The 115,343-nt window shown below is 70.5% G+C and carries 92 protein-coding genes and 1 tRNA gene (1 of these 93 running past the window's edge); 57 read left to right on the top strand and 36 right to left on the bottom strand.

What is annotated here, in order from left to right; genetic code table 11:
- The 7 genes in view from ACYVLP_RS13560 to ACYVLP_RS13530 are tightly spaced (at most 28 nt apart) and all read left to right on the top strand, a layout consistent with a single transcriptional unit that may run on beyond the window.
- Nucleotides 1-550, top strand: the end of a protein-coding gene (locus ACYVLP_RS13560) for a TadE/TadG family type IV pilus assembly protein (RefSeq protein ID WP_460627875.1). It extends 692 nt beyond the left edge of the window; the window shows 550 of its 1,242 coding nt (coding positions 693-1,242); its start codon lies beyond the left edge, outside the window; the stop codon is at nt 548-550.
- A gap of 28 nt (nt 551-578) precedes the next feature.
- Nucleotides 579-1,373 (top strand): Flp pilus assembly protein CpaB, encoded by a 795-nt coding sequence (gene cpaB, locus ACYVLP_RS13555; RefSeq protein WP_460627874.1) that lies wholly within the window; start codon nt 579-581, stop codon nt 1,371-1,373.
- Nucleotides 1,370-2,542, top strand: coding sequence for an AAA family ATPase (locus ACYVLP_RS13550; RefSeq protein WP_460627873.1), 1,173 nt, complete (start codon nt 1,370-1,372; stop codon nt 2,540-2,542). Before cpaB ends, ACYVLP_RS13550 begins: the two co-directional genes overlap by 4 nt.
- Complete coding sequence (locus ACYVLP_RS13545; protein WP_452270013.1) at nt 2,539-3,921, top strand: CpaF family protein; 1,383 nt, start codon at nt 2,539-2,541, stop codon at nt 3,919-3,921. Before ACYVLP_RS13550 ends, ACYVLP_RS13545 begins: the two co-directional genes overlap by 4 nt.
- Nucleotides 3,922-3,926: 5 nt before the next feature.
- A complete protein-coding gene (locus ACYVLP_RS13540) occupies nt 3,927-5,918 on the top strand; it encodes a type II secretion system F family protein (RefSeq protein ID WP_460627915.1) in 1,992 nt (663 codons plus the stop codon).
- A 1-nt stretch (nt 5,919) separates the two neighbouring features.
- Nucleotides 5,920-6,837, top strand: a complete 918-nt coding sequence (locus ACYVLP_RS13535) for a type II secretion system F family protein (protein ID WP_460627872.1) — start codon at nt 5,920-5,922, stop codon at nt 6,835-6,837.
- Between the two features lie 25 nt (nt 6,838-6,862).
- A complete protein-coding gene (locus ACYVLP_RS13530; protein ID WP_460627871.1) occupies nt 6,863-8,323 on the top strand; it encodes a hypothetical protein in 1,461 nt (486 codons plus the stop codon).
- A gap of 3 nt (nt 8,324-8,326) precedes the next feature.
- On the opposite strand, the gene ACYVLP_RS13525 is transcribed toward ACYVLP_RS13530, so the two are convergent.
- From ACYVLP_RS13525 to ACYVLP_RS13515, 3 genes are all read right to left on the bottom strand, one after another.
- Nucleotides 8,327-8,875 carry an NADPH-dependent FMN reductase gene (locus ACYVLP_RS13525; protein ID WP_460627870.1) on the bottom strand — a complete coding sequence of 183 codons (549 nt, stop codon included), beginning with the start codon at nt 8,873-8,875 and terminating at the stop codon, nt 8,327-8,329.
- Between the two features lie 194 nt (nt 8,876-9,069).
- The gene (locus tag ACYVLP_RS13520; protein ID WP_460627869.1) at nt 9,070-10,242 is read right to left on the bottom strand and encodes a lytic transglycosylase domain-containing protein; all 1,173 of its coding nucleotides are present in this window, start codon (nt 10,240-10,242) and stop codon (nt 9,070-9,072) included.
- An 18-nt stretch (nt 10,243-10,260) separates the two neighbouring features.
- Nucleotides 10,261-14,037 carry a S8 family serine peptidase gene (locus ACYVLP_RS13515; protein WP_460627868.1) on the bottom strand — a complete coding sequence of 1,259 codons (3,777 nt, stop codon included), beginning with the start codon at nt 14,035-14,037 and terminating at the stop codon, nt 10,261-10,263.
- 274 nt (nt 14,038-14,311) lie between these two features.
- On the opposite strand from ACYVLP_RS13515, the gene ACYVLP_RS13510 reads away from it, so the two are divergent.
- From ACYVLP_RS13510 to ACYVLP_RS13495, 4 genes are all read left to right on the top strand, one after another.
- A complete protein-coding gene (locus tag ACYVLP_RS13510; RefSeq protein ID WP_460627867.1) occupies nt 14,312-15,298 on the top strand; it encodes a helix-turn-helix domain-containing protein in 987 nt (328 codons plus the stop codon).
- Between the two features lie 791 nt (nt 15,299-16,089).
- Nucleotides 16,090-16,278 (top strand): hypothetical protein, encoded by a 189-nt coding sequence (locus tag ACYVLP_RS13505; RefSeq protein WP_460627866.1) that lies wholly within the window; start codon nt 16,090-16,092, stop codon nt 16,276-16,278.
- A gap of 8 nt (nt 16,279-16,286) precedes the next feature.
- Nucleotides 16,287-16,445: a hypothetical protein gene (locus ACYVLP_RS13500; protein WP_460627865.1), complete on the top strand. Its 159-nt coding sequence runs from the start codon at nt 16,287-16,289 to the stop codon at nt 16,443-16,445.
- Nucleotides 16,446-16,630: 185 nt separating this feature from the next.
- Entirely contained in the window at nt 16,631-17,506 is an 876-nt protein-coding gene (locus ACYVLP_RS13495; protein WP_460627864.1) for an LLM class flavin-dependent oxidoreductase, read from the top strand.
- A 166-nt stretch (nt 17,507-17,672) separates the two neighbouring features.
- Here ACYVLP_RS13495 and ACYVLP_RS13490 read toward each other — a convergent pair whose 3' ends face one another.
- The 3 genes from ACYVLP_RS13490 to trpS form a co-directional block, all read right to left on the bottom strand.
- On the bottom strand, nt 17,673-18,029 hold the full coding sequence (locus ACYVLP_RS13490; protein ID WP_460627863.1) for an META domain-containing protein: 357 nt from the start codon (nt 18,027-18,029) through the stop codon (nt 17,673-17,675).
- An 87-nt stretch (nt 18,030-18,116) separates the two neighbouring features.
- On the bottom strand, nt 18,117-20,126 hold the full coding sequence (gene acs / locus ACYVLP_RS13485) for an acetate--CoA ligase (protein WP_460627862.1): 2,010 nt from the start codon (nt 20,124-20,126) through the stop codon (nt 18,117-18,119).
- A 199-nt stretch (nt 20,127-20,325) separates the two neighbouring features.
- The gene (gene trpS / locus ACYVLP_RS13480; protein ID WP_460627861.1) at nt 20,326-21,300 is read right to left on the bottom strand and encodes a tryptophan--tRNA ligase; all 975 of its coding nucleotides are present in this window, start codon (nt 21,298-21,300) and stop codon (nt 20,326-20,328) included.
- Nucleotides 21,301-21,758: 458 nt separating this feature from the next.
- Between trpS and ACYVLP_RS13475 the strand changes: the two genes are divergently transcribed.
- The 10 genes from ACYVLP_RS13475 to ACYVLP_RS13430 all read left to right on the top strand — a co-directional run bounded on the left by ACYVLP_RS13475 (nt 21,759) and on the right by ACYVLP_RS13430 (nt 30,264).
- Entirely contained in the window at nt 21,759-22,643 is an 885-nt protein-coding gene (locus tag ACYVLP_RS13475) for a Fic family protein (RefSeq protein WP_460627860.1), read from the top strand.
- Nucleotides 22,644-23,297: 654 nt separating this feature from the next.
- Nucleotides 23,298-24,185: a CpaE-like family protein gene (locus ACYVLP_RS13470; RefSeq protein ID WP_460627859.1), complete on the top strand. Its 888-nt coding sequence runs from the start codon at nt 23,298-23,300 to the stop codon at nt 24,183-24,185.
- Nucleotides 24,186-24,210: 25 nt separating this feature from the next.
- On the top strand, nt 24,211-25,398 hold the full coding sequence (locus ACYVLP_RS13465) for a TadA family conjugal transfer-associated ATPase (protein ID WP_460627858.1): 1,188 nt from the start codon (nt 24,211-24,213) through the stop codon (nt 25,396-25,398).
- Entirely contained in the window at nt 25,395-26,210 is an 816-nt protein-coding gene (locus ACYVLP_RS13460) for a type II secretion system F family protein (RefSeq protein WP_460627857.1), read from the top strand. The genes ACYVLP_RS13465 and ACYVLP_RS13460 overlap by 4 nt, the downstream gene beginning before the upstream one ends.
- Complete coding sequence (locus ACYVLP_RS13455) at nt 26,207-26,857, top strand: type II secretion system F family protein (RefSeq protein WP_460627856.1); 651 nt, start codon at nt 26,207-26,209, stop codon at nt 26,855-26,857. Before ACYVLP_RS13460 ends, ACYVLP_RS13455 begins: the two co-directional genes overlap by 4 nt.
- Nucleotides 26,858-26,911: 54 nt before the next feature.
- Nucleotides 26,912-27,100, top strand: coding sequence for a DUF4244 domain-containing protein (locus ACYVLP_RS13450; protein WP_460627855.1), 189 nt, complete (start codon nt 26,912-26,914; stop codon nt 27,098-27,100).
- Between the two features lie 41 nt (nt 27,101-27,141).
- Nucleotides 27,142-27,471 (top strand): TadE family type IV pilus minor pilin, encoded by a 330-nt coding sequence (locus ACYVLP_RS13445; RefSeq protein ID WP_460627854.1) that lies wholly within the window; start codon nt 27,142-27,144, stop codon nt 27,469-27,471.
- Entirely contained in the window at nt 27,396-27,944 is a 549-nt protein-coding gene (locus ACYVLP_RS13440; RefSeq protein ID WP_460627853.1) for an Rv3654c family TadE-like protein, read from the top strand. The genes ACYVLP_RS13445 and ACYVLP_RS13440 overlap by 76 nt, the downstream gene beginning before the upstream one ends.
- Before the next feature lie 82 nt (nt 27,945-28,026).
- A complete protein-coding gene (locus ACYVLP_RS13435; protein ID WP_460627852.1) occupies nt 28,027-29,541 on the top strand; it encodes a hypothetical protein in 1,515 nt (504 codons plus the stop codon).
- 237 nt (nt 29,542-29,778) lie between these two features.
- On the top strand, nt 29,779-30,264 hold the full coding sequence (locus ACYVLP_RS13430; protein WP_460627851.1) for a class F sortase: 486 nt from the start codon (nt 29,779-29,781) through the stop codon (nt 30,262-30,264).
- Nucleotides 30,265-30,581: 317 nt separating this feature from the next.
- On the opposite strand, the gene ACYVLP_RS13425 is transcribed toward ACYVLP_RS13430, so the two are convergent.
- From ACYVLP_RS13425 to ACYVLP_RS13390, 8 genes are all read right to left on the bottom strand, one after another.
- Nucleotides 30,582-31,046 (bottom strand): RrF2 family transcriptional regulator, encoded by a 465-nt coding sequence (locus tag ACYVLP_RS13425; protein WP_452269993.1) that lies wholly within the window; start codon nt 31,044-31,046, stop codon nt 30,582-30,584.
- 166 nt (nt 31,047-31,212) lie between these two features.
- A complete protein-coding gene (locus ACYVLP_RS13420) occupies nt 31,213-32,223 on the bottom strand; it encodes a sulfate/molybdate ABC transporter ATP-binding protein (RefSeq protein WP_460627850.1) in 1,011 nt (336 codons plus the stop codon).
- On the bottom strand, nt 32,220-33,029 hold the full coding sequence (gene cysW, locus ACYVLP_RS13415) for a sulfate ABC transporter permease subunit CysW (protein WP_460627849.1): 810 nt from the start codon (nt 33,027-33,029) through the stop codon (nt 32,220-32,222). The genes ACYVLP_RS13420 and cysW overlap by 4 nt, the downstream gene beginning before the upstream one ends.
- A complete protein-coding gene (cysT, locus tag ACYVLP_RS13410) occupies nt 33,026-34,090 on the bottom strand; it encodes a sulfate ABC transporter permease subunit CysT (RefSeq protein WP_460627848.1) in 1,065 nt (354 codons plus the stop codon). Before cysT ends, cysW begins: the two co-directional genes overlap by 4 nt.
- On the bottom strand, nt 34,087-35,118 hold the full coding sequence (locus ACYVLP_RS13405; protein WP_460627847.1) for a sulfate ABC transporter substrate-binding protein: 1,032 nt from the start codon (nt 35,116-35,118) through the stop codon (nt 34,087-34,089). The genes cysT and ACYVLP_RS13405 overlap by 4 nt, the downstream gene beginning before the upstream one ends.
- Before the next feature lie 448 nt (nt 35,119-35,566).
- A complete protein-coding gene (locus tag ACYVLP_RS13400; RefSeq protein ID WP_460627846.1) occupies nt 35,567-35,953 on the bottom strand; it encodes a hypothetical protein in 387 nt (128 codons plus the stop codon).
- Nucleotides 35,954-36,034: 81 nt separating this feature from the next.
- Nucleotides 36,035-39,067, bottom strand: a complete 3,033-nt coding sequence (locus ACYVLP_RS13395; RefSeq protein ID WP_460627845.1) for a S8 family peptidase — start codon at nt 39,065-39,067, stop codon at nt 36,035-36,037.
- 119 nt (nt 39,068-39,186) lie between these two features.
- Nucleotides 39,187-41,556 carry a DEAD/DEAH box helicase gene (locus ACYVLP_RS13390; protein WP_460627844.1) on the bottom strand — a complete coding sequence of 790 codons (2,370 nt, stop codon included), beginning with the start codon at nt 41,554-41,556 and terminating at the stop codon, nt 39,187-39,189.
- A 151-nt stretch (nt 41,557-41,707) separates the two neighbouring features.
- Between ACYVLP_RS13390 and ACYVLP_RS13385 the strand changes: the two genes are divergently transcribed.
- The 5 genes from ACYVLP_RS13385 to ACYVLP_RS13365 all read left to right on the top strand — a co-directional run bounded on the left by ACYVLP_RS13385 (nt 41,708) and on the right by ACYVLP_RS13365 (nt 48,647).
- Complete coding sequence (locus ACYVLP_RS13385) at nt 41,708-42,079, top strand: STAS domain-containing protein (protein WP_452270427.1); 372 nt, start codon at nt 41,708-41,710, stop codon at nt 42,077-42,079.
- Between the two features lie 38 nt (nt 42,080-42,117).
- Nucleotides 42,118-43,593 (top strand): DUF7059 domain-containing protein, encoded by a 1,476-nt coding sequence (locus ACYVLP_RS13380; RefSeq protein ID WP_460627843.1) that lies wholly within the window; start codon nt 42,118-42,120, stop codon nt 43,591-43,593.
- Nucleotides 43,594-43,911: 318 nt separating this feature from the next.
- Nucleotides 43,912-44,748, top strand: coding sequence for a TetR/AcrR family transcriptional regulator (locus tag ACYVLP_RS13375; RefSeq protein WP_460627842.1), 837 nt, complete (start codon nt 43,912-43,914; stop codon nt 44,746-44,748).
- 45 nt (nt 44,749-44,793) lie between these two features.
- A complete protein-coding gene (locus tag ACYVLP_RS13370; protein ID WP_460627841.1) occupies nt 44,794-46,527 on the top strand; it encodes an ABC transporter ATP-binding protein in 1,734 nt (577 codons plus the stop codon).
- The gene (locus tag ACYVLP_RS13365; protein ID WP_460627840.1) at nt 46,527-48,647 is read left to right on the top strand and encodes an ABC transporter ATP-binding protein; all 2,121 of its coding nucleotides are present in this window, start codon (nt 46,527-46,529) and stop codon (nt 48,645-48,647) included. The genes ACYVLP_RS13370 and ACYVLP_RS13365 overlap by 1 nt, the downstream gene beginning before the upstream one ends.
- A gap of 364 nt (nt 48,648-49,011) precedes the next feature.
- On the opposite strand, the gene soxR is transcribed toward ACYVLP_RS13365, so the two are convergent.
- The 13 genes from soxR to ACYVLP_RS13300 all read right to left on the bottom strand — a co-directional run bounded on the left by soxR (nt 49,012) and on the right by ACYVLP_RS13300 (nt 64,985).
- A complete protein-coding gene (gene soxR, locus ACYVLP_RS13360; protein ID WP_460627839.1) occupies nt 49,012-49,443 on the bottom strand; it encodes a redox-sensitive transcriptional activator SoxR in 432 nt (143 codons plus the stop codon).
- Nucleotide 49,444: 1 nt separating this feature from the next.
- Nucleotides 49,445-50,008 carry an AAA family ATPase gene (locus ACYVLP_RS13355; protein WP_460627838.1) on the bottom strand — a complete coding sequence of 188 codons (564 nt, stop codon included), beginning with the start codon at nt 50,006-50,008 and terminating at the stop codon, nt 49,445-49,447.
- A 135-nt stretch (nt 50,009-50,143) separates the two neighbouring features.
- Nucleotides 50,144-51,238 (bottom strand): FHA domain-containing protein, encoded by a 1,095-nt coding sequence (locus ACYVLP_RS13350; protein ID WP_460627837.1) that lies wholly within the window; start codon nt 51,236-51,238, stop codon nt 50,144-50,146.
- Nucleotides 51,235-52,524, bottom strand: coding sequence for a vWA domain-containing protein (locus tag ACYVLP_RS13345; RefSeq protein ID WP_460627836.1), 1,290 nt, complete (start codon nt 52,522-52,524; stop codon nt 51,235-51,237). The genes ACYVLP_RS13350 and ACYVLP_RS13345 overlap by 4 nt, the downstream gene beginning before the upstream one ends.
- Nucleotides 52,517-53,890: a PP2C family protein-serine/threonine phosphatase gene (locus ACYVLP_RS13340; protein ID WP_460627835.1), complete on the bottom strand. Its 1,374-nt coding sequence runs from the start codon at nt 53,888-53,890 to the stop codon at nt 52,517-52,519. Before ACYVLP_RS13340 ends, ACYVLP_RS13345 begins: the two co-directional genes overlap by 8 nt.
- Nucleotides 53,887-56,301, bottom strand: a complete 2,415-nt coding sequence (locus tag ACYVLP_RS13335; protein ID WP_460627834.1) for a serine/threonine-protein kinase — start codon at nt 56,299-56,301, stop codon at nt 53,887-53,889. The genes ACYVLP_RS13340 and ACYVLP_RS13335 overlap by 4 nt, the downstream gene beginning before the upstream one ends.
- Nucleotides 56,298-57,527: a hypothetical protein gene (locus tag ACYVLP_RS13330; RefSeq protein ID WP_460627833.1), complete on the bottom strand. Its 1,230-nt coding sequence runs from the start codon at nt 57,525-57,527 to the stop codon at nt 56,298-56,300. The genes ACYVLP_RS13335 and ACYVLP_RS13330 overlap by 4 nt, the downstream gene beginning before the upstream one ends.
- 7 nt (nt 57,528-57,534) lie before the next feature.
- On the bottom strand, nt 57,535-58,695 hold the full coding sequence (locus ACYVLP_RS13325) for a glutamate ABC transporter substrate-binding protein (RefSeq protein ID WP_460627832.1): 1,161 nt from the start codon (nt 58,693-58,695) through the stop codon (nt 57,535-57,537).
- Nucleotides 58,692-60,035, bottom strand: a complete 1,344-nt coding sequence (locus ACYVLP_RS13320; RefSeq protein ID WP_460627831.1) for a hypothetical protein — start codon at nt 60,033-60,035, stop codon at nt 58,692-58,694. Before ACYVLP_RS13320 ends, ACYVLP_RS13325 begins: the two co-directional genes overlap by 4 nt.
- Entirely contained in the window at nt 60,032-61,711 is a 1,680-nt protein-coding gene (locus ACYVLP_RS13315) for an AAA family ATPase (protein ID WP_460627830.1), read from the bottom strand. Before ACYVLP_RS13315 ends, ACYVLP_RS13320 begins: the two co-directional genes overlap by 4 nt.
- A 3-nt stretch (nt 61,712-61,714) precedes the next feature.
- Nucleotides 61,715-62,374 (bottom strand): hypothetical protein, encoded by a 660-nt coding sequence (locus ACYVLP_RS13310; RefSeq protein WP_460627829.1) that lies wholly within the window; start codon nt 62,372-62,374, stop codon nt 61,715-61,717.
- A gap of 138 nt (nt 62,375-62,512) precedes the next feature.
- Entirely contained in the window at nt 62,513-63,793 is a 1,281-nt protein-coding gene (locus ACYVLP_RS13305) for a toxic anion resistance protein (RefSeq protein WP_460627828.1), read from the bottom strand.
- Nucleotides 63,794-64,202: 409 nt separating this feature from the next.
- Nucleotides 64,203-64,985: a dioxygenase family protein gene (locus tag ACYVLP_RS13300; protein ID WP_460627827.1), complete on the bottom strand. Its 783-nt coding sequence runs from the start codon at nt 64,983-64,985 to the stop codon at nt 64,203-64,205.
- Between the two features lie 362 nt (nt 64,986-65,347).
- On the opposite strand from ACYVLP_RS13300, the gene topA reads away from it, so the two are divergent.
- The 5 genes from topA (at nt 65,348) to ACYVLP_RS13275 (ending at nt 71,247) form a co-directional block, all read left to right on the top strand.
- The gene (topA, locus tag ACYVLP_RS13295) at nt 65,348-68,086 is read left to right on the top strand and encodes a type I DNA topoisomerase (protein WP_460627826.1); all 2,739 of its coding nucleotides are present in this window, start codon (nt 65,348-65,350) and stop codon (nt 68,084-68,086) included.
- 150 nt (nt 68,087-68,236) lie between these two features.
- Nucleotides 68,237-68,671: a GNAT family N-acetyltransferase gene (locus ACYVLP_RS13290; protein ID WP_460627825.1), complete on the top strand. Its 435-nt coding sequence runs from the start codon at nt 68,237-68,239 to the stop codon at nt 68,669-68,671.
- Nucleotides 68,672-68,710: 39 nt separating this feature from the next.
- Entirely contained in the window at nt 68,711-69,514 is an 804-nt protein-coding gene (locus tag ACYVLP_RS13285; protein ID WP_460627824.1) for a PIG-L deacetylase family protein, read from the top strand.
- Nucleotides 69,515-69,560: 46 nt separating this feature from the next.
- Nucleotides 69,561-70,028: an SCP2 sterol-binding domain-containing protein gene (locus ACYVLP_RS13280; protein WP_460627823.1), complete on the top strand. Its 468-nt coding sequence runs from the start codon at nt 69,561-69,563 to the stop codon at nt 70,026-70,028.
- Between the two features lie 4 nt (nt 70,029-70,032).
- On the top strand, nt 70,033-71,247 hold the full coding sequence (locus ACYVLP_RS13275) for an acyl-CoA dehydrogenase family protein (RefSeq protein ID WP_460627822.1): 1,215 nt from the start codon (nt 70,033-70,035) through the stop codon (nt 71,245-71,247).
- Nucleotides 71,248-72,576: 1,329 nt separating this feature from the next.
- Here ACYVLP_RS13275 and ACYVLP_RS13270 read toward each other — a convergent pair.
- On the bottom strand, nt 72,577-74,811 hold the full coding sequence (locus ACYVLP_RS13270; RefSeq protein ID WP_460627821.1) for an NADP-dependent isocitrate dehydrogenase: 2,235 nt from the start codon (nt 74,809-74,811) through the stop codon (nt 72,577-72,579).
- Between the two features lie 457 nt (nt 74,812-75,268).
- On the opposite strand from ACYVLP_RS13270, the gene ACYVLP_RS13265 reads away from it, so the two are divergent.
- From ACYVLP_RS13265 to ACYVLP_RS13210, 12 genes are all read left to right on the top strand, one after another.
- The gene (locus tag ACYVLP_RS13265) at nt 75,269-75,907 is read left to right on the top strand and encodes a sensor histidine kinase (protein ID WP_460627820.1); all 639 of its coding nucleotides are present in this window, start codon (nt 75,269-75,271) and stop codon (nt 75,905-75,907) included.
- An 11-nt stretch (nt 75,908-75,918) separates the two neighbouring features.
- Nucleotides 75,919-76,584 (top strand): response regulator, encoded by a 666-nt coding sequence (locus tag ACYVLP_RS13260; protein ID WP_460627819.1) that lies wholly within the window; start codon nt 75,919-75,921, stop codon nt 76,582-76,584.
- Between the two features lie 63 nt (nt 76,585-76,647).
- Nucleotides 76,648-77,295, top strand: a complete 648-nt coding sequence (locus ACYVLP_RS13255; protein WP_460627818.1) for a response regulator transcription factor — start codon at nt 76,648-76,650, stop codon at nt 77,293-77,295.
- Nucleotides 77,288-78,484 carry a DegT/DnrJ/EryC1/StrS family aminotransferase gene (locus tag ACYVLP_RS13250; protein WP_460627817.1) on the top strand — a complete coding sequence of 399 codons (1,197 nt, stop codon included), beginning with the start codon at nt 77,288-77,290 and terminating at the stop codon, nt 78,482-78,484. The genes ACYVLP_RS13255 and ACYVLP_RS13250 overlap by 8 nt, the downstream gene beginning before the upstream one ends.
- Nucleotides 78,481-79,989, top strand: a complete 1,509-nt coding sequence (locus ACYVLP_RS13245; RefSeq protein WP_460627816.1) for a polysaccharide biosynthesis protein — start codon at nt 78,481-78,483, stop codon at nt 79,987-79,989. Before ACYVLP_RS13250 ends, ACYVLP_RS13245 begins: the two co-directional genes overlap by 4 nt.
- A 52-nt stretch (nt 79,990-80,041) precedes the next feature.
- The gene (locus ACYVLP_RS13240; RefSeq protein WP_460627815.1) at nt 80,042-81,511 is read left to right on the top strand and encodes an RtcB family protein; all 1,470 of its coding nucleotides are present in this window, start codon (nt 80,042-80,044) and stop codon (nt 81,509-81,511) included.
- A 21-nt stretch (nt 81,512-81,532) separates the two neighbouring features.
- The gene (locus ACYVLP_RS13235; RefSeq protein ID WP_460627814.1) at nt 81,533-86,023 is read left to right on the top strand and encodes a PKD domain-containing protein; all 4,491 of its coding nucleotides are present in this window, start codon (nt 81,533-81,535) and stop codon (nt 86,021-86,023) included.
- Nucleotides 86,024-86,372: 349 nt separating this feature from the next.
- A complete protein-coding gene (locus ACYVLP_RS13230) occupies nt 86,373-88,145 on the top strand; it encodes a hypothetical protein (RefSeq protein ID WP_460627813.1) in 1,773 nt (590 codons plus the stop codon).
- Between the two features lie 8 nt (nt 88,146-88,153).
- On the top strand, nt 88,154-89,266 hold the full coding sequence (locus ACYVLP_RS13225) for a hypothetical protein (RefSeq protein WP_460627812.1): 1,113 nt from the start codon (nt 88,154-88,156) through the stop codon (nt 89,264-89,266).
- The gene (locus ACYVLP_RS13220; protein WP_460627811.1) at nt 89,263-90,435 is read left to right on the top strand and encodes a glycosyltransferase; all 1,173 of its coding nucleotides are present in this window, start codon (nt 89,263-89,265) and stop codon (nt 90,433-90,435) included. The genes ACYVLP_RS13225 and ACYVLP_RS13220 overlap by 4 nt, the downstream gene beginning before the upstream one ends.
- Nucleotides 90,432-90,869 carry a hypothetical protein gene (locus tag ACYVLP_RS13215; protein WP_460627810.1) on the top strand — a complete coding sequence of 146 codons (438 nt, stop codon included), beginning with the start codon at nt 90,432-90,434 and terminating at the stop codon, nt 90,867-90,869. Before ACYVLP_RS13220 ends, ACYVLP_RS13215 begins: the two co-directional genes overlap by 4 nt.
- A complete protein-coding gene (locus ACYVLP_RS13210) occupies nt 90,866-91,888 on the top strand; it encodes a phosphotransferase family protein (protein WP_460627809.1) in 1,023 nt (340 codons plus the stop codon). Before ACYVLP_RS13215 ends, ACYVLP_RS13210 begins: the two co-directional genes overlap by 4 nt.
- A 30-nt stretch (nt 91,889-91,918) precedes the next feature.
- Here ACYVLP_RS13210 and ACYVLP_RS13205 read toward each other — a convergent pair whose 3' ends face one another.
- Nucleotides 91,919-92,065, bottom strand: a complete 147-nt coding sequence (locus tag ACYVLP_RS13205; protein ID WP_460627808.1) for a hypothetical protein — start codon at nt 92,063-92,065, stop codon at nt 91,919-91,921.
- 2 nt (nt 92,066-92,067) lie between these two features.
- On the opposite strand from ACYVLP_RS13205, the gene ACYVLP_RS13200 reads away from it, so the two are divergent.
- Genes ACYVLP_RS13200 through ACYVLP_RS13185 form a run of 4 tightly spaced genes read left to right on the top strand, consistent with a single transcriptional unit; the run spans nt 92,068 to nt 96,450 of the window.
- The gene (locus ACYVLP_RS13200) at nt 92,068-93,366 is read left to right on the top strand and encodes an O-antigen ligase family protein (RefSeq protein WP_460627807.1); all 1,299 of its coding nucleotides are present in this window, start codon (nt 92,068-92,070) and stop codon (nt 93,364-93,366) included.
- Entirely contained in the window at nt 93,363-94,703 is a 1,341-nt protein-coding gene (locus tag ACYVLP_RS13195; RefSeq protein ID WP_460627806.1) for a lipopolysaccharide biosynthesis protein, read from the top strand. The genes ACYVLP_RS13200 and ACYVLP_RS13195 overlap by 4 nt, the downstream gene beginning before the upstream one ends.
- The gene (locus ACYVLP_RS13190; protein WP_460627805.1) at nt 94,700-95,752 is read left to right on the top strand and encodes a hypothetical protein; all 1,053 of its coding nucleotides are present in this window, start codon (nt 94,700-94,702) and stop codon (nt 95,750-95,752) included. The genes ACYVLP_RS13195 and ACYVLP_RS13190 overlap by 4 nt, the downstream gene beginning before the upstream one ends.
- Nucleotides 95,753-95,754: 2 nt before the next feature.
- The gene (locus tag ACYVLP_RS13185; RefSeq protein ID WP_460627804.1) at nt 95,755-96,450 is read left to right on the top strand and encodes a sugar transferase; all 696 of its coding nucleotides are present in this window, start codon (nt 95,755-95,757) and stop codon (nt 96,448-96,450) included.
- Here the strand turns inward: ACYVLP_RS13185 and ACYVLP_RS13180 are convergent.
- A complete protein-coding gene (locus tag ACYVLP_RS13180) occupies nt 96,389-98,011 on the bottom strand; it encodes a Rieske 2Fe-2S domain-containing protein (RefSeq protein WP_460627803.1) in 1,623 nt (540 codons plus the stop codon). The genes ACYVLP_RS13185 and ACYVLP_RS13180 overlap by 62 nt on opposite strands.
- Before the next feature lie 123 nt (nt 98,012-98,134).
- Between ACYVLP_RS13180 and ACYVLP_RS13175 the strand changes: the two genes are divergently transcribed.
- Nucleotides 98,135-99,481, top strand: coding sequence for a serine hydrolase domain-containing protein (locus tag ACYVLP_RS13175; protein WP_460627802.1), 1,347 nt, complete (start codon nt 98,135-98,137; stop codon nt 99,479-99,481).
- 96 nt (nt 99,482-99,577) lie between these two features.
- Here ACYVLP_RS13175 and ACYVLP_RS13170 read toward each other — a convergent pair whose 3' ends face one another.
- Together ACYVLP_RS13170 and ACYVLP_RS13165 are read right to left on the bottom strand one after the other, a co-directional pair.
- Entirely contained in the window at nt 99,578-100,309 is a 732-nt protein-coding gene (locus ACYVLP_RS13170; protein WP_460627914.1) for an MFS transporter, read from the bottom strand.
- A 12-nt stretch (nt 100,310-100,321) separates the two neighbouring features.
- Nucleotides 100,322-101,047, bottom strand: a complete 726-nt coding sequence (locus ACYVLP_RS13165) for an MFS transporter (RefSeq protein ID WP_460627801.1) — start codon at nt 101,045-101,047, stop codon at nt 100,322-100,324.
- A 124-nt stretch (nt 101,048-101,171) separates the two neighbouring features.
- Here ACYVLP_RS13165 and ACYVLP_RS13160 point away from each other — a divergent pair, with 124 nt between their 5' ends.
- A complete protein-coding gene (locus ACYVLP_RS13160; protein WP_460627800.1) occupies nt 101,172-102,044 on the top strand; it encodes a TetR/AcrR family transcriptional regulator in 873 nt (290 codons plus the stop codon).
- A gap of 42 nt (nt 102,045-102,086) precedes the next feature.
- Here ACYVLP_RS13160 and ACYVLP_RS13155 read toward each other — a convergent pair whose 3' ends face one another.
- Nucleotides 102,087-102,872 (bottom strand): TetR/AcrR family transcriptional regulator C-terminal domain-containing protein, encoded by a 786-nt coding sequence (locus ACYVLP_RS13155; protein ID WP_460627799.1) that lies wholly within the window; start codon nt 102,870-102,872, stop codon nt 102,087-102,089.
- A 104-nt stretch (nt 102,873-102,976) separates the two neighbouring features.
- Here ACYVLP_RS13155 and ACYVLP_RS13150 point away from each other — a divergent pair, with 104 nt between their 5' ends.
- A complete protein-coding gene (locus tag ACYVLP_RS13150) occupies nt 102,977-104,545 on the top strand; it encodes an MFS transporter (RefSeq protein WP_460627798.1) in 1,569 nt (522 codons plus the stop codon).
- Between the two features lie 80 nt (nt 104,546-104,625).
- Here ACYVLP_RS13150 and ddaH read toward each other — a convergent pair whose 3' ends face one another.
- A complete protein-coding gene (gene ddaH, locus ACYVLP_RS13145) occupies nt 104,626-105,396 on the bottom strand; it encodes a dimethylargininase (RefSeq protein WP_460627797.1) in 771 nt (256 codons plus the stop codon).
- 207 nt (nt 105,397-105,603) lie between these two features.
- Here ddaH and ACYVLP_RS13140 point away from each other — a divergent pair, with 207 nt between their 5' ends.
- From ACYVLP_RS13140 to ACYVLP_RS13110, 7 genes are all read left to right on the top strand, one after another.
- Nucleotides 105,604-106,386, top strand: coding sequence for a MerR family transcriptional regulator (locus tag ACYVLP_RS13140; protein ID WP_460627796.1), 783 nt, complete (start codon nt 105,604-105,606; stop codon nt 106,384-106,386).
- An 81-nt stretch (nt 106,387-106,467) separates the two neighbouring features.
- Entirely contained in the window at nt 106,468-107,502 is a 1,035-nt protein-coding gene (locus tag ACYVLP_RS13135) for an aspartate-semialdehyde dehydrogenase (protein WP_460627795.1), read from the top strand.
- 174 nt (nt 107,503-107,676) lie between these two features.
- The gene (gene tmk, locus ACYVLP_RS13130) at nt 107,677-108,336 is read left to right on the top strand and encodes a dTMP kinase (RefSeq protein ID WP_460627794.1); all 660 of its coding nucleotides are present in this window, start codon (nt 107,677-107,679) and stop codon (nt 108,334-108,336) included.
- Complete coding sequence (locus ACYVLP_RS13125; RefSeq protein ID WP_460627793.1) at nt 108,333-109,493, top strand: DNA polymerase III subunit delta'; 1,161 nt, start codon at nt 108,333-108,335, stop codon at nt 109,491-109,493. The genes tmk and ACYVLP_RS13125 overlap by 4 nt, the downstream gene beginning before the upstream one ends.
- A gap of 33 nt (nt 109,494-109,526) precedes the next feature.
- Nucleotides 109,527-111,083, top strand: a complete 1,557-nt coding sequence (locus ACYVLP_RS13120; RefSeq protein ID WP_460627792.1) for an alpha/beta hydrolase — start codon at nt 109,527-109,529, stop codon at nt 111,081-111,083.
- Nucleotides 111,077-112,876: an alpha/beta hydrolase gene (locus tag ACYVLP_RS13115; RefSeq protein WP_460627791.1), complete on the top strand. Its 1,800-nt coding sequence runs from the start codon at nt 111,077-111,079 to the stop codon at nt 112,874-112,876. Before ACYVLP_RS13120 ends, ACYVLP_RS13115 begins: the two co-directional genes overlap by 7 nt.
- A gap of 284 nt (nt 112,877-113,160) precedes the next feature.
- Nucleotides 113,161-113,234, top strand: a tRNA-Thr gene (locus ACYVLP_RS13110).
- A gap of 182 nt (nt 113,235-113,416) precedes the next feature.
- Here the strand turns inward: ACYVLP_RS13110 and ACYVLP_RS13105 are convergent.
- Both ACYVLP_RS13105 and ACYVLP_RS13100 read right to left on the bottom strand, forming a co-directional pair.
- Complete coding sequence (locus tag ACYVLP_RS13105) at nt 113,417-114,505, bottom strand: tyrosine-type recombinase/integrase (RefSeq protein ID WP_460627790.1); 1,089 nt, start codon at nt 114,503-114,505, stop codon at nt 113,417-113,419.
- Nucleotides 114,502-114,705: a helix-turn-helix transcriptional regulator gene (locus ACYVLP_RS13100; RefSeq protein ID WP_460627789.1), complete on the bottom strand. Its 204-nt coding sequence runs from the start codon at nt 114,703-114,705 to the stop codon at nt 114,502-114,504. Before ACYVLP_RS13100 ends, ACYVLP_RS13105 begins: the two co-directional genes overlap by 4 nt.
- Between the last annotated feature and the right edge of the window lie 638 nt (nt 114,706-115,343).

Here is a 115,343-nt window from a genome sequence, read left to right as displayed (position 1 = left end):
CGACAGCCGGCCGGACTGGCCAACGAGCGAGGACACGGTCTACTCCAAGGGCAACGACACCACGTGCGACACGTCGGCCCCTGGGGGCACGGCCCCTGGCGGGTTTGCATGGCTCGACGGCCTCCTCGGCTCGTGCTCGGGGACCGTCACAGACAGCAGCTGGATCCACGGCGACACTGGTGCCGACGGGTGTCCGGATGCCATGTTCCGGCCGCTGCTCGGCACGGTGATCTACGTCCCGGTCTTCAACTGCATGATGCCGAGCAATCCGGGACGCGAACCCGTGGCCACGGACGACTGCAACTCTGGCAATGGAAACAACACGTGGTACCACATCTCCGGTTTCGCCGCCTTTTACCTCAGCGGATGGCGCCTGACGCAGGGCACCCAGAACAGCATCCGTCCCCCGAACGCTTTGTGCGGTACCAGCAATTCGCAGCGCTGCCTCTCAGGATGGTTCCTGAAGGACCTCATTCCCGCTGGTCAAATCATCCCCCCAACCCCGGGAGATCCGAACTATGGATTGACCGTTGTAAATCCTGCTGGTTAGCACCAACCCGAACTTCTCGAGGGAACACATGAATCGTCGCATTCTCGCCATCATCGTCGCCGTTCTTCTTGCTGTCGGCGGCGGCGCACTGGTCATCATGTATGCGCAGAACGCCGACGAACGGGCGATCGCGGAGCAGACCCCTTCAACCGTCTGGGTCTCCAAACAGCTCATCCCGACGGGCACGACCCTCAAGGACGCCCAGCGTACGGGCCTGATCGCCGAGACGTCGGTCGCCGCGAAGGCGGTGCCGGCAGGTGCCCTGCAGGACATCAATGCGGACAACAACTCGCTGCTGGCGCTGTCCGAGATCCCGCCGGGCCAGTTTCTCCTCGCGGCAGGCTTCGGCACGACGCCGGTCGGCACCAAGGCCATCGAGGTGCCGAGCGGCATGCTCGCCGTGTCGGTCGCTCTGTCGGACCCGGCTCGCGTCGGGAAGTTCGTCACCCCGGGCTCGCACATCGCGATCTACCAGTCGTACAAGATCAAGGACCTGCGCGACACTCCCGAGGCCAAGATCCTCAACGAGAACGACATCCATGGCACGAGCCTTCTGCTCAGCGACGTCCTCGTCATCGGCATGGGCGACTCGCCGCTGGCCGGTGCGGCGGCGCAGCAGCCGGCCAACGGCCAGGCGACGACGACGCAGGGCGCCACCGGCAACTTCCTCGTCACTGTCGCGGTCAAGCCGACCGATGCCCCGGTGCTCATCCACGGCATCAACAACCGGGTCCTGTATGCGGCCCTCCGAGGCTCCGACGTCAAGGTCGACCCGGGTCTGGAGGTCACGGATCTCCAGCTCAGAGATGCGGTGAGTCAATGACGATCCTCTGGGACTATGACCCCGTCGCCACCGAGAGCTATCGCTTTGCGCTGGGTGGCGACGCGATCCAGATGAACTCCAGTGCCCGGGTCAGCCGGGCTCTGGAGGACGACCCGACCCAGACGCTGGTCGTCATCGGGCCCGACATCGACCTCGAGTCGGCCTGCGAGCTGGCAGACCGTGAGCGAGTCGACCGTCCGGAGCTCGGCGTCATCCTGCTGCGCCATCGCCTCGACATCACCGTCCTCGCACAGGCGCTGCGCAGCGGGGTCCGAGAAGTCGTGCAGGCCGACGACCAGACGGCGCTCGCGGAAGCGGTGCGCCGTTCGCTGTCTCTGACACAGCAGCTTGCCGGGCACACGTCTCACGGGATCGGGCGGGACGGGAAGGTCATCACCGTCTTCAGCGCCAAGGGCGGCGTCGGTAAGACGACGATGTCGACGAACCTTGCGACGTACCTCGCGTCCACCGGCGCGAGGACACTGCTCGTCGACCTCGATCTCATGTTCGGCGACGTCGCGATCAGCCTCCAGCTCCAGCCGCACGGCTCGGTCCGCGACGTCGTCGCGATGAGCGGACACCTCGACGAGCAGGGCGTCCAGTCGGTCGTCACCACGCATCAGGACAGCGGTCTCGATGTCATTGCGGCGCCGGCAGACCCTGCCGATGCCGACCGCGTTCCGTCGCACGTCGTCGTCGAGCTGCTCCGGATATCGCGAGTCCAGTACGACTACATCATCGTGGACACGCCTCCGTCGTTCACCGAGCACGTGCTCGCAGCGTTCGACGTCAGCGACCTGACGGTTCTCATCGCCACGCTCGACATCCCGGCGGTCAAGAACCTTCGCATCGCGATCAACACGCTCGACACTCTCGGAGCAACGAAGGAAGCACGGACGATCGTGCTCAACCGTTCCGACGCGAAGGTGGGCCTCAAGGCCGACGACGTCGAGGCTGCGCTCAAGACACCGATCTCGGCCAACGTCCCCAACAGCCTCTCGGTGCCGGCTTCGATCAACCGGGGCGTGGCGCTCGTCATCGACGACCCGCGCAACCCGGTGTCGGTCGCGATCCGGGACCTGGCCGACCACGAGATCCGCCGCCGCTTCGGCGAGGACATGCAGAACGGCGCGAAGCGCAGCTTCGGCCTTTTCGGGGGTAAGAAATGAGCAACCTGGCCGACCGTCTCGACCGCGCCCGGCAGTCGCAGATCGCTGAGCCCGCCACACACGCCCCCGTCAGGCCTCAGAACGGCGCGGCCCGCAGACGGGGTGCCGACCCGTTCGCCAACGTCAAGGAGCGGGTGCACCAGTCGCTCGTCGAGTCCCTCGGCCCGCGGCTCTACGACCCGCACCTGTCGGAGTCGGAGCTCGCCGCGCAGGTGCGACAGACACTGCAGGACGTCATCGACTCCGAGCAGACGCCCCTTTCCCACTCCGACCGGACCCGCATCGCCCAGGACGTCTCCGACGACATCCTCGGCCACGGCCCACTCGAGCCCTACCTGCGCGACGCAGAAGTCTCGGAGATCATGGTCAACGGGCCGGACGACATCTACATCGAGCGTGACGGCCGGATCTATCCGGTAGACGCCAGCTTCTCCGACGAGTCCCACCTGCGCCGGACCATCGACAAGATCGTCGGCCGCGTCGGCCGGCGCGTCGACGAGTCGAGCCCGATGGTGGACGCCCGCCTGCCCGATGGTTCGCGTGTCAACGCGGTCGTGCCGCCGATCGCCCTCGATGGCTCGCTCCTGACCATCCGGAAGTTCTCGGCCGACCCGTTCACCGACCGCGACCTCATCTCGTTCGGGACGATGTCCGTCAGTGTGCGCAACTTCCTCGAGGCCTGCGTGAAGGGCCGCCGCAACATCGTCATCAGCGGCGGCACCGGCTCCGGAAAGACCACGACTCTCAACGTGATCAGCTCGTTCCTTCCGGATGACGAGCGCATCATCACCATCGAGGACGCCGCCGAGCTCCAGCTTCACCAGGACCATGTGCTGCGGCTCGAGGCCCGCCCGTCCAACATCGAGGGTCGCGGCGAGATCCCGATCCGCGAGCTCGTGCGCAACAGCCTGCGCATGCGTCCCGACCGCATCATCGTCGGTGAGGTCCGCGACGGCGCGGCCCTCGACATGCTCCAGGCGATGAACACCGGTCACGACGGGTCAGTCACGACGGTCCACGCCAACTCACCCCGTGACAGCCTCTCCCGACTGGAGACGATGGTCCTCATGGCCGGCGTCGAGCTGCCCGTGCGCGCCATCCGCGAGCAGGTCGCCGGCGCCATCGACCTCATCGTCCAGCAGTCGCGCCTCAAGGACGGCTCGCGCCGCATCGTCCAGGTCACCGAGGTCGTCGGCATGGAGTCCGACGTGGTCACGCTCCAGGACATCTTCACGTTCGACTACTCGGCCGGCCGCGACGAACACGGCCGCTTCCTCGGCCAGCTCGTGCCGACCGGCATACGTCCCAAGTTCACGCAGGACCTCGCCGACCTCGGCGTCGACCTGCCCATCTCGCTCTTCTCTCGGGTGGGCCTGTGAGCCGTATGCGCCAGCGCGTCGCAACCTTGACGAGCGTGCTGGGACTGACGCTGGGCATGGTGGTGCTGGGCTCCGGCCTCGCCCATGCCGCAGACCCGGTCACTGTGGGGCTCAGCGACGTCAAGACGTCGACAGACGCCAACGCGTCGACCCTCACGGGAGTGCTCACCCTGCGGAGCAAGTCGGACGTCCAGGTCGACCCGTCGAGCCTCAAGGTCACGGTCGACGGCAAGGAGTACGCCGCCACGGTCAACCAGGCTCCGAAGCGCGACCGCAAGGCGATCCTCGTCATCGACACGAGCGGTTCGATGGGCGCGCAGGGGATGGCGACCGTGCGGTCCGCGGCCCGGACCTACCTCAAGACCGTGCCGGCGGACGTCAAGGTCGGTGTCGCATCGTTCGCGGACACGGCGGGCGTCGACCTCCCCCCGACCCTGGACCGCGCTGCCGCACAACGCGTCATCGACGGACTGGTGGCGAGAGGTGACACGAGTCTCTATGAGGGCGTGCAGGATGCCGCAGTCGCCCTCGGCACGACGGGCGACCGCAGCATCGTCCTGCTCAGCGACGGCGCGGACACCATCGCCGACAACAAGGCCCTCGCGCTCAAGAACACCGTGACCCGCCTGCAAGCGCGTGACATCCGCGTCGATGTCGTTGCGTTCAAGACGAGCGACCCCGATGCCACCAACGCTCTCAAGGCGTTTGCAGCCGCGAGTGGCGGGTCCGTCGTCTCCGCGAGCAACTCAGCCGCCGTGTCGTCGGCCTTCCAGACCTCTGCGCAGGCGCTGAACCGCCAGGTGCAGTGGGCTGTCGAGGTGCCCGAGACCCTGACCGGTCAGCACAAGTACGAGATCTCGGGCACGGCCGGCGGCACCGGCTTCGACTTTGCCAAGACCGTCGCGTTCGGCACGCCCCCGGCTCCCGCACCGACCGGCACCCCGGCGGCGACGCCGGCCGCCACCCCGCCGGCCGCAGCGCAGGGACAGTTCTCCATCGGCTCGGTCGACTTCACCGACAAGACCCCGTTGATAGCGAGCCTGGCGCTGGCCCTGGCGCTCTTCCTGTTCACCGCGATCGTCCTGATGCCGTCGTTGCAGACCAGGCGCGAGCGTCGCGTCGCCTCGATCGACGAGTATGTCGCCCACAGCGGAATGTCCTTCTCCCGCAAGGAGATCAAGGCCGTCCAGAGCTCCCTGGCGACCCAGCTCGTCGACCTCGGCGAGCGTGTCATGGCCGACCGGAAGTCGACGAGCAAGACCATGGCGCTCATCGAGCGTGCCGACCTGCCCTTCCGGGCGGGCGAGTGGCTGCTGCTGCGGGTCGTCGCGGTGATCGTCGGTGCCTCCCTGGGGTTCCTCCTCGCCGGCGACGCCAAGCTGCTCGGGCTTGCTGCGGGTGCCGTCCTGGGGATCATCGCCATGCCGATCTGGCTGCGGATCATGGCGAACCGCCGCGCCAACAAGTTCGAGGCCCAGCTGCCCGGGCTCCTGACGCTGATCTCGACGAGCCTTCGCAGCGGTTTCGGGCTTCCTCAGGCGCTGGAGGCCGTGGCGCAGGACGCTGCCGAACCAGCGGGCAAGGAGTTCCGCCGCGCACTCGCCGAGACGCGGATCGGGACCGACATCTCGGACGCGCTCGACCGGGTCGCGGCCCGGATGGACAGCCAGTCGATGCACTGGACTGTCCTGGCGATCCGCATCCAGCGCGAGGTCGGCGGCAACCTCGCAGAGACGCTCAGGACGACCGCGGGAACGCTACGAGAGCGGGAGTCGCTGCGGCGTCAGGTCAACACGCTCTCAGCGGAGGGTCGCCTGTCGGCGTACATCCTCATCGGCCTGCCGATCCTGCTGTTCTTCTACATGCTCAGGGCGAACTACGCCTACGTCAGCCTGCTCTGGACGCACCCGCTGGGGCTGATCATGAGCGCCGCCGGTGTGGTGGCCCTGATCATCGGCATCTTCTGGATGCGCCAAGTCGTGAAGATCGAGGTCTGACATGGACATGAACCCGATCTATGTCGCCGCCGGCCTTCTCGCCGTCGGACTGCTGGTCGGCATCCTGACCCTCGGCCTGTCGTCCGGCGAGCCGCGAGGTGTCGCCAAGTCGCTCCTGCTCATCGAGGACCAGGTCGACCATCGCAACGTCGTCAAGAGCGACCTCGGCGGCAAGGACCGGTTCGTCACGCCGATCTTCGAGCGCACGCGTGGCCTGGCTCAGAAGCTGTCCCCGAGCGGCGCCGAAGAGCGTCTGACCGCGATGCTCGACCGGGCCGGCAACCCGGCGCCGTGGACCGTCGAGCGGATCATGGGCGCCAAGGGCGCCTCCTTGTTGCTCGGGGTGCTGCTCGGGCTGATCTACAGCGACTTCCACCTCGTGGGCGTGCTGTATGCCGCTGTGCTGGGAGGCGCGCTCTTCTTCCTGCCGGACCTGCTCCTCTACAACGCCGCCCTGCGCCGCCAGGAGCAGACGAGCAAGAGCCTGGCCGACGCGCTCGACATGCTCAGCGTGTGTGTCGAGGCCGGACAGGGCTTCGACGCGGCGCTGCTCCAGGTCGCGCGCAACGTCGAAGGTCCGATCGCGGGCGAGTTCGCTCGCGTCATCTCCGAGATCCAGATCGGCAAGTCGCGCGGCGAGGCGTTCTCCTCGATGGGCGAACGAGTGACCCTGCCTGAGGTGAAGAGCTTCACGACCGCCTTGGTGCAGGCCGACCGGCTGGGCCTGCCGATCGCCGCTGTGCTGCGAGAGCAGACGACGAACATGCGGCTCGTGCGCAAGCAGAAGGCGGAGGAGAAGGCTCAGAAGGTCACCATCAAGATCCTTTTCCCGCTGATGTTCTGCATCCTTCCCGCGCTCTTCGTCGTCATCATCGGCCCGGGAGCCATCCGGATGATCCAGGCCTTCTCCGGCTTCTGACCGGTCCGCACTCTCCACCATCACCGTGACCTCGACGACGAAGACCACCAGCCCGGCATCGACGGAGCCGGACGACCAGGATGCCGCTGCTCCGGCCGGAGTACTGAGCTACGGGATGCGTGTCGCGATTCCCGGAGTCCTGATCGCGTTCGGCGCCGTGAAGGTCCTGCAGTCCATCTCGGACCCCGACACCTTCTGGCACATCCGCGCCGGCGAGCTGCTTTCGGGCAGCTGGGACTTCGTCATCAACGACCCGTACAGCGCGTCGTCGCAGCTGCCGTGGATCTTCAACCAGTGGCTCCCGCAGCTGCTGATGTTCCAGGCGTACGACCACTTCGGGCTGCCTGGGGTTGCGTGGCTCCGGTCGCTGGCAGCGGTCGCGATCTTCGCCACCCTCTGGTGGGTCTGCCGGCGCAGGTCCGGACTGCTCATCACCTCGATCCTGCTCGCGCTGACGACGGTCGGGATGGCCGGGAGTCTCTCGCCTCGGCCCCAGGTGGTCTCGTTCGCGTTCGCGATGGTGACGACCTCCGCATGGATGGACACGATCGCCGACAAGAAGCCGCGCTGGTGGCTGATCGCCATCTCGTGGGTCTGGGCGTGCTCGCACGGGCTGTGGTTCGTGGGGGCTGTCATCGGCGGCGTGGTGCTGGTCGGCATGCTGGTAGCCAGGCTGCTGTCCGTGCGCGAGGCCGCCCGCCTGGCGCTCATCCCCGTCCTGTCCGTCGTCGTGGCCATGGCCACGCCGGTCGGCCCGCGGCTGCTGCTCTCACCGTTCCAGGTGCACGACGTCACGCAGTACATCACTGAGTGGCAGCCGCCCGAGGCGACGTATCTGCCGCTTCTCGTCGTCCTGGTGATGCTGCTCCCGCTGATCGTCGCCGTCGCTCGGAAGCCGAGCCGCCAGAGCGTTCCGCTCGTGCTGCTCGCGCTGCTCGTCCTGTTCTTCGCCATCACCTACGCGAGGACGGTGGCCATCGCGGCAGCGATCGCTGCGCCGATGGCCGCGGCGGCCCTGCAGGCGGTCGTCCCGATCCCGGCGGAGCGGATGACGCGTCGGGAGGTCATCACGACCGCGTCACTCGCCTGCGTCGGGCTCGTGCTCGCGGCCGTGATGGCGCCCTTCGTCGCGGCGAAGCCGGGGCTCGGACCGAACGCACTCGACAAGGACATCGCTGCGCTGCCACAGGGGACCGTGGTCTGCAACGTGTGGGAGTACGGCGGGTGGCTCATCCTGCAGCACCCCAACGTCAAGGTGACCCAGGACCCCCGAGCCGAGCTCTACACCCAGGCCCACATCCGGCACTACCTGGACTTCATCAATGCCCTGCCGGGCTGGGAGAAGTACCCCGCGGAGAACGGGTGCACCTACGCCTTGGTCGACAACGACCTGGCCGTGACGAACAACCTGCGCGCCCAGCTGGGCTGGACGGTGGTCGCAGACCGTGGCGGCACGAGCCTGCTGCGGGCCCCCGCGTCGAGCTAGCCGTCAGCCGGCGGTGACGGACTCCAGCTCGCCGACCTTGGCCGACAGGGCCTCGAGCAGTGCGGCAAGCTCGGCCTGCCGCTCGGGTGTCGCGGTCAGCTCACCCTCGGGCGAGACGTCCTGGGTGAACACGAGGCCGGTCGAGCCGACGACATCGGCCTTGACGTGGCCGAGCACCTTGGTCAGGTCGGCGGTGGCGTCGGCCGCGCCGGTCCAGCCGTAGCCGACGAGCGCGATCGGCTTGCGGTCCCACTCGGCGAACAGGTAGTCGATCGCGTTCTTGATCGGGGCGGGAAAGCTGCGGTTGTACTGCGGCGTCACGACGACGATCGCGTCGGCCTCGAAGACCTTGGACGCCCAGTCCTTGGTGTGCGACTTCGCGTAGTTGCCGTTGCGCGGCATGTCCTCCTCGTCGAAGAACGGGAGCGACGAGAGGTCGAGCAGCTCCACCTCCCAGTCGGAGGCCGGGGCCTGCTCGGCGACCCACTGGGCCACCTTGGGGCCGATGCGGCCGGGACGCGTGCTGGAGACGACGATACGCAGTTGATTCACGGTTCAACTAACTATCACGTGGCCCTGGCCATTCCCTGAGGGTGTCCAGGGGCAGTGTGCGCTGGGTCACGTGGTGGAGCAACGCAGATGCTCCGCCCAGGCCGTATGCCGGTGCGTCACGCGAGCGGGAGGGCGCCCCACCCAGTGTCGAGCGGGAGGGCGCACCCCGTCCAGAGTCGAGTGGTCATCTCGAGTCAGGGGCCTGCGATGGCACCTGACGACACGGCATCCACGATGCCGAGGACCGTGCTCGCGTAGCGCACGGAGTGGTTGTACGACAGGACCGCCGCCCGCAGGTCGGCCGGCTGGGACAGGTCGCGGCCACCCGCACACAGGTAGTGCGCAGCCGCAAGCGCAGCGTCCTCGATGTTCTGTGGGTCCTTCACGCCGTCGCCGTTGCCGTCGGCGCCCCAGATCCGCCACGTCGCCGGGATGAACTGCATCGGACCTACCGCGTGGTCCCACACCGGGTCGCCGTCGAGGGCGCCGCCGTCCGTGTCATGAATTGCCGGGTAGGCGCCGCCATCGAGGGCTGGGCCGATCACCGGCGGCACGGCGTCGTGCGCGGCATCAAGCGTGCGGCCACGGAGCGTCGACGACTCCACCTCGCCGATGGCGGCGAGGAGCATGACGGGCAGGTGGCACTGCCCGGACTCCGCCTTCGCGGCTGCCACGTAAGCCGCCCAGATGATCTGGTCTTTCGTCAGTGCCGCCGAACGCCCCCTCTTGGTGGCCACGCTGGCGAACGGGACCTTGATGACGGCCTTCGGCTGCCAGTCCCGGGGTTGCGCACTCGACCCGCCGCCAGGCTCGAGGCTCGCCACCGACTGCGGCTGACTACCAGCGTGCGAACCAGCCTGAGACGCAAGCGGACTCGTCACCACAGATGTCACCGTGATGAAGAACTGCAACAGAACCGGTGACACGAAGTCGTCCGTCGTCCGTCCGAGAGCGTCCAGGTATGGGTCGGGCGCGGACGGGGTCGCCGCAGGTGCTCCCGGTGCCGGAGTTGCGCGACCGTCCGGCCCGATGCTGGCCAGCGCCGACGGCGAGGGTGTCGGCACGGGTCCCGAGTCGTCCGCGTGCGCCGTGGTCGCCAGCCCCACGGATGCCAGCCCGACCGGCGCCAGCGCGACGGCCACCCCAGCGATGGCCGCGGCGACGAGTCGCACTGTCCGACGCGGCATACCGACCATGATCCCAGCCCCTCGACGACCTCGTGCCCACACGGTGCGGATTCGCAGGCTACGTGCAGAGCGAGCGGGCGCTCGCCCACGCACGCGCACGGCATACGCCGCCGACTCCGCGCCGAACGGCGTATGCCGCCCGCCTTGGTGGCGGGCGGCATACGCCGTGGGGCTGGTCAATGCCCCGAGTGATCCAGGTCAGCGCACGGCGTACGCGCCGGTCACGATCTGGGTCACCTTGGCGCCGGAGCTGTCGGTGACCTCGACCTTGAGGGTCACGTTCTTGCCCGACGCGCCGGTGTGGTCGACCGTCGCCGTCCAGGCGCCGGCGGTGTTCGTCACCGTGGCGTCCGTCCACGTCGTGCCGCCGTCGTACGACCACGCGACCTTGGCATCGGTGATGTCACCGGGCGTGTAGCCGCCGTGCCCGCCGACGCGGATCGACAGCTGCTGGCCGCCCGATGCAGCGAGCGTCTTCAGGCCGTCCTCCGGCAGACCCACCCGGGGGAAGAGCAGCGGCAGCGCCCGCGAGAACACGTCAGGCTCGATGTGCGACCGGAAGGCCCACGTCGTGGCCACCTGCGTCGACCGCCTCCAGGACTGCGCGGAGGGGCCGAACTTGAACTGGTTCATCGTCAGCTCGTAGAGCGAGTCCGCGGCCGGCACCTCGAACACACCGGACGTGAACGGGCTCGACCCGATCAGGACGCCGTCGCGCTTGAGCTGGAGGCTTCCGGCGTCGCCGAAGCTGCCCGGCATGGCCGCGTGGCCGAAGCCGTCGCCGTACATCTGCGGCGCGAAGCCCATGAGCTCACCCTGGCGCTCCGCCGTCAGCTGCTCGACGCCGTCCTCGTCGTGGATCGCCGTGGGGGCGATGACGCCGCCGTGCCACTGCTCGGTGCGGGTGCTGCCGGCCGGGTAGCTCCGCCACGGGCCCTCCATGGCCTCGCCGAACGGCAGGCTCGACATGACCCACTGCTTCCACTGCGTGCCGTCGTCCGTGAACAGCTCGGTGCGCTTGCCCGGCTCGGGCACGGAGTCGAAGTTCGACACCGCGAGGCTGGTGCCGTCGGGGCGGCGGATCTGGGAGAAGCCGACGAAGGCCGTGTCCACACCCATCGCGGTGTACGTCGCGTCGACGCTGCCGAGCTTCTTGTCGTGCACGACATACGTCTTGTCGTCGGTGACCGGGGTGTTCTCGGTGAAGCCGAGGTTGTAGACGTACGGGCTGCGAGCCGTGGCCTTCCACGCCAGGCTCAGCTCGTTGCCGGGAGCCGAGGCGAGGGCCGCCTTGAGGGCGTCACCCTCGGCCATCGGCAGCGCGTATGCCGCGACCGGGACCGCCGGGAAGCCGACGCTCGGGAACCACTGGCCCGTCACCGGACGGTAGAGCAGCAGCGCCTTGGCTCCGGCCGACTTCGCGAGGTTCGCCATGGCCGAGGTCAGGTTGCCCGTGGGCGAGGTGAGCCGGACGAGGGCCACCTTGTCCTTCACCTTGGCCGCCGTCAGGTCACTGGCCGTGCCCGCACCGGCGTCGACGACGGGGGCCTGGGCCGTGCCGTCGAGGCCGGCAGCCGTCATGATGGGTGCCGTCGGGTGCAGCGTCGCCCCGCCGACGACCGACATCGACTCGACGGCAGGGGCGTACCGGCGGCTGTACGTGCCGAGTTCCCACGTCCCGTTCTGCGGCTTGCCCTGGACGTCGGCATAGATCGCCTTGACGGTGGACCCGCCGAGCATCGAGCCGGCGTGGATCCAGCCGTCCCACAGGCGTGAGAAGGTCAGCGTCGTCGACGCGGCCACGCTCGGCCGGTCGGTCTTCACCGACAGCAGGTGCGCCTTGCGGGCGTCGAAGTCGATCGTCGTGTCACCCGAGATCGTGATCTCGGGGCGAGCGAAGTAGGCGATCGAGTCGAGCGCCGGGGCGTTCCTGTCACCGTCGGGGGACTGGACGTAGCCGGACAGCAGGTACGTCCCCGGCCGGACGGCATACACCTGCTCTGCCGCGCCGTTGTTGGAGCGGCGCTCGCCCTTGGGCGAGTCCGTGTTGATGACGTCGACAGACGAGGCGCCCGCGGCCGGGTTGCCGAGGCGGTCCGTCATCCGGATCTTGAGCGTCACGGTCTGCGGCTGGACGTACATCGCGAACGGCGTCGTGACGGTCCGGCCCTCGGCCGTCTTCGCGACCACGCGACCGGTGATGTCGCCATACTGAGCGGCGTCGAGCTTGACGGCCGGGTTCACCGTGAGTGGCACGACGGCTTTGGCGCCGGCGGGCACGGTGACGGTCGTCGCCGCGAGCTTGGCAGCCGGGAACTTCAGGGCCGAGCCGTCGTCGCCGGTCATACCGGCCACGGCCAGAGTCAGCGTGACGTCCTTGTCGGTGAGGTTCGTGTAGGGGACATCGAGCGTCTTCTGCTGGCTCGCGGGGTGCGGCCAGTCGAAGGTGCCGGCCTGTAGGACCTCACTCGTCACCTCTTCGTCGAGCGCGGCCTTGACGTCGACCCGGCCGGCGCCCGAAGCGCGCACGTCACCTGGGATGTTCGGGTCGCTCGACGACACGAGGGCGGCCTTGAGCTGGGAGCCGGTCCACTCGGGGTGAGCCTGCTTCACGATCGCGGCCGCGCCGGCGACGTGCGGGGTCGCCATCGACGTGCCGGACATGGACACGTAGGCGTCGTCCCCACGACCGCCCGAGCGTGCGGCCGAGATCGCGACACCCGGCGCGGAGATCTCCGGCTTGAGGGTGTGGGTGTATGCCGCCGGGCCGCGGCTCGAGAACTGGGCGGCCGAGTCGTCCCGGTCGACCGCACCCACCGACAGGACGGCTGGGGCACATGCCGGGCTGGAGACGGTGTTGTTGGCGGGGCCTGAGTTGCCTGCCGCGATGACGAACAGGCTCGAGCTCGTCTCCGAGAGGTGCTGCGCCGCAGTGGCCATCGGGTCGGTGCAGTTGCCTGGGGCGCCGCTCTGGCCGAGGCTCATGGAGATGACGTCTGCGCGCTGGGCGACGGCCCACTCCATGCCGGCGATGATGCCCGAGTCGGTGCCTGAGCCGTAGTCGTCGAGGACCTTGCCGATGAGCAGTCCGGTGCCGGGGGCGACGCCCTTCTTGAGGCCGTCACTGGCCGCGCCGGACCCGCCGACGGTCGACGCGGTGTGCGTGCCGTGGCCGTGCTGGTCGTCCAGTGCGCCGCCGTACGAGCCCGTGAAGTCCTGCGAGCCCACGATGCGGCCCTGCAGGTCGGGGTGCTCGGCGTCCGCACCCGTGTCGAGGACGGCGACCTTGGTGCCCGTGCCCGTCAGGCCGAGTGCCCACGCCTGGTCCGCGTGGATCTGCTTCGTCGACCGGTCGAGCATGGCGCTCACCTTGCGGTCCAGCCAGACCTTCTCGACCTCCGCACCGGCCGAGGTGGACGGGTCGGTGATGTCGGCGAAGAACTCGGCCGCGTTGCCCTTGTCGGCCTTCATCGCCACGCCGTCGATCGAGCGGAGCGTCTTGCCCTTGGTCGCGGCCTGCGGCGTGGTCGGGGCCGAACGCGTGTCGACCCGCGTGGTGTAGGTGGTGATGACGGGAAGGGTCTTCGTGCTCGCGTCGTCGTATCCCTGCGCGACGAGCCCGGTGACGTTGAACAGCTCCTCGTCGACCTTGCCCTCGGCCAGAGCCTTCGCGGCGTCCTCCGGGTAGACGTACACGTCGTTGCCGACGCGCCGGGTCTCGACCGTCGGGACCGTTCCGTCCTCGCGAGGCAGGACCGTCACCGACGGCGACTTCGTGCCGGCACCCTCGACGACGACCACGTCGCCGGTGATGAGGGTGACCTGGTGGGTCTTTGCGGCGGACGCGGTGCTTGCGGCGGAGCCGACGATCGGGCGTCTGCTGACGTCCTGACCGAAGGCACTGGGAGTGGCCGCGGTGGCGGCGAGGACCGCGACGGCCGCCACTCCGAGGCTGTAACGCCAGGTTGGGCGCATGCTCTTCCTCCGAACGGTGGTGCGCGGGCCCGCCTGATCGGGCCCGCGCAGCTGAGGGGGCAAAGCCGGGACGAGGGGTGACCCGGCGCCGAGTGACCCAGCGCCGGGGGACCCGGCGCCGGCTGACCCGGCGTCGCCAGAGTGCCCGAGTGACCGGTTCGTCCGGAAGAATGAGGACAAGGCGGTTGTGCGCCATGGCGGGGGTGCGCCACGCAGCCTCTGGTGTGGTGCGTGCCGCCGCCGTCACGTGTCGGGGATTGCGAAAGGAGCCTGCGTGGACGTCCTCGCGGCCTTGGGTCTGACGCCCGAGGAGGCCGCGCTCTACCGCGTCCTCGTCGGGCTCGGTGCGACCGGCCTGGCCGACGTCGCCCGGCGCAGCAACGTGTCGAGCCCGGAGGCAGAGCTGGCCCTCGTGGCTCTGGAGCAGCGCGGCCTTGTCGCGCAGTCGGCCGCGACGCCAGGCAGGTGGGTGGCTGCCCCGCCGGGGATTGCGCTGCGGGCACTGGTGAACGACCGGCGCCACGAGCTGGAGCAGGCCGAGCTGGCTGCCGCCCGGCTCGCCGACATCCACCGCACGGAGGCCGCCGGAAACGTGCACGACCTCGTCGAGGTGGTCGTCGGAGCGAGCGCCGTCGGCCAGCGGTTCCACCAGCTGCAGCTCGGTGCCGTCGAGGAGGTCTGTGCCTTCGTCAACGACCAGCCGACCGCGGTCCCGGCCGCCGAGAACCAGGCCGAGGACATCGCGGTCGGCCGGGGCGTGCGCTACCGGATCGTCCTGGAGCGTGACGTCGTCGAGCAGACCTCGCAGCCCGAGCTCGTCGCCGTGCTCCGTCGCGACGAGGAGGTGCGCGTCGTCGACCGGGTGCCCACCAAGCTCGTCATCGCCGACCATCGGACCGCAATGGTGCCGCTCGAGGCGGAGTCCTCCGACCCGGCCGCACTGGTGATCCACGCGACCGGGCTGGTGCAGTCGCTGCAGTCGCTGTTCGACCTGGTCTGGCGCGACGCGTGGCCCCTGGTGTTCGCCTCGCCCGCGGCGGAGGAGGTGGTGGAGTCGCAGCCAGGGCCGGACGAGTTCGACCTGCAGGTCCTGTCGCTGCTCATCGCCGGTGCCTCGGATGCCCGGGTGGCGCGGCAGCTCGACGTCGGGCTGCGGACCGTCCAACGCCGGGTGCGCTCGCTGATGGACGCGACCGGGGCCACCACACGCATCCAGCTCGGCTGGGCGGCATACGAGCACGGCTGGCTCCGCCGCCGCTGAATCTCGGGGCGTGCGAGCAGTTTGCGCCATTCGGTTAATTGTCAACCAATTCGACAGATTTAGCACAAGTGCGCGGTGCTCCTCGCTGCGCATCGCGGCGACCAGTGCGGCTTCGAGGGGTCATCGCCACCTAGGTTGGTGGATTCCCTTGGTGTCCACCTGAGTTCGCAGGGTCATTCCCGGCTCGGTCGATGATGGCCGGGCCCGCTAATCAGGGTCGCCATGTTGCTTAGCTCTGCCAGTTTACGCAACCGCCGTAGTCGACGCTGATCGAGCGTGTTGACGGCTTCAGCATGTCTGCCTGCATTATTAGGTACGAATGACGAAGACGCGTCTATTGCGTCGAACAGAAACGGGGAAAATGTGATGCATCGGCTGGTGATGGCTGCGCTGGGAGCGGTGGCGTTGATAGGGGTAACGTCTCTGCCCGGGACTGCGCAGGCGGACTCGACACATGAACGCACCAGAGCAGCGCTCTCCCGCTCGCGAACGGGCACTGGACCAAGGACGACCTGGCGCTCATCAAGTCGCAGCCCGACCTGGCTGGGCAGGTGCCTGACCCGAGCCGAATGCCGGACGTGACGGCCAGCAGCGCGCCGGTGCAGATCAAGGCCATGGCCACCACGGCGGTCGCGGCCAGCACGTGCAAGGCGTAGTGGCTGAACTACAGCTACTACTCGCTGCTCGGAAGCAAGATCTATACCTGGCAGAAGTACGTCTCACTCTGCTACAACGGCTCAGCCGTTACGTCGGTCAACGAGCGCTACGACTGGCTCCCCTACCGCCAGTCGATGGTCATGCTGCGGGAGCGGACGATCGACGACCAGTCCGGTAAGGGCACCTGGCAGTACTACAGCCGGATCGAGCGCCACTTGGAGTACTGCGTCGCCAAGTACGGGTGCTACGCGGACACCTACCCGTGGGGCCAGATGAAGATCACCGGGAACGGGCAGTGGACTTACACCGGGGCTGACTCGTGAGGACGTGGATGAAGGTCGTTCTGCTGGTCGCGATCGGGATCCTCCTCGTCTTCCTGCTTGGACCCGTCATAGGTAGTCTCGAGCTCGGCATCATCGCGGTCCTCGACGCGCTCGCAATCGGGCTGGTCGTGCACCGTGACCGGAGAAAGAACGCGGCAGGCGCCTGACATCCCGGGCCTGCGTGGAGACCCACCGCGTAGTAGGTGCACGCGCGGCCGAGGTCTGTCGGAAGGTCTGCGCCTTCTGGTGGTGATCGCCCCCAGCAGGCGCAGACCTTCCGCGTGACGATCTGTTTCACCATCGGCGTCCCGCAATCGCACGTGGCGACGGCGGGCACCCTTAGGCTGCAAGCGTGAAGGTGGGCATCGTCCTTCCCCAGTCGGCGGCCGAGGGCGGCGACACGTGGCGCGAGATCCTCGCCGTCGCGCGCCAGGCCGAGGCCGGCGGCGTCGACAGCCTCTGGATCTGCGACCACTTTCTCCACCGGCCCGCCGACGGACCCGAGAACGGCTACCACGAGGCGATGACGCTGCTCACCGCGCTCGCGGCCTCCACCGACCGGGTCGAGCTTGGGTCGCTCGTGCTCGCGACCTCGTTCCGCAGCCCAGGCATTCTCGCGAAGATGGCGGTAACCCTCGACGACGTCGCCGACCAGCGCCTCATCCTGGGTCTGGGCTGCGGCTGGCACGAGCCGGAGTACCGCGCGTTCGGCTACCCGTTCGACCACCGCGTCGGCCGGTTCGAGGAAGTGCTGAGCGTCGTCGGTCCGCTGCTCGCCGGCGAGCGAGTCACCTTCCACGGCAACTGGACTCACGTCGATGATGCCGTCGTCCTGCCCGCCCCACGCCGACGGGTGCCGCTCCTCGTCGCGGCCGAAGGCGATCGGATGCTCCGCCTCACGGCTCGCCATGCCGACCAGTGGCAGACCGCCTGGTACGGCCGACCCGACGACCGCTGGACCCAGCGGCTGGACCGCTTCCGAGCCGCCTGTGAGGCGGAGGATCGCGACCCCGAGTCGCTCGCGCTGACCGTCGGCGTGGACGTGCACGGCTCGCTCGCGGAGCTCACCGACGGGGCTCGGCACCTGCCGGTCGACGCCGGGGCCATCGCCGACGGCCTGGCCGCATGGTCCGACGCAGGGGTGCACCACGTGCAGCTCGGCCTCGAGGTATGCCGCCCTGCCGACGTCGACGTGGTCGTCGACGCACTCGCCCGCGTGCGCGCTTGACGCGCGCAGTGTGCCCCTGGGCGTCAGGCGTCGTCGTCAGGCGTCGCAGAATCTCAGCGACGCCTCAGCACTGCGACGTCGCTGAGCCTCGGCAGCGTCGCTGAGCTACTCAGCCCGGCGGCGTACCTCAGCCCGGCGGCATACCCGGCGCCGTCCCGACCGTGCGTCAGCCGGGTGGTCCGGGCTGGCCGAGGACGAGCACCAGCCCGTGGTCGACGCGACCCAGCCTGAGCCACCCATCGCCGTACTGGAAGGCCTGCCAGCCCTCGAGTGCGGCGAGGAAGCGACTTTCCTGCTCCATCGCCTCGGGCGAGCCGGCCATGCGTGTCATGCCCGTCCCGACGATACGGACCAGCTCGTCCTCGGCCTCGTAGGTCCCAGAGATCCGGTTGACGCCGGTCGTGCCGGCCAGACGGCCGTCCTCACCCAGGGAGATCCGCGGTTTGGGGTCGATGGTCTCGCGGCCGTCGATGGACTCCACGACCCACGTGTACGACTCGGGCGGAGGCGGTCCTTCGGTCACCCGCCAGAGTCAACCACGCCGGCAACGGCAACGGTGGGTATGCGCGTGCACACCCACCATTGCCTACGGTTCTGCGATCCGATGGGGTCAGCTGTCGCTGGACGAGCCCTTCGACAGACCCGACTTGATCAGGTCCATGACCGAGCTGTCCGCCAGCGTCGTCACGTCGCCGACCTCACGGTTCTCGGCCACGTCGCGCAGCAGGCGCCGCATGATCTTGCCGGAGCGCGTCTTCGGCAGCTCGGGCACGATCATGATCTGGCGCGGCTTGGCGATCGGGCCGATCTCCTTCGCGACGTGGTTGCGCAGCTCCTGGACGAGGTCCTTGCCCTCGCCCACCTCGTCGGCCTCCTGGACCGCCTCGGAGCGGAGGATGACGAACGCGCACACGGCCTGTCCGGTCGTCTCGTCGGTGGCGCCGACCACCGCAGCCTCGGCGACCTTGGGGTGCGACACGAGGGCCGACTCGATCTCGGTGGTCGACAGGCGGTGGCCGGACACGTTCATGACGTCGTCGACCCGGCCCAGCACCCAGATGTCGCCGTCCTCGTCCTTCTTCGCGCCGTCACCGGCGAAGTAGAGACCGTCGAACCGCGACCAGTAGGTCTCCTTGTACCGCTCCGGGTCGCCCCAGATGCCGCGAAGCATCGCCGGCCACGGCTTGGTCAGCACGAGGTAGCCGCCGTGGCCGTTCGGCACAGACTGGCCGTTGTCGTCGACGACGTCGGCGGCAACGCCCGGGATGGCGCGCTGTGCCGAGCCCGGCTTCGCGGCCGTGACGCCGGGGAGCGGGCTGATCATGATCGCGCCCGTCTCGGTCTGCCACCACGTGTCGACGATCGGGCAGCGGTCGCCGCCGATGACGCGGCGGTACCACATCCACGCCTCGGGGTTGATCGGCTCGCCGACCGACCCGAGCACCCGCAGCGAGCTCATGTCGAACTTCGCCGGGATGTCCTCGCCCCACTTCATGAACGTGCGGATCGCGGTCGGCGCCGTGTAGAGGACGCTGACCTTCTTGTCCTGGACGATCTCCCAGAAGCGTCCCTGGTGCGGCGTGTCCGGCGTGCCCTCGTACATCACCTGCGTCGCGCCGTTCGTGAGCGGCCCGTACACGATGTACGAGTGCCCGGTGACCCAGCCGATGTCGGCCGTGCACCAGTAGACGTCGGAGTCCGGGTGGACGTCGTGGACGACGGCGTTGGTGTATGCCGCCTGCGTCAGGTAGCCGCCCGTCGTGTGGAAGATGCCCTTCGGCTTCCCGGTCGTGCCCGAGGTGTAGAGGATGAACAGCGGGTGCTCCGCCTCGTGCATCGGCGCCTCGTGCGTGGGCGAGGCCGCCTCGAGCGCCTCGTGCCACCAGACGTCGCGCCCGTCGGTCCACTCCGTGTCCTGGCCGGTGCGCTTGACGACGAGCACCTTCTGGACGCTGCCGGTCTCGCCGCCGTGAGCCAGCGCCGCGTCCACCGCCGGTTTGAGGGCCGAGGCGCTGCCGCGGCGGAAGCCGCCGTCCGAGGTGATGACGACCTTGGCCTTGGCGTCGTCGATGCGCGTGCGCAGCGCCTCCGCCGAGAAACCGCCGAAGACGACCGAGTGCGGCGCGCCGATGCGGGCGCAGGCAAGCATGGCGACCGCGGCCTCGGGGATCATCGGAAGGTAGATCGCGACGGTGTCGCCCTTGCCCACGCCGAGGTCGGTCAGCGCGTTCGCGGCCTTCTGCACCTCTGCGTGCAGGTCCGCGTACGTGATGTCCTTCGTGTCGCCTTCGGGTTCGCCGACGAAGTGGATCGCGACCTTGTCGCCGCGCCCGGCCTCGACGTGGCGGTCTACGGCGTTGTAGCAGGCGTTCAGCTCGCCGTCCTGGAACCACTTCGCGAAGGGGGCGTCCCAGTCGAGCGCGCGGGTGAAGTCCTTGCCCCAGGAGACATACCTGCGGGCCTGGTCCGCCCAGAAGCCCTCATGGTCGGCCGCGGCCTGGTCGTAGAGATCGGCAGTGCCGTTCGCGTTCGCGGCGAACTCGGCCGCTGGCGGGAAGGTCCGGCTCTCGTGGAGGAGGTTCTCGAGCGTCTCTTCGCTCACGGTGTCCACCTTTCGCATCGACTTTGAAGCGGTCGCACAGTCCAGCGTGCAGTCCAGCGTCCATCGCTGGGACGCGCCTGCGACAACTCAAACGCAGGCTAGTTGCACCGACAAGAGCGGAGTGAGGCAGGTCTCGTCGCTACTGGCGAGTAGCCTGCCGAACGGTCCTGGTTCACGGACGAGCGGTCGCGTGGGCACGCAGGGCGTGGTGGTCGGCTCAGTAGGCCATGCCCATCACCGCCCGGACGGTCGCCAGGGTGCGCTCGGCCACCTCGCTGGCGCGGGCGTTGCCCTCGTGCAGCACATGCGCAAGGTATGCCGGGTCGCGGGCCAGCTCGGCTCGGCGCGCCCGGTGCCCGGCGAGGGACTCGTTGACCGCCTCGGTGACGACATCCTTGAGACGCTGTGCTCCGCCGTCGCCGACTCGAGCAGCAACAGACTCGGGAGCCTCCTCGAGGAAGAGGCCGGCGATGGTCAGCAGGTTGGCGACCTCTGGCCGGTTCGCCGGATCGAACGTGACCCGCCGCTCGGAGTCCGTTCTCGCGCTGCGGATCCGAGCCGCGGTCTCATCGGCCGTGTCGCGCAGGTTGATGACATTGCCCTTGCTCTTGGCCATCTTGGTGCCGTCGGTGCCGAGGAGCAGCGGAACCTCGCTGAGCAGGGCCTCCGGCTCGGCGAACACACTCTGCCCGCCGGCATACCTGGTGTTGAACCGGCGCGCGATGGCGCGGGTCTGCTCGAGGTGCGGCAGCTGGTCCCGGCCGACCGGAACGATCCGGCTGTGGCAGAAGAGGATGTCGGCGGCCTGGTGGACGGGGTAGGTGAGCAGCAGCCCGGAGAGCGGGCGGCCGTCCGAGAGGGTCAGCTCATCCTTGACGGTTGGGTTGCGCCGCAGCTCGGCGTCGGTGACCAACGAGAGGAAAGGCAGCATCAGCTGGTTGAGCGCGGGGACGGCGCTGTGCGTGAAGATGGTGGTGCGGGTGGGGTCCAGACCAGCCGCGAGGTAGTCCAGCACCAGGCCTTGGACGTTGGCGCCGATGTCGCCGACGGAGTCTCGGTCGGTGATCACCTGGAAGTCGGCGATCACCACGAACGTCTCGACGCCTTTGTCCTGCAGTCGAACCCGGTTGCGCAGGCTGGCGAGGTAGTGACCGATGTGAAGCGGACCGGTCGGCCGGTCGCCGGTGAGCATCCGGAAGCGAGTCGGGTCGGTCGACGCGTGCTCGTCGATGAGAGCATCGAGGATGACGCTTCGCTCGCGAGCGCGAACGTAGGTGGCGCTCTCGGTGACGTCGAACGGCGTCAGCCCGACGGTGTCGGCTGGGTGGGTGGTTGGCGCGGTGGTTGCGGTCGTGTGGTCATTGCTGCTCCTTGGGTGTGGAGCCCACGGGTGACCGACGTCGGAGAACGCGAAGAGCCGCCCGTGGGCGGCTCGTGATGGGTTGGTTCGATGGGCCGCCTCAGCTGGGCAGCCACCACGCGCGCTTGGTCGACGCGAACGAACTCATGCATCGAGGGTAGCCGACGGCCGCGAAAGGCGCCCGGTCGTCCGGGCAGCATGTCGGATCGAGCGCCGGGGCGGGCCCCGGTGACGCGTGGGGGTGCTCACCTCTGGGCGGTCGCGGCTGGCGACGTCCGTAGGCTGAGCCAGTGCCAGACCCGACCGCCGCCCAGGCCGCGATGCTTGACCGGCTCGCCGTGCTGACTGACCTGCCCGACGTGCGCGAACGAGCCGATGCGGCCCGCGCGGCATGCACGCGGCTGCGCTTCCACGAGGCCCTGCGCCGGAGGATCCCCGAGGCTGCAGCGGAGTCACACGTCCGAGGAGCGCAGGCGAGCGGTGCTCTTGACGGTGCGGACCTACCGGTGACGGTGGTCCGCGAGCTGATGAGCGGCGTTCGCCCGTGGCCGGCCGAGCCCGACCCAGCTCTCCGCGTGGTGAAGGGAGCCGTGTCCGCCACGGCGGAGACCGAGCGCGTGGTCGGGCTCGTCCGAACTGCGCCGATGCAGGCCCTCGCCCGCCTGCACGTCGCGGCGGCGACGCCGCTGCTGTCTCAGGGGGTGACGGCCGAGAGCCTGGGCCGACCCCGCCTCGAGGGCGAGACCTGTGCCGAGCTGGTTGACCTGGGCGCGGCGCCGTCGGCCGCAGGGGTCGCGACCCGGCTGGGCGCACTGTCGGAGCTCATCGTCGCTTCGTCGGCGTCTCCCCGTGTGCCAGCGGCTGTCCTTGCCGCGCTGGTCCATGCCGAGATCGCGACGATTCGACCGTTCGTGCACGGTAACGGTCTCGTCGCTCGGGCGATGGAGCGCGCGCTCCTGCAGGCGTCCGGGCTCGACCCGACGGGTGTGGCCGTGCCCGAAGCCGGCCACGCGGCCGGTGGGGGACCGGCATACCTGGGGTCCTTGGTGGCATACGCGCGGGGCACGGCGGCGGGTGTGGGCCTCTGGCTCGCGCAGGCAGGCGCGGCCTACGCGCGCGGCGCGGAGGAGGGTGAGCGCATCTGCGACGCCGTGCGGGCAGGGCGCCTCACCTGACGCGCTGACCCATGGACGCCTGATCGTGCGGGGTGTCCACCGGGGTGGACAGTTTCTTGCTGTCCGTTCACTGTGGGGGGTGTCGCCACGCCGAGGGCCTGGGGTACAACGGATGCAGGAACCCCATCGCCGAGAGGCGTAGATCCGGATCCGCCGCAAGACAGATCTCTCGAGAATCACTGAGTACCCACGCGAGAGCAGTTCGCTTGGAACCGTCCACCCTCGGGACATAACCGAGGCGACACTCACAGGATGCACGCCTGGTAGCTCGGTACTTCTCCTGAGGCCCCCGACCACGGTCGGGGGCCTCGCCTTTGTGCCGGGAGCTTGGGCTCGCGCATCGCGGCGGGCATAGACCACATGAGTCCTATGTCCTTCAAAAGCCGTCTGTGTCATGACATGGAGGTTTGCATTCACCACTGACAACGACAACTATGGAGCGCGGTGCCGGCCCGCGGCCCCCATGTTGGTGGTCCGCGAGGCACCCGCGATCTGGCCCCTCCCCCCCGGGTGCCAGGGTCGTGCAGGTGGCCTCCGTCGTCCCCCTGACGGAGGCCACCGCTTCTTTCCACACCTCCTCGGCCTGTGTTGGGGTTGTCCACCGCGGGACGTATGCCGCTGGGCACCGACCGCTCGCGAGGCGACGGTTGGCGGATGGGAAACGTCATTGCCTTCGTTCCGGCGTCAGGAGGGGTCGGAGCCTCCACCCTCGCCGCGGCGGTCGCCGTCCGGGCCGCCATGGTGGGCCGCTCGTGCGCGGCCGTCGACCTCGATCGGTATGCCGGCTCACTGGAGGTCACGTTCGGTGTAGAGCATTCGGCCGGCTGGCGCTGGTCCGAGCTGTCCGAGGTGGCCGGTGTCGTCGACGGGGAGGCGCTGGCCGCCCAGCTGCCGATGTCCTGCGGTGTGGCGGTGCTCGCCGGGTGTGCGCCGCGCGGATGGGGGCCAGCTCCGGGCGACGTTTCCGGTGGTCCGCCGGATGGCGAGTGGACTGAAGAGACGGGCGAGGATGAGGCGTTCGCGCGCCCGCTTGGGGTGGCGCCAGCGAAGGCCCATGAGGCGGGCGACTTCCTGGCGCAGCTCCCGGATGTCGTCGCGGGCCTCTCGTTGGCGCTCGACCTCACGGTGCTCGACCTGTCACGCGATGTGGACGTGCTCGCGGCGGTCGCGCACCTCGTCGACGCCGTGGTCGTGGTTGCCGGGTCGGACATCGGGCAGCTGACCGCCGTGTCGCACGTCGTGCCTGGCGTGCGGCGAGTGGTGCGGGCGTCGAGGGTCGACACCGGTTCATGGGAGAGCGGCCCGCCGCCCCTGCCGGTGGAGCCGTGGCTCGTCCTGCGCGGCACAGCCGTGGAGCCCGCGTTGCAGGACCTCGTCATGGACGCGCTCGACGTGGCACTGGTCGCCGTCGTCGGCGACGACCGGCTCGTGCTCGGCGACCTGGCCGACGGCCTCCCACCGGGCGCGCGGGCGCGCGGCGATGTCGTTCGGGCCGCCGACGCCGTGTTGCTTCGGCTGGCACGCCAGGAGCTGGCGGCGTGAGCGGCGACCTCGGGCGGTGGGTGCGGTGACGCTCACCCCGGCGATGTGGGAGCGGGTCCGAGGAGGCCTCGGGCCGGACGTCGACGAAGTCGCCGGCGTGGCGGAGCAGGAGCACGGCGCACTCGGCGCGCGCAGGGTCGCAGCGTCTCGGGACGCTCTCACGGCCAGGGTTCTCGGTGCCGGTCCCCTGGACCACTGGCTGGACGCGCTGGGGGTCACGGACGTCGCCGTCAACGGGGACGGCCGCATCTGGGTCGACCGTGGCAACGGCATGGAGGACGTCGGTGACCGGATCGCGCCCGAGGCGGCCCGCGCGCTCGCGGTCCGCCTCGCCGGGATCGCGGGTCGCCGGCTCGATGACTCGAGCCTCTGGGTCGACGGCCAGCTGCCCTCAGGTGCCCGGCTGCACGCGATGCTGCCGCCACTGGTCGCGGGTGGTGCGCACATCACTATCCGTGTTCCGTCCTCCACACCCGTGTCGCTCGACGAGCTCGTGGGTCGGGGGATGGTCCCCGCCCCGTGGGATGTGGTGCTCCGGGAGATCGTGCGGCAGCGGCTGGCGTTCGTCGTCTCAGGTGGGACCGGAGCAGGCAAGACAACGTTGCTCGCGGCCCTGCTCGCGATCACCGACCCGGTCGAGCGGTTGCTCGTCGTCGAGGACGTCCGCGAGCTGAACGTGGACCATCCGCACGTCGTGCGCCTCGAAGCCCGCCCGCCCAATGTGGAGGGCACGGGCGAGGTCACGCTCACCACCCTCGTGCGCCAGGCCTTGCGCATGAGGCCCGATCGCATCGTTGTCGGTGAGGTGCGTGGTGCAGAGGTGCGAGAGCTCCTCGCGGCGCTCAACACCGGCCACGAGGGCGGCTGCGGCACGGTTCATGCCAACGCCCCCGCGGACGTCGTCGCGCGGTTCGAGGCGCTCGGTGCACTCGCCGGGCTCGGGCCGGTTGCGGTGCAGTCCCAGCTCGCGGCCGCGATCGACATCGTCGTTCACGTCGCTCGCGAGCGCGGCGAGCGTCGCGTGGCGTCGATCGCGGCGGTCTTCCGTCGCGGCGACGGCCCGTCGGTCGTGCCGGCGCTCGAGTGGAGGGGGGTCGGCTTCCCCGCCACGGCCGGCCCCGCATGGTCGTCGCTCGCTGCGCGGCTGGGCCTTGATCCGGGGCTCGTGCACTCGCCCGCCGACCACATCCGAGGAGCGGGGGTCGGGACGTGAGTGGTCTCCCGGTCCTCCTCGTCTCCCTCCTGCTCGGGGCGGCAGTTCTGTTGTGGCCTGGCCGAGCTCGCGTCACCGCGAGCTCGGCTCGAGGGGCAGCGCGCGGTGGCGCCGCTGGCCGTGCCGGGCCGGTCCGCGCCGCGCTGCGCTCGGTCTGGCACGAGGACCCGGTCGAGCTCGTGCGAGCGTGGCGGCTCCGTCACCGCCCGGAGAGCCTCGTCGACGTCGTGCTCGACCTGCTGGACGGCATACGTCCCGCTCTGGATGCGGGCTTGCCGCCAGCCCGGGCGGTCGAGATCGCGGGCGCTTGCTCGTTGGGCCGCGATCTTGCACGTGGTGCGGGGCGCCCGTCCACCACGTCCGGTCGGACGCGACGCCGGGAGATCGAGCTGCTGGTCGAGGCACTCGTCGAGGCGGCGGAGGCCGGCACGCCCATGTCGTCGACCTGGGCCGAATCTGCCCGTCGCAGCGGTTCGGCCGAGCTTGCCTTCATCGCATCTGCCTGGCGCCTGTCTGAGACGACCGGCGCACCGCTCGCGGCCGCCGTCGGCCGGGCCGCGGATGGACTGCGTGATGCGAGGACCCGCCGAGGCAAGCTCGCCGTCGCGGTCGCCGGGCCCAAGGCGACGGTGACGGTGCTGACCGCTCTGCCGCTTACCGGGCCGCTCTTCGGCTGGGTGTGTGGCGTGGGCCCTGTAGCGATGTACCTGGGCTCCGGTCTCAGCCTGATCTCGCTGCTCCTCGGGCTGGCGCTCATCGTGCTCGGGCGGTTCTGGTGCTCACGGATCATCCGCGCGGCGGTGGCCGCATGACCGTGACACGTTCCGCCCTGGTCGTCGCATTCCTGCTCGCCGCGGCCGTCGGAGTGCTGCCGTCCAGGACGCGTGCGAGCGACGAAGACGTGAACACCGTAGGGGCGGGCAACGGGCGGCAGGATGTCGGGACGGGTGCCATCTCCTCTGGACATCTGTCGGCCACCGGCACGGCTGGCTCTCGGACAGGCCGGCGACGTGATGACAGCACGGCAGCCAGCGCCGACATCTCGGCCGCAATGACACTGTTGGCCCTTGCGTACCGATCGGGCCTTCCGACGTGGGACGTCCTGCTGGCCGTCGCGGCGGGCGCTCGAGGATCGGTCTCCGGAGACCTGCGGCAGGTGGCAGCAGCGCTTCGGTGGGGTGCCGACGAGTGGGAGGCGTGGGGTTCGGTGGGTCCGGGCTGGTCCCCGGCCGCGCGGGCCGTCGCGATCGCGCAGCAGGCGGGAGTCCCTCCTGGGCCGATGCTACTGGCCGCGGCCGATGACCTCCGCCGTGCCGACCTCGACCGGCTCGAAGTCGAGGCGGCCAAGGCAGGCGTGCGGCTCGTCGCACCACTCGGACTTGTGCTCCTGCCCGCCTTCTGCCTCACGACTGTCGTGCCGCTCGTCATCGCACTCGCGGGTCGGCTGACCACCGGCTGACCACCACACAAGCCACCGGATCGACGATCCGGACACCAACAGAAGGGGAAAGCTATGACACACAGACTGGTTCGCTCGCTGCAGGTGCGCCGCGTGGACCGTGGGATGACCACAGCGGAATATGCCGTCGGCATCATGGCGGCGTGCACGTTCGCCTTGGTGCTTCTCGGCGTGGTCAAGTCCGACGGCGTGCGAAGCGCCCTTGCCGGAATCGTGCAGAGCGCGCTGGGCATCGCCGGGTGAGGTGTCGACCAGCCCGGTGTTCGGCGGGGCGCGACCTCGGGATGGTGACGGCCGAGCTGGCCGTCGCCATCCCGGCCGTGGTCCTGGTCCTGGCCATGTGCCTGGCCGCCGTGCGTGCGGCCATCGACCAGATTCGCTGCATCGATGCCGCCCGAGTAGCTGCACGCTCAGCCGCTCGCGGAGATGACCCTGCCCGGGTGCGCGGGCTGGCCCTGGCTTCGGCCCCCGACGGCGCGAGTGTGTCCATAGTGGCGTCCTCGACGGTCGAGGTCACCGTGACGGCTCGAACCGGCGGATGGGGAGGCGTCGTCCCCACCTGGCCACTCTCGGCCTCGGCCGTCGCACCCGCCGAGAGTGCGGACCCGCCATGACGTGTCAGCGACGCGCCGGCCTGACTGGAGGCATGCTCCGCCGACGACCGGACATCCGCGTCTCGCCCGCGTGCCTGCCATTCCGAGGCTCGGACCGAGGCTCGGACCGCGGCTCCTCCAGCCTCCTGGTCGTCGGGCTCATCGGCGCTGTGCTCGTGTTCACAGTCGGCGCAGTGGCAATGGCCTCGGCTGTGGTCGCAAGCCACCACGCCCGGACGGCCGCAGACCTCGGGGCGCTCGCCGGAGCGACGGCGCTGCGTGACGGTGCTTCGCGGGACCAGGCGTGCGCTGCCGCCGCATCCGTTGCCGTTGCAAATGGCGCTGTGCTGCAAGAGTGTGCGATCCGCGACGGGCGCTCTCTGGTGGTCGTCACAGAGCGTCGCTCTGCCCTGTGGCCGGCGCCCGCCACCGCCAGGTCGCGTGCCGGGCCAATGTCGAAAGCGCCACCCGAATGGCGGCTCCTGGCATCTTGACCGAGCCGTCGCACCGCCGATCGCTCCCTGGGCATCTCGTTGGTCCAGCGACATCAGCCGCCGTCTCGGGCGTCACACTGTCATGACTGTCTTGAGAGCTCATCGACGACGTGCCGTCTCTGCGCTGGCCGCTGCCGCCGTCCTTGGCATGGCGCTTCCCGCCTTCGCGACGAATGCAGGATCACACTCCGGGGTTGCGACCTCTGGGTGCGACGTGGTCTGGAACGCCAAGACGGTCATGGACACGGATCTCAACAACACGCAGGACGGCGGTGGCCTGGCGGTCGACCTCCACGGCAACCCGGTCAGCTACAGCAACGGTGGCTACATGGTCGAGGTCCGGCCCGAGTTCGGCGGGCCCGGGATCTTCGAGATCACGCACTGGTACACCGACGCCCCTTCAGGGCCGACCATGGGCCCCGTCAAAGGCTCCTACCGGATCCCGGTCGCAACCGATGACACGATCCTGGATGCCCGCGTTGCCGTGACGTTGCCGGCGACGGCCACGAGCGTCTCGTTCGACCCAGTCTCTAGCAATGCCGCCATGCCGCGATGGGGGACTCCCTACTCGAACTACACCTGGGCGCGGCAGGCCTCGCTCGCTTCGAGCGACGACGCGACCCGGACCTACGTGGTCGATCTCGGCACGCTCGCGGCGCACACGGGCACCGTGTTCCAGCTCGACTTCACCGTCCCCATCGGGACCGACCTCGCCGATCCGGTCTACACGACCGCCCGGCTGAGCGGCGCTGCGGAACAGGGCTCGGGTGCCTGTGCGGTGACCCGGCCCCCAGCGCCCACAGTCACGACCCAGACGTGCAAGCTCGCGCTCGCCGGGCAGACGGTCTTTCCGCTTCCTTCGCCGGACATCACGGTTCGCGACAAATGGGATGACTACGGTGCGATCCACCTGACCATCGACCCGACCACCAGCGCCGACGATCTCTGGCGCACGACGCCCACGCCTGAGGGCGAGGTCAATGCCGACGGATGGGGCGCGCCGCCGCAGCGCTTCATGCGCTTCTATGCTGCGACCAACAAGGGGGTCGGGGACGCCACCTACACGGTCACCGCCGTCCAGGGGATGCGGTTCACGACCCCTCCCGACACGCTCTACACCGGCACGCCAACGGGTATGGGTCAGCTCTACGGCAACGGCTTCACGATCCCGGTGACTGGTGCCGGCACCGCGACGGTCTCCGCGGACGGGACGACGATCACCCTGCACATCGACTCGATGCCTGCCAAGTCCGGGTTCGCCTTCGTTGTTCCGGTTACCGCGGACTCCAGCGGCAAGGCTTTCGTCGCGAACGAGACGCTGGCCGCCTCCGTGATGGGCTGCACGGACACCGCAGGCGGCGGACCGACGCCGACCACTACGCCCACGGCGACGCCGACGGTGACGCCGACGGTGACGCCGACCGGGACCGTAGCGCCGTCGATCCACGGCCCCAGCGTCGACACCGGCGGTCACGTGATCGCGGAGCCGGCCAGCTCGGACTCCTCGCGCCCGGGCTCGCTGGCGATCGTCGGCTGCGCTCTCGCGCTCCTGGCACTCGGTGGCCTGGCCCGGTTGCTGGCCCACCACGCGTCGTGAGTTCACATCGTGCCTGAACTGGACCGCCGTCCGAGCCGCGCATCGCTGAGCACGGGCTCGATGGTCGCCCAGACGCCCGGCCGGCGGACGCTTCAGGTCGCGCTCCTGGCGGCGCTCCTGTGCGTTGGCATCGTCGCGGCCGCCAAGTTTCAGAGCGGTTCAGAACCTGCGGCGGTTCCGACCGCGAGGCTCGTAGACCTACGCGGTCGGCCAGTAGCTGCCGACGAGACCGCTGCTGTGCCGGCAGCCGTCACGGCGCGGATGAATGCCGTGCCCGATGCCGGGGGCCGGTTCAGGATCCCGTCGGTCGGGCTCGACGTCCCCCTCGGCGAGCTCTCGATGGCCGGAGGGACCATCACGCCGCCGACGTACACGTCGGCATACGTCGTCCGAAACCTCGGAGCCGGGCCGTCACGGCCAACGTCCGGGACGGTGTTCGTGGCGATGCACTCGCTCCGAGGCGGTGGCACTGGGCCGGGAAACTACCTCATCGACGCGCGGCGGGAGGGCACCTCGCTCAGGACAGGCAGCGTCATCGAGCTCGACTCGGTTGCGTACCGGGTGACCAGGTCCGTGCTCGTCGACCGAGACCGAATTGGTGACGACACGACAGTCTGGGCCGACGTCCCGGGCCGGCTCGTCGTCATCACCTGCATGCAGACGCCATCGGGCGATCGTCCTCCCACTCAGAACCTCGTGGTCGAGGCACGCCTGTCCCGCTAGACGCCCCGTCTCGCGCCGGTGTGGCTGGTGAGGCGGGGCGCTCACTCGACAGGGGAGTCCGCCGCCCGCGTTGGGTCGAGTGAGCGCGTGGTCCCACCCGTCACACGGGCAGCTGGGGCTGATGGGGCTGGTGAGGCGGGGCGCTCACTCGACAGGGGAGTCCGCCGCCCGCCTTGGGTCGAGTGGGCGCGTGGTCCCACCCGTCACACGGGCAGCTGGGGCTGATGGGGCTGGTGAGGCGGGGCGCTCACTCGACAGGGGAGTGCGCCGCCTGCGTTGGGTCGAGTGGGCGCGTGGTCCCACCCGTCACACGCCGGTCAGCGGTTCTGCCACGCATCGGGCGTGGCCAACAGCTGGCGGACCCGGTCGGGCAGGTCTCCCGTTCGCAGGTCTTCCAGCGATGTGTCGTCGAGCACCTCGCGCAGGCTCGCCCGCACCGCGACCCAGAGGCTGGGCAGGTGGGTGGCGACCCCTTGGTACGTCGTCTCGTGGGGCCGCAGCCCGCGCACCTCGGCCAGGGGCCCGTCCACGGCGCGGAACACGTCGCCGATGCTGATCTCACGGCGTTCGCGGGCGAGCACGTACCCGCCCCGCGCTCCGCGCCGGCTGAGCACCAGACCCGCTCGGCGCAGGTCCGCGAAGATCGCCTCGAGGAACTTGCGAGGCAGATCCTGACGGTGCGCCAACGAGTCGATGCTGACGGGTCCGGTGCCTTCGGCCTCGCCTTCGGCAAGGATGAGCATCGCCCGGACGGCGTAGTCCACACGCGCGGAGATGTCCACGGGTGCAGTGTGCCTCATGAGCGGGAGCCTGCCGACGACTCAGCACCCTCGAGTCCTCCCGCAGTCGAATGGTCGCTGTGACCGTCCGGCCCGCGACGGGCCACCTGCGCGGGCCGGACCACTCGACCTGGCCTGGGACTGCGGCCCGCTCGAGGCGGGCACGAGCTCAGATCGCCAGGGCCGGGTCGAGCTCGACGACACTCGAACGCTGGGCGGCGCGCGCGTGCACCGTCTCGCCCTCCCTCAGCTGCAGCTCGGCCGCGTCGCGCCGGGTCACCTGGGCCGCGAACCGCTCACCGGAGTCTGCCCGCAGCTCCACCCGCACCTCGAAGCCCAGGGGCACCACCCGTTCGACGACGGCCTCGATGACCCCAGGGGAGTCGGGCACCTTGGCGTCCTGGGCCAGCGCGGTCGCGCGGTCCCGCTCGAGCACGATGTCGTGGGGCCGCACGAGCTGCCCGCCAAGCCTGGCAACCGAGCCGAGGAAGCTCATGACGAAGTCGTTCGCGGGGCGCTCGTAGAGCGTGACCGGGTCGCCCACCTGCTCGATCCGACCCTTGTTGAGCACCGCGATCCGGTCGGCGACATCGAGGGCCTCCTCCTGGTCGTGGGTCACGAGCACCGTTGTCACGTGGACCTCGTCGTGCAGCCGCCGCAGCCACTGACGAAGGTCCGTTCGCACCTTCGCGTCGAGGGCCCCGAACGGCTCGTCCAGCAGCAGGACCTGCGGGTCGACGGCGAGCGCTCGCGCCAGGGCCATCCGCTGGCGCTGGCCACCGGAGAGCTGCGCAGGGTAGCGGTTGCGGAACCCCTCGAGGCCGACGATCTCGAGCAGGTCGTCGACGCGCCGGTCGATCTCGCCCTTGGGTCGCTTGCGGATCGTCAGCCCGAAGGCGACGTTGTCGCGGACAGTCATGTGCTTGAAGGCGGCATAGTGCTGGAAGACGAAGCCGATCCCGCGTCGCTGCGGTGGCTCGTCGGTCACCTCGCGGCCCTCGATCGTCACGGTCCCGGAGTCGAGCCCTTCGAGGCCGGCGATCGACCGCAGCAGGGTCGACTTGCCGGATCCGCTCGGCCCGAGCAGCGCGGTGAGCGACCCGCTCGGGATCTCGATGCTGACGTCGTCGAGTGCGGTGAAGGCGCCGTAGTTCTTGCGGGCGTTGGTCACAGAGATCATCGGTCGGTCCTCTTGCGGTCGAGCAGGGTCATGAGCAGGAGCACGAGCAGGGCGATCCCCATGAGGAGGGTCGCGGCGGCATACGCGCCGTAGGTGTTGTGGTCGTCGATGTAGCGCGCGTGGACGAGCAAGGTGAGCGTCTGCGAGACGCCGGCGAAGCCGGAGGACACCATGATCACGGCGCCGAACTCCCCGAGGGCGCGGGCGACGGTCAGGACGATGCCGTAGGTCAGGCCCCAACGGATGGCGGGCAGCGTGATGCGCCAGAACGTCTGCCAAGAGCTGGCGCCGAGGGTGGACGCGGCCTGCTCCTGGTCCTGGCCGATCTCGTGCAGCACCGGCTCGACCTCGCGCACGACGAACGGCAGCGTGACGAAGAGGGTCGCGATGACCATGCCGGGCAGGCCGAAGATGACCTTGAACCCGGCCCGATCGAGCCCCCCGAACCACCCGTTGACGCCCCACAGCATGATGAGTGACACGCCGACGACGATCGGCGACACCGCGAAGGGCAGGTCGACGACCGCCTGCAGCAGCCCGCGTCCTCGGAACCGGCCGCCCCGCACAAGGGCCAGGGCCGTGGCGACGCCGAAGATGACGTTGAGCGGCACGACGATCGCGACGATGAGCAGCGACAGGTTCAGGGCGGAGATCGCAGCTGGGGTGCTGATCGACGCGAAGAAGGTGCCGAGCCCCGGCGACAGTGCACGCCAGAGGATGACGCCGATGGGCAGCCCGATGAGGGCGACGAGGTAGCCCAGGGCGACGACGCGCAGTGACAGCCGGGTTCCGCGCGAGATCCTCACGGCGCGCGCTCCTCTCGTCGCCGGGTCCGGCTGGCGACGACGCGCAGCACGAACAGGGTCAGGAAGGCGATCGCAAGCAGGGCGACGGAGACGGCCGCGGCGTTCTGCGGACGGTCGATCTCGATCTGCTGCTGGATGTACTGCGAGGCGACCTGCGTCTCGCGCGGGATGTTGCCGCCGATGAGCACGACCGAGCCGTACTCCCCGATGGCGCGCGCGAACGCCAGTCCCGTGCCGGACAGGATCGCCGGTGCGAGGGTGGGCAGCAGGACGCGACGGAACGTGGTCCAGCTCGACGCGCCGAGCGAGGCGGCCGCGTCCTCGACCTCGCGGTCGGACTCGATGAGCACCGGCTGGACGGACCGCACGACGAACGGCAGCGTGACGAACAGCAGCGCCACGACGATCCCCGGGCGAGTTGCGTTGAGATGCACGCCGATCGGGCTGTTCGGCCCGTAGAGCGACAGCAGCACGATGCTCGCCACGATGGTCGGGAGAGCGAACGGCAGGTCGATGACGGCGTTGACGACGCGCTTGCCGGGGAAGTCGTCACGGACCAGCACCCACGCCACGAGCGTTCCGAGCACAGCGTTGACGAGAGCCACCGCGGCCGCCACGAGCACGGTCACCCACAGCGACGCGAGCGCGGCCGGCGCGGTCACCGCCTGCCAGAAGCCGGCCCAGCCGTCCGAGAACGCCGTCACGGTGAGGGCGGCGAGCGGCAGCAGCACAATGACGCTGAGCCACAGGGTGACGACGCCGATGCCGAGCGGCTGGGCGAGCCGACGTCGTGGACGCCGACGTGCCGGTGCGGTCAGGCGGTGCGGGACCCCGCCGTCGCCGGATGCCGCAGGATCACCCCCTTGGTATGCCGCAGGGTCACCCCCGGGGTATGCCGTTGGGTCACCCCCGGGGTATGCCGTCGCGCCTGGTCCCCCGGACGGGCGCGGGTGCGCGGGCGCCTCCTCGTGCGGCGCCGTGCCTCGCTCGGCACCCGGCGCGCGCGACCGCAGGGAGGCCGAGCGCTCGGCCTCCCTGCGGTTGACGGCGTTCGACGTCACTTGGTCGCCTTGTCGTAGATGACGGCGATGTCGCCGACGTCCTTCTTGAACAGGGTGGAGTCGACTGTCTTCCACCCACCGAGGTCGGCGATGGTCCACAGCTTCGCCGGTGCCGGGAAGCTCGAGGCGAACTGGGCGGCGACCGTCGAGTCGACGACGCGGAACCCGGCCTTGGCCAGCAGGGTCTGCGCCTCAGGCGTGTAGAGGTAGTCGTTGAAAGCCGTCGCGGTGGCGAGGTTCTTGCTCGTCTTGATCACCGCCGCAGGGTTCTCGATCTTGAACGTCGTCGGAGGGGTGACGTGCTCCACCGCTTCGCCGTCGCGCTCGAGGAACAGCGCCTCGTTCTCGTAGCTGAGCAGCGCGTCGCCCGAGCCCTGGATGAAGGCCTCACTCGCCTCTCGTCCGGACTTCGGCTGGATCTTCACGTGGTCAGTGACGAGCTGGTTGATGTAGGCCAGGCCGGCAGCCTTGTTCACGCCGCCATTGCTCTTGGCGGCATACGGAGCCAGGAGGTTCCACTTGGCCGAGCCCGAGGAGAACGGGTTGGGGGTGACCACCTCGACGCCGGGCTTCAGCAGGTCGTCCCAGTCCTTGATCCCTTTGGGGTTGCCCTTGCGAACGACGATGGTGACGACGGAGCCGAAGGGAATTCCCTTGTGCTCGTTGGCATTCCAGTTCGCATCGACGAGCCCGGCGTCGACCAGGCGGGTGATGTCCGGCTCGACCGAGAAGTTGACGAAGTCGGCCTCGGCGCCGGCGGCGACCTTGCGGCTCTGGTCGCCCGAGGCGCCGTAGCTCTGCTGGAACTGCACTCCCTTGCCGGCCGCGGTCTTCTGGAACGCCGGGATCACGGCGTCGAACCCGACCTTCGGGACGGCATACGCGTACAGGTTGATCGTGCTCGTCGCGGCACCCGCGGGGGTGGAGCCCGGCTGGTCCACGACGTCACTCGAGCCGCCGGCACACGCCGTCAGACCGAGGGTTCCGGCGATGACGGTGGCGGCGAGAGCGATGAGCGGGCGTCGCATGATGTGGCTCCTCAAGGGTCTGGCGCGGCTGCGCGGGGTCCGAGGAGAGCGGCTGCTTTCCTATCGGATATATGGGAGTTTCGAATAGCAGAGCGTTACTGGTCAAATAACTTGCGCTTATGTCTCAGAGTGTGGTCCCGCCCGACTCGGCCGGAAGCACACCATTTGGGGGCCGTGTCGCGCTGGTGGTGGGGGATCGGGCCGGAAGCTCACGATTTGGGGGCCGCGGCGCGCTGGTGGTGGGGGATCGGGCCGGAAGCTCACCATTTGGGGGCCGCGGCGCGCGTGTGGCGGGGTGGCCACTCGACCTTGAGGGGGTGTGGCGGGGTGGCCACTCGACCTTGAGGGGGTGTGGCGGGGTGGCCACTCGACCTTGAGGGGGTGTGGCGGGGTGGCCACTCGACCTTGAGGGGTGTGGCGGGGTGGCCACTCGAGTCGAGGGTGGGGGTCAGTCGGCGCGGGAGAGGGTGCGCACCTGGAGCACCGGGCCGACCATCGAGATCGTGGCGACGTCGACGGCGTGCTCACCGCTGACCGTCACGCGCGCCCCCGGCTCGGCGTCGACGGCCCATCCGGGCGGGAACAGCAGCTCCCACGTGGTCCCGTCGTCCGCATCGAGAACGAGCGGCTGCATCTCGATCTCAGCGCGGCGCAGCGTCCCGCGGACGACCACCGTGGGCCGCGGCCGTTGCGAGGCCGCCTTCGTGACGGCGTCCGAGAAGAGGCCGGGGAACCGGCGAAGCTCCTCGGGGGAGCGTCCGCGTCCGGGCCCGGACGCGCCGGCGGGGAGGTCCCGGCGGCTGCCGGGGCCTCCCCGCTCGGTGGGGTCACCCATGGTCACTCGCTAACGCTCGTGGTTATCCGTGGAAGCACTTGCTCCTGCCACGGTAGCCGCGCCGCTCGCGACCACCAACTGTCACGGCACGTCGACCCGCACGATCGTCGGGTTCGGCAGACCGCTCTGGCCGGCGTAGGCGACCGAGCCCAGCAGCTTGCCCTTGGGCAGCGCGCTGCTGAACGAGAGCGACACCGTGCCGGTCTGGCCGATGACGGCCGCCGGTGGCGCCGATACGGTCATGTTGCCTTCGTCGGCCGAGCCGAGCAGCCACGTGTGCAGCTTGAACGGCGACGACCCGTCGACGCCCCAGCCCTGCACCACCACGGTGTAGGTGGCCGCTGCCGGGTTGACGAGGTTGACCTCCTCGGCGGATGTGCCCGAACCGCTCGAACCGACCGGTGATGCTCCGTTGAAGACACAGAGGTCGATGTCGCTGCCTGGCTTGACGTCAGCGTCGAAGAGCGCGAACCGCGCGTAGGTCGTGCCCGCCGGCACGGCCACGTCCACCTTCTGCGCGTTGGGCGAGGTCAGCGAGCAGGTCGAGTCGGTCGGGTCGTCCGGCACGACGCCGTCGGTGATCGCGGGGGCGACAAGGCCGCGGGCCGTTGCGGTGAACGGGCCGGTGTAGCCGAAGGTCACGCCGTACGAGGTCCCGCTCGGCGTCGCCGTCACCGTCGCCGGGGCCGCGAGCGCGACGGGCCGGATGACGATCGGCGAGCGCACCGAGTGCGTCCCGTCGGACCAGATGAGCTGGCCGCCGGCGTAGGCGTTCAGGCCCGCGGTCGTCCGGGTGAAGGTCACCGTGAAGGTGCCCGACTGGCCCGCAGCGAGCTCGAGCGTCGCCGGCGAGACGACCGTGGTCATGCCCGACACGCTGGCGTTGGCCGTGTAGGTCGCCGTCGTCGAGCCGACGTTGGTGACCCGTCGCGTCACGGTCTGCTTGCCGGCCAGGTCGCCGATCGCGATGGACGCGACGTTCATGTCGCTCGCGTCCGTGCTGTACCCGGCGCCCTTGAGGGCGGTGCAGGCGCTCGGGTTGACGGCGTTCGAGCTGCCGCAGAGGAAGGCGAGCCAGTCGTTCCAGCTGCTGTCGTAGACCAGGCCCGGGTCGGCCGCCGAGTTCGGCTTGATGTGGCCGGCACCCTGGCGGAAGGTCACCGTCGGGTTGGTGCCCGGCCCGTCGAGGACGTCGTAGGCGCTCGTCATCAGGGCGCTCTTGATCGCCATCGGCGACCAGCCCGGGTGCAGGTCCTTGAGCAGCGCGGCGACACCGGCCACGTGCGGCGACGACATCGACGTGCCCGAGAGCAGGTTGAAGTTCTCACCGTGAGCCGTGGACGGCGACACGGCCGCGAGGATGTCCTGGCCGGGGGCGATGACGTCGGGCTTGAGAACGTCTCCGCCGCCCGCGCGCAGCGGCCCCCGCGACGAGAACGACGCCGTGAACGGTGCGGGCGCCGTGGTCGTCAGCACGCCCTTGTGGATCGTCGCTGTCGCTCCGGTGGTGGCGGCATATGCCTTGACCGCGGCGCGGTCGGTGTCCTGGAGGTGGACCGTCGGGACCGCGTGCAGGTCGGCGTTGATGGAGTTCGTCGACGTGTTGACGAGGATCATCCCGACGCCGCCGGCCTCCTGCACCGCGAGGCTCTTGTTGGTGCGGCCCGTGACGCCGCGGTCACAGAGCACGATCTTGCCCTTGACCTTCGCAGGGTCGAGGGCATTGCCGCCGTCATCGGCGCTCGAGTAGCAGAGCGCGACGTGGTCCGCAGGGGCGCCGTCCTTGCCGGCGGCCGTGGCGTCGATGAGGGGGGCGTTGACCTCCTGCGCCGCGACGCTGGCGCCGTTGTACGTGACGCCGTTGCCCAGCGTGACGCTGCCGATGCCGTCGCGGTTGTGCGTGCCGGCGGCGACGGTCGTCACCCAGGGCGACGGGTGCGCGACGGTCGAGGTCGTCGGGCCGCTGTTGCCTGCCGACGTGGCGACGAAGACGCCTGCGTTGGCGGCGAAGAGGAACGAGATCTCCACCGGGTCGGCGAAGTTGGTCTGGCTGCCGCTGATCGAGTAGTTGATGACGTCGACGCCGTCGGCCACGGCCTGGTCGATCGCCGCCACGAGGTCAGAGGTCGTGCCCCCGGCAGTGTCGCCGCTCTCCGTCGACCAGAGCGCCTTGTACATGGAGATGCGGGCGCGCGGGGCGATGCCGCTGATGCCGTTGGGCGCGAGCCCGCCCGCAGCGCCGGTCACCGGGACGGCGTGGTTGCCACCCGACGTGCTCGACGTGTGCGTGCCGTGGCCGTTGTAGTCACGGGGCGAGTTGAACTCCCAGGGCTTGTCGCGGTCGATCGCCGCGTTGCCACCTTGGCCGGCGTTGTAGTAGCGGGCGCCGATGAGCTTCTGGTTGCAGAGCGAGTTGTTCCACTGCTCGCCGTTCTCGCACTTGGCGTTCCAACCTGGAATCTGCTGGTACGCAAGCTTGCCCGTCGCCGCACGGGTCGGGATGCCGTTGCCGTCGACCCGGTCGGTGAAGGAGAGCGACTCGGGCCAGATGCCGGAGTCGATGACGCCGATGACGACGTTCTCGCCGGCGCTCTTCGTGCCGCCGAGCTGGTCCCACAGGCCGCCCTTGTCGGTCAGGCCGAGGAAGGCGGGCGTCGTCGACGTGTCGACCGTGTAGGTCTCCTGGCGGGTGACCGCCAGAACCCCGTCCGCAGACTCGAGGGACTTGGCCTGTGCCGCGGTGAGCCGCGCGGCGAATCCGTTGTACGTGTAGGCGTAGTCGTAGAGCTTGTTGCCGGCTCCGACCTTGCCCAAGGCTCGCGCGTGAGCGCCCTTGAGGTGGTCGACATACGACGTCACCGACGGCGACGTGACGTCGATCTTGTGGCCCTTCGCAGGCTTGGTGGCAGCCAGACCCGGGGTCCCGCCGTCGTAGGCGATGACCGGCAGCTCGGCCATCTGGACGACGTAGACGCCGTCGGAGTATGCCGTGTCAGCAGCGGCCGGAGCGGCGGCGGGCGCGAGCGTGGGCGGGGCGGCGCCGGCAGATCCTGTGCCGGCGACGGTGAGGGCCAAGGGCAGCGCGGCGACTGCTGCCAGCCAGCGACGATTCATGAGTTCTCCTGTCGGATTCCCCCGAGAACGCATGGGCGAGGTCTTCACCCGGTGGTAGCAGGACCATAACCGGCGAATGCCTCGATTAGGGAGGCTTTGCCGGTTGAAAATCTGGTGGGTCAGGCTCCGGCGTGCCGCAGGGTCAGGTCGAGCAGCGCGACCGCGCCGCGCTTGTCGAGCGGCTCGTTGCCGTTGCCGCACTTGGGCGACTGGATGCAGGACGGGCACCCGGAGATGCACTCGCACCCCGCGATCGCCTCGCGGGTCGCCGCCAGCCAGGGGCGCACCCGCCGGAAGCCGCGCTCGGCGAAACCAGCTCCACCGGGGTGGCCGTCGTAGATGAGGATCGTCGGCAGGCCGGTGTCCGGGTGCAGCGCCGTCGAGACCCCGCCGATGTCCCACCGGTCGGCGGTCGCGAACAGGGGCAGCATCCCGATCGCCGCGTGCTCGGCGGCATGCGCCGCTCCGGGTATGCCGCCCTCCTCCACGCCCGCCCCGGCGAGCTCCTCGACGGGCATCGTCCACCACACCGCCTTGGTCGTGAGGGTGCGTGGCGGCAGGTCGAGGGCGTGCTCTCCGATCACCTCGCCCCCCGGGAGGCGGCGCAGGAACGAGACGACCTGGTTGCGCACCGTCACGTGCCCGAACGAGCAGCGGAGTGGTCCCCAGGCCTCGTGCTCGGTCTCGCGGACGATCTGGAAGTCGCTCACGGACCGGGCCTGGGTCGACCAGCCGGGGTCGCCCCGCACGGCGAAGGCCGCGTGGGCGTCGAGGTCGAGCTCGGTGACGACCCAGCTCTGGCCCTGGTGGACGTGCACGGCGCCGGTGTGGACCTGTGAGTGCGCGGCCGACTCGTCGACGGTGCCGACGACGCGACCGGTGCGGCTCTCGATGATGCGGACCGGCTCGCCCGCTCCGCGCAGGGAAAGGTGGTCCGCCGGCCGGTCCTCTCGTCCCCAGAACCACCCACGCGGGCGTCGCTTGAGGATGCCGCGGTCCACGAGCAGGTCGAGGAGGGCGCGGGTCTGAGGTCCGAACAGCTGGAAGTCCTCCTCGGTCACCGGCAGCTCGGCCGCCGCCGCGGCGAGATGCGGAGCGAGGACGTGCGGGTTGTCGGGGTCGACGACCGTGGCCTCGATCCCGCGGCCGAAGACGGACTCGGGGTGATGCACGACGTACGTGTCCAGCGGGTCGTCGGCGGCGACGAGCACGGCGAGCGAGCGGTCGCCGGAACGCCCCGCCCGCCCGGCCTGTTGCCACAGCGACGACAGCGTGCCGGGCCAGCCGGCGAGGATCACCGCATCGAGGCCGGTGACGTCGACACCGAGCTCGAGCGCGTTGGTGGCTGCGAGCCCGAGCAGCCGCTTCGACCGAAGGTCGCGCTCGAGCTCACGCCGCTCCTCTGGAAGGTAGCCACCGCGGTATGCCGCGACGCGGTCCTCGGATGTCGCTGGCACGCGTTCTCGGGCGATCCGGGCGACCACCTCGACCGCCGCGCGGGACCGGGCGAAGGCGACCGTCTGCACATCGCGCTGGACGCACCCGGCGAGCAGCTCACCTGTCTCGGTCACGGTGCTTGTCCGCTTGGGCAGACCCGACGCGTCGACGACGAGTGGCGGCTCCCACAGCGCGAACGTCATGGCAGCGCGTGGCGACCCGTCGTGCGTGACCGGGCGGACCGGCATACCCAGCAGCCGGGAGGCGTGCTCCTGCGGGTCGGCGACGGTGGCCGACGCGAAGACGAAGGTCGGGGACGCCTTGTATCGGGCCGCGACCCGGCGCAGCCGCCGCAGGACGGCTGCAAGGTGTGCTCCGAAGACGCCGCGGTAGACGTGGCACTCGTCGACGACGACGAAGCGCAGCGCCCGCAGGAACGACGACCATCGGTCGTGACCGGGCAGCAGCGAGTGGTGCAGCAGGTCCGGGTTGGTCAGCACGAGGTTCGCGTGGTCGCGGATCCAGCGGCGCTCGTCGGTGGCGGTGTCGCCGTCGTACGTGGCGGGGCGCACCCCCGGGAGGGCCAGTGCGGTCACGCGGGCGAGCTGGTCGGCGGCCAGCGCCTTCGTGGGCGAGATGTAGAGCGCCGTGGCACCGCGGCCGTTGGGCGCCGCGGAGCCCGCGACCAGGTCGCTGAGCACGGGCAGCAGGTAGCCCAGGCTCTTGCCCGACGCCGTGCCGGTGCTGACCACGACGTGCTCACCACGGTGTGCGGCCTCGGCGACCTCGACCTGGTGCGACCACGGCGCCGCGATGCCCGAGCCGACCAGAGCCCCGAGCAGGGTGGGCTCGACCCAGTCCGGCCAGTCGGCCGTGCTCGCGGTCCGGGCGGGAACCTGGTGGACGTGCACGAGCCGCTCCGGCTGGTCGCCGACCAGCCCATGGAGCAACGCATCCGGGTCGATGTGCTGTGATGGCGGGCGGGCTGCGCCCACCGAACCGGGACCGGGAGCGTCCGGCACGGTGGAAGTGGGGTGGGCCTGCCAGTTCATGTGGAGCAACCGTATGCCGTCGGGGTACGGTTACCGACGAGCGGGGCATGTTACTCCGTGGTCGGTAACCTGAGGGTCAGGCGACCGGCGAGGTTCGGCACGTGGGATCCGAGGGTCCGCGTGCACCTGTGGGATGAGGAAGGTGCTGTAGGTGGATCTCTCGATCACCCGAGCGGACCATGGCGACCAGACCGTGGTGCACCTCGGCGGTGAGATCGATGTGTATACCGCCCCGCTCGTGCGCGAGAAGCTCGACGAGCAGATCGTGGGTGGCCGCACCAAGCTCGTCGTCGACCTCACCGACGTGACCTTCCTCGACTCGACCGGCCTCGGCGTGCTCGTGGGCCGGCTCAAGCTCGCGCGCACCCGCGGCGGGTCGATGCGGCTCGTCGGCAAGGACGACCGCGTCCTCAAGGTCTTCTCCATCACCGGCCTCGACAAGGTGTTCGAGATCCATCGCGACCTCGAGTCGGCGCTCGCGGCGGCAGCCGACGAGTCGGCCCCGAGCGAGCGGTCCTCCTGAGCGACACGCCCGTCGCCGACCGCGAGCTGGTCGCGCGCATGCGCTCCGACCTCACGGCGGCCCGGTTCACCGTCGACGGCGTCGCGAAGCGGCTCGGGCCGATGGCCTCTGCGGCGCTGCATCGCGAGCAGCCGCTGCCGGCGCTGCTCGCGACGGCTCCCGGCTCGGGCGTTGACCCATGCGGCACGCTGGTCCGCCTGTTCACCCTCGGCTGTCCGGTGCCCGCCTCGGCGGCCGCGGCGGCGTTGCCCACGCTCGGGGTCGCCGGCGCGCAGGCACTGGGTCTCGTCCGGACGGTGGACGACGACGTCGTTGCGACGTGCGACCTGCAGCCCTACGCCGACGACGACCGTGACCGGTGGGTCGTCTCGGACCTGTCGGAGGTTGCGACTGGGGAGCCGCTGCGGCCCGACCACGTGCTCGGCATCGGCGGCGCCTCGACGACGCTCGCGTCCTGGACGGTCCGGCGACCCGTCGAGCGCGCCCTCGACCTCGGCACGGGCTGTGGTGTGCAGGCGCTTCACCTCGCGGGGCACGCGCAGTCGGTCACCGCGACCGACATCTCCGCGCGAGCACTGGCGTATGCCGCCTTCAACGCTGCGCTGGCAGGTGCAGACATCCTCACGCTCCAGGGTGACATGCTGGATCCCGTTGTGGGGCAGCGGTTTTCGCTTGTCGTGAGCAACCCACCCTTTGTCATCACGCCGCGCGACTCGGCCGTGCCGCGCTACGAGTACCGTGACGGCGGCCGCCCGGGCGACACCCTCGTCCGGTCCCTGGTCCGCCAGGTCGGCTCGGTGCTCGAGCCCGGCGGCGTGGCGCAGCTCCTCGGCAACTGGGAGGTCCCGCGCGGGCGCACTTGGCGCGACGTGTGGACGGAGTGGCTCGACGAGCAGGCGCGCGTCGGCGTGGCCCTCGACGCGTGGGTGGTGCAGCGCGAGTCCCAGGACCCGGCCCAGTACGCCGAGCTGTGGGCGCGCGACGGCGGGGCTCAGCCGGGCAGTGAGGCCCACACCACGATGTATGCCGCCTGGCTGCGTGACTTCGCCGCCCGCGATGTCGAGTCGGTCGGGTTCGGCGTGGTCACCCTCCAGCGACCCATCGGCGACCGTTCCCCGTGGCGCAGCCTCGACGAGGTCACTGGCCGGGTCGCCGCCCCGATGGGCTCCGCTGTCGACGCTGGACTGCGGGCCCGGACGTGGCTGGCCGAGCACGATGACGACGACGTGCTCGACGTGGCGTGGTCGTGCGCTCCAGACGTCACCGAGGAACGACACGGTCGCCCCGGCGCGGAAGACCCGAGCGTGATCCTCGTGCGGCAGGGCGGCGGGCTGGGACGGGTGGTGCGCGCCGGGATGCTGCTGACGGCATACCTCGGGGTGGCCGACGGCACCCTGACGGCACGGGCGGCGCTCGAGGCGATCGCGACGATCGTCGAGGCGGATCCGGCGACAGTGCGGGCCGAGGTGCTTCCGCAGGTGCGCGACCTCGTCGCCGACGGTCTGCTCGTCTAGGCGCCACCCCACCCCGGTCTGCGTCGAGTGGCCGCCCGGCCCCACGCGGTCTGCGTCGAGTGGCCGCCCGGCCCCACCCCGGTCTGCGTCGAGTGGCCGCCCGGCCCCACCCGGTCTGCGTCGAGTGGCCGCCCGGCCTCACCTGCCACGTGACTGGTGGGACTCGTGGGAGGGAGGGGCCACTCGACGGGTGGTGCTCGTGGGAGGGAGGGGCCACTCGACGGGTGGTGCTCGTGGGATGGAGGGGCCACTGGATGGGATGACGGGGGTTTTGACAAAGGACTTGTGAGTGAGTGCTCACTCATTCATGATGGTCGGGTGGCAGAACGAACCGGGCGGGCCGCGCCCATGCATCCGGACGACCGGCGAGACGCGCTCATCGCCGTGTTCATCGACCTCGCCCACCGGGAGGGGCGCAAGCCCTCGACGAGCGAGATCGCTCACGAGGCAGGCGTCGCCGAAGGCACGATCTTTCGCGTCTTCCCGACCAAGGAGGCCCTCGAGACGGAGGCGGTGCAGACCGCGTTCTGCCCGGCCCCGGTGAGGCGCGCCATCGCCGCGATCGACCAGTCGCAGAGCATGCGCGACCGACTCGTCGACTTCACGGCGATCATGCAGAAGAGGTTCACCGACGTCTTCGGGCTGATGGCCGCGCTCGGCCTCACCCAGCCGCCGAACCGCGGACCGCACATGGCGTGCTTCGAGGCCGGGAGGCACCTGCGCGGCGCGACCGACGAGGGCACCGAGCATGTGGCCGCCCACCAGCCCCTGCTCGATGCGATCAACGGCGCCCTCGTCGACGACTCCGTCGACCTCGTGGTCCCGGCACGCGAGGTGATCCACCGAATCCGCCTGCTGACCTTCTCCGGCAGCCATCCGGGCATCGCCGACGGCATGGTCCTGACGCCCGAGGAGATCGTCGACACGGTGCTCTACGGCCTCGTCGTCCGACCGTCGCCGACGGGCAGCGGGCTGATGATCGCCGAGCTCTACGAGGCGCAAGGTGGAGACGCCGAGACCCTGCGCCGCGTCTCCCGGCTCGACGGCTCGCACGAACGGCTCAGCCCCGCGGAGCTCGAGGAGATCCGGGCCGGTGGCGGATCCACGCCCGCGGAGCACACGAGAGACAAAGCAGTTGACCCTCACCCCACGTGAGTCCCTAACGTACCCAGCGACCTCGACGACTCGAAAGGCACCACCATGCTGATCCGACTGCTGCGCAGTCACCTGCAGCCCTACAAGGGCGAGATCACCCTGATCGTGATCCTGCAGCTCGTGGCGACGATCGCCTCGCTCTACCTGCCCAGCCTCAACGGCGAGATCATCGACGACGGGGTGGCCAAGGGTGACACCGGCTTCATCCTGCAGCACGGCGCGCTGATGCTCGTCGTCAGCCTGGCCCAGATCGCGGCCGCCGTCGGCGCGACTTACTTCGCCGCACGGGTCGCCATGGGGATGGGCCGCGGTCTGCGTGCCAACATCTTCGGCACCTTCGTCGACTACTCCGCACAGGAGGTCGCCAAGTTCGGCGCGCCGACCCTGATCTCGCGCAACACCAACGACGTGACGCAGGTGCAGATGGTCACCTTCATGGGGTTCGCGCTGCTCGTGACGACCCCGATCATGATGGTCGGCGGGGTGTTCATGGCGCTGCGCGAGGACCTCGGGCTGGCCTGGCTCGTCGCGGTCGCCGTGCCCCTGCTCGGCCTGTCCGTGGGCTTGGTCATCTGGCGGATGGTCCCGTGGTTCGGCCGGATGCAGAAGTCGCTCGACGGGGTGAACCGGGTCATGCGCGAGCAGATCACCGGCATCCGGGTCGTGCGGGCCTTCGTCCGCGAGGACCACGAGGAGCAGCGGTTTTCCGAGGCGAACGGCAAGCTCACGGAGGCGGGCCTTCGGGTCGGCCGCCTCATGGCGCTCGTCTTCCCGATCGTGCTGTTCGTCTTCAACATGTCCTCGGTCGCCGTGATGTGGTTCGGCGCCCACCGGATCGCCTCGGGTGACATGCAGATCGGCGCCCTCACGGCATTCCTGTCCTACCTGATCCAGATCCTCATGGGCGTCATGATGGCGACCTTCATGGCGACGATGATCCCCCGCGCCGCGGTCTCCGCCGGCCGCATCCAGGAGGTCCTCGGAACGACCTCGACCGTGAGCGAGTCGGTGCAGCCGATCCCGATGCGCACCGCTCCGGCAGGCATCGAGTTCAAGGGCGTCGACTTCCACTACCCCGGCGCCGAGAATGCCGTGCTCCACGACGTGACGTTCACCGCGTCCCCCGGCCGGACGACGGCGATCATCGGCTCGACGGGCGCCGGCAAGACGACCCTGCTCGGCCTCGTGCCGCGGCTCTTCGACATCTCCGAGGGCCGGGTCGCGGTCGGCGGCGTGGACGTGCGCGACCTGTCGCTCGAGGAGCTGTGGAGCAAGATCGGGCTCGTCCCGCAGAAGCCGTACCTGTTCAGCGGCACCGTCGCGACCAACCTGCGATACGGCAACCCCGACGCCACCGACGAGGAGCTCTGGGACGCGCTGCGGATCGCGCAGGCCCAGGACTTCGTGAGCCGGATGGACGGCGGCCTCGACGGGCACATCGCCCAGGGCGGCACGAACGTGTCCGGCGGCCAGCGACAGCGTCTCGCCATCGCGCGGGCGATCGTCAAACGCCCCGACATCTACCTGTTCGACGACTCGTTCTCGGCGCTCGACCTGGCGACCGACGCCCGGCTGCGCCAGGCGCTGCGTCCGGTCACGGCTCACAGCACCGTCGTCATCGTCGCTCAGCGCGTGTCGACCATCGTCGACGCCGACCACATCGTCGTGCTCGAGGACGGCCGCATCGTCGGCCAGGGCACCCATGACCAGCTGCTCGAGACCTCCGAGACGTACCAGGAGATCGTCGAGTCCCAGCGCGGCGCGGAGGAGGCAGCCTGATGGCTGAGGGAGTCAAGACCGAGGAAGAGAAGGCGGCCGAAGCCCGCCGAGGCCCGGTGCGCCAGCGCGGTCCCATGCAGATGGGTCAGCCGGGAGAGAAGTCGCTGAACTTCGGCCCGTCGGCCAAGCGGTTGGTCCGGCTGCTCACGCCGCATCGCGCCAAGGTCGTCTTCGTGATCACGCTGACCGTGGTGAGTGTCGTGCTCAGCTCGATCGGGCCGAAGATCCTCGGAAAGGCGACGGACCTCATCTTTGCCGGCTTCATCGGCTCGAAGCTGCCGGCCGGGATGACCAAGCAGCAGGCGGTCGACGCCGCACGCGCGACGGGCAACACGACCCAGGCCGAGCTGCTGTCCAATGTGGACTTCACCCCCGGCCAGGGGATCGACTTCACCGCGGTCGGTCAGGTGCTGATGGTGGTCATCGTCCTGTATGCCGTGGCGTCCCTTCTCCTGTGGGTCCAGGGCTGGATCCTGCAGGGCGTGCTGCAACAGACGATGTTCCAGCTCCGGCAGGACGTCGAGGCCAAGCTCAACCGGCTGCCGCTGCCGTACTTCGACCGGCAGCCGCGAGGTGAGGTGCTCAGCCGGGTCACCAACGACATCGACAACATCGGCATGTCGCTCCAGCAGACGCTGTCCCAGCTGCTCAACGCGCTGCTCACGGTGGTCGCCGTGCTGATCATGATGTTCTGGATCTCCTGGACGCTGGCGCTCATCGCGCTCGTGACGATCCCGGTCTCGGTTGCGGTCACGGCGGCCATCGCCAAGCGGTCGCAGAAGCTGTTCGTCCAGCAGTGGCGCAACACCGGCGAGCTGAACGGCATCATCGAGGAGACCTTCACCGGCCACGGCCTGGTCAAGGTCTACGGCCGCCAGAAGGAGGCCCAAGCCGGCTTCGAGACCAAGAACGACGAGCTCTACGAAGCCTCGTTCGGGGCGCAGTTCATCAGCGGCATCATCATGCCGACGATGATGTTCATCGGAAACATCAACTACGTCCTCGTCGCCGTCGTCGGCGGCTTGCGCGTCGCGTCGGGCACGATGAGCCTCGGTGACGTGCAGGCGTTCATCCAGTACTCCCGCCAGTTCACCCAACCGCTGACGCAGGTCGCCTCGATGGCGAACGTGCTGCAGTCGGGTGTGGCCTCGGCCGAGCGGGTCTTCGAGGTGCTGGACGCCGAGGAGCAGGAGCCCGACGCCGCCTCCCCGACGGTGCTCGAGGACCCGCACGGCTCCGTCGCGTTCGAGGACGTCACGTTCTCCTACACGCCGGACCAGCCCCTCATCGAGGATCTCGACCTGTCGGTCCGCCCCGGACAGACGGTCGCGATCGTCGGCCCGACGGGGGCCGGCAAGACGACGCTCGTCAACCTCATCATGCGGTTCTACGAGCTCGACGGCGGCCGGATCACCTTGGACGGCGTGGACATTCGTGACCTGACCCGCCACGGCCTGCGCTCGCGGATCGGCATGGTGCTTCAGGACACCTGGCTGTTCGGTGGCACGATCCGCGAGAACATCGCCTACGGCCGGCCGGGCGCGAGCGACGAGGAGGTGCTGGCCGCAGCGAAGGCGACCTACGTCGACCGGTTCGTGCACTCCCTGCCCGACGGCTACGACACCGTGCTCGACGACGAGGCCTCGAACATCTCCGCGGGCGAGAAGCAGCTGGTCACCATCGCCCGGGCGTTCCTGTCCGATCCGGCGCTGCTCATCCTCGACGAGGCGACCAGCTCGGTCGACACGCGCACCGAGCTGCTGGTCCAGAAGGCGATGGCGCGGCTCCGCTCCGACCGGACGTCCTTCGTCATCGCCCACCGTCTCTCGACGATCCGCGACGCCGACCTGATCCTCGTCATGGAGGAGGGACAGATCGTCGAGCAGGGCTCGCACGCCGAGCTGCTCGCCCGTGACGGCGCATACGCCAGGCTGTATGCCGCGCAGTTCGCGGGTGCCGCCGCGGACCTCGACGCGGAGGCGGCTCTGGCGGCCGGCGCGAACGGCGCCAACGGGGTCCCGGCCCTGGCCGGGGTCGGCGCATCGGCTCCCGGACCGGCGGGCGGGCCCGGCGTTCCCGCGCCGGACAACCCCATCCCTGCGGACGCGGCGAAGGACTGAGGCAACGGGCGCGCGCCCCGGCCGGGTTCGATCCCGGCCGGGGCGCGATGCTGGTCAGGGCTGGCCCGACCAGGCGGTCAGCCATCGCTGCATGGACACGGCATACACGGTCGGGTCGCGCTTCTCACCCAGCCGCCACGTCTTGAACAGCGCCTTCACGACTGCCGTCATCGTGCTGGCTCTGCCGAGACGTACGTGCGGGTCTCGAGCTGGCCCGCGGACTCCGTGGCGAGAACCATCGACTTCGGGAGCCGTAGGACCGCCACGAGAGTGCGGCAGACGCAGACTTCCCCTTCGGGGTTTGGGTCGGTCGCGGTCCGTCGGGCCCGAATCCCCACCACACGGCATACGGGCAGGCGAAGCGTCAGGGCTCGAGCAGGACGGCTCCCGGGCCGCGGTCGGCGAGCACGTCGGACGGGTTGTTGAGCGCGCACGTGCGCAAGCTGAGGCAGCCGCACCCGATGCACGAGTCGAGCTGGTCGCGCAGCTTCTCGATCCGGCGGATCTGCTCGTCGAGACGGCCCCGCCAGGACCGCGACAGCCTCGCCCAGTCGCTCGCAGTGGGTGTCCGGCCGTCGGGCAGCGTCGCCAAGGCCGCACCGATCTCGTCGAGCGAGAGGCCGACCCGCTGGGCGGCGCGGATGAACGACACGCGACGGATCGTCGCCCGCTCGTAGCGGCGCTGGTTGCCGGTCGTCCGCTCCGAGCCGATCAGCCCGAGCTCCTCCCAGTAGCGCAGCGCCGAGGTCGCCGCGCCGGTGCGCTGGGCGACCTGGCCGATGGTCAGTCCGGACATCTCAGTGGACCCTCGCCTCCGGCAACCGGGAGATGATCTCCTCGACCGTCTCCTCCGGAGTCTGCCCCGAGCTGTCGAGCCAGAGCCCGATGTGGGGGGTCTCGGTCTTGACCTTGTGGTCGAAGTCCCGGATCGACCAGAGGTCGCCGTAACCGACCTTCACGCGTTCGGCCTCGCGACGCATCACTGTGCCCACATCAGGGGCGAGCATCACGAGGCTCAGCGGCCGCGAGGCCAGCTGGTCGAGGAACGGCTGCAGGCTCGCGCCGACGAACAGGTCCTGCACGACGACCGTGAAGCCGGCGTCGGCGTACATGTTGGCCGAGTGCGCGGCGATCGCGTGGCGCAGCGCGAGCTGGCGTTCGGCCTCGGGGTCGCCGTGTGGCGACATGTCCGCGCGGCCGCGCACGACGACGCGGCGAAACTCGTCGCCCCGCAGGTGCACGGCCTTGGAGAACCGCTCCGCCAGCAGCTGGGACACGGTGGACTTGCCCGCCGCCATCACGCCCGTCACGACGATGACCTGCGGGACGTCGACGGCGAGGTGGAGGGGCCGTTCGGTCACATGGCACACCCTAGAGCCCGACGGTGCGAAAGTCGCCAGAGTTCATGCGACGTTCAAGTTCGAGTCTGACCAGACCGCCCTCTCGAAGGGCCCGCTCGACTGGGTCGTGCAGGTCAAGTGGTCAGTCGACTCGCCTCAGGCGTACGCCTCGACCTCGTCGGGGGTCGCCCGACGGACCACGACCCGCGTCCATGCTCCGACGTAGAGCCGGTCGTCGTCGTCGAGCTCGGTCTTGGGACCGACGCTGATCGGTTCCTCCGGGAGCGGGCCCGACGCCTGCCCCACGAAGGTCCCGTTCGACGAACCGAGGTCCTCCACGAACCACCGAGTTCCGTCGGACGTCAGCTGCGCGTGACGCCGGCTCACGCCGGGGTCGGACGACAGGTCGATCTCGGGATGGGTGTTCCGGCTCGTCGACACCCGGCCGAGCAGCACGCTGCGGTGCCGCAGCGGCATGATGACCGGCAGCCCGGGCGACGGGCAGGGGTCCTCGGCCTCCTGGGTCTGGTACCAGTCCGGGTCGACCCACACCTCGGCGAGCCACTCGAACGGCGCTCCGGCGCCGGTCCCAGCGCCGGAGCCGGCAGTCGCAGCGCCTGGCGAGGCGCCAGCCCCAGCACGCGCCGAGGTGCCGGCCGAGGTGCCGGCCGAGACACCGGCCGAGACACCGGCCAGGGCACCAGCGGCCGAGCCGGCCCCACCGGTGGCCGCCTCGCTCACGTCACCAGCTGGTTCGCCGCCAGGCCTCCCCACGGCTCCATCACCGCCGATGTCGCCGCCGTCGTCCGAGAGCGCGCCGGCTTCGCCCGCCGCGTCGCGCGGCATCGCGCCGGTCGTGAAGTCATACCCGCACGCCTCGCAGAAGAGGGCGCCGTCGGCGTTCTCGGTGTGGCAGTTCGGGCACTCGAGGCCGGTCGGCGCCGGGGCCACCGGCGTGCCGACGCCCAGTCCGGATGCCCCCTCGCCAGCGGTCGGGACGGCGGGGTCGAGGTCGAGGGACGACCGCTGGGGTGCGCCGGTCGCAGCCGAGAACGACTCACCTCCCGACCCAGTCGTGCCGGCGCTGCCCGACGCCCTGCCCGACGCCCCGACGCCGCCCGACGCCCCGGCGCTGCCCGACGTTCCGGCGCTGGCAGCGGTCGGCTGGGCATCCAGGTCGATCGGCGAGCCGCAGGTGTCGCAGTAGTCGTCGGCCTCCGACCTGTGGCCGTTGGGGCAGATGGCACTCACCGGCGCACCCGGCTCGTCTTGGTCGAGGCCGTGTCGAGCGACATCTCGTCGATCTTGGTCACGCCCTTCTTGAGCCGGACCGTGCCGGTGTCGGCGTCGTCGATGTCGACGACCTTCTTCAGGCGCGTGGTGATCTCCTCGTTGCCGGTCTCGTCGGCGAGCTGGACAGCCCGGCCGAGCTTGGCGGTGGCGATGTCGTCCTGGCCGGCGGCCTTGGCTGCCAGGCCCTCCTGGATGACCGTCGCGAGCTCCGCCTGACCCGTGTAGGCGGCCACGGCCGGGTCGATGCGGGTCGTCAGGGCGTCGTCGTTGCTCCACTTGGCCTTGACCAGGCCTTGGGCAACGGGGTCGCCGCCGAGCGAGACCTGCACGCGCGCGGCGAGCTGCTCCTGGCCGAGCGTGCGCGCGGGCAGCCGCACGGCGACGTGGTAGTCGCGGCTCTCGTCGGACCAGGCGCCGGTCGGGTAGGCACCGGTCAACGGGTTGATCTGGGTGCGTCGTGGCGTGAGGTCCTCGAGCGAGGGAGACACCTGCTTGACGAAGAGCAGCTCGGCACCCTGGGGCACCCACACCCGCACCTCGACGTTGGCCACGCCCCGCGACATCGAGGCGCGCATCATCTTCTCGAACTCGGCTGCCATGTCCTCGGGGGCCGGGATGAGGTCGACCGAGCCGAGCAGCGACGAAGCGATGCCGCGGACCTCGTCGACGCGCCACTGGTCGCCGACGCCGCGGGCGTCGCACTGGAATACGCCGACACAGCTGCGCACGGCCGCGGCGAGCGACGCGGGCGTCTCGCCCTCGTTGACGCCGTCGGTAAGCAGGATCGCGTGCCGCTTGGTGACGTACGGGACCGTCTCGAAGATCTGCCGGGCGAGCGTGAGCCAGGTGCCCATCGCCGTGCCCCCGTTGGCCCGCAGCCCGTCGATGGCGCGAGTGGCCTCTCCGCGGGTGTGCGACGACATGGGCACGAGTGCGCCCTGGTGGCTGTAGGGGTAGACGATCTGTGCGGTGCCGTTGCCGGAGACGATCGAGAAGAGGGTGCCGTCGGTGATCTCGGCGAGCGCCGCCTTGGCCGCCTCGCCCGCCGCCTGCACGCCGCGCCGGCCCATGGAGCCCGAGGTGTCGATGAGGATGACCTCCGCCGCCGAGCCAGGGTCGGTCGTCCCGGCCGAGCCTGCACCCGCGGTGGCACCGGTCGAGGTGACGCGGACGATCGCGTGCACGTCGGTGCCCCCGTCGGGCAGGAACTCGTTCTGGAAAACCTCTGCGGTGAAGTCAGCCATCGATCGGGTTCCCTTCCTCCGGCGTCGCGTCCGCGGCCGCCCCTGTCGTCTCTGTCGTCTCTGTCGATCCTTGCCCAGCCAGTCTCGCGAGGGCAACCGTGATGTTGTCCCGACCGCCCTGCTCGTTGGCGAAGTCGACGAGCCACTGTGCGATCGTGGTGGGCTGGTCGTCGTCGACCTCGTCGAGCCCGTTGTGCACGAGGCGTCGCACGTCCTCGGCCTCGGAGCAGTAGTTCCACAGCCCGTCGGAGCACACGAGGAGCCAGCCTGCGCCGGGGGTCAGCGTGGTCAGGTGCGGGGTGAGGTCGTCGGGCGCGTCCTTGCCGAGCCAGCGCGTGATCGAGTGCGCGTGCGGGCCGTTCTCGGCCGCCTCGCGGGAGACCCCGCTGGCCATCCGCTCCTGCGCGAACGAGTCGTCCCGGCCGAGCTGCTGAGCGGGCTCAGCGGCTGCGTCGGGCAGCCAGTAGACGCGGCTGTCGCCGACGTTGCCGGCGACGATGACGCCGTCCTCGACCACTGCGGCGGCGATGGTGCACGACGGCGGGTTGGGCACGTCGGCGATGACCGCGTCGACCACGGCCTGGTTGGCGCGCGCGACCGCGCCGGCCAGGGCGCGTCCGGCGCCCGCCGCCCACGCCTCGGGGGTGCCGACGCCCTTGGGGAACGGCTGGTCGAGGACCGCGCGCGCAGCCTTGGCGGCAGCGAGCGAGGCGATGTGCGAGTCGGTCGCCATCGAGACGCCGTCGCAGACGACGAGCACGGCGCGAGAGCCGGGCACGTCCGCCGCGCTGAGCGCCATGGCGTCCTCGTTGCGGGTATGCCGCTTGCCGATGTCGCAGACGCCGGCGACCCATGCGGCCGGTGCCTCGGTGTAGTGGTCGCGGGGGTCGGGCGGGGGCGTGCCGCAGTTGTCGCAGTAGCCGTCGACGATGTGTCCCTGGCCGCAGGCGGTGCACAGGTTGTCGTCCACCGGGGTGACGGCGGCCGACGGCACGGCACCGGTCCAGCCGACGTCGAGGGGTGACTCCTCACCGGCGGGCGCCGTCTGCGGGGTCGCCGTCGCCATCAGCGTCTCTTCGGCCACGTCGTGGGCGCTGGGCATCCCCGTCGAGGCCCCGGTCGCGCTCGCGGCGGTGGCGCCGGGCAGGCCGGCACCCACACCCGTGACGCCCCCTCCGGCCGCCGCAAGGTCGGCGCCACAGGCCTCGCAGAAGCTCGCTTCGGCGGGGTTGGCTGTGCCGCATACCGGGCAGTCGCGCAGCGACGCAGCAGCCCGCGCGAGACCCTCGACGGGCTGCGAGTGCCCGTCGCTGGGCTGCGCGAGAGTGGTCGGGTCGGGCGCGCCCGTGGTCGGACTGTCGCTCAAAAGAGGCTCCAGGGTCGGATGGCGTTGGCCTCGTCGACGAGCGGGACGCGCTCGGCGAGGTCCGGCGTGCGCTTCGCGAGCTCGCGCAAGGACTCCTCGAGGCCGAGACGCAGCCCGGTCGGGGTGCCCTTGTGCGTGCCGATGCGGATGTCGGCCTTGTTGCCCGTCTTCTCGACGGTCTCGAGGGCCTCGCGATAGATGAGCGTCGTCAGCTCGGCCCGCCGGCGGGCGGTCAGCGACGTGTCGTCGAGGGTGCGCAGCGCCTCGGCGAGGTCGGGCAGGCCGCGGTTGGCCTTGGTGAGCAGCTCGGCGAGCCCTGCCCGCGCAGTGCGGAAGGCGCTCGACTGCGCCGGCACCAGCCGGTATGCCGCGACCGCACCGTCGACGTCCTTGCGGGCGGCGCGGATCCGGGCGAGGCCGAAGGCGGCCATCGGCACGTACGTGGCGTCGGTGCGCGCGCAGGCGACGTAGAGGTTCTCGGCGACGGCGTCATCACCTGCTTTCTCGCACGCGTGGGCCAGGGCGAGCTTGGGTGCGAGCTCGCCGGGCACCTGGCCGTAGACGGCGTTGAACGCCGCCTGGGCCGCGCGCGCGTCCCCACGCTCGAGGGCGGCCAGTCCCTGGATCCAGACCGCCCTCCACTCCCACGGGTCGGCGCCGAGCAGCTCCGCGGCGGTCTTCTCGGCGATGTCGCGCAGGCCGGCGTCGAGAGCGGTGCGGGCGCGCTCGAGGAGCACCTCGGTCGAGCTCTTCGGGGCGCTGGCGAGGCGCTCGAGGCGCTCGTTGGGAGTGCCGCTCACCGTCGCCAGCCAGCCGACGAGGGGGTCGTGCGGGTCGCGGCGCAGCGCCGGAAGGTTGCGCCAGTCGTCGGGCTCGACGCCCGGAGTCGGCACGTCGAACAGCAGCGACCCGACGGTCGTCGTGGCGGCTCCCGCGCCCTTGTCGAGCGCGACGACCTCCCGCAGCACCCCGATCATCTGCGAGCGCAGCTCGTCGGCCGACACGAACCGGTCGTCGCGGTTGGGCGCGCACGCCTTGGCGACCAGGCGGTAGTACGAGTCGTACTTCTGGAAGACCGGCACGGTGTCCTGCGCGGGCAGGGTGTTGAGATACGTCGTCTGGTAGCCGCGGAACTCCATCGTCAGCACGACGAGGGTGCGCCCGATCGTGTAGATGTCGGACGCGACGGAGACCCCGAGCTCGGCCACCTCGGGAGCCTGGTAGCCGACGGTCCCGAAGATCGCGGAGTCCTCGTCGTCGGCCCGGCGCACGCCACCGAGGTCGATGAGCTTGACCTCGTCGCCGACCTGGATGATGTTGTCGGGCTTGAAGTCGCAGAAGACCAGCCCGAGGTCGTGGAGGTACTGGAAGGCGGGCAGGATCTCCAGGATGTACGCGAGCGCCTGGTCGACGGGCAGCGGGTCGTAACGCCCGGCGTGCTGCATCCGCTGCTTGAGGATCGACTTGAGCGACGTACCGCCGACGTACTCCATGACGATGTAGCCGGCGTCGTCGTGGGTCACGAAGTTGTAGATCTCGACGATGCTCGGGTGTGACACCTGGGCCAGGAACCGCTGTTCGGCGATGGCGGCCGCGAGGGCGTCGGGGTCGGCCGAGTTGAGCAGGCCCTTGAGCACGACCCAGCGGTCCGACACGTTCTTGTCGCGCGCGAGGTAGATCCAGCCGAGGCCGCCGTGGGCGAGGCAGCCGGCGACCTCGTACTGGCCGGCGACGAGGTCGCCCGCCTTGAGCTTGGGGTCGAACGAGAACGGGTGGCGGCACTTGGCGCAGAAGCCGGTGGTGCGGCCGGGCTTGCCGTCGCGGCCGCGGCCGACGGGCTCACCGCACTTGGGGCAGAAGCGCTTGTTCTCGGGGACGGTCGGGTCGGCCAGCAGGGCCTTCTCGGCGTCGATGGTCGGTGCGGGCCGGACGGTCGTGATGCCGCCGCCGAGCCGCGCGGAACGCAGCCGCTGCGACCCGCTCGTGCGCCTGGTCGCGACCGAGCCCGACTCACGGGCGCGCTTGGAGCCCAAGGCCGCCGAGGCGAGGTTGCTCGAGGCGGCCGAGCGGGTCGAGATCTCGGGCCCGACGCCGGCGGGCACCGTCTGCTCGGGCCCTACGGCCGGAGCCAGCGCCGCGACGCCCTGCTGGTCGGCGGGCGTGCCGCACACGTCGCAGTAGCCGGCGTCGATCTTGCCGTGGCATCCGGGCTGCTGGCACGGCTCGCCTTCAGGGATCGCGTTGGCCGACGGTGCGGCATACGGGGGAGGCAGCGGCGGGGTGGCGGACGACGAGAGTGCGCCGGCGGTCGCAGCCGCGGGGATCGCGGCGGCGGTGTCGACCGACATGCCGCAGACGTCGCAGTAGCCGTCGACAATGTTTCCGGAGCAGCCCGGCTGGTTGCACTTCATGCGCGTGGCCTCTGGGTTCGGGGAGCGGGACGGGTCGCGGCGCGGGACGAGCGGGTGGCCGTGTCGACATAGGCCTGGTATGCCGCCGCGAGCGCCCGGGCGCGGGCGATCGGCAGGGGCGTCGTGGCCAAGGTCGTGTCGAGGCGGGCGCGCAGGTCGCCGAGGTCGGCCGTCGCCTCCGGGGTGAGGGTGACGGACGCAGCCATGGCGCCGACCGCGCCGACGAGCCCGACGACCTCGTCGCGCTCGGCGAGCCCGGCGGCATACGTCTCGTGGGCGAGGTCGAGCGCGCGCGACACGCGCTCCAGCTTCTCCCGGTATGCCGCGAGCTCGGCTGCCGACTGCGGCACCGGTCCCAGCGCGCGGACGTTGGGGATGGCCAGGTGCGGGGCGGGCGTGATCGCCTCGATGCAAGCCTTCTCGAGGGCCCGGATGGCCGCGGCCCGGGCATCGAGCTCCTCCACCTGCTGCTGGGTGCGCAGCCGGCTCTTGGCCGCCGAGGCGCGCTCGGCGGCCTCGACGATGAGGTCGCGCTCGAGGACGGCGACGTCGATCTCGAGCGGCCCGATGATGCCGCCGACGTCAGCGCCGCGGCGGGCGCGCTCGACGAGGTCAGTGGTGCGGCGGTCCAGGCGGGCCAGCTTCTCGGCGGCCTCGTCTCGCTGGGGCCCGACGGGCACGAGCGGGATCTGGTCGCGGACGCGCTCGACTCCCGCGCGTACCAAGGTGATCCGCTGGCTGGCCTCGGCGGCTCCCGGCGCCAGCGAGGCCCGGGCCTGGAGCGTTCGCGTCAGCGAGTCGAGCAGCCGGCACGCCTCGGGCAGGCTCACGGCGAGCGACCCGCTGGAGGCCAGAGCGAGGTGCTCGGTGGTGTTCGAGTCGAGGCGCCCGTGAATCAGGGTCGACAGGCGCTCGGCCTCCTTCGGCCCCACCCGGCCGCCGTCGAACGTCGTCTCGAGCAGCGTGAGGCGGTCGCTCACAGCCTTCCAGAAGGTCAGCGCGACCGTGAGGTCGGTGGTGATCGCGACCTGCTCGGCCTGCGAGAGCTTGAGGACCGCGCGGTCGACCTCGTTGAGGTCGGCCCGGCGCTGGGTGACCCACACGCGCAGGGCGTTGAGGTACGTCTGGGCCTCCGCCGCCTGCACAGGCACGCCCAGCCGACCCGGCGCGGGCGGGGCGACGATGCCCGAACCGGGGTCGGAGGGAGTCTGCGGCACGGCGGTCATCTGCGGCTCAGCGTCCGTACACCGGGGTCGGGGGAGTGGCGCCGGGCCCGAGTGGGCCGGCGAGCCACGTGTTGTAGATCTGCTTCCACCGGCCGTCGGACTCCATGTCGGCGAGCACCCGGTTCAGGTACCGCGCGAAGTAGACGTCGGCCTTGTTGACGCCGATGCCATAGGGCTCGGCGGTGATCGCCTTGGCCTTGGTGACCACGGTGTTCGGGTCCTGTGCGGCCAGGCCGGCCAGGACCGTGTCGTCGCCGGTGATGGCGTCGGCCTTGCCCTGCTGGAAGAGCACGAGGCAGCCCGTGTGGTTGGCGGCCGTGACGGCGATAGGGCCTTCGACGGACTGCAGCTTGGCCAGGGAGGTCGTGCCTGACGGGGCGCAGACGCGCTTGCCCTTGAGATCTGCGAGCGAGAGGTTCGCGGCGTTGGGGGCGGCCTTGCTGACGAGCACCTTCTGACCGGCGCGGTAGTACTCGGCGGAGAAGCCGATCTTGTCCCAGCGGTCGCACGTCATCGACATGTTGCGCGTCACCATGTCGACCTTGCGGTCCTGCAGCAGCGGCAGCCGGTCGGCGGCGGTGATGACCCGCAGCTGCAGGTGGCCGGTCGCGGTCCCGAACAGGCTCTGCGCCACGGCCTTGGCGATGTCGATGTCGAAGCCGCTGATCTGGCCGGTGAAGGGGTCGCGCGCAGCGAACAAGTAGGTGTCCGCGGACACCCCGACCGTGAGGTAGCCGCGGTCGAGGATCTTGCGGACCGTGCCGTCGGTGATCGCGCTGCTGCTCGGCACGGTCGGCAGCGGGTCATACGACTGGGTGGCGTTGTTGCAGGTCTGCGGGGCGGCGGGAGCCGCGCTCGGCGGGGCGCTCGCCTTCGGCGCGGGCGGCACCGGCGTCTGGGCGTACGTGACGCTCGAGCATCCCGCCAGGCCCGCGAGCACGGCGGCGGCGAGGGCTACGGTGACGAGCTTTTGGCGCCTCGCTTCGCTGCGGCGCGTGCCCGCGGCGCCTCTAAGGCGTTGCCTTCCTCCGCTGCGCTCGCTCGTCCCTCCCACGCAGAGCGTGGGACCCAGCTCGCTGCGCTGCGTCCAGGCAACGCCGGCGCCGCGGCTGACCCCGATCTCTTTTTCGCCGCCCCTTGGGCGTTGGGAGAAGGTGCTGGTCGTCATCGGTAGTCCTCGATTCGCTGGCCGATGCCCCGGACGATGAGCCACGCCGCGAGCAGCGCGACGACGGCGATGCCGAGGGCGTAGAAGCCGGCCGAGCCGCCCAGACCGCGCAACGTGTCGACGGCCGAGATGCTGGCCGTGTCGCGGGCCTGGCTCGCGGCGGTGTCGAAGGCCTGGAAGGTCCCGGCTGCGCCGCTGGCGGCCGTGCTCGTCGAGAGCTTGACCGCGTCGTCCCACTTGCCGCCGTCGTCGAGCGTGCGGACCTGCTTATGGGTGTCGGAGTAGGCCTTCCACAGCTGGTCGAGGCTCGCGGCGTCCGGGACGTTGCGCTGCTGGAGCTCGGTGATGCCCTGGTCGACCGAGCCGCCGTCCTTCTGCCAGGACTTCTCGAAGGCGTCTCCGGAGCCGCGCCGGATCAGGGTCAGGCTCTCGTTGGCGCGGGCGTCGTTGGCGGCGGTGGTCACGCCGGCGAGCTTCACGGCCGTCTGGTAGGCGCCGCTCGCGACGTCGCGCGTCGCCCCGGCGAGGCTGCCCACGACCGACGCCGTGACGAACAGCGCGACGATGAGCACGACGACGGCGCCGGTCAGGGACGGGTTGACGTAGCGGTGGGTCCGGCGCGCGAGCCAGATCGAGATCGCGGCCAGGCCGACCAGCGCCGCGACGCCGACGAGCAGCTGAAGGCTCGAGTTGCTGCGGTCGAACTCGTCCCGGGCCCGTTGCTCGTTGGCGCTGACGATCGCCTCGACGATCGGGATCGCGTCCGACCGCAGCCCGGCGCTGGCCTGCGTGAGGTACTGCGCCCCTACCGGCAGCCCGAGCCGGTTGTTCGCGCGCGCCTGCTCCACCAGAGCGGCATACGTCTGCACCTTCTGGGACAGCTCCCCGAGGGCCGCGCCGTCGGCGGGCTGAGCGGCCGCGGCCTCGGCGATGCCCGACGCGACCCGTGACATGGCGTCGTCGTAGCTCGTGCGGGACGCAGCGGACTCGAGGCCGCCGACGAGGAAGGCGTTGGTGGCGACGGCGTCGGCGCGCAGCAGGTCGACGTGCATGGACTGGACCCGCACGACCTGGGCGATGTTGTTGGCGGCCCGCTCGACGGCCGCCTGCGAGGCGAGCAGGGCGTTGGCGCTGATCGCGCCGAGCGCGACCGCGGCGATGACCCCGAGCAGCCCGAACAGGCGCATCCGGCCCGGCGTGCCGTGCAGCAGGCGGTTGGCGACGGTGCGGGCGGCGGGCAGGCTGCCGGCGATGGTGCGTGGCTGCTGCGGCCCGGTGGCCCCCCGCGGCGCGCCGGCGGGTATGGCGACGGGGATGTTCGTCGTCGGTGCGCTCGTCATGCGGTGTCCTCGCTCGGTGGGTGCTGCTCGTCCGAGACTGCCTCATCGGCCGGTGTGGAACCATCAGGGTCTGCCCTGACCGGGTCCGGATGCTCGGTCGATTCACCCTCGGGTCGGTCCGGGACCTGGCCGACGATCCCCTCGTCGGGCTGGTCGTCGGGAGTGGTCTCGGGCTGGTCGTCGGGAGTGGTCTCGGGCTCGTCGTCCGGCTGGTCGATGAAGTCGTCTGCGGTGAGTAGACGCAGCTCGTCGCGAGTTGGCTCCGTCGCGTCCTTGAGCCGCCACGCGTGGCGGCCGACGGCGTGCTCGAAGAGGTTGCGCGAGAAGCGTCCGTTCCCGAACATCGAGGTGCGCGCGGTGGCCTCGAAGATCTCCCGGACGCGAGCATGTGCCCCGTCGGTGAGCTCGTAGTCGGAGCCGGTCGCGATCGAGTCGAGGATGTCGAGGAGCTCGTCGTCGGTGTAGTCGTCGAACTCGATCGTCGTGGTGAACCGACTCGCGAGCCCGGGGTTCTGCGCGATGAACGCGACCATCGGGTCGGGATAGCCGGCGACGATGACCACGAGGTCGTCGCGGTGGTCCTCCATCTCCTTGACGAGGGTGTTGACCGCTTCCTGCGCGAACTGGTCGCCCGTCAGGCCGTACGCCTCGTCGATGAACAGCACGCCACCGACGGCGCGGGCGCAGACCTCGGCGGTTTTCATCGCGGTCTGGCCGACGTACCCGGCCACGAGCTCGCTCCGGTCGACCTCGACGAGCTGGCCCTTGGGCAGCAGCCCGAGCGCGCGGTAGATCGCGCCGACGAGCCGTGCCACGGTCGTCTTTCCGGTCCCGGGGTTGCCGACGAAGATCAGGTGCCGGCTCATCGTCGGAGCCTTGAGCCCCGCCTCGGTGCGCATCTTCTCCACCGAGAGCAGGGCGACCTGCCGGTGGATCTCCTTCTTGACGCGGTCGAGGCCGATCATCGCGTCGAGCTCGGCGAGCAGCTCCTGCACCGACTTCTCCGGCTCCGCAGGCGTCTCCGGCTCGGCGGTCGCCGCGGCCTCCGCTGTCGCCGTCGCGCCACCTGAGGTCCCGGGCGTCCCGGGCGTCCCGGGCGCCCCGGCCTCGGGAGAGAGCGAGCCGCCTGGTGTCCCAGGCGACTCCATGGGTCCGACGAGGTTGGGGCGCGCGAGGTCGGGCGCGCCGGTCCCGAGCCCGGGTATGCCGCCCGGTCCCATCCCGGGGTATGCCGGCAGGCGGGGGACTGCGCGCGCCGCGGCAAGGTACGCGCCGGAGGCCGCAGACGCGTTGGCGATCACCCAGATCGGCGCGGTGCCGAGCATCACCGCCGCGGACGCCACCTCGGTCAGCGCCTCGGCATACTCGTCTGCCAGCGAGCTGCCGGACGACACGAGCGACTCGAGCAGGTCCGTCGGGGAGCCGCGCCACCGGCGGCCCCGTGAGGCGGCGTCGAAGAAGGCGTCGTTGATCCGGCGGAGGTCGGTCAGCCCCGGGTGTGCGACCTCGGCCCAGCCCGTCGCGGCGCCCGGCACGGCCTCGGACAGGGCGGCCGCAACCCGGAGTCCCTCGTCGCGTGCCTGCGCCGGGTCGAGGCCGGCCTCGGCGGCGATGTCGGTCAGCTGGTCGAGGCTCTCGGCGAGCCGCGACCCGTCATGGGAGCGTGTGGTGCTCATGCATCACTCCGGCGGGGCGAGAGGCCGGGGCGTCGACGACGACACCGGGTTCTGGACGGGCTGGCTGGGCTGGACGTGCTGGCTGGGCTGGGTGGGTTGGACGGGCTGGGTGAGCTCGGTCGGGGAGGGCGGTCGGGGTGCGGCGGACGGCTCGGGGTCCGGGGCGTCGAGCCCGAGCGACCCACCGGTGGAGGGGTGGCCGAACTTCTGCTCCAGGAACGCCCCGTGCACGATGATCGCTTCCGCGTCGGCACGGCATACGGCGTCGTAGACCTTGTCCATGGTCGCGCCGAGCAGGTCGAGCTGGTCGACGAGGAGCATCACCGAGCTCTTCCCGTCGGAGATCGGGCGGGTGTCCGCCCAGTCGCGGGGCAGGCGCAGGTAGTTGCCGATCGCGACCGGTAGGTAGTCGGCCGCGGTGGCCATGACGCTGTAGCCCTGGGAGCTGCCGATGCCGAGGTTGGCCAGGCGCGGGAGGGTCTGCCGGACGATGCGGCTCACGCGGAGCAGGCGCGAGAGCACCACTCCGGGGACCTGCCCGTCGCGCGCCTGCTGCTCGACGGAGTCGAGAGCCTCGAGCAGCTGCTCGGTCGTGGGCGGCCCAGGGCGCGGCGGCTCTGGTGCCTCGGGCTTGTCCAACCCGAACCACGACCGGATTCCCACGTCATGTCCCCTTTGCGGTTCTCATCTCCGGCGCTGGCGCCGGTGCCGCGTCCGTGCGGCCTGCTCATGTGCTGCTCGCGAGCTGCGGGCCCACGCGGCCCGGCCGCCGGAGCCGAGGCCGCGGCGACCGGGCGTGCGCTACCGGCCCGTGCCGAGGTCGAGCACCCCCGGCGCGGCGTTCTCCGCACGCCGCTGGTCCTGGGCGGCGACCCGGTCGAGGTAGGTGCGCGACTTGGCGACCTCGGTCTCGAGCGTGCCGATCGTCGCGGCCATGTTGTCGAGGGCGCGCACCTTGAACTGGTCGATCGTGTCCATCGTCTCGTAGATGTTCGCGAACGCCTTCTGCAGAGACTCCATCGACAGCGTCGAGCTCGCGGACTGCTCCTGGATGCGCGCGGAGTTCTGCTTGAGGGCCTCCGAGGTCCGTTCGATGATCCCCGACGTCGTCGTGTTGAGGGCGGTGATCTGGTCGAGCACGAGCTGCTGGTTGTTCAGGGCCTGCGCGACGATGACGGCCGTGCGCAGCGCCGACACCGTCGTCGTCGTGGCCCGGTCGACACCCTTGATGAGCTCGATGTTGTTCTTGATGATGATGTCGATCGCCAGGTAGTTCTGGATCGACACCGCGAGCTGGGTCAACAGGTCCTGGTGCTTCTGGCGCACGTAGAACAGCACGTCCTCGCGCATGGCCTTGGCCCGTTCCGGGTCGGTGGTGTCGAGCGTGGCCACCTGGGCGGCGAGCTTGGCGTCGAGGCGCTCCGCCACGTATACGTACTGGTTGAGCCGGCCCATCGACTCCCAGAGGTTCTTCTTCTCCAGGTTGAGCGCGACGTTGTCCTTCTGCAGCTCGTCCTGGCCCGACTGCAGCGAGTGGAGGATGCCGTTGAGGTGCGACTGCGCCGACTGGTACTTGCGGAAGTAGTCGGTGACCTTCTCGCCGAAGGGGATCATGCCGAGGAACTTTTTGGCCCCCTGGGCCTGCCCCGGGTCGAGGTCCTCGACCGTGCGGCGCAGGTCGAGCAGCGTCGAGCCGACCTTGGAGTTGGCGGTGAGGCTCCCCTCGTTGAGGGCCTTGACCGGCATCTGGAGCATCCGGTTGGAGCTCTCGGCCGCGAAGCGCACCTCGTCGTTGCCCATGGAGCGCACGTCCGCGGCCTTGGTCTCCCACTCGGGCGACTTCGTGGCGGCCCGCATGAGCGAGTCGAGGTAGGTGTCGACCTTCGAGTCCAGCCCCGGAAGGGCGGCTTCGGGAACGGCAGGGGCCATCTTCGGGGCGCTCGTGGCGGCCACCGGGCCGGTGGCGGCCGGCGCCGTGAGGATGAACCCCTCGCCGGTCGGCGGCTCGAGAGGCGCGACCTGGGCTGCGGCGGGCGGCGGTGCTGCCTGCGCGGCGGACTGGGCTGCGGGCTGGTCAGTCATCTCGAACGGGTCCCTTCCCCTCTCGGCCGGCCACGTCGGCGACGTGACCGAAGTCCCACGCCCGCGAGACGGCATACGACAGGTCGCCTGCGCGTCTCGTCGGGCGTACGGCCACTTTACGTGCCGCGCCCTTGCGACGGGACGGCGATTCCCGCGGTTCCCCGTCCACGCCGGCCGTGCCCCCCAGAGGGGCCGGCCGGCGGGGCGGCCGCGGCTCGGAGTCAGGGGAGGTTCCGTGCCGCGGCCGCGTGAGTGGGGCACCCACATCGGTCGAACGGCGGAGGTTACTCGTTAGTTCCTGTTTGCCCTCTGGGCTCGCTCCGCTCGCCCTGCCCCGCCGGCTGTGGAGGGTTGTCGTCGTCCCTGCGACCAGAAGGCTCCACAACCCTGGCCATCACTGTCTGCGGGCTCAGCCGAACTGCCAGGACCGCTTCGACAGGCCGAACCAGAAGCCTTCGATGACGCTCTTGTTGTCGAGGCCACCGGACTCGTATGCCGCTCCCAAGGTGACGAACAGCGGCGCGAAGTGCTCGGTCCGCGGGTGCGCCTCGTGGGCGGCAGGAGCCTTGGCGAGGAAGTCCAGCAGGCTGTCAACGTCCTGCGCCGCCATGGCCTCGCGGGCCCACTGGTCGAACTCCTGGCTGGCCTGGGGTGGGGTGCCGTCGGCACCGCCGTACGGGTTGAACCACCGCAGGTTGTGCGTCGTGAAGCCGGAGCCGACGATCATCGTGCCCTGGTCGCGCAGAGGGGCGAGGCGCCGGCCGATCTCGAACAGGCCGCGCGGGTCGAGCGTCGGCATCGACATCTGCAGCACCGGGATGTCGGCCTCGGGGAACATCTCCTTGAGCGGCACGTAGGCGCCGTGGTCGAGCCCGCGGGCCTCGTCGCGATGGACCTCGTGGCCCGGCCAGGTGAGCAGCTTGGTCACCTCGTCGGCGAGCGCCGGCGCGGCGGGGGCGTCGTAGGTGACCTCGTAGTACTTCTGCGGGAAGCCCCAGAAGTCGTAGGTCAGGGGAGCGCCGGTGGTCGTGCCGAGGGTCGTCGGCGCGTCCTCCCAGTGGGCCGAGACCATGAGTACGTTCTCCGGCTTCTGCAGGTCGGACGACCAGTCGGCGAGCTCGGCCGTCCAGCGCTCGTCGTCGGCGAGAGGCGGCGCGCCGTGGCTGAGGTAGATGACTGGAGCGGCGGTCATGAGCGTCCTTCCAAAGTGATTGAATACTAAATTATCACGTATCGAGCTCGTCTCGCTGACCGAATCCGGAGTGTCCAGGGTCTGGTGCCGGGGTCGCATCGTGCGTCAGGTCGCCGCTCGTGTCGCCGTCGGTGCTGCCATCACGACGAGTCGGGCGACATGACGCGCGACGAGAGGCGGACTGCGTGGCGGCGCGGCTGCTGCGACCTAGCCCGACCGGCATACCAGATCTGCTGCCGGAACCCGCCGAAAACGGGATCCTGGAATGCGTTCTTGACGGAGCCTGTTACGGTCAGGGCGCGTCCACGTCGGAGCAGCGACGAATCCGCTGCACGTGAGACCGGGAAGTTGAAGGTGTGTTCATGGCCGCAGGAAAGGGCCGCAAGCTCGTCATCGTCGAGTCGCCCGCGAAGGCGAAGACGATCGCCGGATACCTCGGTGGGGACTTCGAGGTGGAGGCCTCGGTCGGGCACATCCGAGACCTGCCCAACCCGTCCGAGCTGCCCGCCGACATGAAGAAGGGCCCGTTCGGCAAGTTCGCCGTCGACGTCGACCACGGCTTCGAGCCGTACTACGTCGTCGACACCGACAAGAAGAAGAAGGTCGCCGAGCTCAGGCGCCTGCTCAAGGACTCCAGCGAGCTCTACCTCGCCACCGATGAGGACCGCGAGGGCGAGGCCATCGCCTGGCACCTGCTCGAGGCGCTCCAGCCCCGCGTGCCGGTCAAGCGGATGGTCTTCCACGAGATCACGCGTGAGGCGATCCAGCGGGCCGTCAACGACACCCGCGAGCTCGACACCCGCCTCGTCGACGCCCAGGAGACCCGCCGCATCCTCGACCGTCTCTACGGCTACGAGGTGAGCCCGGTCCTGTGGCGCAAGGTCCGCCAAGGCCTGTCGGCCGGACGCGTCCAGTCGGTCGCGACGCGCATGGTCGTCGAGCGCGAGCGCGAGCGGATGGCCTTCGTCAAGGCGTCCTACTGGGACGTCGTGGGCGACTTCACGCCCGGCGCGGCCGCGCAGCAGTTCACCGCCCGGCTCTCGTCGGTCGACGGTGCCCGGGTCGCCACCGGACGTGACTTCTCCGACGGCGGCGTCCTCACCGGGAAGGGGGTCGTCCACCTCGAGGAGGCGCTCGCCACGCGGATCGCGGAGGCGTGCCTGCACCAGGGTGCCCGGGTCACCGACGTCCAGGAAAAGCCCTACACCCGACGCCCGTCGGCGCCGTTCACCACCTCGACGCTCCAGCAGGAGGCGTCGCGCAAGCTGCGCATGTCGTCCAAGAACGCGATGCGGGTGGCCCAGCGGCTCTACGAGAACGGCTACATCACCTACATGCGTACCGACAGCACCACGCTGTCGGACGCCGCCCTGACCGCGGCGCGCAGCCAGGCGCGGGACATGTACGGCGCGGAGTACGTTCCCGACAGCCCGCGCCGCTACGAGAAGAAGGTCAAGAACGCCCAGGAGGCGCACGAGGCGATCCGCCCGGCCGGCGACCGGTTCCGTTCCCCGGCCCAGGTCGCCGGTGAGCTGCGCGGCGAGGAGTTCGCCCTCTACGAGCTGATCTGGAAGCGGACGGTCGCCTCCCAGATGGCCGACGCCCGTGGGTCGACCGCGACCGTCAAGCTCGTCGTCGACACCGCCGTCGAAGGGGCGCAGCAGGTCGAGTTCAGCGCGAGCGGCACCGTCATCACGTTCAAGGGGTTCCTCGCGGCATACGAGGAGGGCCGGGACGACGAGGCCACCGCGCGCGCGGAGGCCGCCGAGGAGGAGCGACGCCTGCCGAAGCTCTCCGCTGGGGTCTCGCTGGAGATCCTGCGCGCCGAGGCCGACGGCCACGAGACGACGCCACCAGCGCGCTACACCGAGGCCACTCTCGTCAAGGCGATGGAGGAGCGCGGCATCGGGCGTCCGTCGACGTATGCCGCCACCATCGGCACCATCCAGGACCGCGGTTACGTCTTCACCAAGGGCCAGGCGCTGGTGCCCACCTGGCTCGCGTTCGCCGTGACCCGCCTGCTGGAGGAGCACTTCACCGAGCTCGTCGACTACGAGTTCACCGCCTCGATGGAGGAGGACCTCGACCGCATCGCCAACGGCGACGAGGGGCGCGTCGAGTGGCTGAAGCGGTTCTACTTCGGCGACGAGGCGACGTCGGGCGAGGGCCTGAAGCACCTCGTCGACGACCTCGGCGAGATCGACGCCAAGGAGATCTCGACGATCCCGCTCGGCGACGGCATGGTCGTCCGCGTGGGCCGCTACGGGCCCTACGTGGAGGAGGTCGCTCCGACCGGGGTGAACCTCGAGACCGGCGAGATCCCTGACGACGCAACGGTTTCCGCCACCCCGCGCCGGGCGACGATCACCGACGACGTCGCGCCCGACGAGATGACACCCGAACGCGCCCGAGAGCTGCTCGACGTCGCCGCCGACGATGGACGCGTCCTCGGGCAGGACCCCGCCTCCGGCCGTGACATCGTCGCCAAGGCAGGCCGCTACGGTCCCTACATCACCGAGGTCATCGAGGAGCAGCCGACCCAGAACGGCTCGGGCACGCGGAAGGCCGCCAAGGCCAAGCCGCGCACCGCGTCCCTGTTCAAGGACATGGAGCTCGCATCGATCGACCTCGACACGGCACTCAAGCTGCTCAGCCTGCCGCGGGTCGTCGGCACGGACGCCGAGGGCGTCGAGATCACCGCACAGAACGGCCGCTACGGCCCGTACCTCAAGCGCGGCACCGACTCTCGCTCGCTGGTCACCGAGCAGCAGCTCTTCGACATCACGCTCGAGGAGGCGCTCGCGATCTATGCGCAGCCCAAGCAGCGCGGCCGGGCTGCTGCCGCGGCCCCGCTCAAGGAGCTCGGCACGGACCCGGTGAGCGGCAAGCCGGTCGTGGTCAAGGACGGCCGGTTCGGGCCGTATGTCACCGACGGCGACACGAACGCGACGCTCCGCAAGGACGACGACCCCGCCGAGATCACGCCCGAGCGCGGGTTCGAGCTGCTCGCCGAGAAGCGCGCCAAGGGCCCGACGACCCGCAAGCGGGCCGTCAAGAAGACTGCAAAGCGCACGACGAAGCGGACCGCCAAGAAGGCGTGACTCCGGTCGCTCCGGTCGATGTGTTCCCGTGCGCTGTGTGACGCGGGAAACACATCGAACCCGCGCGGGGTGGTTTCGTCCCGCGTGGCCCAGTCGGTATGCCGGGAAGTGGCCCTCCCCGGGCCCGTCCCGTCCCGGTACCGTCACGTCATGCTGACGATCGGCCCGCTGGGCGAGGACGACCACGACCGGTGGGAGGAGCTCTTCCGCGCGTACATCGCCTTCTACGAGCGCGAGCTCGACCAGACGGCATACGACCGCGCTTGGCGTGAGTTCCGTTCTGACACAAGGATGCACGCGCTCGGGGCGTGGCTGGACGGCACCCTTGTGGGGATCACCCACTTCCTCGTGCACCCCAGCACGAGCGAGCCGGACCTCTGCTATCTGGAGGACCTGTTCACGGCGCCCGAGGCGCGCCGGCACGGGGTAGGTCAGGCTCTCATCGAGGCGGTGCGCGACTGGGCGCGCGCCCATGAGTGCGGCAGCGTCTACTGGCAGACGCACCGCGACAATGCGACGGCCAGAAGGCTCTACGACGCGGTGGCGGAGCACCACGGCTTCATCGTGTACACGCTGCCGGTGTGAGTCGGGCGGGCTGTCCGAGGCGGATGAGAAGGTGGGCACATGGCAACACTTGTCTTCGTCCATGCCCACCCCGACGACGAGGCCTCGCAGACGGCCGGCTCCATGGCGCGCGCCGTCAAGGAGGGCCACCGGGTGGTGCTCGTCGTCGCGACCAACGGCGACCACGGGGACTCGCCGGACGACCTCGCCGCGGGGGAGACCGTGGTCGACCGGCGTCGGGCCGAGGCGATGGCCTCCAACGCCGCCATCGGCACGCATCGCGTCGAGTTCCTGGGGTATGCGGACTCCGGCATGACCGGCTGGGCACAGAACGACCACGAGGCGAGCTTCATGCAGGTCGACACCGAGGCGGCGGCCGCGCGGCTCGCGGAGGTGCTGCGCGGTGAGGCCGCCGACATCGTCGTGGGCTACGACTGGCACGGCGGCTACGGCCATCCCGACCACGTCAAGGTCCATGCCGTGGCGCGGCGGGCGGCCGAGCTGGCCGGGACCCCGCGCTACCTCGAGGTGACGATGAACCGCGACGCGATCATCCGGGCGCACGACGCAGCGGTTGCCGCCGGCGCCGACGTCAGCGAGTGGGACCCGCGCGCCCCGATGGACGACGGCAACCCGCTGGGGAGCCTCGAGAGCGAGCTGCACTGGGCGTGCGACGTCAGCGACTTCATCGACGTCAAGCGGGAGGCCCTTCAGGCGCACGCCAGCCAGTCCGACGCCCAGGGCATGCTCGCCATGCCCGCTGAGATGTTCACGCAGGCCTTCGGCTGGGAGCACTTCATCGAGCCGGCGCGGCCCGAGGGGATGGTCGTGGGGTGGTTCCTCGACGCCGGAGCGGTCCGGTAGGTTACTGGCGGTAACCAAGAGTCCTCGCCCTGGGAAGGGGTCCGCGATGTCCGACATCGACTTCACCACCGCCACGCCCGAGCAGCTGGCATCCGTCGAGCCGGCCGAGTTCATCCAGACCGTGAAGGCCATGTCCGACAAGGATGTCAAGGTAGTCATGGACAGCGGCAACCGCGCGGCGATCATCGCGGCGATCTTCGGCCGGATGCCCGAGCTGTTCCGGCCCGACCGCGCCGGGTCGACCCGGGCGACGACGCACTGGAGCATCACCGGCCGCCCCGACGGCGCCGCCGACGAGTGGACGGTGGCCTTCGGTGACGGGCAGTGCACCGTGGCGCCCGGCCACGTGGGAGAGGCGACGCTCAGCCTGGCGATGGGCCCGGTCGACTTCACCAAGGTCATCACCAACAGCGGCAACCCGGTCATGATGTTCATGACCGGCAAGATCAAGGCAAAGGGCGACCTCGGGCTCGCCGCCAACATCGGCAACTACTTCGACCTGCCCAAGGCCTGACGAGGTGGTCGAGTTCTCGCTCGCGCTCGACGACGACCAGGTCGAGCTGCGCGACTGGGTGCACGGCTTCGCTGCCGACGTCGTGCGCCCAGCGGCCGCCGAGTGGGACGCTCGCGAGGAGACCCCCTGGCCGATCATCCAGGAGGCCGCGAAGGCCGGCCTCTACGGCTTCGAGTTCCTGGCCCAGCTGTGGGCCGATCCCACCGGCCTGTCGATCAACCTTGCCAACGAGGAGCTCTTCTGGGGCGACGCCGGCATCGGCATGTCGATCTTCGGCACCACCCTGGCCGTCGCCGCGATCTACGGGTCGGGCACGCCGGACCAGCTCGTCGAGTGGGTGCCCCAGTGCTTCGGGGATGCCGACGATCCCAAGGTGGCGGCCTTCGCCACGACCGAGCCCCAGGCCGGGTCCGACGTCGCTGCGATGCGCACTCGGGCGCGCTATGACGAGGCGCGCGACGAGTGGGTGCTCACCGGGCAGAAGGCGTTCATCACCAACGGCGGGATCGCGGGCGTCCATGTCGTCACGGCCGTGGTCGACCCCGACCTCGGCTCCCGCGGGCAGGCTGCCTTCGTGGTGCCGCCCGACACGCCGGGGCTCGTTGCAGGCAAGAAGCTGCGCAAGCACGGGCTGCGCGCGTCACACACTGCTGACGTCTTCCTCGACCACGTCCGAGTGCCGGGCTCCTGCCTGCTCGGCGACAAGGAACGGCTCGACGAACGCCTCGCCCGGGCGCGCGCGGGGCAGACCTCCAGCACGCAGGCCGCGATGCGCACCTTCGAGCTCACCCGGCCCTCGGTCGGTGCTCAGGCCCTCGGGATCGCGCGAGCGGCATACGAGTACGCCCTGGACTATGCGAAGGATCGCGTCGCCTTCGGACGGCCAATCATCGAGAACCAGGCCATCGCCTTCTCGCTGGCCGACATGCGCACCGAGATCGACGCCGCGCGGCTGCTCGTCTGGCGCGCCGCATGGATGGGGCGCACCAACCAGCCCTTCCTCGCGGCCGAGGGGTCGATGAGCAAGCTCAAGGCGGGGGAGGTGGCCGTGGCGGTCACTGACCGGGCGCTGCAGATCCTCGGTGGCGCCGGGTACGTCGCCGACCACCCGGTCGAGCGGTGGTCTCGGGACGCGAAGGTCTACACGATCTTCGAGGGGACCTCCGAGATCCAGCGTCTCGTGATCGCGCGCGCGATCAGCGGCCACCGCATCCAGTAGCCGGCCCACCCGGCCCTAGTTTTGGTCGAGTGGCCGCTCCGTCCCACGCGTTACGCCGCGGCGGCCCCGCCCGTCGTGTGACAGGTGGGGCCGGGCGCCCACTCGACCCGGGCTTGGTGGCGGCCCGGCGCGCGGGCGATCAGCGGCCACCGCATCCAGTAGCCGGCCCACCCGGCCCCAGTTTTGGTCGAGTGGGCGCTCCGTCCCACGCGTCACGCGCGGCGGCCCCGCCCGTCGTGTGACAGGCGGGGCCGGGCGCCCACTCGACCCGGGCTTGGTGGCGGCCCGGCGCGCGGGCGATCAGCGGCCACCGCATCCAGTAGCCGGCCCACCCGGGCTCCGTGTTGGTCGAGTGGGCGCTCCGTCCCACGCGTCACGCGCGGCGGCCCCGCCCGTCGTGTGACAGGCGGGGCCGGGCGCCCACTCGACCCGGGCTTGGTGGCGGCCCGGCGCGCGGGCGATCAGCGGCCACCGCATCCAGTAGCCGGCCCACCCGGGCTCCGTGTTGGTCGAGTGGCCGCTCCGTCCCACGCCGTCACGCGCGGCGGCCCCGCCCGTCGTGTGACAGGCGGGGCCGGGCGCCCACTCGACCCGGGCTTGGTGGCGGCCCGGCGCGCGGGCGATCAGCGGCCACCGCATCCAGTAGCCGGCCCACCCGGGCTCCGTGTTGGTCGAGTGGGCGCTCCGTCCCACGCGTCACGCGCGGCGGCCCCGCCCGTCGTGTGACAGGCGGGGCCGGGCGCCCACTCGACCCGGGCTTGGTGGCGGCCCGGCGCGCGGGCGATCAGCGGCCACCGCATCCAGTAGCCGGCGCACCCGGGCTCCGTGTTGGTCGAGTGGGCGCTCCGTCCCATGCGTGACAGCGCGGCGGCCCCACCTGTCGTGTGACAGGTGGGGCCGGGCGCCCACTCGACCGGGGCTTGGTGGCGGCCCGGCGCGCGATTCAATCAGCGGCCACCGCATCCAGTAGCCGGCCCACCCGGGCCCAGTTTTGGTCGAGTGGGCGCTCCGTCCCACGCGTCACGCGCGGCGGCCCCGCCCGTCGTGTGACAGGTGGGGCCGGGCGCCCACTCGACCCGGGCTTGGTGGCGGCCCGGCGCGCGGGCGATCAGCGGCCACCGCATCCAGTAGCCGGCCCACCCGGCCCCAGTTTTGGTCGAGTGGGCGCTCCGTCCCACGCGTCACGCGCGGCGGCCCCGCCCGTCGTGTGACAGGCGGGGCCGGGCGCCCACTCGACCGGGCTTGATGGCCCCCCGGCCGCCCGGCGGGCGGGCGGGACGGGCGGTGTATGCCGGTCGGGCTCCGTCTTGACGGGAGGGATCCGCGGGGTCAGGCGAGGGTGGCGACGATGTCGTTGAACGTCTGGCTCGGGCGCATGACGTCGGCAACCTTCGCGGGGTCGGGGCGGTAGTAGCCGCCCAGGTCGACGGAGTGACCCTGCGCGCCGACCAGCTCGCCCGCGATGGTCGCCTCGTTGTCGCGCAGCGCCGTGGCCACGTCAGTGAACGCGGTCGCGAGCTCGGGGTCGTCGGACTGGCCCGCCAGCTCCTGTGCCCAGTAGAGCGCGAGGTAGAAGTGGCTGCCGCGGTTGTCGATCTGGCCGACCCGGCGGGCAGGCGACTTGTTCTCGTCGAGCAGCCGGCCGGTCGCACGGTCGAGCGTGTCGGCGAGCACCTGGGAGCGCTTGTTGCCGGTGACGCCGGCGTAGTGCTCGAAGCTCACGGCCAGGGCCAGGAACTCGCCGAGGCTGTCCCAGCGCAGGTAGTTCTCGTGGACCAGCTGCTGCACGTGCTTCGGCGCGGAGCCGCCGGCGCCGGTCTCGAAGAGGCCGCCGCCGTTGATGAGCGGCACGACCGAGAGCATCTTGGCCGACGTGCCCAGCTCGAGGATCGGGAACAGGTCGGTCAAGTAGTCGCGCAGGACGTTGCCGGTCACCGAGATGGTGTCCTCGCCCTTGCGGATCCGGCCGAGAGAGAAGGCGATCGCGTCGGTCGGCTTCATGATCTCGATCGTCAAGCCGTCGGTGTCGTGGTCCGCGAGGTACTCGGTGACCTTGGCGATGAGGTTCGCGTCGTGGGCCCGGTCGGCGTCGAGCCAGAACACGGCCGGCGAGCCGGTCGCGCGGGCGCGGGTCACCGCCAGCTTGACCCAGTCACGGATCGGGATGTCCTTGGTCTGGCATGCGCGCCAGATGTCGCCCTGCGACACCTCGTGCTCCAGCAGCGCGGCACCCGAACCGTCGACGACGCGCACCACGCCGTCGGCTGCGATCTCGAACGTCTTGTCGTGGCTGCCGTACTCCTCGGCGGCCTGCGCCATGAGCCCGACGTTCGGCACCGATCCCATCGTCGCCGGGTCGAAGGCGCCGTTGGCGCGGCAGTCGTCGAGGACGACCTGGTAGATGCCGGCGTACGAGCTGTCGGGGAGCACCGCGAGCGTGTCCTCCTCGTTGCCCTCGGCGTTCCACATGTGGCCGGAGGTGCGGATCATCGCGGGCATCGACGCGTCGACGATCACGTCGCTCGGGACGTGCAGGTTGGTGATCCCGCGATTGCTGTCGACCATCGCGATGGCCGGGCCGTCGGCGAAGGCCCGCTTGACGGCGGCGTCGACGGCCGCGTGCTGGTCGGCGGGCAGGCCCTCCGCGGCCTTGAGCACGGCACCGAGCCCGTCGTTGGGGGAGGCGCCGACGGACGCCAGCTCGGCGGCATACGTCGTGAACACCTCAGGGAAGAAGGCGCGCACCGCGTGCCCGAAGATGATCGGGTCAGAGACCTTCATCATCGTGGCCTTGAGGTGAACCGAGAACAGGACGTCGTCGGCCTTGGCGCGCGCGACCTGTGCGGACAGGAAGTCCCGCAGCTTCGCGACGTTCATGAAGGTGGCGTCGACGACCTCGCCGGCGAGCACCGGGATCGACTCCTTGAGCACGGTCGTCGTGCCGTCGGCGGCGACGTGCTCGACGCGCAGTGTGTCGTCGGCGGCGATGACGACGGACTTCTCGTTGTGGCGGAAGTCGTCCTGGCCCATCGTGGCGACGTTGGTCTTGGACTCCGCGCTCCACGCACCCATGGAGTGCGGGTGCCTGCGCGCATAGCTCTTCACCGACGCGGGTGCTCGGCGATCCGAGTTGCCTTCGCGCAGAACGGGGTTCACCGCGGACCCCTTGACCCGGTCGTATGCCGCCCGGGCCGCCTTCTCGTCGTCCGTGGCGGGGTTGTCGGGATAGTCGGGCAGCGCGAAACCGGCTGCCTGGAGCTCGACGATCGCGGCCTTGAGCTGTGGGATCGATGCCGAGATGTTGGGCAGCTTGATGATGTTGGCCTCGGGCGACTTGGCCAGCTGGCCGAGCTCGGCGAGCGCGTCGTGGCCCACTCCCGATGCCTGCTGCTCAGCCGTGAGCGCGTCGGGGAAGGCAGCGAGGATGCGCCCGGCGAGCGAGATGTCGCGCGTCTCCACGTCGACGCCGGCCTGCCTGGCGAACGCCGAGACGATGGGCAGCAGCGACGCCGTGGCCAGGGCGGGCGCCTCGTCGGTGTGCGTGTAGATGATCTTCGAGTCCAACGCCAGTGCTCCGTTCGGTTGCGGGCCGCGCCACGTGCCGAGGCCGGACCCAGGTACACATCGGGTCGGGACCGTGCGGCGGCGGCCCTGAGATAAATCTTGATATCAAGATATCGGATCGGAGTCGCCGCGTCGCCCCCCGCCCAACAGGCACCATCGTGCCCCAGTGGCGTCCCTCGGGCCAGGAGCCGGGGAGCAGGCGACCTGGTGCGCAGCCATGCTGCGGTCCGCCTTCGTCGCTCAACCTGAACGGGCTCCGTCGAGATAACTTGGAAAATGCTGAGTGTCTTGCGGATTACGCCTGCGCCGTATCCGGAGCGACGTAGCCTGGCCTCGCTATCACGGCTTGGAGTCGCGCGGGGCGCGCGACGATGACCGTGGTGCAAACGCCTGATGAACGTGGGGTGCGTTCGTCCGAGCGCGCTGATCGGGGCTCCTTGGGTAGAGGAGGCGACACATGTTCGACGATGGCCGCGGTGAGGGGAAAGCTATGGGGTCGGGGGCTCAGGAACCGGACACCATTCGTGCGCTGCTGCACGACTTGAGGGAGCCGCTCGCGGCGATCCTGCTGCTGTCGGCGTCATCGAGCGGTGACGTCGAGGAGAAGCTGAGCCGGATCAGCGAACAGGCGTCGTGGCTGGCCGAGCTGGTCGAGTCCAGCCTTGACGGCGCCACCGCCGACGACGTGAAGCTCGTCGAAGCACGTGAGGTGGCCGAGTTCGTCGCTGCCAAGGCACGCACCGGGGTGACGACCTCGATCGCGGTCGAGTCCGGGACCGACGTATGGGCTCTGGCTCGTCCCGTCGCTCTGGCCCGGGCTCTCGGGTGCATCGTGGACAATGCCGTACGCGCCGCCGGTCCGTGCGGCCACGTCACCATCACGGTGTTCGACCGCGACGACGCGGTGCACCTGACGGTCGCCGACGACGGGCCGGGGCTGGGGCGCGTGACGCGGCGAACGTCCTTGGGCCTCATCACGACTCGCGCGATGGTGGCTTCCTGCAAGGGCACCTTCTGCCTGGGCGCCGGGCCTGACGGTGGCGCACGTGCGGACATCTCGGTGCCGACCGGTAAAGACCTCCTCGCGGCCTCCTGAGTGGCGCTGGGATGAAGCTCCTCATCTGCGACGACCACGAGCTGATCGTCGACGCCCTGGGGACGGCGTTGGCGGATCTTGGCTACGAGGTGACCAAGGTCCACCAGCCGGAGGACGCCATCGAGGCGGTCCGGGTGGTCCGTCCGGAGGCATGCCTCCTCGACGCCAACTACCCCGAGGGGTCCGGCCTCGACGCCATCCCGCGCATTCGCGAGGCGTCGGCCGGCACCAAGGTCGTCATCTTCTCGGCCGACTACTCGAACGACCTGGTGCGCCGTGCCATCGCGCTCGGAGCGTCGGGGTACGTGCGCAAGGACCGGGGGCTGGCGCAGCTGATAGAGGCGATCGACCTCGCCGTCAGCGGTCACCTGGCCATCGAGCCGAGTGCGCTCCAGAGCGCCCTGCGCTCCAGTGACCCGAGTGAGAACCCGACGTGGATGCTGTCGTTCCTCACCGACCGGGAGTGGCAGGTCCTCAAGTGCGTCAGCGACGGGCTGAGCACCGAGGAGATCGCGATCGAGCTCAAGGTCCGGCGCAGCACCGCACGCACCCATGTCCAGAACGTGCTCACCAAGCTCGGCGTCCATTCACGCCTCCAGGCTGCCGCGCTCATCTCGGCGCACTCGTCGCAGGTCAACTGGCCGCGGCACGTGCGCCCCGGGGCGTCATCCGTTTGACGTACCGCACGGTCCCTCGTGCGTCGGGTCCGGCCTGAGGCGTACCACGGCAGGCTCGACGGCATGCAGCCCGCAACCCGCGTCGTCGTCGTGGACGCACGCCAAGGTTTCCTCGACGCGGTTGCCCTCGTGCTCGCGGAGGAGGACGGGATCGATCTCGTCGGCGCGGCACGCACCGTCCGCGACGCGCTCGAGCGGCACCTCACCCGAGAGTGCGACGTCATCGCCGTCGGGCTCGGAGGCGACAACTGCGTCGAGCACCTCGGCGCACTCAAGGACGACACGCCGGAGCTCGGCATCGTGGTCATCGCCGGCCCCGGCGACGAGGAGCGGCTGGGAGACGCACTCGAGCTGGGTGCGCGTGGATGGGTCTCGCGCAGCGACGGCGTCAACGAGCTGGTCGCCGCCATGCTCGACGTCGGCGACGGGGTGACCCATCTGCCCGCCGAGCCGCTACACGCGTTGTTCGCGGCAAGTCTCGCCCGCAGGCCGCCCCTCGCCACGCTGGCCACCCCGGCGCTGACCCAGCGCGAGTCGGACGTGCTCTCCTGCCTCGCCGCGGGCATGAGCCGTCACGACATCGGCGTCGCGCTGGAGCTCTCCGACAACACCGTTCGGACCTATGTGCGCCGGATCCTCCGGAAGATGCACGTCCACTCGGCCCCTGCCGCGGTCGTTCTGGCCAGGAGCGGTGGTGAGCAGGATGAGTGACCTCGCGGTGCGCGGCGTCGAGACGACAGAGGTCACGCCCGTCGCGGTGCCGTTCACCCGCACCCGCATCTGCGCGGAAGCCCGTCAGGCGGTGCTCGACGTGCTCGAGTCGGGCTGGGTGACCTCGGGCAAGGAGGTCGTCGAGTTCGAGCAGGAGTTCGCGGCATACCTCGGGGTCCAGCACGCCGTCGCGGTCAGCTCGTGCACGGCCGCGATCGAGCTCGCCCTCCGGGCGCTCGACCTGCCCCGAGGCTCGATGGTGCTCACCTCGACGACGACGTTCTGCGGCGCGGCATCCGCAATCGCCCACGCCGGGCACGTTCCGGTGCTCGCCGACGTGGACGAGCTGACCGCGATGCCGAGCGCGGAAACCGTCGCGGCGGCGGTCGCCGAGTGCGGCGGCGTGGACGCCCTGGTCGTCGTGCACCTCGGCGGCCTGCCGACCGACGTCGAGGCGCTCGCGGCAGCGGCCGGGGTCGACCTGGACCACGTCATCGAGGACGCGGCCCACGCCCTCGGCGCCCGGGTCGGCTCTGCGGCCGTGGGCACCCTCTCGCACGCGACGTGCTTCAGCTTCTACGCCACCAAGAACCTGCCCATCGGCGAGGGGGGCATGGTGACCACGAACGACGCGCTCCTGGCCGCACGCATCCGCGAGACCCGGCTGCACGGGATGTCGGCAGACGCGTGGCGCCGTTACCTGCCCGGCGGTGGGTGGCGGTACGACGTTGCGGTCGACGGCATCAAGGCGAACATGACCGACGTCCAGGCGGCGATCGGTCGCGCCCAGCTGCGGCACTTCGACGAGTACCAGGCCCGTCGGGCGGCGGTCGCGGACAGGTACGACAGCGGGCTGGCCGCCATCGGTGGGATCCGGCGTCCGCCGCGCCCGACGGACGGCACCCATGCATGGCACCTGTATGCCGTGCGCGTCCTGCCGGAGTACGCGGTGACGCGCGACGAGCTCATCGACCTCTTGCGTGCGGTCGGGATCGGGACGTCCGTGCACTTCATCCCGGTCCACCGGCTGACCTGGTTCCGCCGGAGCTGCATCGTGCCGGCAGGTGGGCTCCCCGGTGCCGACTCGGTCTTCGGGTCCACGCTCTCGCTGCCGATGGATCCGGTCGTCAAGGACGCAGAGGTGGACGCTGTGTGCGCCGCGCTGGGTGGCTTGGGAGGAGCACTGTGAGCACCGCACTGCAGTATGGATGGACCCCGGCCGAGCTCGGCTTCATGCCGACTCTGCAGAAGGGGCTGCGAACCCTGATCGTCGGTGCGGGGGAGGCCGGCCGTGCGCTTGCGCGGGACCTCGAGAAGGTCCCGGACTTCGGCCTCGCGCCCATCGGCTTCCTGGACGACGACACGAACAAGCGTGTGGTGCGGCGGCTGCCGGTGCTGGGGACGCTGTCCGACCTGCTCGCCGTCGTGACCGTGCAGCGCGTCGACGTCGTGCTGCTTGCCATCCCGGGGCTTCCGGCCGCACAAGTCCGCATCCTGGCGACCACCGCTTCCCGGGTCGGCGCCAGCGTCCGCCACCTGCCGTCGTTCGTGTCGATGCTGCAACGCGACGTCGTGGGGACCGACCTGCGCTCGCTCGAGGTGGGAGCCCTGATCGGCCGGCCCGAGATGCACGTCGTGTCCCCCGAGGTCGAGGCGACCATCCGGGGTGCACGCGTGCTGGTCACCGGGGCGGGCGGTTCGATCGGGAGCGAGCTGTGCCGACAGGTGCAGGGCTTCGGACCGGAGCGCCTGGTCATGCTCGACCACGACGAGTCGAACCTCCACCGGCTCCAGCTCGAGCTCACGGGCGAAGGGCTGCTCGACTCGGACGACCTGGTCGTCGCCGACATCCGCGATGCGCACCGCATGAACCAGGTGATCGCGGACCTACGGCCCGACCTGATCTTCCACGCGGCGGCGCTGAAGCACCTACCGATGCTCGAGCGGCATCCATGCGAGGGCGTCAAGTCCAATGTGCTCGGCACGCTCAACGTCGTCATGGCCGCGGTCGCCCATGGGGTCGGTCGCTTCATCCTCATCTCCACGGACAAGGCCGCGGACCCGACGTCGGTCCTCGGAGCCACCAAGCAGCTCGCCGAGCTCGTGACGAAGCATGCCGCTGCCACCCGAGACGTCACGGTGGTCGCGGCCGTCCGCTTCGGCAACGTGCTGGGCAGCCGCGGCTCCCTGCTGCCGGTCCTCGCGGAGCAGCTGCGCAACGACGAGCCGTTCACGGTGACCGACCCCGAGGTCACGCGCTTCTTCATGACGATCGAGGAGGCCGTCGGCCTCGTCCTCGAGGCAGCCCACCTCGCACAGGGAGGCGAGACGTTCGTCCTCGACATGGGCAAACCCGTGCGGATCGTGGACCTCGTCGAGAACTACGCCCGCCAGCTCGGAGTCAGGGACATCGACATCCGCTACACCGGGCTGCGGCCCGGGGAGAAGCTCCACGAGACTCTCTTCGCCGACCACGAGGCCCGCGAGCCCACGGTCCACCCACGCATCTTCAGCACGTCGTCGGCGGCATACGACTCCGCGTTCGTCGCCCGCCTCGAGCAGCTCTTCGAGGCGTCGTCGCGCAACGCCGTCGACGAGGTCACGTCGATGATGGCCGCCATCCTGGGCAACTACGCACGCGCCCAGAACACCGACGGCGTCGCCAGCGCGGCGCCGTATCCAGACGACTTCTGAGGCGGTCACCCGCATCACGGCCGACACCCGGAGAGGAAACGAGGACCGAACTGTGGATCTCACCGTCATCGCGGCGAGCGGAGCCGGCAACCAGGGGCCAGGCGCCTCGGCACCCACGGCAGTGGGCGCCACGGTGCTCGACGGCCCCGGCCTGCGGGCCGACGAGTCGGTGCTGCACTCGCTCGAGCTCGGGGTCACCGGGCTCGACCTCGCGGCCCCACCCGTCGTGCTGCCGGACTTCCACCACAAACGGACCATGGAGATGCCGTCGAGCATCGCGGTTGCCACGCGAGGCACGATCCGCCCGACGCTCACCAGCTCGTCGGTCAACTGCGGCATGGCGCTCATCGCCCTTGGCACCGACCGTCCGGACGACCGTGCTGTCGAGGAGTTCTACCGGGCGGTCAAGACCCGCTATCCGTACCCCACGCGGGGTGCCCGTGAGCTGACGGCGCCAGAGGTCGTCGCCGCAGCCGTCGATGGGGCCGCGTTCGCCGCGGATCGGTGGGGGGTCGACCCAACGGAGCTCGAGCGGATCGAGGAGGCGGGCCGGGTCGACCTCGAGCCGTGGGGCGGAGCAGGCCGTCTGCGTCGGGAGATGCCGGCCCTGACCTGGCAGCTGGCGCGGCTCCGGTTCGGCACCGTCGGCCCGACGAACCACTTCGTCGAGCTGCAGCACGTCGAGGAGATCCTCGACCCGGACGCTGCCGAGCTCCTCGGCCTCAGGCTCGGCCAGGTCACGCTCCAGTACCACGCGGGTGGAGGGGTGCTTACTGGCGAGATCGGTCATCTCTTCCAGCGGCGTAGAGACACCGCCCGGGTCATGCGCGCCGCCATGGCGGTCCAGAAACCGCTGCTGCACCTGGCTACCGCGCGGTCCGCCGCGCAGCTGCGCGAGCGGATGCGCCTCTACTTCGGCAAGGGGTGCACGCCCGTCGAGCTGGCGTCCGACGAAGGCCAGCGCCTCATGCTCGCCAACGCGGCCGCGATGAACTACGGCTACGCCTTCCGACTGGCGACGTATGCCGCCTTGCGAGCGATCGCAGTCCGGGTCTTCGGGGGCGAGCCGGGCAGCCTCGTCGTCGACTCGCCACACAACTCGATCTACGAAGAGCGGGTCGAGGGTCGACCGGCGGTCGTGCATCGTCACAACTCCTGCCGCGCCTTCCCGGCCAGCCGTATGCCGGAAGGGACCGTCTTCGGGACGACCGGGCAGGCGGTCCTGCTGCCTGGCACCCATCGGACCTCCTCCTACCTCGCCGTCGCCGGCGACCGCAGCTCCGACAGCCTCCATTCCGCGTGCCATGGTGCCGGGACGGTCATCGAGGAGTTCGAGCGAGACGGCCGTTCGCTGCTGGATCCGTCGGGACGTCGGACGCTGCGCTTCCGCTACACCGATGCCGCGCCGACCCACGTCGCGCACCTCGACGACAACGGCGTCAACGCGGCCATGTCGGTCCTGACCCGGCACCGGATCGTGCGTCCCGTCGCCCGGATGCGACCTTTCGCCGTCCTGCACTGACCCCATCGAGAGGACCTGACGATGCACCAGCGAGTCCTGACCGGAGCCCTTGCGGCCTTCGCGCTCGCCCTCACGGGGCAGCTCATCGTCGCCGCACCCGCCTCCGCCGCCACGTCGTGGTGGGTCGACAACACGTCGCCCACCTGCAGCAACTCGGGACCCGGCACGTCCGTCACGCCGTTCTGCACGATCAGTGCTGCGGCGACCAAGGCGGTGACTCCAGGCGACACAGTGACCGTCAACCCCGGAACCTACCCCGAGCAGGTCACGGTCGCGGCCTCCGGGGTCAGCGGAACGCCGATCCGCTTCCTCGCGTCGGCGCCAGGTGTGGTCGTGGTCGGCACCCGCGACCTGTCCGCCGCCACGTGGTCGAGCCAGCCGGGGGGCATCTGGAGCACTCCCTATGCGCCACCCAGCTCACCGAAGCAGGTCCTCGTCGACGGGTCGCGACTGGCGACGGGGACCAGCGCTGCGGCCCTGCCGTCGGGGTCCTTCTACTACGACACCACCGCGAAGGTGCTCTACCTCAACCTCGGCGGCCCGTCGCCGAACGGGAGGGCGGTCCTGGCCGGCGCCCAGACGTACGGCTTCAACGTCGTGGGCCGCAGCAACATCAGCATCGAGGGCTTCGACACGGTCGGCCAGAACATCGCGGGTCTGCACGTGAGTGGCAGCACGGCCGTCACGCTCAGTGGCGACACGAGCAGCACGAGCGCCGGCTACGGCATCCTCGTGGAGGCCACGAGCTCGAGCGTCACTGTCACGGCGGCGAGGGTCGTCTCGTCAGCCTCCGTGGGCATCAAGCTGAGCGCGACGACCGGCTCCACCATCTCGGCGAGCTCGGTCACCGGCGCGGGAAACCACGGGATCTCGCTCCAGGGCTCGTCCGGCAACCTCGTCCAGGGCAACGAGTCCGCACAGAACGTCGTCGTTTCCGGCACCGCCACTGCGGCGGGAATCGACGTCAACGCAACCTCGACCGACAACGCGGTCAAGGACAACGTCGTTCACGGCAACCAGGACAGCGGGATCCAGATCTACAACGGGTCGGCTCGCGCACTCGTCGCGCGCAACATCAGCTACGGCAACGGGAACCACGGCTTCGACACGCTCGCGTCCACGAACGTCACCTACGTGTCGAACACGTCGTACGGCAACCACGACGACGGGTTCTCCGTCGAGGGACAGAGCACGGGCGCCTCGTTGCGCGACAACATCTCGGTCGACAACGGCATCACCACCGGCGGTTCCGACCTCTACGTCGAACAGGCGTCGATGACCGGCTTCTCGGCCGACAGCGACGTCGTCTGGAACAGCGTCTGGGGCCCCTCGATCCGCATCGGCCTCAAGCGCTACCAGACCATGGACACCTTCGCAGCAGCAACTGGTCAGGAGCCGTCCGGACTCGGCAGCGACCCCCAGTTCGTCGACGCGAGCGCCCACGACTTCCGGCTGGCGGCGCAGTCGGCGGCCATCGACTCCGCTGACGCCGGGGTGAGCGGCTTCGAGGCGACCGACTCGGCGGGCACCGCGCCGACCGACGACCCCACGGTCGTCGATCGCGGACACGGCACACCGGCATACGCCGACCGAGGTGCCCTGGAACGCGTCCCGCAGCCGAGTGACTCGGCCACGAACGCCCCGCACGTCGCGCTGGTCCTGTCGACGGCCACCGGCCAGATCCCCCCGGCCGTGAGCGTCACGGCCGATGGACGCGGGTCCAGCGACGTCGACGTCGACGGCATCACGTCCTACACCTTCGACTTCGGCGACGGCACCGTCGTCGGCCCCCAGACGTCCGCCGTCGCGCAGCACGCCTACCTCGTGAGCGGCACCTATGTCGTGACGCTGACCGTCACCGACGCAGGTGGTCTGACCGGCACGGCGCAACACTCCGTCGCGCTCACCGACCGAGTGCTCGTCACCTACCACGTCGACCGCAGCGCGCCGTCGTGCTCGGACTCCGCCGACGGCACGAGCACTCCGTTCTGCACGATCGGCCGGGCCGCGTCGCTCGCCCTGGCCGGCGACACGGTCGTCGTGGAGGCAGGCGACTACCGCGAGCAGGTCACCCCGGCCAACACCGGGATGCCGACCGCTCCGCTCACGTTCCGCGCGAACGGGACCGTGCGGGTCATCGGGACGACCGACCTGTCCAACGCATCCCTCTGGACGCCGACCGCGACCACCGCGTGGCGCACGCCTGTGACGGCGTCGTCGGCCGTGACCCAGGTCCTGCGCAACGGCGCCCGGCTCGCGACCGCCTCGAGCGCAACCAGCACCACGACCGGGTCGTTCTTCTACGACGCCGCGTCCGCCATGCTCTATGTCGACGTCGGGGGCGCTGACCCGGCCGGGCCGGGCGTCGTCGAGGCCTCGACCCGGACCTATGGCTTCAAGCTCTGGAACGCGGACACCGTCGTCGTCGACGGGTTCACCACGGTGGGCCAGAACGGCGTCGGGATCAGCATCCAGGACTCGTCCGACGTCACCGTCACGTCGGTCGTGGCCCAGCAGGCGTCGAGCTACGGGATCTCCTCGGACCGCTCGAGCCGTACCCACGTGTCGGGCTCGACAAGCACGGGCAACGGGTCGATCGGGATCCGCATCGCGACGAGCCCGGACGCGGTCGTGTCATCGAACACCGCATACGCCAATGGGTTCCACGGGATCAGCGTGCAGTCCAGCACGGGAGCAACGGTGTCCGGCAACATCACCCACGACAACGTCAAGCCCGGGCAACGCCTCGCCGCCGGCATCGACGTGAGTGCCAGCTCAACCGGTGCAGTGGTCGAGCGGAACACGTCATACGCCAACCAGGACTCTGGCATCGAGATCTACACCGGCTCTGACAACGCGACCGTCCGCCGGAACATCGTGTACGACAACGGTGACCACGGCCTCGACTGCTTCGGCTCCCTGGCCGAGCGCGTCGTCGGGAACACGTCCGTCGGCAACGCGACGGCCGGGATCAACCTCGAGGGCGGCTGCTCGGGTTCGGTCGTCGCCGACAACATCAGTGTCGACAACGCCATCGGCAGCACGCGGACCATCGCGGACATCCGGCTCGACGAGGCGTCGAGCCCGGGATCCACCGTCGACCGGAACCTCGTGTACATGAGCAACGGTGGACCGCTCTACGAGTGGTTCTCCGCCCCGTACGCGACGGTCGCCGGCTTCCAGACCGCAAGCGGTCTGGGCGTCAACGACATCGGGGCCGCGCCGGGCTTCGTCGACCAGGCCGGACGGAACCTCGCCCTGACACCGATGTCGCCCGCCGTCGACAGCGCCGACCTGGGCGTCACCGGGGCGGTCGCCGCCGACCACGACGGCGTGTCGCCCGTCGACGTTGTCGCCGTTCCGAACACCGGTGCCGGGGCGCCCCCCTACGGCGACCGCGGCGCTCTCGAGTACCACGGCACGGCCCAGGCCGCGGCCGGGCCGGCCGCCTCGCTCGCGGCGACGCCCACCGGCGGACGGGTCCCGCTGACCGTCACGCTCTCGGGCGCAGGTTCCACGGCCGGCGACAACCCGATCACCTCCTACACGTTCTCGTGTGGAAACGGGACGTCCGTCGGTCCCCAGGCGACCGGGACGGCGACCTGTACCTACACCGCCGCCGGGTCCTTCCCCGCGTCGGTCCGGGTCGTCGATGCCGTCGGACTCGCCTCGACGGCAAACGTCACCGTCGTCGCGACCGCGCCACCGGCGGCCGCGCTGACCGCAACGCCTGCCTCGGGGGCCGTGCCGTTGCCCGTGACTCTCGACGCCTCCTCGACGAAGGACCCACAAGGCAGCGCGCTCTCGTTCGTCTTCGACTGCGGCAACGGATCGCCGAAGGTGGGTCCGCAAACCTCCTCGTCCGCGACCTGCAAGTACACGGCGACCGGCACGTTCACGGGCTCCGTGACCGTGACCAACGCCCTTGGGCTCGTGTCGACGGCCTCGGCGAAGGTGACAACCCTGGTGAACCAGCCGCCGACCGCCAAGCTGGCGACCTCGACGCCCCCGGGTGCCCTCGCGCCGACGACAGCCGGCTTCGACGCGTCGGCCTCGACCGACCCCGAGGGCCGCCCGCTCTCCTTCACCTTCACCTGCGGCAACGGCACCAAGGTCGGACCCCAGACCTCCGCCACCGCCACGTGCAGCTATCCGACGGGCGGAACCTTCAACGCCAAGGTGACGGTGACTGACGACGCCGGCAACCAGGCGTCCAGCTCCACGATCAAGCTCGTCATCGCCGCGAACCAGCCGCCGGCGGCGAGGCTCACCGTCTCGCTCTCGTCGCAGCGCGCACCGAGCGTCGCGACGGTCGACGCCTCGACCTCGAGCGATCCCGAGCACGGCCCGCTCACCTACAAGTACGAATGCGGGAACGGGAGCGTCGTAGGCCCGACTGCGGTGTCCAAGGCCACGTGCTCGTACACAGCTCCTGGCTCGTACACCGTTCGTCTGACCGTCACCGACGCGGGCGGACTGTCAGCATCGACCACAACGAAGCTGCGTCTCTGAGCGCCGAACCTGCAGCGTCGCAACGGATCTCGGTCGGAGCGGCGCTGTGGATCGCGACCGGGTCGATGCCGCCCCGCCCCCCTCAAGGAGCCCGGCCCGGCCGTTGTAGAAGGCAGCCGAGACGACGGGGCCTACCCATCCCCCAGGGCCTCGTCGTCCCGGTCGCTGGTGTCCGCGGCGCACCCGTCAGACCGAGGGCTCCCACCGGGAACGGCACCCCGGACCAGGGTGCCTGGGGAGTCAGCCGTTTGACGTACTCCGGCGTCGTGTCCGCGAGCGATGCTCCGCGACGAGCCCAGACCTAGCGTCGAGGAACGACGGGCACGTAAGCGACACACGGGAAGTGCACATGACGATCGACGAGGCGGTTCATCGGATCCTGGGGAGCCACTGGCTGATCATCCTCAGCTGCATCCTCGTTCCGCTGAGCGCAACATTGCTGCTGGGCAAGAACGAGGCGGACCTCTACGAGGCCGTGGCCCGCGTGCAGATGGGGCGTGACCTCGCCGCATCCAACGTCCAGGCCGACGCGACGAGCCAGCGGGTGCTCGGGATCGCCACGAGCCCCGGCGTCGTGCGCATCGCGCTCGACAAGGCGGGGTTGCAGGCGGACGCGTCCACCTTCGCGACGGACCACATCGACGTCCGCCGTGTCGGCGTGTCCCCGGTGATGGAGATCGCTGTCACCGACACATCGCCGCACCGGGCGGCGATCATCGCTTCGTCGCTGACGTCGGACGTCATCCAGTTCTCCAACGTCGGCGACCAGCAGACCGTCGAGCAGCGCCGCTCCGACGTGCAGAAGCAGCTCGCCGGTATCAAGCGGCAGCGCGACCAGCTCGTCTCCAAGCTGGCCACGGCCTCCCCGGGCAACATCCTGGCCATCCAGGCTCAGCTCAGCGCCCTGACGAGCAGCGAGGCCGAGTACCAGCGTCAGCTGTCGGACCTCGACGTGGCCCTCCTCTCGAGCTCCAAGGCGGTGCTGCTGGACGCGGTTCGCCAACCCACCATCCCCCTTCCCAAAGAAGTGCTGCAGAAAGGCGTCCTCGTTGCGCTCATCGGAACGCTTCTCGGACTCGGCCTCGCAGCGGCACTGGAGACCCTCCGACCCCGGCTGCCCTCTCCTCGTGCGATCGCCCGCGCCCTCGACGTGCCGCACGTGGGTCATCTCCCGGTACGCGACCTGTCCGCCCGCACCGCCACGGCTGCAGAGCAGGCGGCCGATCGTCTGGCCCTGCTCGGGCACCGGTACGAGGCACAGCAGCTCTTCGTCGTGCCGGTCCTGTCACGGGACGAGGCCTGGGCCGGCGCGCTCGCGGAGCGCATGAGCCCGACGACGGGGGTCGCCTCCCATCGGCTGGAGTGCTCGGTCCTCGCCGGCGAATGGGTGGACCCGGGTGACATGCCCGTGGCCGTCATCCTTGCGCCGAAGCGCCTCAAGTCGCGTGACCTCGCCCGCGCGACCGCGCTCGTCGACGCGCTGGGCTGGCCCGTCCTGGGCGTCATGACGTACGAGCCGGGTCGGCTCTGGTCCCGGCGTGATCCGATGCGCGACGACAGCAAGCATGAGGCGCCCCCCGAGACTCCCCGGGAGAGCCAGACGCTCGACAGCGGCCGGATGTGGCGAGCCCGGGCCGCCGCCGCGGTAGACGTGGCCGACGCCGGCCGTCTGGCGAAGGCGGTCGACGTGGCCGACGCGGACGGTGCAGGCCGCGCAGCCGATGCGGTCGTCGCCGACCGCCCAGCCCAGGCCGCCGTCGCCGACCGCCCAGCCCAGGCCGCCGTCGCCGACCGCCCAGCTCAGCCCGCCGTCGCCGACCGCCCAGCCAACGCGGCTGGCGCCGCACGACCAGCCAAGCCGGCCGAGGCGGCTGAGGCCGCCCGCACGGCCGTCGCGACTGAGCAGGCCGACACCACCGCCGCAACCGACGCGACCGAGGAGGACGACGAGGAGTGGCCGTACGACACTTCGGCGCAGGTGACGGTCGAGGGGGAGTCGACGGCATACGGCACGAACTCAGATGCGGTGCTGGCCGGCGTGCGCAAGTCCGACAACCCTCGAGTGCGCAACGGGGTCGAGGTCCCTGAGCCTCCGAGGCGCAAGGGGGTGGTCCCGCGTTGACCGTCCTCATGTCTACCGCGGGCGTGGTCGTCGAGTTCGACGCGGACTCCGACCGCTGGCTCGAGCTCGTCCGTGAGGCTGCCGGAGGCCAGGAGCTGCGCACGGTGAGCGCCGGCTCGAGAGCTGACCACTCAGACGGCAGTGGGCCGGACGTGCAAGTCACCGTGGCGAGCGGCAGGTCGTTCGAGCCAGGCAGCGGACACCGCCCACTGACGAGAGGCGCCTGGTCGGACGGCCGCGAGGTCATCCTGCTGGACGCCTGCGCGAGCGGCCTGGACCTGGTGGTCCGTCCGACCGGCCGGGGGCTCGACGTGGTGGCTCGCCCGAACCCCGGCTGGCGCCATCGCGCCCTGGGCCTGGCGGTGCCGGACCGTCGGCTGCTGCTGCACCGGGCCGCCTTGGTGCAGTACCCGGCGTTGTGGTGGTCAGGGGTCCTGGGCCGCGTACCACTGCACGTCTCGGCCGTCGTCGTCGACGGGCTCGCGCTCGTGCTGGCCGGACCGGGCGGGGTGGGCAAGTCGACCCTGGTCGCCACGCTCGACGGTCCCGATGACGCGCCGGTCAGCGACAACCTCTGCGTCACTGACGGGCGCACGGTGCACGGGCTTCTCGAGCCGGCCAGGGCGGTCGGTGGCCACGGACGCCGTATGCCGCACGGCAGGCGAGAGTCGACCTGGCCGCGTCTGGCCGACTCGGTGGTCCCCGACGCGGTCGCCGTGCTCCGTCGGGGGGATCAGGCGAAACCCGTGATTCGCCTGCTGGATGCGACCACCGCGGCGCGTGAGCTGGTCGGCGGGACGTATGCCGCCGGGGAGCTGCGACGGTACTGGGCGTTTGCGGCCACGCTGGCGCTCGGGACCGGACTCGGTCCGGCCCATCCTCCGGTGGCGGCGCTCGCCGAGTCCATGGCTCGCAGCCTCCCGGCGTTCGAGGTGCTGCTGCCCTCGACGCCCGGCGTCAGGCTCCGCGAGCTGGTCACCCGGCTGCGCGCGAGCGCGGAGTCGACCTCGAGCGCGGAGCCGCCCTCAAGCGCGCGGCCACCCTCGAGCGCGGAGTCGCCCACGGGGACCGAGTCGCGCACGGGTGCGGACTCGCCCACCGGGGGAGCGTGGCACCGGTGAGGCGCGTCATGCACGTCGTCACCCGGTGCGTCGCGGGCGCCGGAGGTGTCGCGGTGCGTGGTGCGACCGCGCTCGACGCCTCACGGTACGAGGGCGTCCTCGTCACGGGTACTCGGCAGGGGCCCCTGCTCGACCGCGCCCGCGACGGCGGGGTCGAGGTCGTCGTGGTTCCCGAGCTCGTCTCGCCGATCAGCCCTCGCAACGACGCCGCGGCGCTGCGCGCCCTCGTCGACCTCGTCCGCGACCGCGAGGTGGACATCGTGCACACCCACAGCGCCAAGGCAGGGGTCCTGGGTCGGCTCGCCGCGAACCGCGCCGGCGTGCCGCTCATCGTCCACACCCTGCACGGCTTCCCGTTCCATGAGTTCCAGAACCCAGCCCCGCACGCCGTCTACGTCGGGATCGAACGGAGACTCTCGCGGATCACCGACGCGTACCTCGCCGTCGGCACGGGTGTCGCGGTCGAGGCGCTCCGTCGGGGTCTGGCCAGGCCCGACCAGCTCCACACGATCGGCCCAGCAGTGGACGAGCCGAGCGTCGTGCTCACACAGCAGTCGCGCGCGGACGCCCGGGCGCGGCTCGGGCTGGCATCGGACGTGCCCGTCGTCGGGACCGTCGGTCGACTCGACTACCAGAAGGCTCCCGAAGTGCTGCTGCGCGCAGTACGCCTGATGCACACCCCGGCGATCCTCGTATGGGCGGGTGACGGTGAGCTGGCGGCACGGACTGCCCGTGACGTGCGGACGCTCGGGCTTGACGGACGCGTCCGGCTGCTCGGCAACCGCACCGACGTCGCCGAGCTGCTTCCCGCCTTCGACGTCTTCGCGCTCGCGAGTCGCTACGAGGGACTGCCCTGCGTCGTCGTGGAGGCGCAGCAGTGCGGCATACCGGTGGTGGCGACCGCGGTGAACGCCGTGCCCGACGTCGTCGTCCCCGGCGAGACCGGGCTCCTCGTGCCCCCGGCGCGGCCGGACCTGCTGGCGGCCGCGCTCGACCACGCCCTGAGGCATCCGGCCGAGGCTCGAGCATGGGCGGACAGGGCCCGAGAGCGTCTCGGGGCCCGCTACGACTCGCGGACGGCCGGGGACGTCCTGGACCACGTCTACTCCCACGGGGCGACCCGTCCGCGGGGCCAGCTCGTGGGCACCGGTGGGCGGCGAGCGCCGTGAACGCACCGCCGTCCGTGCAGGTTCTGCTCACGTCCAGGACCACGTTGGCCTGGCCCGGGCGGGCGGAGGACGCCACTCGCGTCGCCGAGCTCCCACCGGGATCTGTGGTCGCGCTGGCGGACCGCCGACCCGGTGCCCGGCGTCGGCTGAGGCGCGCCGCCGGCCGTCTCGGGGTCCGTGTCGAGGCGGCCTACATCGTGGTGCCGACGTGGGGAAGGGCGACGTTCGTGGCCGCTGACGACCCCGCCGCCGTCACGTGGCTCTTGTCGACATTCTCGACGGCGCCACCGCGGGTCGCTCACGGCCGGCTCCTCATCGAGGTCGCGCAGCGCGTGTGGCAGCGAGCGGCGACCACGAGGCTGGGAGCAGCAGCCACCGGCCGCCTCCTCGGAGCCGTCGTGCCCGGGATGCTCGTGATCGGGACGCGGCGATGACCTCGACCACAGTCTCACGGGGGTCGGGCGACCTGCTGCGGACGACGTTGCGCGACCACCTTGGCACCGAGTCGCCGAGGCTCGTCGTGCTCGCCATGTCCCGCGACGAGAACCCCAAGGCGACCATCCTGGCGTTCGCGCCCGACCAGCTGTCTCCGCGGCTCGTCGTCAAGGCAGCGTTGACCGAGGGCGCGATCTCCGCGGTTCGCGCGGAAGGCGCTGCGCTGCGGGCCGTGGCGGCGCTCGACCCGGGTCTCGTCGGCGGGACGGTGCCCCGCGTCGTAGACGAGCGCCAGGACACCCAGGGTGCGGTGCTCGTCACCGAGGCCCGGCCGGGGACCCCGATGTCCGTCGACTACCACCGCTGGCGGCATACGGCCCGAGCCGAGGTCGTGGGCGACGACTTCGCCTGCGCGACAGCGTGGCTGCGTGAGCTCGGGCAGCTGCCTGTCGCCCAGGAAGCGGGCGCCGGGCGGGATGCGCCGGCCCTCGTGGCTCGCCTGCGTGATCGCTGGCCTGACGACCGCATCGCCCATGACGTCGCGCAAGGGTTGGCCGACCTCGACGCCGCGCTCCGGCTGCCGCCGGGGGCGCCGCAGGTGGTGGTGCACGGCGACTTCTGGAGTGGCAACGTGCTGCGCGCGGGCGGCCGGGTGACAGGGGTCGTCGACTGGGAGCACGCGCTGGTCGGGGGCGACCCGATTCGCGACCGGGCGCGGTTCGTCCTGAGCTATGCGCTGTACCTCGACCGGCACACCCGTCCGGGTCGCACCGTCCCAGGGCATCCCGGACTCGTTGCAGGTCCATGGGGTGAGCCGATCAGGTATGCCGTCCGCGACGCCGGGTGGCTACCGTCGCTCGTCGCGGGGTTCCTGTCCGAGGCGCTCGTCGAGACGGGACGCGACCCCGGCCGATGGCGCGACGTGCTGACGGTCGGCGTGGCCGAGATCGCGGCCCTTAGCGACCATGCCGACTTCGCCAGGCGGCACCTCCTGCTCGCGGCAGAGCTGCTCCGATGACGGTCAAGAGGCAGTCGCAGGCGAGCCCGGCTACCGCAACGGGACCAGCGCCCGCAACGGCACCTGCGTCCACGACGGGACCAGCGCCCGCAACGGCACCTGCGCCCCCGACGGGATCCGGCGGGGCTCCGGGTCGCGCGACGTCTCGCCCTGTCGCCGGCCGAACGGATCGGGCACCCTTGCAGCCCAAGGCTGCCCATCCGGACGACCAGCGCCCGCTGGATCATCCGTACTTCGCTCGTGGTCCGCGCCATGTCGGATACCTCCTCGTCGCTGCCGTCGCCACCCTCCCCCTCCTCATACCGAGCGGCCCGGGCAACAGCGCGCTCGCCGACGTCGGCATCCTCGCCTTCGTCGCGTCGGTGTTCGCGTGGTTGTGGCATGAACGGGCCCGGGTCACTCTTCCCTACCTCGTGCCCGTCGCCCTGCTCGTCACGGCGGGGGCTGTGTCGGCTCTGCACGGCGGGACGGAGTCGGCGGTCCTGACGATCGCCCAGGACATCTTCTGTCTCCTGTGGGCCGCCGCGATCGCCAACGCGGTGCGTCGTCGTCGATGGCTGCTCGAGCTGCTGTTGCGGGCCTGGGTGTGGTCGGGGGTCGCGTGGGCGGGTGTCCTCTGCGTCGGCCGCATCGCCGGTATCAGCTGGATGGCCGGCATCACCGCAAGAGACGGTGGACGGGCGTCGCTCACGTTCGACGACCCGAACCTGGCCGCGAACTACTTCCTCGTGTGCGTAGGGCTCATCCTGGCGACCTCGGTGGTCCGCCATCTCGTGACGCGCGTCCTCGTGCTCGGTGTGGTCCTGCTGGCCATGGTCTTCACGGGATCGAACGGTGGCGCCATCGGCCTCGTCACGCTGGTCGTGGTGGGAATGCTCGGCGGTCTGCAACGGCGGCGGGGCACCATGGCGGCCGCCTCGGCAGCTCTGCTGGTGACGGTCGCGGTGGCTGTCGTCGCGCCGCACGTGAACATCGACCAGATCGGACAGCAGGCATCCGACAGCATCCAGATCCTCAAGGACTCGCTGGGCCGGACCGACGAGTCAAGCGGGTCCCGCCAGGTGCTCGCCTCGGAGACGCTGCACCTCTATCTCGAGGGAGACCTCGTGGGGGTCGGCCCCGGGCAGACCAAGGCGGTCCTCAAAGGTCAAGCCGCGCCGTACGTCAAGGAGGCCCACAACGACTACCTGGCCACGCTCGTCGAGCGTGGTGCGCTGGGCGGCCTCGGCCTCGTGGCGCTCATCGCGGTGATCGCCCTGCGGCTCGGACGCACCGCGACGTGGCCGCAGTCCGTCTGGGTGCGGCATCTCGTGCCCCGACCCGAGTTCCTGCTGGCGCTCGGCTGTGCCCTGGCCGCTGCGGCGCTGTTCTACGAGGTCCTGCACTTCAGGCACGTGTGGGCGTTCCTCGGGCTCGTGGCGGGGATCGACCCCGGCGTGGCCCCCTTCGGGGACCGACGGTGGAGGCGGACGGGATGAGCAGACTGCGCCCCGTCGCCCTGCGGCGCCCTCTGCCCGACCTGGCGACGCGATCCGTCGTCGGCAACATCGGCGCGCGGCTCGCCGCCCTGATGTCCGTGGCGCTGGTGACGGTTCTCGTCGCCCGGTCCGGCGGTGCCGACGACGTCGGCCTGCTCGCCCTGATGCGGGTGCTTCCCGGCCTGGTCGGCGTCGTCGCGGCGTGCGGCCTGCCCGGAGCCATGGGCTACTTCGTCGCGGGCGCTGACGCGACGCACCCCCGGCTGTGGCCCACCATCCAGTTTGCAATGCTCGCCGGTGCGGGGGCCGGCACCGTCGTGTGGCTCGTGCTCACGCCCGTGATCCACGACCGGCTCATGGCGACCTCGAGCTATTCGGTCGTCGCGGTCACTGGTCTGACCGTGGCGACCCAGCTACCAGTGGCGGTCGGCAAGTCGTGCCTGCAGGCCCTCGGTGACTCTCGCGGGTCGAACATCGTCATCGTCGCGGAGGAGGCAGTCTTCGTACCGGTGTACGTGCTCCTGTGGGTCGCCGGGATGCGCGGGGGCGGGCTCCTGGTCGGGTCGCTGCTCCTCGCGGACGTTCTCGTGGCGGCTGCGGCCTGGGTGAGGATCAGCCGGCTGGTTCGGCGCCGGGGGATGGCTCAGCTCGGCCGGCCGGACCGCCCGCTGCTGCGACGGATGGTCGGGTTCGGCCTGCGCAGCCAGGTGGGTGGCATCCTCAACCTGCTCAACCTCCGGCTCGACGTCGTGATCCTCGGCGCGCTCACCGGTCCCGCCGAGGTGGGGGTGTATGTCGTGGCCTCGAAGTTCGCCGAGCTGCTTCGCCTGCCCGGGCTCGCGCTGGCCTGGGTCAGCTATCCGCGGTACGCACGCCGGGCGGCATACGTCAACGGCCCGGATGCCGACCCGGAAGGCGCCCGACCGCGAGTCGACCCGGAGGCGGCCCGCCCTGCCCGGCAGCTAGCGAGCCTTCCCGGGCTCCTGGCGTTCGGGGTGGTCTCCGCCCTGCTGCTCTGCGCCAGCGCCTTCGTCGTGCTGCCGCTCGTCTACGGCGAGGAGTTCACGGCCGCCGTCTGGCCGACCGTGTGGATCTCCCTCGGCCTCGTCGCAGAGCCGGCGGCGGGAGTCGCATCCGGGTTCCTGCTCGGCTCGGGTCGACCCGGGTTGAACTCCGCGATCCTGGGCGGCGGTCTCGTGGTCACCGTCGTACTCGACGTCCTGCTCATCCCGCGCCATGGTTCGCTCGGTGCATCGTGGGCGAGCATGGTGGCATACCTCGTCACCGACATCCTGCTCATCGTCGCGTGGAGACGCCTCTCACGGGGGCACCCATGACCGGCCGCCGCTCGATGGTCCGTCGCGCGCTCGCGACCTGCGGGCTGGTCCTGGCCCTGTCCTCTGCCGCGTGTTCCTCGCCTGGCGGCGCGGCGGCTCCGAGGGGGTCGGCAACAGCGACGGTGCGGCCGCAGTACGTCGCCCTGGCCGACGCCGTCGTCGCACAGCATGGCTCCGTCTGGGTCGAGACCGACCTGCTCAAGGCCTGGCGCAGCGGACCCGCTCGCTACGAGACGGTGCTCTCGACGGTGAGCTCGCTCGCCAACCGCCCCGGCGTCGCCGGCGTCAAGATCGCCGACGAGCTGGGCTACGACGACGGGACGGATCCAGGAACGGTGCTGACCTTCCTCAAGGCGACGACCGCTGCCCTGCACTCGCGGCTGCACGGGCGCAAGGTGCTCGTCGACTTCATCGTTCCCGAGCTCGGCTGTCTGAGCTGGCAGCGGTCAGGTGCCGCGTCGGCAACGGCGGACGCCGGGTCGACGTCCTCACCGGAGGCGGAGTGCGGCGCGCGTGAGATCGCGAAGAACCCGGCGGCATCCCTGGCCGCCGTCGACTCCTACGTCGCCAAGGGCGGGCTCGACGTCATCGACCTCAGTCCGGGCCTCCGGTCAGACGCCGAGTACGCCGCGTGGGGCACGACCCGGGACGCGGCCATGGCCGCCGTGTGGGACGAGGCCTCACGCCGTTGGGGGGGCATGGTGCGGCTGCAGGCCCGCAAGGCCCTGGCCCACCCGGGTCCCTACGCGGGCACGCCCGCCACGGCCGAGGCGGATGTGCGGACGTTCGTCGACATCCCGCTCGCGCACGGCGCGAAGGCGGTCGACATCTGGACGTGGAGCCAGCCCTACAAGGGAGCCACCTACACGATCACCGACCCGGGCCTCCAGCCGAACCCCCTCGTCGAAGCCCTGAGGTCCCGCCGGGCACGTGGCGTGGACCTCTGGACCCACATGACGCCGTCGTCGCTCCAGTCCGGGCTGCAGGCAGACGTCGAGTCGGCGCTGACGCTGTTCAGCACGGTGTTCGTCGCGTCAGGAACGGGGTGACCGTGACCACAGTGAACCGGCGCGCAGTGATCCGGGCCCGGCGGGCCGGAGCCATCTCACCGGACCGAAGGGCCCTGGACGTCCTCGTGGCCGCGACCGCTCTGGTCGTGCTGTCCCCGCTGCTGCTCGTCATTGCAACCGTGGTGCGCCTGTCGAGCCCGGGCCCGGTGATCTTCCGCCAGCAACGGCTCACCAGGGGGCGCAGACCCTTCACGATGTACAAGTTCCGGACCATGCGGGTGGGGACCCGCGGACCGGATGTCACCACGGCTGGTGACTCGCGCGTGACCGGGCCGGGTCGGTTCATGCGGCGCACCAGCCTTGACGAGCTGCCGCAGCTCGTCAACGTCCTTCGGGGCCAGATGACTCTCGTCGGGCCCCGGCCGGAGACACCCGCGCTCGCAGCGAGATACCCCGCTGACCTCCAGTGGGTGCTCCACGAGACGCCGGGTCTGACGGGACCGGCCCAGATCACCCTGCGTGACGACGTGAGCATCGTCGGGTCGATGAACGACGTCGAGCAGTGGTACCTCGACCGCCTCGTACCTCAGCGCGTGGCCGCTGACCTGACCTTCCTGGACCGGCCGTCGCTGGCCGCGACGGTGCACATCATCGGGATGACGGCCCGCTACGTTCTCACCGCACGGCGGCCGGCGATCCCAGCGGTCGAGTCACCAGGGGGTCGCAGCGGGCGTTGAGACACTCGCCCGTCGCGAGGTCGAAGTCGAAGTTGTGTCCGAGGCACCGCAGGACCCCGTCGCGGATCACCGCGCCGTGGGTGAGGTCCTCGCCGGCATGCGGGCAGTACCTGCTGACCTCCCACCCGTGCCGCCCGTCGGTCAGGGTGACCCGGTCGTGCGGATCCCGCTCGGCCTCGAAGCGCTCGACGGCTTCCAGGGCGCCGGCGTCCGCGTGCTTGAGCAGTCCGACGAGGTAGTCGTTGTACCGGTCCGGGTCGCGCCAGGCGGAGATGCGCAGCGAAAGGAAGAGGTCCTCCCAGCGCACGCGTCCAGTGAGCACGGCGTCGAGCCATCGCGCGTCGACCCGGATCCGGTAGCCGGGACGTGGCGTGCTGCCGGTCAGGTCGACCCGGCACCGTGACGGCCCGAGCTCCACATCCCAGGTCCCGCCGTCCGCGCCGGAGACGACGAACCGGACCGTCATGCCGATGCGGTACAGGAAGTAGTCGGACAGCGCCCCGAGCTCCGTGAAGTGCTCGGCGAACCGTTGGGCGAGCCCGCTGCCCGGCTGCGGGTCCGGGTTGGCGGCGTACACCGCGGCCACCTCCGGTGCCCGCCGCGCCGCATACTCGCGCAGGTAGGCCCGCAGGTCGTCGGGCAGGCCCCCGGATGCGGCGTGCCGGTCGTTCGCGAGGCGGAAGCCGTCCCAGTGCGGGTCCCGGTCGACCTCGCCCGTGGCGACCTCGATCCGGTCGCCAGGCAGGAGCGTGGCCACCGAGAGGTCCGGCAGCCTGGCCCGCAGGAACGCGGCGGCCTGGGCGGTGTCGGGAAAGATGCCCGGCGGCGCCATGCGGTCGTTGTGGTGGGCGAGGGCCGGATCGAGGAAGCACGGCGGTCCGGCATACGGCATCGCGATCCGCGGCGGTGCCGAGCGCAGCAACCGCGTCACTGCCTTGAACTTGCCGATGCGCTTGTCGGCGCTGATCGAGGCGACGACCTCGGAAGGGTACTCGTAGCAGATCGGGTGCCACGACGCTCCCGACATCTGCACGCCCATGAGGTCGAGCGGGCGACCCGCTTCCTGCGCGGCGCGGCGCAGCTGGGCCACCGAAAGACGCGCGTCGTTGGTGTGCAGGATCGCGTGGCCGGCGGCGACGACGAGGATCGCCGAGTCGTGGCACATCGGCGACAGCTCCTGGATGACCGTGACCCAGTCGCCTCGGTCGTTGAGCGCCAGACGCTCCCAGCTCTCGAGCTCGATGACGACGTTGCGTATGCCGGCCGCGCGGATCCGGTTGTACATCTCCGGCGCGGGGTAGCGGGGGATCACGAGCCGCACGCGCTCGGGCAGGGTACGCAGGAAGTCGAGGTCGAGGTGGTCGAGGTGCTCGTGGGAGATGCCGATCCAGTCGGCGTCCAGCACGTCCCCCCGTCGCAGGTGCGAGTTGTCGGGGAAGGGGAACCACGACCCGAGGAACGCTCCTAGGGGCGAGACCCACGGATCGCACAGCATGGCGAGGTGGGGTGCGTCGATCCGCAGCCCCGCATGTCCCAGAGACGTCACGACAGGTGCGACCACCGAGCCATGGTCGCCGACCCCGGCCCGTGCGCCCACCGGCCGCGGACGGAGCCCGGCGTACAGCAGATGCTGTACGCCGCGGCTCGAGAGCCGGGGCCGCGTGGCGGGCTCTAGGGTGGCCCGGTGAGCAACGCCGCACGAAGAGCACTCGACCGCCTCCTTGCCGACGCGCAGTCGAAGGGGCGTATGCCGTCCGTGGCAGCCGGGGTGGTCCGGGACGGGACACTCGTGTGGTCCGGCGCGGTCGGCACACTCGACGGTCGCGCTGGCGGCGAGCCTGCAGACGCCGACACCCAGTACCGCATGGGCTCGATCACCAAGACGTTCGTCGCCGTCGCGGTGATGAGGCTGCGGGATGCCGGTCGGCTCGATCTCGACGACCGCTTCGAGGAGCACGTGCCGGGGTCCGCATTCGGCCGCGCGACCGTCGCCCAGCTGCTGTCTCACGGAGCCGGCCTGCAGGCCGAGACCAACGGCCCGTGGTGGGAACGCACGCCCGGCGCATCGTGGGCCGATCTCGTCGACTCGCCTGTGCAGCAACGGTTCCGGGCCGGACGGATGTTCCACTACACGAACGTCGGCTATGCCGCTCTGGGCGAGCTCTTGGCTCGCGCGCACGGGTTGAACTGGTTCGAGGTCGTGCGCCGTGACCTGCTCGAGCCGCTAGGGATGAGCCGCACCACGACCCGGCCGACCGGCAAGGCGGCGCCGGGGCTCGCGGTGCACCCTTTCGCCGACGTGCTGCTGCCGGAGCCGGAGCACGACGCCGGGGCGATGGCGCCTGCCGGGCAGCTCTGGACAACGGTCGCGGACCTCGCCCGGTGGGCGGCCTTCGCCGGGGGCGACACCGGTGACGTGCTCTCGCAAGACACGCTGCGCGAGATGTTCGAGCCGCACGTGGTCAACGACAGCCCGGGCACGGCTTGGGTCGGGGCACACGGGCTCGGCTGGCAGGTCTGGAACGTGGACGGCATACGGTACGCGGGCCACGGAGGGTCGATGCCCGGCTTCATTGCCTCCTTGCGCGTCAACCAGGAGACCGGGGACGGCGTCGTCGCCTTCACCAACTCCACCACCGGGACACTCGCGCCGCTGCCGATGAGCCTGCTCGAGACGTACGTCAAGCACGAGCCCACGCCGTCGCAGACCTGGCACGCGGCAGGGGATCCCGGCCTGCTCGACATCACCGGCATCTGGCACTGGGGACCAGCCGTCACCCTCGCCAAGGTGGTCGAAGGCCGGCTCGTCCTCGGTGAGCCGGGCGCGGGGCGCGGGTCGAGGTTCGACCCGGTAGGGCCGGACGAGTGGGTGGGGCTCGATGGCTACTACACCGGTGAGCCGCTGCGCGTCGTGCGGCATACGGATGGCACGGTGTCGCACCTGGACCTGGCGTCGTTCCGCTTCACGCGCACGCCGTATGACCCCCTCGCCGACGTCCCCGGCGGAGTCGACGAGCGCGGCTGGACCTAGCTGTCCAGGCAACACACCCGGAAACCGTCAGCTCCGCACAGTTACAACTATGCGGAGCAGACGGTTTCCGGGTGTGTTGCGGGGTGCACGAACCCGTCAGTGGGAGTCGTAGTGCTCGGCCCGCTTCGGCAGCAGGAACGTCAGCACCCAGCCGATCGCGACCATCGTTGCCGCGACCCACAGGCTGGCCTGCGTGGCCGACCCGAAGGCTGCGATGCTCGGGCCTTCGGACGCCACGGAGGTGTCGAGGCTGCTGAAGAAGACGGTGCCGAGGATCGCGATGCCGAGCGCGCCGCCGACCTGCTGGACCGCGGTCAGCGTGCCCGACGCGGAGCCGGACTCCTCGGGGGAGACACCGGCCAGGACGATGTCGAAGAACGGCGCCATCGTCATGCCCATCCCGGTGCCCATCACCACGAGCGCGGGTGCCATCGCCCAGACTCCGATGCCCGTCCCAGCCGCGCCGATGGTGACGACGAGACCGACCAACCCGGCGGCCAGGAGCGCCCCACCGATGTGCATGAGCCGACGGCCGAGGCGCGCGTTGAGCGCCTGGGCGACGCCGAACCCGACCATCATGCCGAGGGCCTGGGGGAGTCCCGCGAGGCCGGCGTGGAGGGCGTCGAACCCGAGCCCGAGCTGCACGAACAGCGTGAACACCATCGTGCTGCCCATGAGCGACCCGAAGAACGCCAGGCCCGTGAGGAGGCCGGAGGTGAAGGCGCGCCTGCCGAACAGCGAGGGGACCACCAGCGTGGGCATCCCGGCGCGGTCACGACGCTTCTCGACGACCGCGAACACGGCAAACGCGGCGAACGCAGCTGCCAGGAGTGCGAAACACTATGCGGGCCAGTCATACTCGCGCCCTTGGATGAGCGGGATGATGAGCGCCGCCATGCCGCCGGTGGCGAGCAGCGCACCGGGCACGTCGATCTTGAGACCGCGGTGCGGCGTGCTGGCGGGCAGGTACCTCAGGCCCGCGACGAACCCGGCGATGCCGATCGGCACGTTGATCACGAAGATCGCCCGCCACCCGAGGCCGAAGAAGTCGGCGCTGACAAGCCACCCGGCGAGCACCGGGCCGCCGACGGACGCGAGGCCCATGATCGGACCGAACGCTCCGAAGGCCTTGCCCATCTCCTCGGGCGGGAACATCTCCTTGATCATGCCGAGGCCCTGCGGGATCATCGCTGCCCCGAAGAAGCCCTGGAGGACGCGCGTCGCAAGCAGCATCTCCGGTGACTGCGCGGCCGCGCAGAGCAGTGACGCGAGCGTGAAGCCGGCCATGCCGATGAGGAACATCCGCCGGCGGCCGTAGATGTCGCCGAGGCGTCCTCCGAGGAGCAGGCCGGCGGCCATCGCGACGGTGTATGCCGCCGTGAACCACTGGATGAACGTGGTCGCCCCGCCGAGGTCGCGGATGACGGAGGGTCCGGCGATGACGGTGACGAGCGCGTCGAGAAGGTCCATCACCTCCGCGGCGAGGATGACGAAGAGAGCCGCCCAGCGCCAGGGATGGGCAGCCAGCGCCCGTGCCGGGCTGGTCTCGGTCAGGTGGGTGGTCATGGCTTCCTCCCGGGATCGATGGGCTGACGAACAGTGTTCGTCAATTGACGAACACTGTTCTACTCACGAACATCGTTCGTGTCAAGTACGATGTTCGTTAGAGCCGACGAGTGGAGGAGCGTTCATGACTCAGGCAGCCGGGCGGGAGCCGAATGCCGCACGCAGCACCCCTGGCAGCGCAGCACGCAACGAGGCAGGTGGCGCAGCACGCAACGAGGCAGGTCGCGCTGCACGCAACGCCACACCGAGGCTTCCCCGACCCACGCTCCCCGATGCCGAGCTGCCGACCCCGCCCTGGCGACGGCCACCCAAGGGAGCGCGGTCGCGCACCCCGATCAGCCTGGAACGCATCGTCGACGAGGCGCTGCGCATCATCGATGTCGAGGGCACCGACGGGGTGACGATGCGCAGGGTCGCGGCCGAGCTGGGCACCGGGCCGGCATCGCTCTACGCCTACGTCGAGTCCCGCGACGAGCTGCTACGGCTGGTGCACGACCGGGTGATCGCGGAGGTCGAGTTCCCGGACTTCGAGACCATGCCATGGAAGGAGGCCATTCGCGTCTGGGCCTTGGACGTGTACGACGTCTACCACCGCCACGGCGACATCGCGCTGCTCAGCTTCGCCGAGATCCCCACGGGACCGGAAGCCCTGCGCGGCGCCGAGGAGATGGCGGCCGCCTTGTTGCGGGCCGGGGTTCCCGAGCGGGTGGCCCTCTGGGCGCTCGACCGGCTCGCGCTCTACATCGGCGCCGACGCCTACGAGGGCTGGCTGATGCGGCGTCGCTTCGGCGGCGGCACGATCGAGGAGTCCGAGCGGCGCGGCATGGCCTACTTCGAGCAGGTCGGCCAGTTCTTCGCCAGCCTTCCGCGAGAGCAGTTCCCGACGATCGTCGACCACGTCGGAGCGATGATGGGCGGCGACGGCGAGGAGCGGTTCCTCTTCGGGCTGGACCTGCTGCTCGACGGCATCGAGAGCCGGATCCCCCGGGTCGAGTGAGCGCCCCGTCCCACCATCGTCAGTGGCTGCGGGCGTCTCAGGTCAGTCGTGGGACGGGGCGCTCACTCGACCTTTGCGGGTGAGCGCTGGGTCGGCCTTCGCCGCCGACCGCTGGATGAGCGCCTCGATGCCGTCGAGCAGCAGGCGCAGGCCCTTGTCGAACTCCACCTCGAAGAAGTCCTCGTCGTCATCGTCCAGGGCTTCCGGACCGGCGGAGGTGAGGCGCGGGAAGACGGCCGGGTCGATGAGCGCGCTCATCAGCGGTAGGTAGGACGCCTGGGGGCTGTCCGGGTCCGCCGCCCCGACGAGCCCCATCTGCATCGACTGGCGCACGTGGTTCAGGCCCCAGCCGTCGATCGCGAGCATGGCCGAGAGCCGCTCCTCGTTCGTCAGGGGCGCGTCCTCGAGCGCCTCCAGCCCTGACTCCATCCAGGCGAGCATGTTCGGCGTCAGCGGCGGGCCGGCCTGGCGCGTCTCCGTGGTCCAGGGGTGGGCGAGCCGGCGAGTGGCGATCTCCTTGGCCCAGGTGGAGATCCGGGCCCGCCAGCCGTCCTCCGGTGGGAACTCCAGCGTGGGTGGGCCGTACGCGACATCGAGCATCACGGCATACAGCTCGTCCTTGCTGTCGACGTAGCGGTAGAGCGACATCGTGGTGAAGCCGATGGCGGTCGCGACGCTCTTCATCGACACCGCGTCGAGCCCGTCGGCGTCGGCGATGGCGGCCGCGGCAGCGCCGATCTCCTCGATGCTGCGGCCGGGCTTGGGCCCGCGTCGGCCCTCGGGCTCCTTGCCCCAGAGCAGCTGCAGGTAGCGCGGCAGGTCGGTCACGAGACGAAGTGTAGCCAACTGCTTGCGTGGTACGCAGATTAGGTCTACTTTCAGTGTGCGACATAAACACTATGCGCCATACGCAGATCTCGGAGAGGCAGACCATGACTGTGCAACAGACCTCGACCCCGGCGCCCCCGCGCGCCGGCCGCCGCGAGTGGACCGCGCTCGCCGTGCTCACCCTGCCGCTGCTCATCGTGTCGATGGACGTGTCGGTGCTCTTCTTCGCCGTGCCGCACATTGCCGAGGCCCTGTCGCCGACCGCCACCCAGGTCTTGTGGATCTTCGACGTCTACGGCTTCGTCCTCGCTGGGCTCCTGCTGACGATGGGCAACCTCGCCGACCGCATCGGCCGGCGCCGCCTGCTCCTGATCGGCGCCACGGCATTCGGGCTCGCGTCCGTTCTCGCGGCCTACGCGCCGACGGCCGAGGCGCTCATCGCCGCCCGCGCGCTCATGGGTGTCGGGGGAGCGACCCTCATGCCGAGCACCCTCGCCATCGTGCGCAACCTCTTCACCGACGAGGCCGAGCGGGCCAAGGCGGTCGGCATCTGGTCGGCCGTCATGGCCGGCGGCGTGGGCATCGGCCCCGTGATCAGCGGCATCCTCCTGGCCCACTTCTGGTGGGGCTCGGTCTTCCTCATCAACGTCCCCGTCATGGTCGCGCTGCTCGTTGTCGCACCACTGCTCCTGCCCGAGTCGCGAGCCGCCGCGAGCCGCGTCGACCTGGTCAGCTCGGCTCTCTCGCTGCTCGCGATCCTTCCGGTCATCCACGCGCTCAAGCAGTTTGCCGCCCATGGGTGGTCGCCGTGGCTGCTCGCGTATGCCGCTGTCGGCGTGTGCGCGGGAGTGGCCTTCGTGCGCCGCCAGTCGCGAGTGCCCTCGCCGATGGTCGACCTCAGGCTCTTCCGCAACCGCGGCTTCGGGGGGTCGATCGCGGTCCAGATGATCGGGATGTTCGGCGTCATGGGCAACGCGATCCTCATGACGCAGTACCTCCAGTCGGTGCTCGGCTATTCGGCGCTCGCTGCTGCACTGTGGAGCCTGCTGCCGTCGGTCCTCGTCGGTGCTGCGGCGCCGACCGCGGCCGCGATCTCGCAGAAGGTGGGACGGCCGATCGTGATGGCGGTCGGGTTCGTTGTCGCCGCAGTCGGATTCGCGGGGATGTGGCTCGCCCACGCCAACTCGTCGATCGCACCCGCGCTGGTCGCATCCGCCTTCATCGCGATGGGTCTCGTGTCGGTCGCCACCCTGGTCACCGAGTACGCCATCGGCGTCGCACCTGCCGAGCGGGCGGGGTCAGTCTCCGCGCTGGTCGAGACCGCCGGCGAGCTCGGTGGGGCGCTCGGCATGGCGGTCCTCGGCAGCATCATCGGCGCCGTGTATGCCGCCCGCATCGACACGCTGCTCCCGGCCGGACTGCCTGCCTCCGTCGAGTCGGCCGTCTCCGAGACCCTGGGTCAGGCTGTCGTGGTGGCCGGGCAGGTCGGGGGTGCCCAGGGCCAGGCAGTGCTGGACGCGGCCCGGACGGCATATGTCGACGGGATGCACTCGACCGACCTCGTGGCGTGCGCGGTGCTCCTCGTCGGTGCAGTGGTCGCGTTGGCCACGCTGCCCCGGCACCGCGAGCCGGTCCGAGAGGTTGAGGCCGAGCCTGCTGCCGTCAGCGCCTGACCACCCCCGCGGGTCGATGTATCACGCGTTCTATACCGCGCGGTGATACATCGACCGGGGGATCGGGCGGCGGGCGGGTGTCAGCCGCGGAGCCGGACCGACAGGCACGTCACGCAGCCTTCGAGCTTCTCGAACTCGGAGATGTCGACGACGGTCACGTCGTTGCCGAGGTTCTCGAGCAGCCGCGCGGTGCGTGGGGCCGCGGCTGACATGAGGACTGACATCCCGCCGAGCAGGACGACGTGCGCGCCGGCCTCCTCCGGCACGGGGACGAACCGGTCCCAGACGGTCGGGTCGTCGACGAGCGGCGGAAAGCCGATGATGCTGCCGTCGGGCAGGGCGGTCACGGCCGACTTGAGGTGCAGGACCTTGCTGACCGGGACGGGCACGACCTCCACCCGGGAGCCGGTCAGTGCGGCTCGGAGCTGCTCGACACCGGCGAGGTTGGTGCGCCCGCCGACCCCGACCCACACCCAGCGCCCGTGCTTGAGGACGTCGCCACCATCGAGCGTGCCCGGCTCCTCGATGGCCCGGACGCGGTAGCCCTGGGACTCGACCGACTCGCGGACCCCCGCCTGCTCGCGGCGGCGCTCCGGCGCCCCGGACCGGCAGAGCACTGCGACGTCGCCATGGACGACGACCTGGTCCTCGATGAACACGCCGTCGGGGCAGTCGTCGACCGGCGGGGCCTCAACCACTGACCAGCCGCGGCGTCCGAGCACGTCGCAGTACTCCTGCCACTGCCGCAGAGCGAGATCAGGGTCGACCTGGCCGGAGCGCTCGATGTGGGTGACGATCCCGTCGGCCAGGCGGGGCGAGGGTCGGCGGACGAGCGCGAGGCGACGATGCACGCGGACAGCCTAGGGGCGCGGGGCGGCAGTGTTGTGGTCCGCTCCATGTGCGTTGGTCCATGTGGCGGAGCAACGCACATGCAGGTGGGCCCCACACCGTGTCCGGGGCTACGAGCCCGCGCTGGGCGGGGAGCGTTCCCGCGCCACACGGCATACCGTCGTCATTGGGCTTGACCCTCACGCGACGTGAGGCGCCACGCTCGTGTCATGACCGGAAGGACGCAGGAGATGACCACCTGGACGGTGGGGCAGGTCGCTGACCTCTTCGGCGTGACGGTGCGCACGCTGCACCACTACGACGAGATCGGCCTGCTCACCCCGAGCGAACGCTCGCGGGCGGGCTACCGCATCTACACCGACGAGGACCTCACGCGGCTGCAGCAGATCGTCGTCTACCGCCGGCTCGAGCTGCCGCTCGACGAGATCGCAGGACTGCTCGACGGCGGCGAGGACGCGGTCGACCACCTTCGTCGGCAGCGTGCGACGGTCGTGACCCGGCTAGGCGAGCTCGGCGAGCTCGTCGACGCCATCGACAGAGCACTGGAGAGAGAGATGAGCAACCAGCCAGCAACGCCCGAGGAGATGAAGGAGCTCTTTGGCGACGGGTTCAGCGACGAGTACCAGCAGGAAGCGCAGGAGCGCTGGGGCGAGACCGACGCCTGGAAGCAGTCGGCGGAGCGCACCAGGCGCTACACGAAGTCGGACTGGGAGGAGGTCAAGGCGGAGATGGAGGCCGCGCACGCGGCGTTCGTCCGGGCCAAGCGCTCTGGCCAACCGCCGACGAGCGAGGCGGCGATGGACGCCGCCGAGCAGCACCGGCTGCACATCCACAACCGCTTCTACGACCTCAGTCCTGACTTCCACCGCAACCTCGCCGACATGTACGTCGCCGACCCGAGGTTCACCAAGACGTACGAGGACCTCGAGGAGGGGCTCGCCCAGTACGTCCGCGACGCGATCCACGCCAACGCCGACCGGCAACAGTCCTGACGGCCCTGCTGGTCGTACCCGCGCCAGACCAACAGGTGAACGGCGGCCGGCCGCCCAACGCTGTGCTCGTAACCTGGTGACATGCGTGTTGGTGTCTTCGGTGCAACGGGTCAGGTCGGCGGGGTCATGCGCACCCTCCTCGAGGAGCGCGACTTCCCCATCGAGCAGGTGCGGTTCTTCGCGTCGGCGCGGTCGGCGGGCACGACGCTGCCGTGGAAGGGCGCCGAGGTGACCGTGGAGGACTCGGCGACCGCCGACTTCTCCGGCATCGACATCGCGCTCTTCTCCAACGGCGGCGCAGCGTCCAAGGAGCTCGCGCCGAAGGTCGCGGCAGCGGGTGCGGTCGTCGTGGACAACTCGAGCGCCTGGCGCAAGGACCCCGAGGTCCCCCTCGTCGTGTCCGAGGTCAACGCCGCGGATCTCGACACCATCCCCAAGGGGATCGTCGCGAACCCGAACTGCACGACGATGGCCGCGATGCCCGTGCTCAAGCCCCTGCACGACCGGGCCGGGCTGGTGCGCCTGCACGTCTCGAGCTACCAGGCGGTCAGCGGGTCGGGCGGCAAGGGCGTCCAGGAGCTCGACCGCCAGCTGCGCGGTGGGTATGCCGCGGGCGACCCCGCCGAGCTCGCGCTCGACGGTCGCGCGGTGGCCATCCCCGAGGCCCAGGTGTATGCCGTCCCCGTCGGTTTCAACGTCGTCCCCCTCGCGGGGTCGCTCGTCGACGACGGCTCGCTCGAGACCGACGAGGAGCAGAAGCTGCGCAACGAGTCGCGCAAGATCCTGCACATCCCCGACCTGCGCGTGTCGGGCACGTGTGTCCGGGTTCCCGTCTTCTCCGGCCACAGCCTCGCGATCCACGCCGAGTTCGCAGAGGACCTCAGCGCCGACGAAGCGCTCGACCTGCTCAAGAACGCCCCCGGGGTCATCGTGACCGACGTCCCCAACCCGCTCGAGGCCGCCGGTCGCGACGAGGTGTTCGTCGGGCGGGTCCGCGCCGACCAGGCCGCGCCCGAGGGCAAGGGGCTGGTGCTCTTCGTCGTCGGTGACAACCTGCGCAAGGGCGCGGCGCTCAACGCGGTCCAGATCGCCGAGGAGCTCCTCGCCCGCCGCTGACCCCGTTCGAGTGGCCCCGTTCGAGTGGCCCCGTCGAGTGGCCCCGTCGAGTGGCCCCGTCGAGTGGCCCCGTCGTCACACGCGTCCCCGGGAAAGGGTGCCCCTGCGTGCGACTGGTGTGACGGCGGGGCCACTCGACGTTGGGTGTCGCCCGGGTCGCATAGGCTCGGCGTCGTGACGGACATCCTCGCGGCGGCGACCCCCGGCGTCGACACGGCTCCGGGCCTGTTCGTCTGCTTCGAGGGCGGCGACGGCGCGGGCAAGTCGACACAGGTGCGCCTGCTCACCGACGCCCTCGAGCGCCGCGGACGTCGCGTCCTCGTCACGCGGCAGCCTGGCGGCACACCGCTCGGCGAGCAGATCCGCCAGCTCGTCCTGCATGGCGACCATGTCGCGGCCCGCGCCGAGGCGCTGCTCTACGCCGCCGACAAGGCGCACCATGTCGACGAGGTCATCCTCCCGGCGCTGCGTCGCGGGGAGGTGGTCCTGACCGACCGTTACATCGACAGCTCCATCACCTACCAGGGCGTCGGCCGGTCGCTCGGGATTGCCGAGATCCGGGCGTTGCAGCAGTGGGCGGTGGGTGGGCTGTTTCCCGACCTCACCATCGTCCTCGACGTCTCGCCGGAGGTCGGCCGCTCCCGCCGTGGCGACGTCCACGACCGGCTCGAGTCGGAGGCCGATGCCTTCCATGCCGCGGTCCGCCGCGCCTACCTCAACCTCGCCGCGCAGGACCCCGACCGGTACCTCGTCGTCGACGGCGCCCTGCCCGTCGCCGAGATCCATGCCGCCGTCCTGGCGCGCGTCGACCAGGTGATCGCGAGGCGGACATGACCGTCTGGCGCGACCTCGTCGGACAGGAGCCGACGATCGAGACCCTCTCTCGCGCGGTTCGCGACGAGGCGTCCATGACCCACGCGTGGCTCTTCACCGGCCCTCCGGGGTCGGGACGCTCGACAGCGGCCCGGGCTTTCGCGGCCGCGCTCCAGTGCCCCAAGGGAGGCTGTGGAGAGTGCATCGAGTGCCGCACCTCCCTCGACGGCACGCACGCCGACGTCAAGGTCGTCGCGACCGAGGGCCTGTCCATCAAGGTCGCCGAGGCGCGTGCGCTCGTGCAGGAAGCGGCGATGCGTCCATCGGTCGGTCGCTGGCGCATCATCATCATCGAGGACGCCGACCGCCTCACGGCATACACCGACGCCCCGGCCGACGCACTCCTCAAGGCGCTCGAGGAGCCGACGCCACGCACCGTCTGGATGCTCTGCGCGCCGAGCCTCGAGGACGTCATCGTGACGATCCGGTCCCGGTCCCGGCACGTGCGGCTCCGCACACCCCCGGTCGAGGCGGTCGCAGAGCTGCTCCAGCGCCGCGACGGCGTCGACTCGGCGATGGCTCTGTATGCCGCTCGCGCCGCGCAGTCCCACATCGGGCTGGCCCGCCGCCTGGCCCGGGACGAGCAGGCCCGGATCCGACGCCACGACGTCATCGCGATGGCCGCCAAGATCGTCGGCGTCGGCGACGCGATGGGTGCAGCGGCAGACCTCGCACAGATCGCCGACGAGGAGTCCTCTGCCTCGGGTGCCGAGCGCGACGCGGCCGAGCGGGCACGGCTCATGGAGACCCTCGGCGCCGACCCGACGGCGCGCGTTCAGCCGCCGCACATCCGCTCCCAGCTCGCCGCCCTGGAGCGGGAGCAGAAGACTCGCGCGACCCGCTACGGCCGTGACGTCATCGACCGCGCCCTCGTCGACCTCACCTCCGTCTACCGCGACGCTCTGGTGCTGCGGCTCGGCTCAGACGTCGACCTCGTCAACCCGGACGCGATGGACAAGGTGCGTGGCCTCGCGAGCGTCTTCACCGCCGAGCAGCTCCTCGGCGCGATGGACGCCATCAACGAGGCGCGCGAGCGGATCAACGCCAACGTGGCACCCTTGCTCGCGCTCGAGGCGATGGCACTGCAGCTGCGGGTGCCGCGCGACCTTGGAATGTAGGTCGGCCCAGGTTCTCGGGTTACCGTTTCCGCCATGACGACACGCCCTGCCGCCATCGCACGTGCCCTCACCGCGACGGCGGCGGCGGTGGCGCTCGTGCTCGGGGCGGCGGCGTGCGACGACTCCGAGCCTCCGGTCGCGGCGCCGACCCGGTCCGGGCTCCCGGCAGCCACGGTCGCGCCAGCCGCGGATCTCGCCCCTTACTACACCCAGCATCTCGACTGGAAGCCGTGCAACCAGTTCGAGTGTGCGACGCTGCTAGTGCCGCTGGACTACTCGCACCCGGACCCGGCCACGGACCTCGGGATCAAGGTGCTGCGCGTCAAGGCGGGCGACCAGGACCACCGCCTCGGCTCGCTGCTCATCAACCCCGGCGGGCCGGGAGCGTCCGGGATCGACTACGTCGCGGGCGGGGCGAGCACCATCGGCGGGCCCCAGGTGCGCCGCTACTACGACCGCATCGGCTTCGACCCGCGCGGTGTCGGCCGCTCGGACCCCATCGACTGCCTCGGTGACCGCCAGCTGGACGCTTTCCTCGGCGCTGACGCGACGCCGGACTCTCCGTCCGAGGAGCAGACGCTGCTGAGCGAGGCGAAGGCGATGGCCGACGGCTGCGAGGCCAACAACCCCGACCTCGTGAAGCACCTGTCGACCGAGGACGCCGCCCGTGACATGGACGTGCTGCGGGCCGCGGTCGGGGACTCCCAGCTGAACTACCTCGGCAAGTCGTACGGCACGTTCCTCGGCTCGACGTATGCCGGCCTGTTCCCGGAGCGGGTCGGCCGGATGGTCCTCGACGGCGTCGTGCCGCCTGACCTCACGAGCGCCGAGCTCGCCGAGGGGCAGGCCCGGGGGTTCGAGCTCGCGACCAAGGCCTACCTGCAGGACTGCGTGGCGGGCGGCGACTGCCCGCTCGGCGACACCGTGCCGGCGGCCGAGAAGGGCCTGCAGGACTTCTTCGCCGGCCTCGACAGCAACCCACTGCCGACCGGCGACCCGGCGGTGCCGCAGCTCAACGAGTCCTGGGGCCGGCTCGGCGTCGCCCTGGGTCTCTACGACCAAGGCTCGTGGGGCGTCCTGACCGAGGCGCTGACCGAGGCCAAGTCGGGCAACGGGCAGACGCTCCTGCAGCTGGCGGACTCCTACGCGGACCGCAAACCGGGGGGCGGGTACAACGGCAACATCATGGAAGCGATCTACGCCGTCAACTGCATCGACCGGCCCGACAGCCCTGACCTGTCGACCTACGAGAAGTACGCCACCGACTTCGCCAAGGCGGCGCCGACCTGGGGCCCCTGGCTCGCCTGGGGCAACCTCCCCTGCGGCGTCTGGCCCGCCAAGGAGGGCCAGGGCCCGCACAAGATCCGCGCTGAGGGCAGCAACCCGATCGTCGTCGTCGGCACCACGCGCGACCCCGCGACGATCTACGAGTGGTCCAAGCGGCTTCGCGACCAGCTCGCGAACGCGGCGCTCATCTCGTACGACGGAGACGGCCACACGGCATACGGTCGGAGCAACACCTGCGTCGACGGCGCCATCGACGCGTACTACGTGCAGGGGCGCGTTCCCAAGGACGGACTTTCATGCTGAGCGACGCGCCACATCCGGACGACCTTCCCGAGGCGCAACCTGGGTATGCCGCCCTGCCGCCTGACTACACGCCACCATCCCAGGGGTCTACGGCATACGCAGGACCGGAGCTCCCGCCGCCCGGACCTCCTTCTGGCCCAATGGGATCCAGCGCCCACCAGCCGGGCGCGGCCGCACCGGGGCGGCACTCTCCACTGCGGCGCGTGCTCGCCCTCGTGGCCGTCGTCGCGCTCCTCGGGGCCGTCGGTCTCGCAGTCTGGCGCGTCGGGAACCCGCCGACGGCGGCTCAGCCCCGGCAGCCTGCGAGCGGATGGGCGACGCCAGGGGCCGGTGGCAGCCCGAGCGCCTCGCCCACCCAGGCGCCGCCCACCGACTACGCCGCAGCACTGCGCGACTACTACACCCAGAAGGTCGACTGGAAGCCGTGCTCCGGCGACTCCAAGCAGCAATGCGCGACGATCCAGGTCCCGGTCGACTACTCCAAGCCCCAGGGTGACCGCTTCCACCTGGCGCTGCGCAAGGTGCCCGCGACCGACCCCTCGAAGCGCGTCGGGTCGCTCCTGGTCAACCCCGGCGGCCCGGGAGCGTCCGGGGTCGAGTTCGCCCAGGCGGCATCCAGCACGTTCAGCCCCGACGTCCTCGCGGCATACGACATCGTCGGCTTCGACCCGCGTGGGATCGCGGCGTCTGACGCCGTCGACTGCCTCAGCGACAGCGACATGGACCTGCTCTTCAGCACCGACCCGACGCCCGACTCGGCCGCCGAGAAGGCGAAGGGCCACTCCGCCCTCGACGGCGTCACCGAGCGCTGCGCGACCCGTGGAGGCGAGAAGGCGCGGCACATGAGCACGACCGAGGTGGCCCGCGACATGGACATCATGCGGGTGCTGCTCGGTGACCAGAAGCTCAACTTCTTCGGCGGCTCGTACGGCACCTTCCTCGGGGCGCTCTACGCCGACCTGTTCCCCAAGCAGGTCGGGCGGATGGTGCTCGACTCGGCCATGTCGCCCAACCAGACCGACGAGCAGGAGATGACGTACGACATCCAGGGGTTCGAGTCGTCGATCGATGCGTTCCTCGACTGGTGTGTCGTCCGGGACGACTGCGCCCTCGGGCGCGACAAGGCCTCGGCCAAGCAGAAGCTCGTCGACCTGCTCGACAAGGCCGAGCGTGACGGGCTGACGACGAGCCGGCCAGGCCTCTCCCGGATCGGCGAGGGCTGGGTCGCCTTCGGCATCTTCATGTGCCTCTACTCGGACCAGCTGTGGGAGCCGCTCAACCAGGCCTTGACCCAGGCCCTCGACGAGGGCAAGGGCGACCTGCTCCTGCGCATCGGTTCGCTGTTCGTGGACCGGAGTCCCTCCGGGAAGTACGCCAAGGGCAGCTATCTGCAGGCGATGATCCCGGTCCGCTGCGCCGACTGGCCGCGCACGCCGCCGACGGCGGCCAGGGTGGCCGAGGAGGACCAGGCCAAGGCGGCCCACCCGCTGTGGGCGCGGATGACCGGCGACCTCTACGACAACTGCCGCACCTGGCCCAGTGCCGGCCGCCCCCCCAAGGGCACGACCCTCGGCGTCGGGGCCGCGCCGATCCTCGTCATCGGCAATGAGCGCGACCCGGCGACGCCGATCGGCGGTACGAAGCAGCTGGCGAAGGACCTCGCGTCCGGTGTGCTCCTCACCTCCGACCACGACGGCCACGGCACCTACAACCAGGGCAACACCTGCGTCGACGACGCTGTGGACGGGTACCTCGTCGACGGCAGGACCCCGCCCGACGGCAAGGCCTGCTGAGGCCGCATCCGCAGCCGTCAGGCCTCTGGGGCCGAGTGCCGTCGGCTGCCGTATGCCGTCGGCGGCGGTGTGTCGTCGGCCGCCGTATCTCGTCGGCGCCGCAGGTCGTCGGCTGCCGTATGGCGTCGGCCGCCGTGCCACGTATGCCGGGCGGGCGGCATACGTGGTATCGGGCGGGCTGTTGGGTCGTCGCGCGTGCGGGGACGGTCCGATTTCGTGCCCAGACTGGGGTCTGCGTATACTCATCCACCGTGCCCGGGTCTCGCCCGGCCCCATGGGTACGTGCCGCCTTAGCTCAGTCGGCCAGAGCGATTCACTCGTAATGAATAGGTCGTCGGTTCGATTCCGACAGGCGGCTCAGATGACGCCCCCGGCTCCGGTCGGGGGCGTTTCTGCTGGTCAGTGCAGGTGCATACCACGGTATCGATGGCCACTGCACTACGCATCACCAGCGGCACGAGACCATGCCTGGCGCGGTTTTGGGCACATTTTGGGCACTCGACGATCCAGGGCGGGCGGACAGATCCAGGGCGGGCGCTGTCACTGGTGGTCCCGTCGGTGAGCAACACTCTCGCTGAGCCGGTCCAGAGCAGCGGCGACGATATCTAGCTCGTCGTCGTAGAGGTGCGCATAGATGCGTGCCGTCGTCGTGATCGACTCGTGACCCATGGCTCGCTGTATCCATCGCAGGTCCGCACCCGCCGATCGGGCCAACGAGCCAAATGTGCGGCGCAGGTCGTGGGGAGTTGCGCCCGCAAGCCCGAGCTCCTGCGTCGCTGCTGTCCAGCCGCTTCGCCTCCGCCAGTTCCCGTTGCGGAGATATCCGCCTTCGGGCGCGGTGAACACCAGATCGTCCTGCTCCTTGCCGGACACTCGAGCCTGGAGCACGGGCTCGAGCAGCCCAGGTATGGCGACGTGCCGTCGCGAGGCTCGGCTCTTCGGCCCGGCTACATCCATCCGACCTCCGACTTCGGTGGCGCGCTCGACTATCCGCACCCGACGCCTGAAGAGGTCGACGTCCGAGACTCTCAGCGCTGCGAGCTCCGACCATCGCAGGCCTAGGTAAGCCATGGCGAGCACGAGATCACCGTGGTTCCCGAGGCGTTTGGCCAAGGCCTGCACCTCATCGACCGTCAGGATGCGCTCCCGAGCTGGAGGGCGATGGGGCAGGCGCACTCCCCGGGCCGGGTTGACTGCAAGTCGACGCGTTCGGATTGCGTGGTCGAGAACCAGACAGAGAACCCGGTGCGCCTGTCGAACCGTCTCCGGGCCCTTGGTCTGCGCGAGGGTCAGGATCCAGTCGGCAACGTCTGAATGCTCCATGCGACTGAGTTGCCAGTTGCCAAGGTACGGTTCGATGTTGCGCCAGGCCGCGCGGTAGTTCTGCAGGGTCGTTGCGCGAAGGTGGCTGGTCCCGACGCGCTCGTATTCTGCCCACACGGACGTGAGGGTCACCTTGCCGCGTCGAGGGTCGAGCCAGTCGCCCTGCCTCAGCTGTTGTTTGACCTGGTCTTCGTACGCCTCCGCATCACGCTTACGGGCAAACGTCTTCGAGCGCTGGCGACCGTCTGGACCGCGATACCGCACCCGCCATGAAACGCGGTGCGTCGAGGTCCGCTTCTCGATCACGCGACGTCGCCCTTCTGCTGCTCGATCCAGGCAGCGACGAGGGAGGCGTCGAAGCGGCGATGCTTTCCGACTTTGAAGGAGGGCGGTCCCTCGCCGTGAGCGGCCCAGTGATGGACTGTGGACAACGGCACGCAGAGGATCTGGGCGACGTCCTTGACGGTGAGGAGCCGCGGGAAGGTCTGAGTGGGCTCGGTCTCCATGCGCTCTTCCCTTCTGTGTTTCCGCTTGGGTATCGGCTTCTTCGCTGGCTCCCGTCGCGGCTCCCACGTCGAGTCGGCACTCAGGTCATCCAGGCAGCCCGCCCGAAGGCGTACCTGGACAACCCCAAGCCAGGGTCACCATCGGAAGGTCGCAGGATGTGCGTCAAGCAGTCGCGCGAGCTTGTTGCTTCGACAGCTGCCGGCCGTTCTCGTGGCCCGTCAGGCTGTCCTCGCCAGATTCCTCATAGCGTTCGCGCGAAGGGCGCCGATCAAGCCGTTTATGGGGACTGCGACCGGTCGAGCTCCAGTTGCGAGCGGTCGAGGACTTTGCGTCGGGTGCGACAAGGCGCGGAGTAGATCTCGAGCAACTGGTGGGTCAGTGGTGGCGCCTGGGCGTCGCCCTCGAAGGCCCGTGACGGCTGGCGCCGCAACGTCGCAGCGAGGCTTTGATTGTGGAGCGCCGCGATGAATGCGGGCCGATGTGTCTTGGCTTGCGCACTCGGCTTGAGGGACTCGCGGCTTCGTGGGCACGCGTGAGCAGGACGGACTCGAAACTGTCGACGACGCTCGAAAACGAGGCCATAGCGACGGTCGAAAACGAGGCCACCCAGACAGATTGGATGGGTGATCTCAGTGGA

Source organism: Intrasporangium mesophilum (assembly GCF_054783095.1).
This window is presented reverse-complemented; position numbering and strand designations above follow the sequence as displayed.

Excerpts from the sequence above, each read along its gene's own strand:
- ACYVLP_RS13135 (WP_460627795.1), top strand. The coding sequence starts at position 106,468 with ATGCGTGTTGGTGTCTTCGGTGCAACGGGTCAGGTCGGCGGGGTCATG.
- ACYVLP_RS13445 (WP_460627854.1), top strand. The coding sequence starts at position 27,142 with ATGGTGACGGCCGAGCTGGCCGTCGCCATCCCGGCCGTGGTCCTGGTC.
- ACYVLP_RS13285 (WP_460627824.1), top strand. The coding sequence starts at position 68,711 with ATGGCAACACTTGTCTTCGTCCATGCCCACCCCGACGACGAGGCCTCG.
- ACYVLP_RS13315 (WP_460627830.1), bottom strand. The coding sequence starts at position 61,711 with ATGAGCACCACACGCTCCCATGACGGGTCGCGGCTCGCCGAGAGCCTC.
- ACYVLP_RS13515 (WP_460627868.1), bottom strand. The coding sequence starts at position 14,037 with ATGCGCCCAACCTGGCGTTACAGCCTCGGAGTGGCGGCCGTCGCGGTC.
- ACYVLP_RS13235 (WP_460627814.1), top strand. The coding sequence starts at position 81,533 with ATGCACCAGCGAGTCCTGACCGGAGCCCTTGCGGCCTTCGCGCTCGCC.
- ACYVLP_RS13195 (WP_460627806.1), top strand. The coding sequence starts at position 93,363 with ATGAGCAGACTGCGCCCCGTCGCCCTGCGGCGCCCTCTGCCCGACCTG.
- ACYVLP_RS13365 (WP_460627840.1), top strand. The coding sequence starts at position 46,527 with ATGGCTGAGGGAGTCAAGACCGAGGAAGAGAAGGCGGCCGAAGCCCGC.
- ACYVLP_RS13260 (WP_460627819.1), top strand. The coding sequence starts at position 75,919 with ATGAAGCTCCTCATCTGCGACGACCACGAGCTGATCGTCGACGCCCTG.
- ACYVLP_RS13390 (WP_460627844.1), bottom strand. The coding sequence starts at position 41,556 with ATGAACTGGCAGGCCCACCCCACTTCCACCGTGCCGGACGCTCCCGGT.
- ACYVLP_RS13380 (WP_460627843.1), top strand. The coding sequence starts at position 42,118 with ATGCGCTCCGACCTCACGGCGGCCCGGTTCACCGTCGACGGCGTCGCG.
- ACYVLP_RS13550 (WP_460627873.1), top strand. The coding sequence starts at position 1,370 with ATGACGATCCTCTGGGACTATGACCCCGTCGCCACCGAGAGCTATCGC.
- ACYVLP_RS13545 (WP_452270013.1), top strand. The coding sequence starts at position 2,539 with ATGAGCAACCTGGCCGACCGTCTCGACCGCGCCCGGCAGTCGCAGATC.
- trpS (WP_460627861.1), bottom strand. The coding sequence starts at position 21,300 with ATGCTCACCGGCGACCGGCCGACCGGTCCGCTTCACATCGGTCACTAC.
- ACYVLP_RS13400 (WP_460627846.1), bottom strand. The coding sequence starts at position 35,953 with ATGGGTGACCCCACCGAGCGGGGAGGCCCCGGCAGCCGCCGGGACCTC.
- ACYVLP_RS13160 (WP_460627800.1), top strand. The coding sequence starts at position 101,172 with ATGACTCAGGCAGCCGGGCGGGAGCCGAATGCCGCACGCAGCACCCCT.
- ACYVLP_RS13455 (WP_460627856.1), top strand. The coding sequence starts at position 26,207 with ATGACCGTGACACGTTCCGCCCTGGTCGTCGCATTCCTGCTCGCCGCG.
- ACYVLP_RS13115 (WP_460627791.1), top strand. The coding sequence starts at position 111,077 with ATGCTGAGCGACGCGCCACATCCGGACGACCTTCCCGAGGCGCAACCT.
- topA (WP_460627826.1), top strand. The coding sequence starts at position 65,348 with ATGGCCGCAGGAAAGGGCCGCAAGCTCGTCATCGTCGAGTCGCCCGCG.
- ACYVLP_RS13370 (WP_460627841.1), top strand. The coding sequence starts at position 44,794 with ATGCTGATCCGACTGCTGCGCAGTCACCTGCAGCCCTACAAGGGCGAG.
- ACYVLP_RS13290 (WP_460627825.1), top strand. The coding sequence starts at position 68,237 with ATGCTGACGATCGGCCCGCTGGGCGAGGACGACCACGACCGGTGGGAG.
- ACYVLP_RS13535 (WP_460627872.1), top strand. The coding sequence starts at position 5,920 with ATGGACATGAACCCGATCTATGTCGCCGCCGGCCTTCTCGCCGTCGGA.
- ACYVLP_RS13280 (WP_460627823.1), top strand. The coding sequence starts at position 69,561 with ATGTCCGACATCGACTTCACCACCGCCACGCCCGAGCAGCTGGCATCC.
- ACYVLP_RS13440 (WP_460627853.1), top strand. The coding sequence starts at position 27,396 with ATGGGGAGGCGTCGTCCCCACCTGGCCACTCTCGGCCTCGGCCGTCGC.
- ACYVLP_RS13335 (WP_460627834.1), bottom strand. The coding sequence starts at position 56,301 with ATGAAGTGCAACCAGCCGGGCTGCTCCGGAAACATTGTCGACGGCTAC.
- ACYVLP_RS13345 (WP_460627836.1), bottom strand. The coding sequence starts at position 52,524 with ATGGCTGACTTCACCGCAGAGGTTTTCCAGAACGAGTTCCTGCCCGAC.
- ACYVLP_RS13320 (WP_460627831.1), bottom strand. The coding sequence starts at position 60,035 with ATGACGAGCGCACCGACGACGAACATCCCCGTCGCCATACCCGCCGGC.
- ACYVLP_RS13435 (WP_460627852.1), top strand. The coding sequence starts at position 28,027 with ATGACTGTCTTGAGAGCTCATCGACGACGTGCCGTCTCTGCGCTGGCC.
- ACYVLP_RS13190 (WP_460627805.1), top strand. The coding sequence starts at position 94,700 with ATGACCGGCCGCCGCTCGATGGTCCGTCGCGCGCTCGCGACCTGCGGG.
- ACYVLP_RS13500 (WP_460627865.1), top strand. The coding sequence starts at position 16,287 with ATGAAGGTCGTTCTGCTGGTCGCGATCGGGATCCTCCTCGTCTTCCTG.
- ACYVLP_RS13325 (WP_460627832.1), bottom strand. The coding sequence starts at position 58,695 with ATGACGACCAGCACCTTCTCCCAACGCCCAAGGGGCGGCGAAAAAGAG.
- ACYVLP_RS13330 (WP_460627833.1), bottom strand. The coding sequence starts at position 57,527 with ATGACCGCCGTGCCGCAGACTCCCTCCGACCCCGGTTCGGGCATCGTC.
- ACYVLP_RS13125 (WP_460627793.1), top strand. The coding sequence starts at position 108,333 with ATGACCGTCTGGCGCGACCTCGTCGGACAGGAGCCGACGATCGAGACC.
- ACYVLP_RS13450 (WP_460627855.1), top strand. The coding sequence starts at position 26,912 with ATGACACACAGACTGGTTCGCTCGCTGCAGGTGCGCCGCGTGGACCGT.
- acs (WP_460627862.1), bottom strand. The coding sequence starts at position 20,126 with ATGCGAAAGGTGGACACCGTGAGCGAAGAGACGCTCGAGAACCTCCTC.
- ACYVLP_RS13505 (WP_460627866.1), top strand. The coding sequence starts at position 16,090 with ATGGTCATGCTGCGGGAGCGGACGATCGACGACCAGTCCGGTAAGGGC.
- ACYVLP_RS13405 (WP_460627847.1), bottom strand. The coding sequence starts at position 35,118 with ATGCGACGCCCGCTCATCGCTCTCGCCGCCACCGTCATCGCCGGAACC.
- ACYVLP_RS13470 (WP_460627859.1), top strand. The coding sequence starts at position 23,298 with ATGGGAAACGTCATTGCCTTCGTTCCGGCGTCAGGAGGGGTCGGAGCC.
- soxR (WP_460627839.1), bottom strand. The coding sequence starts at position 49,443 with ATGTCCGGACTGACCATCGGCCAGGTCGCCCAGCGCACCGGCGCGGCG.
- ACYVLP_RS13150 (WP_460627798.1), top strand. The coding sequence starts at position 102,977 with ATGACTGTGCAACAGACCTCGACCCCGGCGCCCCCGCGCGCCGGCCGC.
- cpaB (WP_460627874.1), top strand. The coding sequence starts at position 579 with ATGAATCGTCGCATTCTCGCCATCATCGTCGCCGTTCTTCTTGCTGTC.
- ACYVLP_RS13165 (WP_460627801.1), bottom strand. The coding sequence starts at position 101,047 with ATGACCACCCACCTGACCGAGACCAGCCCGGCACGGGCGCTGGCTGCC.
- ACYVLP_RS13420 (WP_460627850.1), bottom strand. The coding sequence starts at position 32,223 with ATGATCTCTGTGACCAACGCCCGCAAGAACTACGGCGCCTTCACCGCA.
- ACYVLP_RS13100 (WP_460627789.1), bottom strand. The coding sequence starts at position 114,705 with ATGGAGACCGAGCCCACTCAGACCTTCCCGCGGCTCCTCACCGTCAAG.
- ACYVLP_RS13230 (WP_460627813.1), top strand. The coding sequence starts at position 86,373 with ATGACGATCGACGAGGCGGTTCATCGGATCCTGGGGAGCCACTGGCTG.
- ACYVLP_RS13120 (WP_460627792.1), top strand. The coding sequence starts at position 109,527 with ATGACGACACGCCCTGCCGCCATCGCACGTGCCCTCACCGCGACGGCG.
- ACYVLP_RS13250 (WP_460627817.1), top strand. The coding sequence starts at position 77,288 with ATGAGTGACCTCGCGGTGCGCGGCGTCGAGACGACAGAGGTCACGCCC.
- ACYVLP_RS13395 (WP_460627845.1), bottom strand. The coding sequence starts at position 39,067 with ATGAATCGTCGCTGGCTGGCAGCAGTCGCCGCGCTGCCCTTGGCCCTC.
- ACYVLP_RS13140 (WP_460627796.1), top strand. The coding sequence starts at position 105,604 with ATGACCGGAAGGACGCAGGAGATGACCACCTGGACGGTGGGGCAGGTC.
- ACYVLP_RS13225 (WP_460627812.1), top strand. The coding sequence starts at position 88,154 with ATGTCTACCGCGGGCGTGGTCGTCGAGTTCGACGCGGACTCCGACCGC.
- ACYVLP_RS13265 (WP_460627820.1), top strand. The coding sequence starts at position 75,269 with ATGTTCGACGATGGCCGCGGTGAGGGGAAAGCTATGGGGTCGGGGGCT.
- ACYVLP_RS13255 (WP_460627818.1), top strand. The coding sequence starts at position 76,648 with ATGCAGCCCGCAACCCGCGTCGTCGTCGTGGACGCACGCCAAGGTTTC.
- ACYVLP_RS13300 (WP_460627827.1), bottom strand. The coding sequence starts at position 64,985 with ATGACCGCCGCTCCAGTCATCTACCTCAGCCACGGCGCGCCGCCTCTC.
- ACYVLP_RS13210 (WP_460627809.1), top strand. The coding sequence starts at position 90,866 with ATGACCTCGACCACAGTCTCACGGGGGTCGGGCGACCTGCTGCGGACG.
- ACYVLP_RS13540 (WP_460627915.1), top strand. The coding sequence starts at position 3,927 with ATGCGCCAGCGCGTCGCAACCTTGACGAGCGTGCTGGGACTGACGCTG.
- ACYVLP_RS13305 (WP_460627828.1), bottom strand. The coding sequence starts at position 63,793 with ATGACTGACCAGCCCGCAGCCCAGTCCGCCGCGCAGGCAGCACCGCCG.